This window comes from Sporosarcina sp. SAFN-015 (genome assembly GCF_059415085.1).
Genome location: NZ_JBPFDR010000002.1, coordinates 1 through 115,343 on the forward strand (window position 1 = coordinate 1; position 115,343 = coordinate 115,343).

General features: G+C 42.8%; 108 protein-coding genes, 1 tRNA gene and 2 pseudogenes (1 of these 111 running past the window's edge). 65 read left to right on the forward strand and 46 right to left on the reverse strand.

Annotation, left to right across the window (positions count from 1 at the left end):
* Window positions 1-405: 405 nt before the first annotated feature.
* From ACR65H_RS02995 to dnaA, 7 genes are all read right to left on the reverse strand, one after another.
* Window positions 406-1,503 (reverse strand): HD-GYP domain-containing protein, encoded by a 1,098-nt coding sequence (locus ACR65H_RS02995; protein ID WP_440498590.1) that lies wholly within the window; start codon window positions 1,501-1,503, stop codon window positions 406-408.
* Window positions 1,504-1,620: 117 nt separating this feature from the next.
* Entirely contained in the window at window positions 1,621-4,149 is a 2,529-nt protein-coding gene (gene gyrA, locus ACR65H_RS03000) for a DNA gyrase subunit A (protein ID WP_440498591.1), read from the reverse strand.
* A gap of 111 nt (window positions 4,150-4,260) precedes the next feature.
* Entirely contained in the window at window positions 4,261-6,183 is a 1,923-nt protein-coding gene (gene gyrB, locus ACR65H_RS03005) for a DNA topoisomerase (ATP-hydrolyzing) subunit B (protein ID WP_440498592.1), read from the reverse strand.
* Window positions 6,184-6,252: 69 nt separating this feature from the next.
* On the reverse strand, window positions 6,253-7,374 hold the full coding sequence (recF, locus tag ACR65H_RS03010) for a DNA replication/repair protein RecF (protein WP_440498593.1): 1,122 nt from the start codon (window positions 7,372-7,374) through the stop codon (window positions 6,253-6,255).
* Window positions 7,364-7,603 carry a S4 domain-containing protein YaaA gene (gene yaaA / locus ACR65H_RS03015; protein WP_440498594.1) on the reverse strand — a complete coding sequence of 80 codons (240 nt, stop codon included), beginning with the start codon at window positions 7,601-7,603 and terminating at the stop codon, window positions 7,364-7,366. The genes recF and yaaA overlap by 11 nt, the downstream gene beginning before the upstream one ends.
* 146 nt (window positions 7,604-7,749) lie before the next feature.
* Window positions 7,750-8,883: a DNA polymerase III subunit beta gene (gene dnaN / locus ACR65H_RS03020; protein ID WP_440498595.1), complete on the reverse strand. Its 1,134-nt coding sequence runs from the start codon at window positions 8,881-8,883 to the stop codon at window positions 7,750-7,752.
* A 172-nt stretch (window positions 8,884-9,055) separates the two neighbouring features.
* Complete coding sequence (gene dnaA / locus ACR65H_RS03025; RefSeq protein WP_440498596.1) at window positions 9,056-10,405, reverse strand: chromosomal replication initiator protein DnaA; 1,350 nt, start codon at window positions 10,403-10,405, stop codon at window positions 9,056-9,058.
* Between the two features lie 515 nt (window positions 10,406-10,920).
* Between dnaA and rpmH the strand changes: the two genes are divergently transcribed.
* The 11 genes and pseudogenes from rpmH to ACR65H_RS03080 all read left to right on the forward strand — a co-directional run bounded on the left by rpmH (window position 10,921) and on the right by ACR65H_RS03080 (window position 21,468).
* Window positions 10,921-11,055 carry a 50S ribosomal protein L34 gene (gene rpmH / locus ACR65H_RS03030; RefSeq protein ID WP_224654211.1) on the forward strand — a complete coding sequence of 45 codons (135 nt, stop codon included), beginning with the start codon at window positions 10,921-10,923 and terminating at the stop codon, window positions 11,053-11,055.
* Window positions 11,056-11,315: 260 nt separating this feature from the next.
* Complete coding sequence (gene rnpA, locus ACR65H_RS03035) at window positions 11,316-11,660, forward strand: ribonuclease P protein component (RefSeq protein ID WP_440498597.1); 345 nt, start codon at window positions 11,316-11,318, stop codon at window positions 11,658-11,660.
* A gap of 97 nt (window positions 11,661-11,757) precedes the next feature.
* Window positions 11,758-12,528: a membrane protein insertase YidC gene (gene yidC / locus ACR65H_RS03040; RefSeq protein ID WP_440498598.1), complete on the forward strand. Its 771-nt coding sequence runs from the start codon at window positions 11,758-11,760 to the stop codon at window positions 12,526-12,528.
* Window positions 12,525-13,304 (forward strand): RNA-binding cell elongation regulator Jag/EloR, encoded by a 780-nt coding sequence (gene jag, locus ACR65H_RS03045; RefSeq protein ID WP_440498599.1) that lies wholly within the window; start codon window positions 12,525-12,527, stop codon window positions 13,302-13,304. Before yidC ends, jag begins: the two co-directional genes overlap by 4 nt.
* Window positions 13,305-13,481: 177 nt before the next feature.
* Complete coding sequence (mnmE, locus tag ACR65H_RS03050) at window positions 13,482-14,867, forward strand: tRNA uridine-5-carboxymethylaminomethyl(34) synthesis GTPase MnmE (RefSeq protein WP_440498600.1); 1,386 nt, start codon at window positions 13,482-13,484, stop codon at window positions 14,865-14,867.
* A gap of 277 nt (window positions 14,868-15,144) precedes the next feature.
* Entirely contained in the window at window positions 15,145-17,034 is a 1,890-nt protein-coding gene (gene mnmG / locus ACR65H_RS03055) for a tRNA uridine-5-carboxymethylaminomethyl(34) synthesis enzyme MnmG (protein ID WP_440498601.1), read from the forward strand.
* A 60-nt stretch (window positions 17,035-17,094) separates the two neighbouring features.
* The gene (rsmG, locus tag ACR65H_RS03060; protein ID WP_440498602.1) at window positions 17,095-17,811 is read left to right on the forward strand and encodes a 16S rRNA (guanine(527)-N(7))-methyltransferase RsmG; all 717 of its coding nucleotides are present in this window, start codon (window positions 17,095-17,097) and stop codon (window positions 17,809-17,811) included.
* Window positions 17,812-18,056: 245 nt separating this feature from the next.
* Window positions 18,057-18,917: a nucleoid occlusion protein gene (noc, locus tag ACR65H_RS03065; RefSeq protein ID WP_440498603.1), complete on the forward strand. Its 861-nt coding sequence runs from the start codon at window positions 18,057-18,059 to the stop codon at window positions 18,915-18,917.
* A 190-nt stretch (window positions 18,918-19,107) separates the two neighbouring features.
* A pseudogene (locus tag ACR65H_RS03070) lies at window positions 19,108-19,868 on the forward strand (ParA family protein).
* Entirely contained in the window at window positions 19,861-20,697 is an 837-nt protein-coding gene (locus ACR65H_RS03075) for a ParB/RepB/Spo0J family partition protein (RefSeq protein ID WP_440498604.1), read from the forward strand. Before ACR65H_RS03070 ends, ACR65H_RS03075 begins: the two are co-directional and overlap by 8 nt.
* Window positions 20,698-20,760: 63 nt before the next feature.
* On the forward strand, window positions 20,761-21,468 hold the full coding sequence (locus ACR65H_RS03080) for a DUF554 domain-containing protein (RefSeq protein WP_440498605.1): 708 nt from the start codon (window positions 20,761-20,763) through the stop codon (window positions 21,466-21,468).
* Here the strand turns inward: ACR65H_RS03080 and yyaC are convergent.
* On the reverse strand, window positions 21,437-22,015 hold the full coding sequence (gene yyaC / locus ACR65H_RS03085) for a spore protease YyaC (protein ID WP_440498606.1): 579 nt from the start codon (window positions 22,013-22,015) through the stop codon (window positions 21,437-21,439). The two genes, ACR65H_RS03080 and yyaC, sit on opposite strands and share 32 nt — an antisense overlap.
* 94 nt (window positions 22,016-22,109) lie before the next feature.
* Between yyaC and ACR65H_RS03090 the strand changes: the two genes are divergently transcribed.
* From ACR65H_RS03090 to ychF, 3 genes are all read left to right on the forward strand, one after another.
* The gene (locus ACR65H_RS03090; protein ID WP_440498607.1) at window positions 22,110-23,003 is read left to right on the forward strand and encodes a mechanosensitive ion channel family protein; all 894 of its coding nucleotides are present in this window, start codon (window positions 22,110-22,112) and stop codon (window positions 23,001-23,003) included.
* 26 nt (window positions 23,004-23,029) lie between these two features.
* On the forward strand, window positions 23,030-23,233 hold the full coding sequence (locus ACR65H_RS03095) for a DUF951 domain-containing protein (RefSeq protein WP_440498608.1): 204 nt from the start codon (window positions 23,030-23,032) through the stop codon (window positions 23,231-23,233).
* A gap of 81 nt (window positions 23,234-23,314) precedes the next feature.
* Complete coding sequence (gene ychF, locus ACR65H_RS03100) at window positions 23,315-24,415, forward strand: redox-regulated ATPase YchF (RefSeq protein WP_440498609.1); 1,101 nt, start codon at window positions 23,315-23,317, stop codon at window positions 24,413-24,415.
* Between the two features lie 45 nt (window positions 24,416-24,460).
* On the opposite strand, the gene ACR65H_RS03105 is transcribed toward ychF, so the two are convergent.
* Entirely contained in the window at window positions 24,461-25,021 is a 561-nt protein-coding gene (locus ACR65H_RS03105; RefSeq protein WP_440498610.1) for a DUF3267 domain-containing protein, read from the reverse strand.
* 335 nt (window positions 25,022-25,356) lie between these two features.
* On the opposite strand from ACR65H_RS03105, the gene rpsF reads away from it, so the two are divergent.
* The 17 genes from rpsF (at window position 25,357) to ACR65H_RS03190 (ending at window position 43,135) form a co-directional block, all read left to right on the forward strand.
* Window positions 25,357-25,644 carry a 30S ribosomal protein S6 gene (gene rpsF / locus ACR65H_RS03110; RefSeq protein WP_432362740.1) on the forward strand — a complete coding sequence of 96 codons (288 nt, stop codon included), beginning with the start codon at window positions 25,357-25,359 and terminating at the stop codon, window positions 25,642-25,644.
* A 72-nt stretch (window positions 25,645-25,716) separates the two neighbouring features.
* Window positions 25,717-26,229, forward strand: coding sequence for a single-stranded DNA-binding protein (gene ssb, locus ACR65H_RS03115; protein ID WP_440498611.1), 513 nt, complete (start codon window positions 25,717-25,719; stop codon window positions 26,227-26,229).
* Window positions 26,230-26,273: 44 nt separating this feature from the next.
* Entirely contained in the window at window positions 26,274-26,510 is a 237-nt protein-coding gene (gene rpsR, locus ACR65H_RS03120; protein WP_060204561.1) for a 30S ribosomal protein S18, read from the forward strand.
* Between the two features lie 222 nt (window positions 26,511-26,732).
* Window positions 26,733-27,674, forward strand: a complete 942-nt coding sequence (locus tag ACR65H_RS03125; RefSeq protein ID WP_440498612.1) for a YybS family protein — start codon at window positions 26,733-26,735, stop codon at window positions 27,672-27,674.
* A 12-nt stretch (window positions 27,675-27,686) separates the two neighbouring features.
* On the forward strand, window positions 27,687-29,654 hold the full coding sequence (locus ACR65H_RS03130) for a DHH family phosphoesterase (protein WP_440498613.1): 1,968 nt from the start codon (window positions 27,687-27,689) through the stop codon (window positions 29,652-29,654).
* A 2-nt stretch (window positions 29,655-29,656) separates the two neighbouring features.
* On the forward strand, window positions 29,657-30,103 hold the full coding sequence (gene rplI, locus ACR65H_RS03135) for a 50S ribosomal protein L9 (protein WP_440498614.1): 447 nt from the start codon (window positions 29,657-29,659) through the stop codon (window positions 30,101-30,103).
* 15 nt (window positions 30,104-30,118) lie between these two features.
* Entirely contained in the window at window positions 30,119-31,474 is a 1,356-nt protein-coding gene (gene dnaB, locus ACR65H_RS03140) for a replicative DNA helicase (protein WP_440498615.1), read from the forward strand.
* Between the two features lie 269 nt (window positions 31,475-31,743).
* Entirely contained in the window at window positions 31,744-33,207 is a 1,464-nt protein-coding gene (locus tag ACR65H_RS03145; protein WP_440498616.1) for a peptidoglycan DD-metalloendopeptidase family protein, read from the forward strand.
* A gap of 204 nt (window positions 33,208-33,411) precedes the next feature.
* Window positions 33,412-34,122: a response regulator YycF gene (gene yycF, locus ACR65H_RS03150; protein ID WP_440498617.1), complete on the forward strand. Its 711-nt coding sequence runs from the start codon at window positions 33,412-33,414 to the stop codon at window positions 34,120-34,122.
* Between the two features lie 5 nt (window positions 34,123-34,127).
* Window positions 34,128-35,954, forward strand: a complete 1,827-nt coding sequence (gene walK / locus ACR65H_RS03155; protein WP_440498618.1) for a cell wall metabolism sensor histidine kinase WalK — start codon at window positions 34,128-34,130, stop codon at window positions 35,952-35,954.
* Window positions 35,945-37,282 carry a YycH family regulatory protein gene (locus tag ACR65H_RS03160; RefSeq protein ID WP_440498619.1) on the forward strand — a complete coding sequence of 446 codons (1,338 nt, stop codon included), beginning with the start codon at window positions 35,945-35,947 and terminating at the stop codon, window positions 37,280-37,282. Before walK ends, ACR65H_RS03160 begins: the two co-directional genes overlap by 10 nt.
* Window positions 37,269-38,105 carry a two-component system regulatory protein YycI gene (locus ACR65H_RS03165; RefSeq protein ID WP_440498620.1) on the forward strand — a complete coding sequence of 279 codons (837 nt, stop codon included), beginning with the start codon at window positions 37,269-37,271 and terminating at the stop codon, window positions 38,103-38,105. The genes ACR65H_RS03160 and ACR65H_RS03165 overlap by 14 nt, the downstream gene beginning before the upstream one ends.
* A 12-nt stretch (window positions 38,106-38,117) precedes the next feature.
* Window positions 38,118-38,906, forward strand: coding sequence for an MBL fold metallo-hydrolase (locus tag ACR65H_RS03170; RefSeq protein ID WP_440498621.1), 789 nt, complete (start codon window positions 38,118-38,120; stop codon window positions 38,904-38,906).
* A 133-nt stretch (window positions 38,907-39,039) separates the two neighbouring features.
* Entirely contained in the window at window positions 39,040-40,305 is a 1,266-nt protein-coding gene (locus ACR65H_RS03175) for a S1C family serine protease (protein ID WP_440498622.1), read from the forward strand.
* A gap of 199 nt (window positions 40,306-40,504) precedes the next feature.
* Entirely contained in the window at window positions 40,505-40,669 is a 165-nt protein-coding gene (locus ACR65H_RS03180) for a CxxH/CxxC protein (RefSeq protein ID WP_440498623.1), read from the forward strand.
* Window positions 40,670-40,748: 79 nt separating this feature from the next.
* Window positions 40,749-41,228: a 23S rRNA (pseudouridine(1915)-N(3))-methyltransferase RlmH gene (gene rlmH, locus ACR65H_RS03185; RefSeq protein ID WP_440498624.1), complete on the forward strand. Its 480-nt coding sequence runs from the start codon at window positions 40,749-40,751 to the stop codon at window positions 41,226-41,228.
* Window positions 41,229-41,626: 398 nt separating this feature from the next.
* Window positions 41,627-43,135 (forward strand): DUF1846 domain-containing protein, encoded by a 1,509-nt coding sequence (locus ACR65H_RS03190; protein WP_440498626.1) that lies wholly within the window; start codon window positions 41,627-41,629, stop codon window positions 43,133-43,135.
* A gap of 284 nt (window positions 43,136-43,419) precedes the next feature.
* Here ACR65H_RS03190 and ACR65H_RS03195 read toward each other — a convergent pair.
* Window positions 43,420-43,776, reverse strand: a pseudogene (locus tag ACR65H_RS03195) (staygreen family protein); the annotation flags it as partial.
* A gap of 134 nt (window positions 43,777-43,910) precedes the next feature.
* On the reverse strand, window positions 43,911-44,882 hold the full coding sequence (locus ACR65H_RS03200) for an aromatic acid exporter family protein (protein WP_440498628.1): 972 nt from the start codon (window positions 44,880-44,882) through the stop codon (window positions 43,911-43,913).
* A gap of 82 nt (window positions 44,883-44,964) precedes the next feature.
* Here ACR65H_RS03200 and ACR65H_RS03205 point away from each other — a divergent pair, with 82 nt between their 5' ends.
* Window positions 44,965-45,447, forward strand: coding sequence for a nucleoside deaminase (locus ACR65H_RS03205; RefSeq protein ID WP_440498629.1), 483 nt, complete (start codon window positions 44,965-44,967; stop codon window positions 45,445-45,447).
* A gap of 72 nt (window positions 45,448-45,519) precedes the next feature.
* On the opposite strand, the gene ACR65H_RS03210 is transcribed toward ACR65H_RS03205, so the two are convergent.
* The 4 genes from ACR65H_RS03210 to ACR65H_RS03225 all read right to left on the reverse strand — a co-directional run bounded on the left by ACR65H_RS03210 (window position 45,520) and on the right by ACR65H_RS03225 (window position 47,863).
* Window positions 45,520-46,212 (reverse strand): LrgB family protein, encoded by a 693-nt coding sequence (locus tag ACR65H_RS03210; RefSeq protein WP_440498630.1) that lies wholly within the window; start codon window positions 46,210-46,212, stop codon window positions 45,520-45,522.
* Window positions 46,182-46,601, reverse strand: coding sequence for a CidA/LrgA family protein (locus ACR65H_RS03215; protein ID WP_440498632.1), 420 nt, complete (start codon window positions 46,599-46,601; stop codon window positions 46,182-46,184). The genes ACR65H_RS03210 and ACR65H_RS03215 overlap by 31 nt, the downstream gene beginning before the upstream one ends.
* A gap of 28 nt (window positions 46,602-46,629) precedes the next feature.
* Entirely contained in the window at window positions 46,630-47,283 is a 654-nt protein-coding gene (locus tag ACR65H_RS03220) for a GntR family transcriptional regulator (RefSeq protein ID WP_440498634.1), read from the reverse strand.
* Between the two features lie 139 nt (window positions 47,284-47,422).
* The gene (locus tag ACR65H_RS03225; protein WP_440498636.1) at window positions 47,423-47,863 is read right to left on the reverse strand and encodes a GNAT family N-acetyltransferase; all 441 of its coding nucleotides are present in this window, start codon (window positions 47,861-47,863) and stop codon (window positions 47,423-47,425) included.
* Between the two features lie 250 nt (window positions 47,864-48,113).
* On the opposite strand from ACR65H_RS03225, the gene ACR65H_RS03230 reads away from it, so the two are divergent.
* Complete coding sequence (locus tag ACR65H_RS03230; protein WP_440498638.1) at window positions 48,114-48,848, forward strand: SDR family NAD(P)-dependent oxidoreductase; 735 nt, start codon at window positions 48,114-48,116, stop codon at window positions 48,846-48,848.
* Between the two features lie 73 nt (window positions 48,849-48,921).
* Here the strand turns inward: ACR65H_RS03230 and ACR65H_RS03235 are convergent, their stop codons facing one another.
* On the reverse strand, window positions 48,922-49,044 hold the full coding sequence (locus ACR65H_RS03235) for a hypothetical protein (RefSeq protein ID WP_440498640.1): 123 nt from the start codon (window positions 49,042-49,044) through the stop codon (window positions 48,922-48,924).
* Between the two features lie 153 nt (window positions 49,045-49,197).
* Between ACR65H_RS03235 and ACR65H_RS03240 the strand changes: the two genes are divergently transcribed.
* The 4 genes from ACR65H_RS03240 (at window position 49,198) to ACR65H_RS03255 (ending at window position 54,593) form a co-directional block, all read left to right on the forward strand.
* Window positions 49,198-49,476, forward strand: a complete 279-nt coding sequence (locus ACR65H_RS03240; RefSeq protein WP_440498642.1) for a hypothetical protein — start codon at window positions 49,198-49,200, stop codon at window positions 49,474-49,476.
* Window positions 49,477-49,653: 177 nt separating this feature from the next.
* On the forward strand, window positions 49,654-50,850 hold the full coding sequence (locus ACR65H_RS03245; protein WP_440498643.1) for a DUF4317 domain-containing protein: 1,197 nt from the start codon (window positions 49,654-49,656) through the stop codon (window positions 50,848-50,850).
* Window positions 50,851-50,955: 105 nt separating this feature from the next.
* Window positions 50,956-51,984 carry a spore photoproduct lyase gene (gene splB / locus ACR65H_RS03250; protein ID WP_440498644.1) on the forward strand — a complete coding sequence of 343 codons (1,029 nt, stop codon included), beginning with the start codon at window positions 50,956-50,958 and terminating at the stop codon, window positions 51,982-51,984.
* Between the two features lie 224 nt (window positions 51,985-52,208).
* On the forward strand, window positions 52,209-54,593 hold the full coding sequence (locus tag ACR65H_RS03255; RefSeq protein WP_440498646.1) for a polyprenyl synthetase family protein: 2,385 nt from the start codon (window positions 52,209-52,211) through the stop codon (window positions 54,591-54,593).
* 121 nt (window positions 54,594-54,714) lie between these two features.
* Here ACR65H_RS03255 and ACR65H_RS03260 read toward each other — a convergent pair whose 3' ends face one another.
* Window positions 54,715-55,065 (reverse strand): VOC family protein, encoded by a 351-nt coding sequence (locus tag ACR65H_RS03260; protein WP_440498647.1) that lies wholly within the window; start codon window positions 55,063-55,065, stop codon window positions 54,715-54,717.
* Between the two features lie 216 nt (window positions 55,066-55,281).
* Here ACR65H_RS03260 and ACR65H_RS03265 point away from each other — a divergent pair, with 216 nt between their 5' ends.
* Window positions 55,282-55,905 (forward strand): DUF1572 family protein, encoded by a 624-nt coding sequence (locus ACR65H_RS03265; protein WP_440498649.1) that lies wholly within the window; start codon window positions 55,282-55,284, stop codon window positions 55,903-55,905.
* Complete coding sequence (locus tag ACR65H_RS03270) at window positions 55,898-56,581, forward strand: HAD family hydrolase (RefSeq protein WP_440498650.1); 684 nt, start codon at window positions 55,898-55,900, stop codon at window positions 56,579-56,581. The genes ACR65H_RS03265 and ACR65H_RS03270 overlap by 8 nt, the downstream gene beginning before the upstream one ends.
* A gap of 53 nt (window positions 56,582-56,634) precedes the next feature.
* On the opposite strand, the gene ACR65H_RS03275 is transcribed toward ACR65H_RS03270, so the two are convergent.
* From ACR65H_RS03275 to ACR65H_RS03295, 5 genes are all read right to left on the reverse strand, one after another.
* On the reverse strand, window positions 56,635-56,796 hold the full coding sequence (locus ACR65H_RS03275; protein WP_440498652.1) for a hypothetical protein: 162 nt from the start codon (window positions 56,794-56,796) through the stop codon (window positions 56,635-56,637).
* Window positions 56,797-57,053: 257 nt separating this feature from the next.
* A complete protein-coding gene (locus ACR65H_RS03280; protein ID WP_440498654.1) occupies window positions 57,054-58,178 on the reverse strand; it encodes a DUF4179 domain-containing protein in 1,125 nt (374 codons plus the stop codon).
* The gene (locus tag ACR65H_RS03285) at window positions 58,175-58,723 is read right to left on the reverse strand and encodes a sigma-70 family RNA polymerase sigma factor (RefSeq protein ID WP_440498655.1); all 549 of its coding nucleotides are present in this window, start codon (window positions 58,721-58,723) and stop codon (window positions 58,175-58,177) included. The genes ACR65H_RS03280 and ACR65H_RS03285 overlap by 4 nt, the downstream gene beginning before the upstream one ends.
* A 99-nt stretch (window positions 58,724-58,822) precedes the next feature.
* Window positions 58,823-59,524, reverse strand: coding sequence for a YjjG family noncanonical pyrimidine nucleotidase (locus tag ACR65H_RS03290; protein WP_440498656.1), 702 nt, complete (start codon window positions 59,522-59,524; stop codon window positions 58,823-58,825).
* Between the two features lie 48 nt (window positions 59,525-59,572).
* On the reverse strand, window positions 59,573-60,085 hold the full coding sequence (locus ACR65H_RS03295; protein WP_440498658.1) for a DUF1648 domain-containing protein: 513 nt from the start codon (window positions 60,083-60,085) through the stop codon (window positions 59,573-59,575).
* Between the two features lie 427 nt (window positions 60,086-60,512).
* On the opposite strand from ACR65H_RS03295, the gene ACR65H_RS03300 reads away from it, so the two are divergent.
* Window positions 60,513-62,162, forward strand: a complete 1,650-nt coding sequence (locus tag ACR65H_RS03300; protein WP_440498660.1) for a malate:quinone oxidoreductase — start codon at window positions 60,513-60,515, stop codon at window positions 62,160-62,162.
* 48 nt (window positions 62,163-62,210) lie between these two features.
* On the opposite strand, the gene ACR65H_RS03305 is transcribed toward ACR65H_RS03300, so the two are convergent.
* Window positions 62,211-62,654, reverse strand: coding sequence for a GNAT family N-acetyltransferase (locus ACR65H_RS03305; RefSeq protein WP_440498661.1), 444 nt, complete (start codon window positions 62,652-62,654; stop codon window positions 62,211-62,213).
* A gap of 205 nt (window positions 62,655-62,859) precedes the next feature.
* Here ACR65H_RS03305 and ACR65H_RS03310 point away from each other — a divergent pair, with 205 nt between their 5' ends.
* Genes ACR65H_RS03310 through ACR65H_RS03320 form a run of 3 tightly spaced genes read left to right on the forward strand, consistent with a single transcriptional unit; the run spans window position 62,860 to window position 65,106 of the window.
* Window positions 62,860-63,609 carry a methionine ABC transporter ATP-binding protein gene (locus ACR65H_RS03310; protein ID WP_440498663.1) on the forward strand — a complete coding sequence of 250 codons (750 nt, stop codon included), beginning with the start codon at window positions 62,860-62,862 and terminating at the stop codon, window positions 63,607-63,609.
* Complete coding sequence (locus ACR65H_RS03315) at window positions 63,602-64,264, forward strand: methionine ABC transporter permease (RefSeq protein ID WP_440498664.1); 663 nt, start codon at window positions 63,602-63,604, stop codon at window positions 64,262-64,264. Before ACR65H_RS03310 ends, ACR65H_RS03315 begins: the two co-directional genes overlap by 8 nt.
* Window positions 64,265-64,278: 14 nt before the next feature.
* Window positions 64,279-65,106 (forward strand): MetQ/NlpA family ABC transporter substrate-binding protein, encoded by an 828-nt coding sequence (locus tag ACR65H_RS03320; RefSeq protein ID WP_440498665.1) that lies wholly within the window; start codon window positions 64,279-64,281, stop codon window positions 65,104-65,106.
* Between the two features lie 100 nt (window positions 65,107-65,206).
* On the opposite strand, the gene ACR65H_RS03325 is transcribed toward ACR65H_RS03320, so the two are convergent.
* Window positions 65,207-66,580, reverse strand: coding sequence for a purine-cytosine permease family protein (locus ACR65H_RS03325; RefSeq protein WP_440499198.1), 1,374 nt, complete (start codon window positions 66,578-66,580; stop codon window positions 65,207-65,209).
* A gap of 371 nt (window positions 66,581-66,951) precedes the next feature.
* Between ACR65H_RS03325 and ACR65H_RS03330 the strand changes: the two genes are divergently transcribed.
* Window positions 66,952-67,266, forward strand: coding sequence for a DUF378 domain-containing protein (locus ACR65H_RS03330; RefSeq protein ID WP_440498666.1), 315 nt, complete (start codon window positions 66,952-66,954; stop codon window positions 67,264-67,266).
* 34 nt (window positions 67,267-67,300) lie between these two features.
* On the opposite strand, the gene ACR65H_RS03335 is transcribed toward ACR65H_RS03330, so the two are convergent.
* Window positions 67,301-67,879: a hypothetical protein gene (locus ACR65H_RS03335; protein ID WP_440498667.1), complete on the reverse strand. Its 579-nt coding sequence runs from the start codon at window positions 67,877-67,879 to the stop codon at window positions 67,301-67,303.
* Window positions 67,880-68,030: 151 nt separating this feature from the next.
* On the opposite strand from ACR65H_RS03335, the gene ACR65H_RS03340 reads away from it, so the two are divergent.
* Together ACR65H_RS03340 and ACR65H_RS03345 are read left to right on the forward strand one after the other, a co-directional pair.
* A complete protein-coding gene (locus ACR65H_RS03340; RefSeq protein WP_440498668.1) occupies window positions 68,031-68,741 on the forward strand; it encodes a GNAT family N-acetyltransferase in 711 nt (236 codons plus the stop codon).
* A 162-nt stretch (window positions 68,742-68,903) separates the two neighbouring features.
* The gene (locus ACR65H_RS03345) at window positions 68,904-69,851 is read left to right on the forward strand and encodes a Gfo/Idh/MocA family protein (protein ID WP_440498670.1); all 948 of its coding nucleotides are present in this window, start codon (window positions 68,904-68,906) and stop codon (window positions 69,849-69,851) included.
* A gap of 101 nt (window positions 69,852-69,952) precedes the next feature.
* Here ACR65H_RS03345 and ACR65H_RS03350 read toward each other — a convergent pair whose 3' ends face one another.
* The 3 genes from ACR65H_RS03350 to ACR65H_RS03360 all read right to left on the reverse strand — a co-directional run bounded on the left by ACR65H_RS03350 (window position 69,953) and on the right by ACR65H_RS03360 (window position 72,985).
* On the reverse strand, window positions 69,953-70,975 hold the full coding sequence (locus ACR65H_RS03350; protein WP_440498671.1) for a DUF4179 domain-containing protein: 1,023 nt from the start codon (window positions 70,973-70,975) through the stop codon (window positions 69,953-69,955).
* The gene (locus ACR65H_RS03355) at window positions 70,950-71,495 is read right to left on the reverse strand and encodes a sigma-70 family RNA polymerase sigma factor (protein WP_440498672.1); all 546 of its coding nucleotides are present in this window, start codon (window positions 71,493-71,495) and stop codon (window positions 70,950-70,952) included. The genes ACR65H_RS03350 and ACR65H_RS03355 overlap by 26 nt, the downstream gene beginning before the upstream one ends.
* Before the next feature lie 296 nt (window positions 71,496-71,791).
* The gene (locus ACR65H_RS03360; protein WP_440498674.1) at window positions 71,792-72,985 is read right to left on the reverse strand and encodes a coenzyme F420-0:L-glutamate ligase; all 1,194 of its coding nucleotides are present in this window, start codon (window positions 72,983-72,985) and stop codon (window positions 71,792-71,794) included.
* 113 nt (window positions 72,986-73,098) lie between these two features.
* Between ACR65H_RS03360 and ACR65H_RS03365 the strand changes: the two genes are divergently transcribed.
* Window positions 73,099-73,983, forward strand: coding sequence for a LysR family transcriptional regulator (locus tag ACR65H_RS03365; RefSeq protein WP_440498675.1), 885 nt, complete (start codon window positions 73,099-73,101; stop codon window positions 73,981-73,983).
* 86 nt (window positions 73,984-74,069) lie between these two features.
* The gene (locus ACR65H_RS03370) at window positions 74,070-74,603 is read left to right on the forward strand and encodes a GNAT family N-acetyltransferase (protein WP_440498677.1); all 534 of its coding nucleotides are present in this window, start codon (window positions 74,070-74,072) and stop codon (window positions 74,601-74,603) included.
* 35 nt (window positions 74,604-74,638) lie between these two features.
* On the opposite strand, the gene ACR65H_RS03375 is transcribed toward ACR65H_RS03370, so the two are convergent.
* From ACR65H_RS03375 to ACR65H_RS03395, 5 genes are all read right to left on the reverse strand, one after another.
* Window positions 74,639-76,246, reverse strand: coding sequence for a ribonuclease J (locus ACR65H_RS03375; RefSeq protein ID WP_440499199.1), 1,608 nt, complete (start codon window positions 76,244-76,246; stop codon window positions 74,639-74,641).
* Window positions 76,247-76,370: 124 nt separating this feature from the next.
* Window positions 76,371-76,442, reverse strand: a tRNA-Asn gene (locus ACR65H_RS03380).
* Window positions 76,443-76,697: 255 nt separating this feature from the next.
* On the reverse strand, window positions 76,698-77,069 hold the full coding sequence (locus ACR65H_RS03385) for a cytochrome-c oxidase (protein ID WP_440498678.1): 372 nt from the start codon (window positions 77,067-77,069) through the stop codon (window positions 76,698-76,700).
* A gap of 120 nt (window positions 77,070-77,189) precedes the next feature.
* Complete coding sequence (locus ACR65H_RS03390) at window positions 77,190-78,656, reverse strand: APC family permease (protein WP_440498679.1); 1,467 nt, start codon at window positions 78,654-78,656, stop codon at window positions 77,190-77,192.
* A gap of 140 nt (window positions 78,657-78,796) precedes the next feature.
* The gene (locus ACR65H_RS03395) at window positions 78,797-80,467 is read right to left on the reverse strand and encodes an ABC1 kinase family protein (RefSeq protein WP_440498681.1); all 1,671 of its coding nucleotides are present in this window, start codon (window positions 80,465-80,467) and stop codon (window positions 78,797-78,799) included.
* Window positions 80,468-80,592: 125 nt separating this feature from the next.
* On the opposite strand from ACR65H_RS03395, the gene ACR65H_RS03400 reads away from it, so the two are divergent.
* Window positions 80,593-81,303, forward strand: coding sequence for a sulfite exporter TauE/SafE family protein (locus ACR65H_RS03400; protein WP_440498683.1), 711 nt, complete (start codon window positions 80,593-80,595; stop codon window positions 81,301-81,303).
* Window positions 81,304-81,371: 68 nt separating this feature from the next.
* On the opposite strand, the gene guaC is transcribed toward ACR65H_RS03400, so the two are convergent.
* Window positions 81,372-82,355: a GMP reductase gene (gene guaC, locus ACR65H_RS03405; protein WP_440498685.1), complete on the reverse strand. Its 984-nt coding sequence runs from the start codon at window positions 82,353-82,355 to the stop codon at window positions 81,372-81,374.
* Window positions 82,356-82,545: 190 nt separating this feature from the next.
* Here guaC and ACR65H_RS03410 point away from each other — a divergent pair, with 190 nt between their 5' ends.
* The 5 genes from ACR65H_RS03410 to ACR65H_RS03430 all read left to right on the forward strand — a co-directional run bounded on the left by ACR65H_RS03410 (window position 82,546) and on the right by ACR65H_RS03430 (window position 89,032).
* A complete protein-coding gene (locus ACR65H_RS03410; RefSeq protein ID WP_440498687.1) occupies window positions 82,546-84,093 on the forward strand; it encodes a sensor domain-containing diguanylate cyclase in 1,548 nt (515 codons plus the stop codon).
* 21 nt (window positions 84,094-84,114) lie between these two features.
* Window positions 84,115-84,291 (forward strand): hypothetical protein, encoded by a 177-nt coding sequence (locus tag ACR65H_RS03415; protein WP_440498688.1) that lies wholly within the window; start codon window positions 84,115-84,117, stop codon window positions 84,289-84,291.
* Window positions 84,292-84,365: 74 nt separating this feature from the next.
* Window positions 84,366-85,208 (forward strand): class I SAM-dependent methyltransferase, encoded by an 843-nt coding sequence (locus tag ACR65H_RS03420; protein WP_440498690.1) that lies wholly within the window; start codon window positions 84,366-84,368, stop codon window positions 85,206-85,208.
* Window positions 85,209-85,401: 193 nt separating this feature from the next.
* Window positions 85,402-88,554 (forward strand): DEAD/DEAH box helicase, encoded by a 3,153-nt coding sequence (locus tag ACR65H_RS03425; RefSeq protein WP_440498692.1) that lies wholly within the window; start codon window positions 85,402-85,404, stop codon window positions 88,552-88,554.
* A 52-nt stretch (window positions 88,555-88,606) separates the two neighbouring features.
* On the forward strand, window positions 88,607-89,032 hold the full coding sequence (locus ACR65H_RS03430; protein ID WP_440498693.1) for a hypothetical protein: 426 nt from the start codon (window positions 88,607-88,609) through the stop codon (window positions 89,030-89,032).
* A 120-nt stretch (window positions 89,033-89,152) separates the two neighbouring features.
* On the opposite strand, the gene ACR65H_RS03435 is transcribed toward ACR65H_RS03430, so the two are convergent.
* A complete protein-coding gene (locus ACR65H_RS03435) occupies window positions 89,153-90,148 on the reverse strand; it encodes a nuclease-related domain-containing protein (RefSeq protein ID WP_440498694.1) in 996 nt (331 codons plus the stop codon).
* A 385-nt stretch (window positions 90,149-90,533) separates the two neighbouring features.
* On the opposite strand from ACR65H_RS03435, the gene ACR65H_RS03440 reads away from it, so the two are divergent.
* Window positions 90,534-91,772, forward strand: a complete 1,239-nt coding sequence (locus tag ACR65H_RS03440; protein ID WP_440498696.1) for a copper amine oxidase N-terminal domain-containing protein — start codon at window positions 90,534-90,536, stop codon at window positions 91,770-91,772.
* A gap of 55 nt (window positions 91,773-91,827) precedes the next feature.
* Here ACR65H_RS03440 and ACR65H_RS03445 read toward each other — a convergent pair whose 3' ends face one another.
* Together ACR65H_RS03445 and ACR65H_RS03450 are read right to left on the reverse strand one after the other, a co-directional pair.
* Entirely contained in the window at window positions 91,828-92,481 is a 654-nt protein-coding gene (locus tag ACR65H_RS03445) for a hypothetical protein (RefSeq protein ID WP_440498698.1), read from the reverse strand.
* A gap of 155 nt (window positions 92,482-92,636) precedes the next feature.
* Window positions 92,637-92,900 carry a DUF2188 domain-containing protein gene (locus ACR65H_RS03450; protein ID WP_440498700.1) on the reverse strand — a complete coding sequence of 88 codons (264 nt, stop codon included), beginning with the start codon at window positions 92,898-92,900 and terminating at the stop codon, window positions 92,637-92,639.
* A 163-nt stretch (window positions 92,901-93,063) separates the two neighbouring features.
* On the opposite strand from ACR65H_RS03450, the gene ACR65H_RS03455 reads away from it, so the two are divergent.
* From ACR65H_RS03455 to ACR65H_RS03465, 3 genes are all read left to right on the forward strand, one after another.
* Entirely contained in the window at window positions 93,064-93,906 is an 843-nt protein-coding gene (locus tag ACR65H_RS03455; protein ID WP_440498701.1) for a GNAT family N-acetyltransferase, read from the forward strand.
* A gap of 295 nt (window positions 93,907-94,201) precedes the next feature.
* Window positions 94,202-94,570 (forward strand): MarR family winged helix-turn-helix transcriptional regulator, encoded by a 369-nt coding sequence (locus tag ACR65H_RS03460; protein WP_440498702.1) that lies wholly within the window; start codon window positions 94,202-94,204, stop codon window positions 94,568-94,570.
* A 12-nt stretch (window positions 94,571-94,582) separates the two neighbouring features.
* Window positions 94,583-95,767 (forward strand): MFS transporter, encoded by a 1,185-nt coding sequence (locus ACR65H_RS03465; protein WP_440498704.1) that lies wholly within the window; start codon window positions 94,583-94,585, stop codon window positions 95,765-95,767.
* 42 nt (window positions 95,768-95,809) lie between these two features.
* Here ACR65H_RS03465 and ACR65H_RS03470 read toward each other — a convergent pair whose 3' ends face one another.
* The 6 genes from ACR65H_RS03470 to ACR65H_RS03495 all read right to left on the reverse strand — a co-directional run bounded on the left by ACR65H_RS03470 (window position 95,810) and on the right by ACR65H_RS03495 (window position 100,712).
* Window positions 95,810-96,184: a VOC family protein gene (locus ACR65H_RS03470; protein WP_440498706.1), complete on the reverse strand. Its 375-nt coding sequence runs from the start codon at window positions 96,182-96,184 to the stop codon at window positions 95,810-95,812.
* A gap of 46 nt (window positions 96,185-96,230) precedes the next feature.
* Complete coding sequence (locus ACR65H_RS03475; RefSeq protein WP_440498708.1) at window positions 96,231-97,091, reverse strand: helix-turn-helix domain-containing protein; 861 nt, start codon at window positions 97,089-97,091, stop codon at window positions 96,231-96,233.
* A gap of 139 nt (window positions 97,092-97,230) precedes the next feature.
* Window positions 97,231-98,106: a metal ABC transporter permease gene (locus ACR65H_RS03480; protein ID WP_440498709.1), complete on the reverse strand. Its 876-nt coding sequence runs from the start codon at window positions 98,104-98,106 to the stop codon at window positions 97,231-97,233.
* Window position 98,107: 1 nt separating this feature from the next.
* Window positions 98,108-99,034, reverse strand: coding sequence for a metal ABC transporter permease (locus ACR65H_RS03485; RefSeq protein WP_440498710.1), 927 nt, complete (start codon window positions 99,032-99,034; stop codon window positions 98,108-98,110).
* A 1-nt stretch (window position 99,035) separates the two neighbouring features.
* Window positions 99,036-99,767 carry a metal ABC transporter ATP-binding protein gene (locus ACR65H_RS03490; RefSeq protein ID WP_440498711.1) on the reverse strand — a complete coding sequence of 244 codons (732 nt, stop codon included), beginning with the start codon at window positions 99,765-99,767 and terminating at the stop codon, window positions 99,036-99,038.
* Window positions 99,768-100,712 (reverse strand): metal ABC transporter solute-binding protein, Zn/Mn family, encoded by a 945-nt coding sequence (locus tag ACR65H_RS03495; protein ID WP_440498713.1) that lies wholly within the window; start codon window positions 100,710-100,712, stop codon window positions 99,768-99,770.
* Between the two features lie 377 nt (window positions 100,713-101,089).
* Between ACR65H_RS03495 and ACR65H_RS03500 the strand changes: the two genes are divergently transcribed.
* The 3 genes from ACR65H_RS03500 to ACR65H_RS03510 all read left to right on the forward strand — a co-directional run bounded on the left by ACR65H_RS03500 (window position 101,090) and on the right by ACR65H_RS03510 (window position 105,342).
* Window positions 101,090-104,146 (forward strand): efflux RND transporter permease subunit, encoded by a 3,057-nt coding sequence (locus ACR65H_RS03500; RefSeq protein WP_440498715.1) that lies wholly within the window; start codon window positions 101,090-101,092, stop codon window positions 104,144-104,146.
* Between the two features lie 126 nt (window positions 104,147-104,272).
* Window positions 104,273-104,455, forward strand: coding sequence for a hypothetical protein (locus ACR65H_RS03505; protein WP_440498716.1), 183 nt, complete (start codon window positions 104,273-104,275; stop codon window positions 104,453-104,455).
* A 278-nt stretch (window positions 104,456-104,733) separates the two neighbouring features.
* Window positions 104,734-105,342 (forward strand): class I SAM-dependent methyltransferase, encoded by a 609-nt coding sequence (locus ACR65H_RS03510; protein WP_440498718.1) that lies wholly within the window; start codon window positions 104,734-104,736, stop codon window positions 105,340-105,342.
* Window positions 105,343-105,591: 249 nt separating this feature from the next.
* Here the strand turns inward: ACR65H_RS03510 and ACR65H_RS03515 are convergent, their stop codons facing one another.
* Complete coding sequence (locus ACR65H_RS03515; protein ID WP_440498720.1) at window positions 105,592-107,529, reverse strand: GTP-binding protein; 1,938 nt, start codon at window positions 107,527-107,529, stop codon at window positions 105,592-105,594.
* Window positions 107,530-107,811: 282 nt separating this feature from the next.
* Window positions 107,812-110,232: a sensor domain-containing protein gene (locus ACR65H_RS03520; protein ID WP_440498722.1), complete on the reverse strand. Its 2,421-nt coding sequence runs from the start codon at window positions 110,230-110,232 to the stop codon at window positions 107,812-107,814.
* A gap of 353 nt (window positions 110,233-110,585) precedes the next feature.
* Here ACR65H_RS03520 and ACR65H_RS03525 point away from each other — a divergent pair, with 353 nt between their 5' ends.
* Together ACR65H_RS03525 and ACR65H_RS03530 are read left to right on the forward strand one after the other, a co-directional pair.
* Complete coding sequence (locus tag ACR65H_RS03525; RefSeq protein ID WP_440498724.1) at window positions 110,586-112,205, forward strand: M20/M25/M40 family metallo-hydrolase; 1,620 nt, start codon at window positions 110,586-110,588, stop codon at window positions 112,203-112,205.
* Between the two features lie 155 nt (window positions 112,206-112,360).
* The gene (locus ACR65H_RS03530) at window positions 112,361-113,623 is read left to right on the forward strand and encodes an MFS transporter (RefSeq protein WP_440498726.1); all 1,263 of its coding nucleotides are present in this window, start codon (window positions 112,361-112,363) and stop codon (window positions 113,621-113,623) included.
* 54 nt (window positions 113,624-113,677) lie between these two features.
* Here ACR65H_RS03530 and ACR65H_RS03535 read toward each other — a convergent pair whose 3' ends face one another.
* Window positions 113,678-114,307, reverse strand: a complete 630-nt coding sequence (locus tag ACR65H_RS03535; protein WP_440498728.1) for a CBS domain-containing protein — start codon at window positions 114,305-114,307, stop codon at window positions 113,678-113,680.
* A 142-nt stretch (window positions 114,308-114,449) separates the two neighbouring features.
* Between ACR65H_RS03535 and ACR65H_RS03540 the strand changes: the two genes are divergently transcribed.
* Window positions 114,450-115,088, forward strand: coding sequence for a LytTR family DNA-binding domain-containing protein (locus ACR65H_RS03540; protein WP_440498730.1), 639 nt, complete (start codon window positions 114,450-114,452; stop codon window positions 115,086-115,088).
* Window positions 115,089-115,220: 132 nt separating this feature from the next.
* Window positions 115,221-115,343, forward strand: partial view of a succinyl-CoA:acetate CoA-transferase ScpC gene (gene scpC / locus ACR65H_RS03545; protein ID WP_440498732.1) — the 5' portion only. Its footprint extends 1,392 nt past the window's final position; only the first 123 of its 1,515 coding nucleotides appear in the window; it begins with the start codon at window positions 115,221-115,223; its stop codon lies beyond the right edge, outside the window.

The window sequence follows — 115,343 nt, forward strand, 5'->3', positions numbered from 1 at the left end:
GCCAGGATCAAACTCTCCATAATAGAGAAATTCGAGTAGCTCGAGTTTCTTGCTGGCATCATTTAAGATGTCAATTTCGAATCCGAAGATTCGTTTTGTCTTTTCACCGACAAAGTCGGCTGCAAGACTTTATTTGTTGACGTTTTGCTGTTCAGTTTTCAAGGTTCATTGCGCGCCGCTTCGTCAGAAGCAACTCTTATATAATACCATCTTTGCAATTCCTTTGTCAACAACCTTTTTCAAAAAGTTTTAAGCTGTTTTGAAGTAGTTATTCACTTACCGGAAATGCAACGTTATTTACTATACCAGCATATTGTTTTGATTGCAATATCTTTTTAAACTTTTTTGCTCATTGCCTGAAAAACAAAGCCGCTGTTGAATTATATAAGAGCGGCTTTGGTTTATTCATTCAATGATCTTTGAAATAGCTATTCCGCGAAGAGCTGTCAAATCGATAATAACTCCGTCTGACTCCTTTTTAATCATAGGACGCAAAGGATTATCCCGGTGGATGAACATGATTTCGCCCACTTCCCCATCTGTCAGCTTCACTCGTGTTCCTATTGATAGATTGCCGACAAGTTTAAGAAGCGCTTCCACCACCTTGATGTCGAATTTGCCAAACTCTTCTTCTTTGATCATTTCAATCACTTTGTACGGTGAATGTTTTACTCTATATAATCTTTCCGACGTCATTGCATGGAAAACATCCGCCACGGCGAGTATTTGTGAGAAAATCGAAATGGTACCCATTTTTTCACCCCGAGGATACCCGCTTCCATCAAGACGTTCATGGTGTTGAAGGATTGCAAGTTTCATATCCTGCCTTAGCAAAGGGGTGTCTTGTATCATTTTCACACTGAACAATGTGTGCTTTTTCACTTCATTGTATTCTTCTTTCGTTAGAAAAGCTGTCTTTTCCAAAATGGTAGGTGAAACCTTGGACATGCCGCAATCCGCTAATACCCCCGCCAGTCCAAGCTGCAGCGCATCTCCTTTATCGTATCCCATTTGACTGCTGACTGCTGCCGCAAGAATACCGACAGCGACCGAATGATGATAGATGTATTCCTCAGGGTTGGAGAAGTCATTTAACAATGTAAGCATTTGTTTTTGCCTGATGAATTTTTCGAGCAATGGCAGGATGATTGTCCTTACTTTTGGAACATCTGGACGTTGACCCGATCGCCAATGACCAAATTCCCTCTTGTAACTCTTAACCGCTTCGTTATATTCCTTGCGAAGCTGATACATGCTTACTGGAATATTATCCAGTACCTCCTCTGCATTCATGGAAGGTGCTATCTCCGATTCAGGGATATCCTTCTGTGTGACTCTCTCTTCAACCTTTATGCGTTTCACTCCGAATGCATGTAATACTTCAATATGTTCCAATGAAATTTCTGTATCCTTGCGCATAATTGGATACATCGTCTTGCCATAAACATCCTCTTTAAGCAAAATTCCTGCACGGAGCTCACTGATCGTTTTATATACTTCCATATCTACGATGTCACCACTTTCCGATCATCTCTTAAGAACTATCATACTGCAAATTTTCAAAATAGACGACAAAAAAAGTTATTGAGTGGCATTTAGCCACCTCAATAACTTTTCAAATCAATCCTCTTCAGGCTCTTCTATATAGTCTGTTTCTATTTCGTTTTCCATATTTACTTCAGAGCTACTATCGATTTCGTCGCTTTCTTCATGCTCTTCGTGTTCCTTCTCGACTTTTGCAACTGTCGCGACAAGCTCGTCTTCTCCAAGACGGATCAGACGGACGCCTTGCGTACTGCGGCCGATTGAGGAGATATCTTCAATATCCATTCGAATAAGGATGCCGTGGATAGTGATCAGCATAAGGTCTTCAGAACCATCAACGGTTTTCATTGCTACAAGCTGACCGTTCCGCTCAGTCACATTCAACGTCTTCAATCCATATCCGCCACGAGACTGGATACGATATTCATGTTCCGGCGTCCGTTTTCCGAACCCTTTTTCAGTGACAACAAGAATTTCATCGCCTTCCGATACAGTATCCATACCGACAGCAATATCTCCTGCACGTAATCGAATTCCACGTACGCCGCTTGCTACACGGCCCATCGTGCGGATATCGCGCTCGTCAAATTTGATAAGCATTCCATCACGCGTACCGATTGCAATATTCTGTTCACCATTTGTCATTTTCACGCCGATCAATTCATCATCACCGCGTAATGTCAGAGCAATCAGCCCGTTAGAACGGATATTAGCAAAATCGGCAACCGATGTACGCTTAACAATGCCACCGCGCGTTGCGAAGAAGAGATACTTATCTTCCTCGAATTTCTCGACCGGAATCATCGCTGTAACTTTTTCATCTTTTTCGACATCCAATAGATTAATGATTGGAAGCCCTTTTGCCGTTCGGCTGAATTCCGGAACTTCATATCCTTTTTTACGGAATACCCTTCCGCGGCTCGTAAAGAAGAGGATCGTATCATGTGTCGAGGTGTTCAACAAATGCTCGACAAAGTCGTCGTCATTCGTACCCATGCCTTGTATGCCTCGGCCTCCTCGACGTTGACTCCGATACGTGTTTGCAGGAAGGCGTTTAATATAGCCGTTATGCGTCAACGTAAGAACCGAGTTTTCAACCGGGATAAGATCTTCGTCCTCAAGCATTTCTGCGCCGCCGCTTCCGATTTCAGTCCTGCGATCATCGGCGAAACGATGCTTCACTTCAAGTAATTCTTCCCGAATGATATCGACCACTTTTTCCTCGTCTGCAAGAATTGCTCGCAACTCGGAAATCAATACGAGCAGCTCTTGGTATTCGTTCTCGATCTTATCGCGTTCCAATCCAGTTAGACGTTGGAGACGCATGTCAAGAATCGCCTGGGATTGTCTTTCAGTCAAGCTGAAACGTTCCATCAAACCAGTTTTCGCTTCATCAGTCGTCTTTGAGCCTCGGATCAAAGCGATAATTTCATCGATATGATCGAGTGCAATCCGCAGACCTTCCAAAATGTGCGCTCGATCTTCCGCTTTGTTCAACTCGTATTGAGTACGTCTGCGGATGACTACTTTCTGATGCTCTAAATAATGATAAAGAATTTCTTTAAGTGATAATATTTTCGGCTGCCCGTCGACGAGCGCAAGCATGTTGATACCGAAGCTCGATTGCAATGCCGTATGCTTATAAAGGTTATTCAACAAAACGTGTGCATTTGCGTCTCTACGCACTTCGATAACGATACGCATGCCCGTCCGGTCGGATTCGTCTGCCAAATGCGTGACGCCTTCAATCCTCTTATCACGGACGAGCTCGGCAATCTTCTCGATAAGCCGGGCTTTGTTTACCTGGTAAGGCAGCTCGGTCACGATGATTGTTTCTTTACCGTTCGACTGCTGTTCGATCTCCACTTTACCTCTGATAATAATTGAACCGCGACCAGTTTCATAAGCCCTTCTGATGCCGCTTCTTCCAAGGATGATGCCGCCAGTCGGAAAATCTGGTCCTGGAATAATTTCCATCAGTTCCTCAGTAGTGATTGCCGGATTATCCGCCATCGCCAATACACCGTCAATCGTTTCGCCTAAATGATGCGGCGGAATGTTCGTAGCCATTCCGACCGCAATACCCGACGTGCCGTTTACAAGCAAATTCGGGAAACGGCTAGGAAGAACAATCGGTTCTTTCTCCTGGCCATCATAGTTATCTTGATAATCAATCGTGTCTTTATTAATGTCACGCAGTAATTCCATGGCGATGCGGGACATTCTCGATTCCGTATAACGCATCGCTGCAGCCGCATCTCCATCGACAGAACCGAAGTTCCCATGACCATCGACGAGCATATAACGATAATTGAAATCCTGCGCCATCCTTACCATCGTGTCATAAACAGCACTGTCGCCATGTGGGTGATACTTACCGATAACATCCCCGACGATACGAGCTGATTTCTTATGTGGTTTATCCGCAGTATTTCCAAGATCCTGCATCGCATATAGAATACGGCGGTGAACTGGCTTCAACCCATCCCTCACGTCAGGCAATGCCCGGGAGACGATAACACTCATCGCATAGTCAAGAAAGGATGTCTTCATCTCCGTACTGATGTTAATGCCTTGAACACCACGTTTTGGCATATCTGCCATATTGTCAAACTCCTTTCAACTCAGGCGCTTTTCACGAACAGCCTGTCAACTGAACAAAGCCCCGTCTGTTGCAGGTCCATGTTCTATATCTATTTCCTAGTATTGAATAAATCAAGTATCCAGATTTTTTACATACATCGCGTTTTCTTCGATGAATTTACGCCGAGGTTCAACTTCATCACCCATCAATTGCTCAAACGTCAAGTCTGCTTCGAAAGCATCCTCGAGATGCACTTGTAGGAGTGTCCGCTGTTCCGGGTCCATTGTCGTCTCCCATAGTTGGGTGGCGTCCATCTCTCCTAGACCTTTATAGCGTGTAATGACCGGCTTCGGAATGGAAGAGAGTCGATCCAGAATTGCTTGCAGCTCCACTTCGTCGAAACAGTATTCTTCATGCTTGCCTTGTTTGACCCGATAAAGCGGCGGTTGTGCGATGTAAACATAGCCAGCCTCGATCAAAGGCCGCATGAAACGGAAGAAGAATGTCAATAATAACGTTCGAATATGTGCTCCATCGACGTCGGCATCCGTCATGATGACGATTTTATGATAACGTGCCTTCGAAAGATCGAACTCATCCCCGATGCCTGTACCGAGTGCAGTAATCATCGTCCTAATTTCAGCATTGCCTAAAATCCGGTCCAGTCTTGCCTTTTCAACGTTCAGGATTTTACCTCTCAAAGGCAGGATCGCCTGGAAATGACGGTCACGACCGCTTTTCGCAGAACCGCCCGCCGAATCACCTTCAACGATATACAACTCGCTGATTGCAGGGTTACGTGAAGAGCAGTCCGCCAGCTTTCCGGGAAGGCTTGATACTTCCAATGCCGATTTTCGTCTTGTCAGCTCACGGGCATTCTTTGCAGCAAGCCGTGCTCTTGCAGCCATGAGACTTTTATCGATAATTAGGCGTGCAGTGTTCGGATTTTCCAATAGAAAGCGTTGGAAACCTTCCGAGAACAAGGCATTTGTAATTGTACTCACTTCAGAGTTTCCAAGTTTCGTTTTAGTCTGTCCTTCGAACTGTGGATCTGGATGCTTAATCGATATGATTGCGGTCAAGCCTTCGCGGACATCGTCGCCTGAAAGGTTTGGATCTGATTCTTTCAACAATCCATTTTTCCTTGCGTAATCGTTGACGACGCGTGTCAGTGCCGTTTTAAAGCCCGACTCATGCGTCCCGCCCTCATACGTATTGATATTATTGGCAAACGATAAAAGGTTTTCAGCATAACCGCTATTGTATTGCATTGCAATTTCAATAGAGATGCCGTCCTTTTCGCCCTCTATGAAAATCGGTTCCTCGTGGATCGGTTCCTTGTTTTGATTCAAATGTTCAACATACGATTTAATTCCACCTTCGTAGTGGAATGTATCCGTTCGTTCCTCTTCCCCACGCTCATCTGTAATAGTGATGCGCAGTCCTCTATTCAAATAGGCAAGCTCACGCAGGCGATGGGCTAAAATTTCATATTCATAGACCGTTGTTTCAGTGAATATTTCCGGATCGGCTTTAAATCTTGTACGTGTACCTGTTGTATCGGTTGTTCCGATCACTTCAAGCTCATGTACGATAGCTCCTCTTTCAAAACGGATGAAATAAACCTTTTCATCCCGGCTCACATACACTTCAGTAGCTTCGGAAAGTGCATTCACGACAGAAGCACCAACACCGTGCAAACCGCCCGAAACCTTATATCCTCCGCCTCCGAATTTACCGCCGGCATGAAGAACCGTCATAATGACTTCAACGGCTGGTCTACCAGTCGACTCCTGGATTCCAACAGGGATGCCACGCCCATTATCGTCGACACGGATCCAGTTATCTTTTTCAATTGTTACTTCAATATGATCGCAATAGCCCGCCAAGGCTTCGTCGATACTATTGTCTACAATTTCCCATACGAGATGGTGAAGCCCTCGCGAACTTGTTGTACCGATGTACATGCCCGGACGTTTACGGACAGCTTCCAAGCCTTCAAGGACCTGTATCTGATTTGCATCATACGCTGTCTGCAATTCTTTTTCTTCCATAGCCAAAATGTTCACCTTTCCTTTCCGAACATCAATCTAAGCTTCTATTTCTGTTAAACAGGAGTGGTTTTAATTCCCTTTATCACTAACCGTACCCGCCGATACTTCATACAGCTCAGCTTCACGTATCGTTTCATGGTCGATTCCCGCTATATTCGTTGTTGTGACAAACGTCTGAACCTGACCTTGCATCGTGTTCAGCAAGTGTGACTGCCGGTAATCATCAAGCTCTGATAGAACATCATCCAAAAGAAGGACCGGAGTCTCGCCTACTTCCTGTTTAACGAGATCTATTTCCGCAAGTTTAAGGGACAGCGCAGTTGTCCTTTGCTGCCCTTGTGAACCGTATGTTTGGATATCATAGCCATTCACAAAAAAATGGAGATCGTCACGGTGCGGTCCGATCAGCGTCATACCACGTTCCAACTCACGACGTCTCACTTCGTGCAATTTTTGGCTGAGTATTTCTTCCATCTGTTCAGCAGTCTGCCCAGAATCCAACTCTTTTAAAGTCCCATACGTCACTTTTAGCTGCTCGATCCCTCTGGAAATCCCTTTATGGATCGGTTCTGCCCATTTCTGAAGCAATTCAACAAAATAAAACCTTTTCCGGATGATCTGAACAGCCAACTGTATATATTGTTCTGTGTAAATATCGAACATGACGTCCGTAAAATCCAATTTGCCGCGATGATCTTTGAGGATTGCGTTCCGTTGCTTTAAGACCTTTTGAAAAGTCAGCAGGTCATGGAGATAGACGGGGGAGATTTGTCCGATTTCCATGTCTAAAAATCTTCTTCGGACCTGTGGACTTCCCTTTACAAGATTTAAGTCCTCCGGAGCAAACATGACAACATTGAGTTGACCGATATACAGACTGAGGCGATTTTGTTCCAAATGATTAACTCGCGCCTTCTTGCCTTTTTTCGATATTGTCAATTCAAGGGGAAGACGTCCATATTTTCGTTGGATGTCCCCTTCTATTTTACCATACTCTTGTTCCCAACGTATAAGTTCACGATCGTTAGAGGTGCGATGCGATTTCGCCATCGATAAGACATAGATCGCCTCCATGATGTTCGTCTTTCCTTGTGCATTTTCTCCGATCAGAACATTGATATGCGGGGAAAAGGATAGCTCTAGAGAAGAGTAATTCCGATAATCTGTTAAAGCTATCCGTTCAATGTACATCCGATTGACCGTCTGTGGAAGTGGATATTTTGAATTTACCTGCCCCTGGAATGGTGACGATATCCCCGTCATAAAGCTTTTTGCCTCGTCTGCGGTCAACTTCGCCGTTTACGTAAACGGTATGTTCTTCCAAATACCATTTGGCCATGCCGCCGGAGCTTATGCAATTCGACATTTTCAGCAGTTGACCTAATGTGATGAATTCAGTATCGATTTTCATGAGTTCCATCCGCTTCAATCCTTCTTAAAGTAGTCTGTTCTTCTATTTTAGCGAACTTTCATCTGTAAGTAAAAATGTAAATGAAAAATAAAGAAACAGGCGAAGGAAAACGTTTTGAATTCCTTGCCTGCTGTGGATAGACAGTCCTGTAATTCTTAAAATGTCCTGACCGGTAAAATCAATTGTAAAATTGCGTCGCTATCCATTGATTTCAAGATGAACGGTCTCATCGCACCTGTGAAATGGATTGCGATATCCTGTCCTTCGATTGCTTTCAATGCATCCATCATATATTTTGCACTGAAGGAGATTTTTAACTCTTCTCCGTTCACATTAATCGCCTCGATCAATTCTTCTACCTTTCCAATTTCAGGAGAATTGGATGAAACTTCAATGACATCGCTGCCGTCTGCGGAAAATCGTACGATATTATTCCGATCTTCACGAGCTAACAGAGAAGCACGGTCAATCGCTTGTAATAGTTTACGGCCATTTACTTGTACAGTCGTTTTGTATTCGGAAGGGATCAATCTAGAAGTATCGGGATAATTCCCTTCTAAAAGCCGTGAATAAAACAGTACGTTCCTCGTTTTGAATAGTACTTGTTGATCTGCAATGACGATTTCGACAAGGTCTGAGTTATCCGGAAGGATTTTATTCAGCTCTTGAAGGCTTTTTCCAGGAATGACAACGCTGAACGGACTTTCTGGCATCATTTCAGGAACGATTTCTCTTCTTGCAAGTCGGTGACTATCTGTTGCTACACAGACGAGCTTCTCTTCATCAGTTTCCCAATGTACACCCGTCAGAATCGGACGTGTTTCTTGCTGGGATACGGCGAAAACAGTTTCCTTAATGATCGATTTCATCAAATCAGACGGTAAGGAGAAGCGATACTCGTCCTTTACGTTCGGGAGAACAGGATATTCATCCGAATTAGAACCGATTAAATGGAATTCGGATTTCCCTGATTGAATATGAGTTTGCATGTTTTCAACTTCAATCGTCACATCATTCGTCGGTAATTTCCGGACAATTTCACTAAAGACTTTTGCTTGGAGAATGATTGAACCTGATTCAATAACACGGATAATTTGCTCACCGTCTTGTTCAACTGGGATGAATGTGCAAATTGTTATATCTGAATCACTTCCAGTCATCGTCAAACCTTTTTCATTCACGTCAATTTTTACGCCGGTCAAAATGGGGTTGGCCACTTTTGAACTGATTGCTTTCATGACATCATTCAATCCTTCGAGCAACCAATCTCTCATTATTTCAAATTTCATTTTGCACCCTCGCTTATATATTAATTAGTTAAGTAATAAAGATAGTAATAGTAATAGGGGCTGTGGAAATGTGGATAAGCCCTGAAATCCTATATGTTAGAAAACAATTCACATGTGCATAATATGTGCACAGTTTGTTTCGATTTTATCGAGTTATACACATGTGGATTTATTAGCCTCGCCCTAGAATACTTTTAATATCTTGAATATCTTGCTGCAGATTTTGATCATCTTTCAGCTGCTTAGAGATTTTTTCATGTGCATGGATAACGGTCGAATGATCTCGCCCACCAAATTCGGAACCTATTTTCGGCAAAGAGGAATCCGTAAGTTCACGTGAAAGATACATGGCAATTTGACGAGGGAATGCGATCGCTCTCGTTCTTTTTTTAGCCGTGAAATCTTCCAGCCGTATATTGTAATGTTCCCCAACTGTTTTTTGGATATCCAATATGCTTACAGACCGCGGGCGGGAATTAGGGATGATGTCTTTCAATGCTTCCGCTGCAAGATCTGTCGTAATGTCCATATTGACGAGCGAAGAATAAGCCACGACGCGGATCAAGGCCCCTTCTAATTCACGTATATTCGTATCGATTTGATTAGCGATATAAAGCATGACTTCGTCAGATATATCGAGCAATCCATCGGCCTTCGCTTTTTTGCGCAAAATAGCTATACGCGTTTCTAGATCAGGCGGTGCGATATCCGTTATCAAACCCCATTCAAAACGGGATCTGAGGCGATCTTCTAATGTCGGTATTTCTTTTGGAGGTCGGTCGCTGGAGATAATGATCTGCTTTGATTCTTCATGCAGTGTATTGAATGTATGGAAAAATTCCTCTTGGGTCTGTTCTTTTCCGGCGATGAATTGAATATCGTCAATTAACAGGACATCTACGTTCCTATACTGATTTCTAAAATCGCCCGCTTTGTTATTCATAATCGAATTGATGAATTCATTCGTAAATTTCTCTGAAGATAAATAAACAACTTTGGAGGACGGGTCTTGCTCCATAATATAATGCCCGATTGCGTGCATGAGATGGGTTTTTCCAAGTCCCACTCCGCCGTATATGAATAAAGGGTTATATGACTTCGCTGGTGCTTCAGCTACAGCGAGTGATGCGGCGTGAGCAAACCTGTTGCCCGAACCGATGACAAATGTATCAAATGTATATTTTGGGTTCAACATGACAGATGCTGATTGGATAGCTGATTTGTCTGCCTGTTTAACTGCCGGTTTTGGGACTTGAAAATCTTTTTCTTCCATTTCCTTTGGAACGACGAAATGAATGAGTCGATCTTCCCCTGTCAATTCCGAGAGGATGCCTGTGATCAAGTGCACATAATGAGTCTCAAGCCAATCCTTCGCAAACGAATTTGGAACAGCAATCGTAACGTTCTCATCGCCGTAAGATATCAATTTTGTCGATATGAGCCAGGTTTCAAAACTGGGCCTTGAAATTTTATCTTCAATTTTCGACAAAACGTCGTTCCATAATTTTTCAAGCTGATCCACTCGTGGGCCTCCTTTACATAGAAAATAAAAAAACACAGGAATATGTATTATACACAGAATTCGCTTCTGTGGATAAGAAATATCCAAAAGTGTTGAAAAAATTATCCACAACCTATCAACAATTGTGGATAATAAAATGGGCTTTTTAATTTGTTAACAGCAAAATCCTCTATATTGTATCAAGAAACTATAAGAATGACAAGGGATTCTATGAGTTATTAACAGTAGCGGCAATTGTGGAGAATTACATTATCCACAGGCTTTTGTATGTGTAAAAGGTGTAGATAAGACCTGTGTATAAAAAAAACGGGAAAAATTTCTATGAACATATTATTGGTTTGTCGATTTTTGTAGTTGTGGATAATTTATTTTGTCGAATGATGAGGTAGAAATCTTAGTACAGTTTTGATCGTGAAAACTACTTGCAGAAAAAACGGTTGACATCTTCGTCTATGCCCTTTATACTGTTCAAGACTGTCAGATTGTAAAGGGACAATGCAGGAGGTGTCTTTGAAATGAAACGTACATTCCAACCAAATAAACGTAAACGTAGTAAAGTTCACGGCTTCCGTGCAAGAATGAGCTCAAAAAGCGGTCGTAAAGTTCTCGCTGCTCGTCGTCGCAAAGGAAGAAAAGTGCTTTCAGCATAAGACCACTGTACCCAGTGGTCTTTTTTTTTACTTATACTGATATATGTGGAATTAAATCTTATGTTGTAATGAATACTAATTTGTTGATTGAAGCGGAAGGCGGCGCCTGGATCGTACAAGTTATTGTCCAGCTCCAGGCGCTAGATGCTCAGGTCATAAGTCAAAACTGCTTCGTGGTACAAACCACCACTCCGCATCTTCGCCTTATGCCTGTCGCATCTGAGCAAGCGCCTTCCGCTTTTCGGTAGGAGGTGAAATGTTTGAAAAAACGGCAGCGGGTCAAAAAGAATGAAGACTTTCAAAAAGTGTTTAAAAAAGGCAAGTCCGTCGCGAATCGGCAATTTGTCGTCTATTCCTATAGGAAAGAAGAGCAACAGGAGTTCAGAATCGGATTATCTGTCGGTAAGAAATTAGGAAATGCGGTGACGCGTAACCGCATTAAACGATTTATCCGACAAGCTTTTCTGGAAATGAAGGACGAGCTAAAAAATGATCGTGACTATGTTATTATCGCCAGACATCAGGCGGCCACACTTGATTTCCATGAAACGAAAAAAAGCTTGCAGCACGTGTTAAGAATTGCAAAAGCGTTCAAATCGAAATAAGAAAGGGCCGTAATTGAGTAAGAAGTAGAACGGAATAAATGTTCATGATAAACTGAAATCATCGATATTTCATAGAAACAGATTTGGGGGAACCGATTTGAAAAAAAGAGCCACGTTATTACTTATGCTGACCGTATTGTCAGTATTCCTAGCCGGATGTTCGGAATTCAATCAACCGATATATGAAACGAGTGAAGGTTTTTGGAATAAATACATCGTTTGGCCAATAGTATCCTTGATTGTCACATTCAAAGACCTATTGGGGACATACGGATTAGGAATCATCGCCGTTACAATCATCATCAGACTTATCTTGCTTCCATTAATGATTAAGCAAGCTCAAAATTCGAAACGGATGCAGCAGATGCAGCCGATCTTGAACGGTTTGAAAGAGAAATACAAATCGAAAGATGCTGTAACGCAACAAAAATATCGTGAAGAAATGCAAAGAGTGATGACGGAGCAGAAGATCAATCCCGCTGCAGGATGTCTGCCAGTTTTGATTCAAATGCCTATCATCATCGGCCTTTACCATGCAATTAGCAGGATGAATGCCACGCCTGAAATCGAAATTGGAAAATTCCTTTGGTTCGAACTTGCAACGCCAAGCATTACGCTAGCAATTGTCGCTGGTCTCATGCAGTTCCTCGTATTGCGGACAGGTCCTGCGATGGACAATCCACAAATGAAAGTAATGATGTACATCATGCCATTTATGATCATTATTTTCGGTACATTCCTACCAGCAGCACTAGCACTTTATTGGGTTATCGGTAATATCATTTCAATTATCCAGAATATCTTCATTTACAAACCATTTAAGAAGAAAGAAGTGGAACCTGTAAAAGTAGGAGGGAAAAGGAAATGAATAAGATAACGCGAAAAGGGGCGACAGTGGAGGCAGCAATTGCAGCAGCCTTACAAGAGCTCAATGTCACGCGTAATGAAGTCGATATTGAAATATTGGACAATGGGAAAAAGGGTTTTCTCGGATTCGGTGCAAGGGAAGCCGAAGTAACCGTCTCCTTAAAGGAAATGGTTAAGCAGGAAATGAATGAACTTGAAGAGGAAAAGGAAATAGTTCAGAAAGAAAAAACAGAGCCGTCTATTGAAGAAGAATCGGTTGAAATCCCTGTCGAGCCAGCAGTGCAAATTGTTGAAGTGGAGACTGACAATGCTGCGGTTTCAGACGAGAGGGCAATCAACGAAACAAAAGCCTATATTACGGAAATTGCGAAGACGATGGGCATCGACGATCTAGTCGTCAATCATGAAATGGACGGGAAGTATCTTTCATTCCAGCTGGAAAGTGAAAAAGCTGCTTTCCTGATCGGCAAACGCGGTCAAACATTGAACGCATTACAGCAGCTCGCACAGTTAGTTGCCAATAAAACATCTGAGCAATTCAAGGTCGTTCGTCTAGATGTAGGCGATTATCGTGAGCGCCGTGAACAATCATTGGAGCAATTTGCAGAACGGATGGCCGACCAAGCCGTTCGAAATGGAAGAAAAGTTCAACTTGAACCGATGCCTTCGTATGAAAGGAAAGTCATTCATAATGCATTATCGAACCGATTGGACATTGAAACGTATTCGGAAGGTACGGATCCGAATCGTTATCTTGTTATCGAGCCGATTAGTTAATTTGGAAACCTCGTGAGATGATCACGGGGTTTTTATTTGTGTTGAATTAAAACTTATCCACATTTTTTAATCCCACAACTATGAGAGTGACTGGATATGTGATATTATATATTGTCAGATAGTCAAGTCAAAACAGGTTATCCACATGTGGGTAACCGATGTAGGAAGGTGAAGAGTTTGCATTATGATACAATAGCCGCCATTTCAACTCCAATGGGGGAAGGGGCTATCGCCATCGTCCGGCTTAGTGGAGATGAGGCTATCGGCATTGCAGATCGAATTTTTCGTTCTCCGTCAGGTAAAAAACTCGCGGATGAACAATCACATACAATCCATTATGGGCATTTGACAGATCCGTCTACCGAGGAAATTGTCGAGGAAGTCATGGTATCTATCATGAGAGCTCCGAAAACATTTACCCGTGAAGACGTTGTCGAAGTGAATTGCCACGGCGGCGTGGTGGCAGTGAACCGTGTCCTCAACCTAGTGTTGAAAGAAGGAGCTCGCCTTGCGGAACCGGGCGAGTTTTCAAAGCGTGCATTTTTAAATGGACGCATCGATTTATCACAGGCGGAAGCAGTCATGGACCTCATTCGTGCAAAAACGGACAGAGCGATGAATGTCGCCTTGAATCAAATGGAAGGAAAGCTTTCCAGGCTAATCGGTGAATTGCGGCAAGCACTTCTAGAAACATTGGCACAAGTAGAAGTGAACATCGATTATCCAGAATATGACGACGTCGAAGAAGTAACCATTCCTCTTATGATTGAAAAGGGAACGTGGGTGAAGGAAGAAATCGAGAAGCTGCTGCGTACTTCATCCCAAGGAAAAATTCTTCGTGAAGGATTATCGACAGTTATCGTCGGTCGACCGAATGTCGGAAAATCTTCATTGCTGAACAGCCTTGTTCAGGAGAATAAAGCAATTGTCACTGACATCGCAGGCACAACCCGTGATATTATTGAGGAATACGTTAATGTAAGAGGAGTACCGTTGCGTCTCGTAGATACGGCAGGTATCCGGGAGACGGAGGATATCGTCGAGCGGATCGGGGTGGAGAGATCCCGCCAAGTCTTAAAAGAAGCAGATCTCATCTTACTTGTCCTGAACAGCTCTGAGCCTCTCACAGAAGAGGATATCCGGCTTTTCGAAGCGACCGAGGGAATGGACATCATCGTTGTCATTAACAAAACTGACCTGCCTCAGAAAATCGATATGCAGCAAGTAGCAGAATTGGCTGGGAAAGGTTCAATTGTCACGACATCTATCCTGAAAGAGGAAGGTATCGACGAATTGGAAGAAGCAATCGCCAAACTATTCTTCGAAGGAACACTCGAAGCGGGTGATTTGACGTACGTGTCCAATGCAAGGCATATCGCATTGCTTCACAAAGCGCATAAATCAATTCAGGACGCCTTGTCAGCTGCAGAGGGCGGAGTGCCTGTCGACATGATTCAAATCGACGTCACGCGCACATGGGAGCTCCTAGGCGAAATCGTAGGCGACACCGTCCAAGACAGCCTCATCAACCAGCTATTCTCCCAATTCTGTCTAGGGAAATAATCTAATTAGTCATGTGATTACTACCGGATTGAAGCGCAAGGCGGCAAAGTGCAAAGATGTGCTCTCAACGCTTCGCTTTTGTTCGCAAAAGCCGTTCTTTGTTACGGCTTTTCCTGGGGGATTAGCGGGACAAGTAAGACCCCGCAGTGTCGCGTAGCGACCGAGGAGGCTTACTGCCCGCCCCCCGGAAAGCGTCCGCCTGAAGCGTAAATCCGATTTTATACTCATTTTTTTATACAAAGCAACACCATTCATAAAATAGGAAGGATGAACGAACATGCCACAATTTGAAGCAGGCACGTTCGATTGTATAGTCATCGGAGCAGGCCATGCCGGCGTCGAAGCCGCATTAGCTTCTGCAAAGATGGGTGCATCGACATTGGTGCTAACAATGAATCTTGACATGATCGCTTTCATGCCATGCAATCCGTCACTCGGAGGTCCTGCAAAAGGGATTGTCGTCCGCGAAATTGACGCACTAGGCGGAGCAATGGGGAAAGTAATCGACAAAACACATATCCAAATGCGGATGTTGAATACAGGGAAAGGACCAGCCGTCCGTGCGCTACGTGCACAAGCGGATAAAGTCCTCTACCAACAAGAAATGAAACGCGTCCTTGAAGAACAGGAAAACTTGACGCTCCATCAAGGGGTTGTAGAAGAGTTGATCGTCGAAGACGGTGAAGTAAAAGGACTCATCACGCAAATCGGGGCTGTTTACCGTGCAAAATCGATCATCATTACGACAGGAACTTTCCTTCGTGGAGAAGTCATCATCGGCGACTTGAAATATTCAAGCGGTCCGAACAACCAAATGCCGGCAATCAAACTTGCTGAAAATCTGCAAGAACTCGGATTGGAAACAGTACGCTTCAAAACCGGTACACCTCCGCGTATCAACGGAAATACAATCGACTACAGCAAAACGGAAATTCAACCAGGTGATGACGTACCTCGTGCATTTAGCTACGAAACTACGCAATTCATCATGGACCAACTTCCTTGCTGGTTAACATATACAACACCGAGAACGCATGAAATCATCAATGAAAACCTACACCTCTCTCCGATGTATTCAGGGATGATCAAAGGGAAGGGGCCGACCTATTGTCCTTCAATCGAGGACAAGATCGTCCGTTTTGCGGATAAGTCCCGTCATCAGATATTCTTGGAGCCTGAAGGCCGCAATACGAAAGAATATTACGTTCAAGGACTTTCAACTAGCTTGCCTGAACATGTTCAACGGAAACTGATTGAAAGCGTTCCAGGGCTAGAGAAAGCGGAAATGATGCGTGCGGGATATGCTATCGAGTATGATGCAATTATTCCAACGCAGCTTTGGCCGACGCTCGAAACAAAAAAAATCAAAAATCTATACACAGCTGGTCAAATCAACGGAACATCCGGCTATGAAGAAGCAGCTGCACAAGGCATCATGGCCGGCATTAATGCGGCGAGCAAAGTACTTGGCAAAGAAGAAGTCGTATTGGGAAGATCGGATGCTTATATCGGCGTTCTGATTGATGACCTCGTAACGAAAGGAACGAGCGAACCATATCGTCTACTCACGTCTAGAGCGGAATACCGTCTCTTGCTGCGCCATGACAATGCGGATATGCGTCTCACGGAAATCGGGTACAAACTTGGAATGATCAGTGCAGAGCGTCACGAGAAATTCCTTCTTAAAAAACAGCAAATCGAAGAGGAAATTGAACGACTTCGAAAAGTGACGATCAAACCGAGTGAAGCAGTACAAGAAATTATCCGCGAATCCGGCGGTACAGAGCTTCGCGAGCCAATGAAAGCGGCGGATCTGCTAAAACGTCCGGAAATGAAGTATGAACAAATCATTACTGTTGTGCCTGCTGAGGAAGAAAAGTCGGAAGAAGTGGCGGAGCAAGTCGAAATCTTCATCAAATATGAAGGTTATATCGAAAAATCGATGCAGCAAGTGGAACGCATGAAAAAGATGGAGAACAAAAAAATACCTGAGAACATTGATTACAATGCTATTACAGGCATCGCCAAAGAGGCGAAAGCAAATCTCTCCGCTGTCAGACCGTTATCCATTGCGCAAGCATCAAGGATTTCCGGTGTAAACCCAGCAGATATATCAATTTTGCTCGTTTATATCGAGCAAGGGAAAATTGCAAAAATTACTGGTTAACATTATGTGACTGATGTGGGATAAGTCCGCATCAGTCTTTTTTTAGAAGGAGGATCCAAGGTGAACGAAGAACAATTTATCGAAGCATTGAAAGAGCAGGGAATAAGTCTCTCGGATCATCAGCTTCATCAATTCGGAAAATATTTCCAAATGTTAGTTGAGTGGAATGAAAAAATGAATTTAACGGCAATAACGGATGCACCATCTGTTTATCTAAAACATTTTTATGATTCCATCACTGCAGCGTTTTACACAGATTTGACAGGAAATAAGTCTATTTGTGATGTAGGGGCAGGAGCAGGATTTCCGAGTATTCCTTTAAAAATCTGCTTCCCGGATGTAACCGTTACGATTGTAGACTCTCTAAACAAAAGAATTACCTTTTTGACTGAACTCGCTAAAGAACTTGAACTTGATAATGTACATTTCATTCATTCAAGAGCAGAAGATTTCGGTCAAAATCCGAAATACCGTGAGCAATTTGATATTGTAACTGCCCGCGCCGTTGCCCGTTTATCTGTCCTTTCGGAACTTTGTCTGCCTCTTGTGAAAGAGGGAGGAATTTTCATATCCATGAAAGGTGCAGCTGCGGAAGAGGAATTGCAAGACGCAAAAAAAGCAATCAATATACTTGGAGCTGAACTCGTCGAGAAATTTTCTTTTAGTTTACCTATGGAGGAAAGTGAAAGAAATATATTCATTTTGAATAAAGTGAAAAAAACACCTAAGAAATACCCTCGAAAGCCCGGCATCCCAAATAAAACACCACTTAAATAATTGTTTCACGTGAAACAATATCTCATTATCCTGATTTTTGGTTCAAAGGAGATTGGAAGGCAGGTGCTCTTTTAAACATTGCACCTGTCTTTACACAACCTTTTTATTACAGAGACTAGTAATATAAGTTATAGTATTGTAATCTTATAGAATTCTACTCTTTAATAAGTAATAAAGAGGATATATAATAGATATGACGAAATAGCTATTAACGATGAGCAGTTTTGTAAAGGTGGGTGCCGGCGATGAAAAACACGTTTTCACGGTTTTTTGGTAGTGGAGAAAAAGAACCTGATTTACAGAACATAGATAAAACTCCACAAGAGAAAGTTGATCAAGTAAAGATAGATTTAATTAAACCAAATAAATATCAACCTCGTACTATTTTTTCCGAAGAAAAAATTGAAGAACTTGCCCGAACAATTCACACACACGGAGTCATTCAACCGATTGTTATCAGGAAAAGCGACGATGGTTATGAAATCATTGCAGGTGAACGAAGATTCCGAGCAATGAAAAAATTAGGTTGGGAAGAAGTACCGGCCATCATTCGCGATCTCGATGACAAAGAAACAGCTTCCATTGCTTTGATTGAAAACTTGCAGCGTGAGGAATTAACGGCAATCGAAGAAGCGTATGCATATGAAAAATTACTTGAATTGCATGGTTTAACGCAAGAAGCTTTAGCGCAAAGGCTTGGGAAGGGTCAATCAACAGTTGCCAATAAGCTGCGTTTATTGAAACTACCTGACGATATCAAAAATAGTATTCTTTCAAAGGAAATATCCGAAAGACATGCAAGGGCTTTGATTTCTGTTAAGGATGCGGAATTGCAGCATAAGCTATTCAAGATGGCGATTGAGGAACAGCTCAATGTAAAGCAATTGGAAGATAGAATTCAGCAAGCCTTGAACCCCGTTGAAGAAGAGAAGGGAAAAAAGCAAGTTGTCAAAAGGAAATCGGTCAGCAAAGACGTACGAATTGCATTGAATACAATTCGGCAGTCATTGGCGCTAGTTACGAAAAGTGGAATTGACGTAAAAACAGAAGAAGAAGATACAGAGGATTTCTACACAATCACTGTTAAAATACCTAAAAAGAAATAAAAAACAACATAGTATTCTCGTAATGAGTGCGAGATGACTCTTGCTTGACTGAAGCAGGAGTTTTTTTGCGCTATACATTACCATGACGAACGATTTTTTGATAAACTAGTAAAGAGTAACTGAAAAAGAATGAATCTATTCATTATTGAAGAAAACTTTTTGATAGATGAGTGAGAAAGCAGGTGCAAGTGTGGGTAAAATTATAGCCATTGCCAATCAAAAAGGAGGAGTTGGTAAGACAACCACTTCGGTAAATCTTAGTGCTTGCCTTGCACATATCGGCAAAAAGGTTTTGTTGATAGATGCAGATCCACAAGGAAATGCAACGAGCGGGGTAGGGGTCAATAAAGGAGACGTACATCAATGTATTTACGATATGTTAATCGATGATGTCCACATACAGGAAGTCATTCACCATACGAAGATGGAAACCTCGATATCGTACCAGCAACCATTTCATTGGCAGGTGCGGAAATCGAATTAGTTTCAACCATTTCAAGGGAAGTACGAATGAAACATGCGATTCAAGAAGCAAAAGAATTGTATGATTATATTATTATTGATTGCCCGCCATCGTTAGGGTTATTGACAATTAACTCATTAACCGCTGCAGATTCTGTCATCATTCCGGTCCAATGTGAATATTACGCTTTGGAAGGATTGAGCCAATTGCTTAGTACAATCAGGCTTGTCCAAAAGCATTTGAATGAAGGACTTACAATTGATGGCGTTTTATTAACAATGTTCGATGCGAGGACAAATTTGGGAATTCAAGTCATTGAAGAAGTGAAGAAGTATTTTCAAGATAAAGTGTACGGAACGATCATTCCACGAAATGTTCGACTAAGTGAAGCGCCAAGCCACGGAGAGCCGATCATCATTTATGATTCAAGATCGAGGGGCGCGGAAGTATATTTAGAGCTGGCAAAGGAAGTGGTGCACAATGGCTAAAGGTCTTGGTAAAGGATTGAATGCTTTATTTCCAGATGAGTCTTTGACAAAAGCAGAGTCAATCGAGAATGTCCGATTGAAAAGCATTAAAGTGAATCCATATCAGCCAAGGAAAATTTTTGATGAGAATGCAATTCAAGAATTAAGCGAATCAATTAAAGAACATGGGATTTTACAACCGATCATTGTCCGAAAAGTAGGGACGATATATGAAATTGTAGTAGGAGAAAGACGTTTTAGGGCAGCCAAGATGGCAGGATTAGTAGAAATTCCGGCAGTCGTTCGCCAACTGACAGATGAAGAATCAATGGAAATGGCAATCCTTGAAAACTTGCAACGCGAAGATCTGACGCCAATCGAGGAAGCGGAAGCATATCAAAAGTTGATGGATAATCTTAGTCTTACGCAGGAGCAACTTGCATTTCGATTAGGGAAAAGCCGTCCCCATATTGCAAACCATGTCCGATTGCTAAGTTTACCTGAAAAAGTGCGGAAGATGATTACAGATGGGAAACTTTCAATGGGACACGGTCGTACATTACTTGGACTTCGGAAGAAAGAACAAATTCTGTTAATTGCTGAAAAGACAATTAGCGAAGGCTTGAATGTCCGACAACTGGAAAAGTTAGTCCATCGAATTAACGAAGATGTTCCACGTGAAACAAAGCCAGAAAAGAAAAACATTTTCTTAGAAGAGCAAGAGTCGCACTTAAGGGAGTATTTTGGAACAAATGTGACGATAAAGAAATCGAAAAACAAAGGTAAAATCGAGATCGAGTTTTTCACAGAAGAGGATCTTGAAAGAATCTTGGATCTATTGAACGAATGAGCCTGTACCTATTTTGCATATCGCAAAATAGGTATTATTTTTAGCAGATGGAAGTGAAAAACAATGATTTTATTCGGTTCGATTATAAACGCCTTGTTAATAATAGTAGGAGCTATGCTTGGCCGTTTTCTATATAACATTCCAGAACGGATGAAAGAGACCGTTATGTATGGAATCGGCTTGGCGGTCGCAGCGATTGGCATCCAAATGACATTTGAAAGTACTCAAATATTAATTGTCATCATTAGCATTGTTTTAGGTGCAATCGTTGGGGAATGGATGAATCTTGATGATAAAATCAATGCACTGGGGAAATGGATTGAGTTAAAACTGCCTTCCAAAAAAGAAGGACCTGGTATCGCTCAAGGTTTTGTCACGGCAACTCTTATCTTCGTCGTCGGTTCAATGGCTATTATCGGAGCGATAGACAGCGGATTGCGCAATGACCATGATGTATTGATCATGAAGGGGATAATTGATGGATTTACCTCTGTCATTCTTAGTTCCACACTTGGTATCGGCGTTATGATTGCGGCAGTTCCAGTATTCTTTTACCAAGGTCTTATTACAGTATTTTCAACGCAAATTAGCCGCTTTATTCCAGATGAGTTGTTACAATTTTTCATTTCCGAAGTGACTGCTACAGGCGGTTTAATGATTATTGGAATTGGATTGAACCTAATTGGGATTACAAAAATCCGGGTGGCAAATCTTATTCCGGGAATCGTCATCGTTGGCATCATTGTAACAATCGTTCATTTCCTGTTTTAAAACGACCGTAGGCTAGTTGAAGGGAACGGGAAATGATTCGGCTCATCTCAAATGGAAGATGCAATCTTGTGCTTTGCAGGACAGCCTGTTCCATAAATCCAGATATATTGACAACTCCTTTGATAGACAAATTACCTACTGGAGGCAACTCTTTTCCAACCGCTTTGCCAGGATAGAGAGGTCCTTGATTGAAAAGTAAATGACCGATGGAATCGCTTCTTCCTAAACATGCATCAATTGCAACGATGTAAGGGGAGGGGTTCATCGCTAAGCGCTCATCTAATTGTTGTTGTAAATTAAGAGCATGCAATGGCTTTTCTAGTGTTCCGACAACTTGAAATGGAAAAAGTAAAGATTCTGACAAATGAGAACCAGTTAACGGACCTAATGCATCACCCGTAGATCGATCAGTTCCAATGCAAAAGAAAGTTAAAGAGTCTTGATGAAAAGGAAGATGTTCAAGAAAATATGTGCTGAGCTTCCAAACAGCACCTGTTTCATTATAATGAATACGATAATCATAATCAGTAGAAAGTGCTGTGTGCATGACAAAACTCCATTCTGAATTTAGTATTCCATTAATTGATTGTGTAGAAGTATACGCCGCTACATGAGGATTTATACGGAAAGGTATGATGCGGATGACAGAATCGCTAAAAGAACTTATAAGGAAACTATTATTTGACGAGGAGTCAGAGAAAGTTCGTAAGTTCATATTCTCTGAAGATACATGGTTTTCTTTTATAGAGCTCTTCATTAAAATTGTCTTTATCATCGCCATCTCTGTACTTGTCATCCATGTTGGCAAGTATATTATTCGAAGGATTTTTAAGATCAAGTTAAAAGGTCCCATTCGAAAAGAAGAGCGTCGGGAACAGACATTGCTTAAACTGCTCGAGAACACGCTCAGTTATGTAATTTCTTTTTCCGCAATTTTGGCAATTCTTCAAGAGTTTAATATTGATGTGAAGGGACTTCTTGCTGGAGCAGGGGTACTAGGACTAGCTGTTGGCTTTGGCGCACAGAGCCTCGTGAAAGATGTCATCTCAGGATTTTTCATCCTTTTTGAAGATCAGTTTTCTGTTGGTGATTACGTCAAAATTGGCACTGCAGAAGGTACTGTGGAAGAGATCGGACTGCGGACAACGAAAATCAAAAACTTCACAGGTGAGCTTTTCATTTTACCGAATGGAACAATTGCTCAAGTCATCAATTATTCATTGAAAAACTCTTTGGCCATTGTAGATGTCACTATTCCATTTGAACTTGGCATTGAGAAAGTAGAAAAGTCGATTGATGCATATCTCGAATCAATGAGCAAAGACAATCTGGACTTACTAGGAAAACCGAAATTGATTGGAGCGCATGACTTTACAGAGGATGCCGTCATTGAAAGAATTATCGTCGAAACGCTGCCAATGCGTCATTTCGATATTGCGAGAAACATAAGCATGGGGATCAAAAAGCATTTGGAAAGGGAAGGAATGGAAATCCCATATCCTACCCTTGTTTCAAAATCATTCAATAACGCGTAAAGAAAAGGGAAGGAGTGAAATGGTAAGTGGAAAAAGAGTTTCAATTGAAAGATGTTGTGGAAATGAAAAAACCGCATCCATGTGGAACGAATGCATGGAAAATAATACGGATGGGCGCCGACATTCGGATAAAATGTGAGGGATGCGGCCATAGTGTCATGATTCCACGCAATGAGTTTGCTAAGAAGATGAAAAAAGTGCTGGTTAAGGCGGAAACTGAGCAAAATTAGACAGGAACGCCAACAATTCTTATAATAGAAGAGTTGCAATGATGATTATGAAATTGACCTATATGAAAGGTTGGGAAATATATGGCGTTAACAGCTGGTATCGTCGGTTTGCCAAACGTTGGGAAGTCGACTCTATTCAACGCAATTACAAAGGCGGGAGCAGAAGCTGCCAACTATCCATTCTGTACGATTGATCCAAATGTTGGAATTGTAGAAGTGCCTGATGAAAGGCTTCAAAAATTGACGGAGCTTGTTGTACCGAAAAAGACAGTACCGACAGCTTTTGAATTTACAGATATCGCAGGAATTGTAGAAGGGGCGAGCAAAGGAGAAGGGTTAGGAAATAAGTTCCTATCTCATATCCGTGAGGTTGATGCGATTTGTCAAGTTGTTCGTTGCTTCGACGATGAAAATATTACACACGTATCTGGAAAGGTGAATCCAATTGACGACATCGAAGTCATCAACTTGGAACTCATCCTCGCTGACATGGAAAGCGTGGACAAGCGTTTAACACGCGTATCCAAAATGGCGAAGCAGAAAGACAAAGATTCGATGGCTGAAGAGCCTGTGTTGCTTAAACTGAAAGAAGCATTCGAGAATGAAAAGCCTGCCCGTTCCGTCGAACTGACACCGGAAGAATTTCAACTTATTAAAGGGATGCACCTACTTACAATCAAGCCGATGCTTTACGTTGCAAACGTTTCAGAAGATGAAATTGCGAATGCGGAAGAGAACGAATATGTCAAAATGGTTCGCGACTTTGCCAAGAAGGACAATGCCGAAGTAATTGTAGTCAGTGCAAAAGTTGAGGAAGAAATGGCTGAACTTGATGATGAAGAAAAGGCTATGTTCCTAGAAGAACTAGGCATCAAGGAATCCGGTCTTGATCAACTGATCAAAGCTTCATATCATTTGTTGGGACTTGCGACATACTTCACGGCAGGCGTTCAAGAAGTCCGTGCATGGACATTCCGAAAAGGGATGAAAGCACCCCAATGTGCGGGCGTTATCCATACGGACTTCGAACGTGGTTTCATCCGTGCAGAAACTGTTTCGTATGATGCACTTGTGGAAGCCGGATCTATGGCAGCTGCAAAAGAAGCAGGCAAAGTCCGTCTTGAAGGAAAAGAATACATCGTCCAAGACGGGGACGTTATGTTGTTTAGATTTAACGTGTAAGCAAATGAAAAACAACCGGAGAAGGGATATCCTTTTCCGGTTGTTTTACTGTATATTGCGTCCTGGCTCAAATAAGTACAACTTTGGCTCCTCGGGATCGTCTTTCACAAGCCAATCATCCGGAAGTTTTTTCAATTCCTTATGCATGGCGAAATCACCAGCAGCACCACCTATCAGAAAAGCGGCCAAAGTCAGCCAGATTCCATTTCCGAATGCCAGTCCAATAATGGCAGGCACTACACCAGTCGTCCAAAAAGGAAGCAATAACGCTTTCCGGATAGCCTTGTTCGTCATTAGGCGATCCGTCGTAGCATAAGCAATCCCCAACTTGAGATTCATCCCAACAACCATGCTCTTCCAAGGCACCTTGCCAAACACCCGGAAACCAAGCAGATGAAAAAGCTCATGAAGGACAATCAAAACTACATAACCAACTACAAAAAACAAAACACTCCAAATGTTGATTGAGAAAGTAAATTCCCCCTCAATCAACATCCTTAAAATGATCAATCCAATAAGACTCAAAAAAGTTAGCATTAATCCCCGCTTCGCCACCTTAGGCAAATCAATCTCAATGATTTTATCCGGCTCGGATGAATTATCCAATTAAATCACCCCTCATTATAATTATACACAATTTATTTAGCTTTACTTGCCATTTAATAAGCTGCAGAGGCTTGGAGTGGAAGCGCGAGACTCCTGTGGGAAAAGCGTCAGTCGAAGACCCCGCAGGAAGCGAAGAATGAGCGGACGAGGAGACTGAGGCGACGCCCACGGAAAGCGAGCGCTGGAACGGAAAGCAACTGCTCATATCTTATTCATATTTAATAGTTGATTGTCTACAGACATCATGTTAAAATATGATGATGTGAGTAATAAAAATTACTTACTCCTTGCCCGCCGTAACAAGTGGGCCAAAGTCCATAAGGAGGTGACTAAAGATGAGAAAGTACGAAATTATGTACATCATCCGTCCAACATTGGAAGATGAAGCGAAAAAAGCATTGATCACACGTTTCGATGACATCCTTACTTCTAACGGAGCGGAAATCATCGAGTCGAAAGAGTGGGGCAAGCGTCGTCTTGCATACGAAATCGACGACTTGCGTGAAGGCTACTACCAATTGGTGACAGCTAACGCAGGTATTGAAGCAATCGATGAATTTACACGTCTTGCGAACATCAATGAAGATATCATTCGTCATATGGCTGTTCGTCTCGACAACTAATCCATATAAGAACGAAATGCAGTACCTTGTTAAAAGGTGAAACTTGAAAATGATGAGGGAGGTTGCATTCTGATGATTAACCGTGTCGTTTTAGTTGGCCGATTGACAAAAGATCCTGAACTCAAGTACACACAGAGCGGAATCGCGGTAACGCGCTTTACGCTAGCAGTGAATCGGACATTCTCAAGCCAGTCAGGCGAGCGTGAAGCTGATTTCATCAACTGTGTCACTTGGAGAAAACAGGCGGAAAACACTGCGAACTTTTTACGTAAAGGAAGTCTTGCTGGTATCGAAGGTCGTATCCAAACGAGCAGCTTCGATGGACAAGACGGCAAACGTGTCTTCATGACAGAAGTCGTAGCGGACAGCGTGCAGTTCCTTGAGCCACGCAGTGCAAATGCTGAGAGATCTGGAGCTGCTTATGGTGGAGCACCACAGAACGAACAACCTTATTATCAGAATCAGCAGCCGAACCAGCAATATCAACAACCAGCACAACAACAAAATTATACACGTACTGACAATGATCCATTCTCGATGGGCAGCGGGCCGATTGAAGTGTCGGATGACGATTTGCCGTTCTGATGAATGATTGCCAGTAACGTAGTCAAGTAAGGAGGGAAAGCGATATGGCACCACGCCGTGGAGGTCGCAGACGTCGTAAGGTCTGCTATTTTACATCGAATAATATTACACATATCGATTACAAAGATACTGATCTACTTAAGAAATTCGTTTCTGAACGTGGAAAAATCTTGCCTCGCCGTGTAACTGGTACAAGCGCAAAATATCAACGTAAATTAACGTCTGCTATTAAACGTGCTCGTATTATGGCACTTCTTCCGTTCGTTTCGGAAGAAAGATAATTATACTTTTTAAAACCGCCTTGTGATACCGGCATTCCCGGTCCCAAGGTGGTTTTTTTATTGGGCAATTTATGCGTTTCCTGGGAAATATACATTTTATTCAATGTAGGGGATCCGTTCTGTCCTTTGGTTAATCGGTAGTAATCATGATACAATTATAAGGACTCATTACATATGAGGAGTTAGACAATACTAAGTCCATTGACTGGACGGAGGAACTGAATGATGCAGGACCAATCTCGAAAAATAACATACGGTGCGATGATGCTCGCATTGTTCACGATTCTGCTGGCGGGTGCTCTATATATCCCTCTTCTCGGAAGCATCATACTGATTTTCATCCCGTTGCCGATTATCCTTTATCGGCTTCGTTATGATAGGAGCTCGACGATTTTCGTTGCACTTGCAGGCAGTATTTTGTCCCTCGTCGTCGGGGGCATTTTATTAGTGCCTTTTGCCGTGGTATTTGGATTGCTCGGCTTTCTGATCGCGGAATCGGTGCTTCTAGGAAAATCAAAGCTTTACACGTTCATGGCAACAGGACTCTTTTTCATCCTGACAGGCGTATTGGTTTATCTGATAGTTGCACTTGTTTTCGAAATTAATGCTATTGATAGTCTGATGGCTATGCTGAAAGAGATGGAAATGCAATTCAAGGCATCTCTCGCAAATTTTGGTGCATTGCCGGAAAGCTATGAAAAAATAGTGGAAGAAGCATTTACGATGTATCGATCTGCTATTCCTGCCATTTTTATTCTATCGGTGTATATGTTTGCGTTCATCATGGTCATTCCAAATTTCGAAGTACTGAGGAGACTTGGTCATCCAGTACCTAAATTTTCGCCATTCAGGGAAATGAAACTGCCCGTCATTACCATTTTCATCTATGGGCTCATTATTCTGCTCCCTTATATAATGGATTTGAAACCTGAATCCTCGGCTTTTTTGCTATATGTCAATGCGACGATCATATTGCGTGTCCTTTTGCTATTACAAGGGCTGGCATTAGTTCAATACTTCATGTACAAAATGAAACTGCCGACAGTTGCCACGGTGTTCGCTACGATTTTTGCATTGCTTTTCAGTCCAATAACCACACTTCTTGGCATACTTGATATAGGCGTGAATATCCGTGCTTGGATCGGAAAAGACAACTTGAAGTAAGGGGATGAGACAATGAGGTCATTTTATAGAAGAAGAGTTATCCGATATCCACTGACTGTCATATCTCTCCTTGGATTGATAGCGGCCGTCCTTTTGTTACTTTCAAACTTCTGGGGTGGCCTTTTATTTACGATTCCTTTTACAATAGCCATAGGCATCGCCTGGAAGCTTGAAGAGCAGACATATGTGGAAACAGAGAAGCATATCGAATCTCTATCCTACCGGCTGAAAAAGGTCGGGGAAGAGGCATTGCTCGAATTGCCGATCGCCATTATCCTTTTTAATGAAAAACAGATCATTGAATGGGCAAATCCCTATGCTGTCAATATCTTTGATAAAGAGACGTTGATTGGAGAGGAATTGTTTCAGCTATCTGATACATTTCAATCCGTTCTTAAAAATGATGAGCAAAAGACGACTTTGAAATTCGGAGGTTCCACTTATCAAGTCATTTACAGGGCTGAGGAAAAACTGATTTACTTATTCGATGTCACTGAAAAAGTAGAAATCGAATCGCTTTATTACCAAGACCGTACTGTACTCGGAGTTATGCTCATCGACAATTATGACGAGCTAGCCCAGACGATGGATGACCAGACACGAAGCAATCTTAATTCACTTGTTACATCACTCGTGAATCAATGGGCGATGGATAACGGTATTTTTGTAAAAAGGATTGCATCTGATCGTTTCTTGGCAGTATTCAATGAAGCAATCCTTTCCAATTTGGAAACGGCGAAATTTACGATATTGGATGATATACGAGAAAGGACCGCAAAGCAGAATGCAAGCTTGACACTTAGCATAGGTGTCGGTACTGGCTCCGCCTCACTGACAGAGCTTGGAGAGCTGGCGCAATCGAGTTTGGATCTTGTGCTCGGACGCGGAGGCGATCAGGTCGCCATTAAGCACAAAGACGGTAAACTTAAATTTTTCGGAGGCAAGACAAATCCGGTGGAAAAGAGGACCCGTGTACGTGCTAGGGTCATCTCGCATGCTTTACGAGATTTGATTCAAGGCAGTGATAAAGTTCTTATTATGGGCCATAAGATGCCGGATATGGACGCGATTGGTGCTTCCATTGGAGTGCGGAAGATGGCAAGGATGAACAATTTGGAAGGTCATGTCGTCCTTAATTTTGATGAATTGGATGCAAGTGTGACTCGCCTAATGGAAGAAATCAAAAGGGATGAAGAACTTTTTTCTCAATTTGTCGATCCAGAAACAGCATTATTGATGTTGACCGAAAAATCCCTTCTTGTGATCGTTGATACGCATAAGCCGAGTATGGTCATTGATGAGCGGTTGATCGAAAAAGCCGAAAAGGTTGTCGTTATCGACCATCATAGACGTGGTGAGGAGTTCATTAATAACACGATGCTCGTCTATATGGAACCGTACGCATCTTCTACAGCCGAGCTTGTTACAGAGCTTGTAGAATACCAGCCAAAGCATGAAAAACTGACGATGCTTGAGTCAACTGCCCTGCTAGCAGGAATAGTCGTTGATACGAAAAGTTTTACATTGCGAACAGGGTCGAGGACGTTCGAGGCGGCTTCCTATTTACGGACAAATGGTGCCGATACAGTATTAGTGCAGAGGCTGCTGAAGGAAGATATCGACACCTACATCCAGCGGTCGAAATTGATTGAAACGGTTGAGCTTACTTCTTCAGGCATCGCGATTGCAAAAGGTGAAGAAGGCATCATCTATAGCTCGGTGCTGATTGCACAGACTGCTGACATCCTTCTGACGATGCAAGGAGTCATCGCCTCGTTTGTCATCGCTTCTCGTTCGGATGGGAAAATTGGAATTAGTGCAAGATCACTTGGAGAGCTGAATGTACAGCTCGTCATGGAGGAGCTTGGAGGCGGCGGGCATTTGACGAATGCAGCTTGCCAGCTTGAAGTGGAAACGATAGAAGAAGCGGTTCATTTATTGAAATCCGCTATAGAAGATAAATTGGAAAGGGGAAATTGACGATGAAAGTTATTTTTTTGAAAGACGTTAAAGGCAAAGGTAAAAAAGGCGAAGTGAAGGAAGTCTCTGTAGGCTATGCACAAAACTACCTGTTGAAAAACAAATTGGCTATTGAAGCGACACCTGCAAACTTAAGCCAACTCGAAGGTCAGAAAAAGCGTGCTCAAAAAGACGCGGCGGCAGAATTGGCTGAAGCTAAAAAACTAAAAGAAGTTATTGACGAGAAAACTGTGGAAATGAAAGCGAAATCCGGCGAAGGCGGACGTCTATTCGGATCGATTACGACTAAGCAGATTGCCGATGCTCTTGAGAAAACTCATAAAATCAAAGTGGATCGCCGTAAGATGGAACTGCCTGATGCGATACGGGCGCTCGGATATACAAATGTGCCGATCAAACTGCACCCAGAAGTTACAGCTACGCTTAAAGTCCATGTAACTGAAGAATGATAGGGAGCGATAAAGATGGACCAGATGTATGATCGTGTCCCCCCGCATAATAACGAAGCCGAACAATCAGTCATTGGAGCGATTTTCTTACAGCCTGAAGCATTAATCACTGCTTCAGAGATTCTTCGTCCCGAAGACTTTTACAGAACAGCTCATGAAAAAATATTCGACACAATGCAGATCCTGAGCGATAGGGGACAACCGATTGACGTCGTTACGGTAACAGAAGAGCTTTCCGCGAAGAAGGAATTGGAAGACGTCGGTGGTATTTCATATTTAACCGAAGTTGCAAATGCTGTCCCGACAGCAGCGAATATCGAGTATTATGCCAAGATAGTCGAAGAGAAGTCGCTTCTGAGACGACTCATCCGCGTAGCAACCAATATTGTCGAAGAAGGTTTTACGAAAGAGGATGAAGTCGAAGCGGTCCTTTCCGAAGCAGAAAAAAGGATCATGGAAGTATCCAGTAGGAAAAATGCCGGTGATTTCAAGCACATTAAAGATGTACTTGTGGAAACATATGACAATATCGAGATTCTCCATACGAGAAAAGGAGAAGTGACAGGTATTCCAACTGGATTCCGTGACCTCGACAAAATTACGGCTGGATTTCAGCGAAATGACCTCATTATTGTAGCGGCCCGTCCTTCCGTTGGTAAAACGGCGTTCGCCCTAAACGTGGCGCAAAACGTTGCGACGAAGGCGGGAGAAAACGTCGCGATTTTCAGTTTGGAGATGGGCGCGGAACAACTCGTCATGCGTATGCTTTGCGCGGAAGGGAATATTGATGCGCAAGTGATGCGGACAGGGAATTTGGAAGCTGAGGATTGGCGGAAACTGACGATGGCAATGGGAAGTCTATCCAATGCCGGTATCTTCATTGACGACTCACCCGGCATCCGAATTAACGAAATCCGTTCTAAATGCCGCCGTCTCCAGCAGGAGCATGGTCTGGGCATGATCATGATCGATTATTTGCAGCTCATTATGGGAAGCGGCCGTTCTGGTGAGAACCGCCAACAGGAAGTATCCGAAATCTCTCGTTCTTTAAAAGCGCTGGCGCGTGAATTGAAAATTCCAGTCATCGCGCTCTCCCAGCTTTCCCGTGGCGTAGAACAACGTCAAGACAAGCGGCCGATGATGTCCGACTTGAGGGAATCAGGAAGTATCGAGCAAGATGCGGATATCGTCTCTTTCCTTTATCGGGAAGATTACTATGATAAAGAAACAGAGAACCAGAATATGATCGAGATTATTATAGCGAAGCAGCGGAACGGCCCAACCGGTACAGTCACCTTAGCTTTTGCGAAGGAATTCAATAAGTTCCTCAACATTGACTGGAGCCAACACGAAGCTCCATCCTATCAGTAATAGATACAGAAAAAGCCTTGATTCACCTAACAATGGTGAATCAAGGTTTTTTGGCATATATAGGACTATTATCGCGAAGTAGCAACTCCTTATTTATTACTAACAATTGGAAAGAAATAAGGAATAATTGGTTGCAATACTACAAGTTCATTACAAATGCTTGTAAATTCACAAGCAACTTAGCAGATATGATAAATTGAAGAAGCGTAAAAATCTTTCAGGATGATAGGCTTCTTGTAGCAGTTGCCAGTCGGAGGGAGTACGAAACGATGTTTTTCAAGAAAGACAGTATGAACGAACAAAAGAATAGAAGTAACATATATAAAAAAGTCCAAAAGGTAGGCATCATTACGATGCTGCTTACTGGGGCAGGCATCAGTTCTGGTTTTGCCCTAGCAAAAGAGGAAAACTCAACAATCCATACCATATACCATGTTTACTCGGACAAAAATTATGTAGGAATGGTATCCGATGAGAAAAAGATCGAACAGCTCAAACAAGAGGAATTGGAAAAAGCGGCCTCCGAATATGAAGGTCTCCCATTGACCATCGGAACTGAATTGTCTGTCGTTCCGGAAAAAGTCTTTACGGTAGGAACAGACGATGAACAGATCCTCGAAAAACTTCAGGACATGCTTACCGTGGAGGCGGAAGCGATCGGTGTCCAAATTGATGAAGAGACTGCATTCTTCGTCAAAGACATGGCCGATTATGAAGAAGTGATCCAAGAGCTGACATTGCAAACAGTTACCGAAGAGGAGCTTGCAGAATTCGAAGCCCGCCAACAATCTACTGAACCTTTACCACCGTTAAAGGAAAATGAAACAAGACTCGCGAACATTCAATTCAGTGCGAGTATACAGGCGACTGAAGGACAAACGGCACCTGATGAAGTACGAAGCGTAGAAGAGGCAATGTCCTTGTTGAATAAAGGCACATTGGAAGAGAAGAAATACGCAATCCAGGAAGGTGACGTATTAGGGAAAATCGCGAGTGCGCACAATATGTCGACATCAAAACTGATGGAAATCAATCCGGGGATTACAGAAGATACAGTTCTTCAAATTGGACAAGAGCTTAACGTGACGGCTCTCGAACCTTACATAGAAGTGGAAGCACACTATGAATCTAAAGAGATAGCCCCGATTCAGTTCAAGAAACTCACCGAGAAAGATGAATCGGAATTTAAAGGTGAAAAGAAAATTAAGCAAAAAGGAACGGATGGCAAGAAGTCTGTCACGCACTTGATCCGTAAAAAGAATGGGAAAGTTGTTGGAAAATCCGTTGCAGAGGAACATGTACTGGAAGAACCTGTCCATGAAGTGACAGTCGTCGGTACAAAAGTGATCCCTTCACGTGGAACAGGAACCTTCAAGTGGCCGGCTGACGGCGGATATGTATCGAGCCAAATGGGGAAACGATGGGGCAGGGTGCACCAAGGCATTGACATCGCACGTCCATCATCACGTTCAATTTTTGCTTCAGATAATGGAGTCGTAACGGACGTCGGTCATCATGGTACATACGGAAACCGTATTATCATTACGCATAACAATGGTTATAAGACGTTATACGCCCATCTGTCGTCGATCGAAGTTAAAGTGGGACAAACAGTACCGCAAGGCTCTAAAATCGGTGTCATGGGATCTACAGGGCGATCTACAGGCATGCATTTGCATTTTGAAGTGTTCAAGAACGGTTCCAATATCAATCCTTTGAGTGTGTTAAGATAAAGAGTAAGGAATGGAGACGCTACAGTATTCTGTTGCCGTCTCTTTTTCTAATTTTGTACAGGCTAGAGCAGAAGGTTTATCGCGGAAGAGATAGAATATATAATGAATGCCGTACAATCGATCAATGCAAGTTGCAAGTTAAACAAGAAGTTGAACCTATTTGATCATAAGTTGGCGCCACAGTGGCGGGAAAGGGAATGAATTATGCAAAATAAAACGATCTTAGTCGTAGATGATGAAAAACCGATAGCAGATATATTGGAGTTTAATTTGAAGAAGGAAGGCTTTATCGTCCATTGCGCTTATGACGGCGAAGAAGCTCTTGAGAAAGTGGAAGAAGTACAGCCGGATATTATGTTGCTCGATATTATGCTTCCGAAGCGCGATGGCATGGAAGTGTGTAGAGAGGTCAGGAAGAAATATGATTTTCCGATCATTATGCTAACAGCGAAGGACTCAGAAATTGATAAAGTGCTTGGGCTGGAACTTGGAGCGGATGATTATGTGACGAAACCATTCGGAACACGTGAATTGATTGCTCGCGTGAAGGCAAACTTGCGCCGGCACTCCAAAACATTGTCCGATGAGCAGGAAGATGCGACAAATGAAATTACGGTCGGAGTGCTCGTCATTCAGCCAGATGCTTATTTGGTCCAAAAACGCGGAGAGTCGATTGAACTTACGCACCGTGAGTTTGAACTGCTGCATTATTTAGCAAAGCATATCGGACAAGTCATGACGAGGGAGCATTTATTGCAGACAGTATGGGGCTATGATTATTTTGGGGATGTGCGGACAGTGGACGTTACAATACGCCGCCTACGCGAAAAAATTGAGGACACTCCAAGCCACCCGACGTGGATTGTGACAAGACGTGGAGTCGGTTACTATTTGCGTGATCCGGAACAGGAGTAAGGACAATGCAGAAAGTCGGATTTTTTCGATCCATCCACGTAAAATTCGTCCTTATCTATATTATGCTCATCCTTGTAGCGATGCAGATCATCGGTCTTTATTTCGCGAGGGAGCTTGAAGAAACGTTAAAGACAAACTTCACGAATTCTGTCAGGGACAGGATGAATCTAGTGGAATTCAGTGTCCGTGAAGAAATGATAAAAGACCGGCCACCGGAAGAACCTTCAATTGAGCAGAGCTTGCGGTCCGTCCTTTCGGGATTTACATCGGAAGATATTAATGAAATTCGGGTCATCAACTCAAAGTATCGTATTTTGGCTACTTCCGAATTAGGTAATCAATCGTTGGTTGGCCAGCGATCGATGGAGGACAGTGTAAGGAGATCCATCTCCTCAGAAACATTTTATGAGACTATTAACTATGACCCGACTACAAATAAACGCGTAATGGTGCGCGTTACGCCGATAATGAACAATAATATGGAAGTTGTCGGCGCTTTATATGTAACTGCCAACATCCAAAAAGTGTTCAAGCAGATAAATGAAATCAATCAAATATTAGCCGGTGGGGTAGCGGTATCCCTTACATTCACGATCATCATCGGCATCTTCATTGCCCGGACATTCACTCGGCCGATTTCGGATATGAGACGCCAGGCGCAAGCGATGGCGCAAGGGAACTTTTCAAGGAAGGTCCATGTATACGGGGATGACGAAATGGGGCAGCTTGCCATCGCCTTTAACCATTTGACGAATCAGCTCCAAGAGTCGCAGTCAACTACGGAAAGTGAGCAAAGAAAGCTCGCCTCAGTCCTTGAAAATATGACGGACGGCGTCATTTCAACGGATCGTAAAGGCAGAGTGAGCCTCATTAACGACTCTGCACTCATGATGCTGCGGATGACGCGTGATCTAGTATTGAACCGTCCGATTGCAAGCATTTTAGGATTGGAGCAAGAGTATACGTTTGAAGACCTGATTCAAGTGAAGGATTCGATTGCGCTCGACTTCAGTACAGAGAAGGAGCCTTACATCCTACGGGCAACCTTTTCGGTGACGCAGAGGGAGACGGGGTTCGTGAACGGGCTCATCGTCGTCCTTCATGACAATACTGAACAAGAAAAGATAGACATGGAGCGAAGAGAATTTGTTTCAAATGTCTCTCATGAGCTCCGTACACCACTCACAACGATGAGAAGTTATTTGGATGCATTGGCGGAAGGTGCTTGGAAGAATGAAGAAATTGCTCCTTCCTTTCTTCGCGTAACGCAGACGGAGACAGAGCGGATGATCCGGCTTGTCAATGACCTGTTGAAGCTTTCCAGAATGGATAGCAAGGAGTATGAGTTGAACACCGAATGGGTGGAATTCAATCATTTCTTCAATTCGATTATTGAGAGATTTGAATTTTCGAAGTCGCAGAACGTGCATTTCAAGCGTTTGTTGCCTTCAGCGGATCTTTTTGTTGAAATTGATACCGATAAAATGACACAGGTGATTGATAATATTATCTCAAATGCACTTAAATATTCCCCGGATGGCGGGGATGTCCGCTTTGGTGTGACGACATCCGGAACATATATTAAAGTGATGATTTCCGATGATGGCATGGGTATTCCGAAAGCGAATGTGAATCGTATTTTTGACAGATTCTATAGGGCAGACCGTGCGCGTTCAAGAGCAATGGGGGGAACGGGTCTCGGACTCGCCATTGCGAAAGAAATGATCATCGCGCATGGCGGGGAAATATGGGCAGAAAGTGAAGAAGGGAAAGGAACGACGATTTTCTTTACGTTGCCTTTTGAACAACAAGAGGAAGGTGAGTGGGATTGAAGTATATTGAGCCGATTAAATCGATCATCTTACTATTGCTCGTTCTATTGAGCGTCACATTCACCTTTTCCATTTGGACGTATTCCCCACAGTTGGCAACAATTGAACAATCACCGACAGTCGATATTTCAATCGGCTCTCGGAAGCAAGTAGAGGACATTATCAAACCTTATAAATATGTTATCAAATATGATGAAGCACTGAAGGGAACGACTGACCAAAAGATCATTAACAATGTGTTGAAGGAAATGAAAACTTGGAAAATATCTCAAATGGTGTATGAACCAATTGAGATGAGTAAGGCGCAGATGAAATCGTTTTTCGAACAGCCAAACCAGTTCACTTTGTATTTTCAAGGGGAAGTGCCATTGTCTGTTTATGATGAGATTTTGCCTATAGAGGATAATAATCTCCGGGATTTCAGCTTTGATCGTATTGTCGTCAAGTGGAATCCGAAGGACGTAGCATTTGAAGCGCATTTCATCAATCGTGCAAACAGAATTCGCTATCATGGAAAAATAACACCTGAATATACGATGAAATCATATCGTCAAATTGTGCTGGAAGGGGAAAAACTGCCTTCCTACACCGAAGTAAACGTCCAAGATCCGGTCTATTTGGCGGTCCCTACTGAACCAATTAACATGATTGAAAGTACGTACTACCAAGAAGAAATAAGCCCGACACGTTTTCGGGATGCCTTATTCAATGACCCGAATGCAGTGCGACGCAGCCAAGTGGATGCCAAACATGAGGAATTTGGTGACGATCATGCGTTATTAGTTGTGAATACGGAATCGAAAATGTTGAATTTCGCTCATCCTGCGGCATTAAGCCGGAAGGAGGCAGATCCTGCTGACTTATTGAACGATGTCATCGACTCGATCAATGAGCACGGTGGGTGGACTGATTCGTTCAGGTATTCGTATATAAATCCTTATTCCCGTTATGTAAGATTCCAACTGTTTATTCACGGTTATCCGGTTTTGGGCGAGACGCCGGGTATGGCACCAGGTATGACGGAAATTGCACAATATTACGGCGAAGATCGGGTTTTCCGTTATATCCGGCCGTACTATAAACTCGGTTTTTCGTTTGATGAAAATACGGTGGTGCTGCCTTCGGGTATAGACGTAGCTAACGAGCTGATGGAAATGGAGAAACTTGATTTTGGGACGGTTGAGGAAATTACAGCAGGATACACGATGAGACATGATGTGGAAAAACGGATTTTTGTAATGGAGCCTGCTTGGTTTTATCTAGCCAAAGGGAATTGGAATCCCTATACACCTGTTCAAGGCGGGGGTGAGCAAATTGGATTGGAGTAGGACGAAAACGATTTTCATCTTTGTCTTTTCGATTTTGAATATATTTCTTTATTTCTTGTATTTGGAACAGCATACTGAGGCGCAAAATGTACAGGTCGCAGGAAAAACATCAATCGAGGATTTGATGAGGCAAGAAAATATTACGTATAATGTCCCAGAAGTCGTTAAAAATGACTTCTCCTACATTTCCGCTGACGTGAAATCATTCAACGAAGATGAATTGGAAGGGCTAGAAGGTCAGTCTATTACAATTGTCGATCATACAAATATCGAATCCGACATGATCGATCAAGTTCTAATCCAGAATGATAAAGGAGAACCTTATTTCACGGAATTTCTGACGAAGTATGTTTGGAGCGGGTCTGAATATGAACTATGGGATATAGATGAAGAGGATCAGAAAGCCATTTTCTTTCAAAAAGTGAATGGAGAACCGATTTTCTATAGCCCGAATGCAACCTTGACGATTCATTGGAACGAAGACTTCGAAGTAACCTATTATGAGCAGCGGATGCTAGAAAAATTCTCAAGTGATAACAGAAAGAAAGAAGTATTGACACAGGATGAAGCAGTTGCGTCGCTCGCTGCCCGCGGTTATTTAAAGCAGGATTCGAAAGTGTTGAAAGTGACGCCGGGGTACTCATCACTTGTTCAATTGACTGGAAAGCAAGTATTTGCTCCGACATGGAATATTCGTGTAGAATTAAAAGATGGCACCATCGAGGATCATTTCATCAATGCTATTGAAGGTAAAGTAATAGACTTCCAATTGGATAAGGTGGAAGAGGAAGACCTTGATGAGGTTGAGGATGAAAAAGAATAAGGAGTTTTTCATATGCGTTTCAGTGTGCTCGCCAGTGGCAGTACGGGCAATTCCATATATATAGAGACCGAAGAGCATGCTTTTTTGGTCGATGCAGGGCTTAGTGCGAAAAGGATGGAGCAGCAGTTAGAAAATATCGGCCGCTCCATGAATAATGTAGATGGCATACTCGTAACTCATGAACATAGCGACCATATTAAAGGGATCGGTGTGCTGGCGCGACGATATAAAGTACCGATTTATGCGAATGAAAAGACGTGGCTTGCAATGAATGGGCTTGTCGGCGAAATTCCGATGGAGCAGCGTTTTCACTTCAATATGGAAACGAATATGTCATTCGGCTCGCTTGATATTCAATCGTTCGCAGTTTCCCATGATGCTGCGGATCCAATGTTTTACGTTTTCCATGAAAAGGATCGTAAGCTGGCACTTATCACCGATACGGGGTATGTGAGCGACAGGATGAAAGGGCATATCCAGGGTTCCGATGCATTCGTATTTGAAAGCAATCATGATGTCGGTATGCTGCAAATGGGACGTTATCCATGGTCCGTCAAACGCCGGATTCTGAGTGACGTTGGGCACGTCTCCAATGAAGATGCCGCAGTCGCAATGAGCGAAGTTGTAGCCCAAAAAGAAACAAGAATCTATTTGTCGCATTTGAGCAAGGACAACAATATGAAAGATCTTGCAAGGATGAGCGTTTCGCAAACATTGGAAGCATGCGGAATCCGATCAGGGGAATTTGTACATTTGTATGATACTGATGCGGACAAACCGACAGAGCTTGTCACTGTCTAATAATCGTCGAAAAGCTTTGCCTTCGGGTGAAGCTTTTTTAATTGGAAAATATCCTAAAGGTAAACAAAACTTGATTTTAAACAATCGGATTAGGGTAAAGTGAGTGTAACTGTCTATAGAAAGGGAGAGGAGAATGGACGAGTTTAATCAGAGACCTGACAATGAAGATGAAAGGCCGGATATCCAAGAACCTGAAAGACGTGAAGAGCCGGCAAGATTCGGCGAAAGACCTTCGAAGCCAAAGCGTCGTGGCGGATTCCTGCCAGCTCTTTTCGGTGCACTGCTCGGTGGACTCATCGTCTGGTTGATCATGAATTCTACTTTCGATAAAGAAGAAGTGACACCTCAAGTCGGAAGCGAAACGACAGGTGAAAACAATCTGTCTAGTGAACGGGTTTCCGTAGATATCAATACAGACGTCACTGACATTGTCTCCGAAGTCACAGATACTGTTGTTGGCATTACCAATTTGCAAACAGTGCGCGATTTTTGGTCTTCGGCAGAAACGACTAGGGAGACTGGCAGTGGATCGGGTGTCATTTATAAGAAAGAAGGCGACAAAGCGTATATTGTTACAAACCATCACGTTGTCGAAAACGCTCAAGGACTTGAAATAACATTTGATGATGGAACAAAAGTGGACGGCAGGCTTGTCGGCAGTGATATGTGGACAGATTTAGCCGTTGTGGAAATCGATGCGGCACATGTAAAAACAGTGATTCCTTTCGGCGATTCTGATGCGTTGAAGCGGGGTGAAACTGTTCTTGCAATTGGTAACCCGCTTGGCCTCGGTTTTGCAGGTTCTGTCACGATGGGTATCGTATCGGGGAAGGACAGATCGATTCCAATCGATTTCGATGAGAACGGGACAGTCGATTGGCAAGCTGATGTTCTTCAAACCGATGCAGCCATAAACCCCGGAAACTCTGGGGGTGCTCTTATTAATATGGCAGGTCAACTGGTCGGCATCAATTCGATGAAAATCTCGGAAGCGACAGTGGAAGGAATTGGCCTCGCTATTCCAATCAACATCGCCGTGCCAATTATTAAGGATCTGGAAAAGACCGGAACGGTTCAGCGACCGACAATGGGTGTAAGTCTCCTTGATTTGCGAGATGTTCCTTCAACCGAACAGCAAAGAGTGCTGAAATTGCCGAAGGACATAGCTAACGGCGTGATCGTCACTCAAGTATTCCGTAATACGCCAGCCGAGGCGGCGGGTGTTCAACAATATGACGTCATTGTAGAGATGGATGGAAAGAAAATCGAAGACATGGTCAGCTTGCGAAAACATTTATACAATGACAAAAAAGTAGGCGACACGATGAACATGAAAGTGTACCGGGATGGAAAACAGATAGAAATCGAAATGGAATTGAGGGACGGCAATACGTTCTAATGGCATAAAAGTGAGCGTGAAACTGAATAGAATGTTACACTTTTTACGAGGATGTAATATTTATTTATCCACAACAGGCGGCATAGCAGAACATCGGCTATACTGCCTGTTTTTCTGTAAAAGTTATGAGCATGTGGATAAGAAATCAAAATTGTGAATAACATTGTGTAAAAATTCTAAGAAGAAAGAAGTGTGGTCAATGAAAATATATAGCTGTGAAACCCATATCAATCATGCACTTGACGTGTTTGTTGCAAAAGAGGAGACATTCCCGATCATGGAAAAAATCGAAGATGAGAAAAAGTTATCCACAAAATGCGAGTACTGTGACACACCCGCATCTTATATTGTGGCGAACGGATAATCGGGCACAATATATAGTTTTTACTGTGGATATGTGAATAAGTTCTGTGTATAACATTTCAGCAAAGGTGGACAACCCTGTGAATATTACAATTGTGTCAGTTGGCAAACTAAAAGAAAAATATTTGAAAATGGGCATCGATGAGTATGCCAAACGACTCGGTTCCTATGCAAAAATCGATCTCGTCGAAGTGTCGGATGAAAAAGCACCCGAGTCATTGAGCGAAGCCGATATGGAAATCGTCAAAAAGAAAGAAGCAGACCGGATCCTCGCTAAAATTAGCCCGGATGCATACGTTGTTGCACTAGCGATAGAAGGGAAGATGAAAACGAGCGAGGAATTGGCGGCGGGAATGGAGTCTTTAATGACATACGGCCGAAGCAAAGTCGTCTTCGTCATCGGCGGATCTCTCGGATTACATAATGATGTATTGAAACGTGCGGATGAGCTGCTATCTTTCTCAAAGATGACATTTCCGCATCAGTTGATGAAATTGGTGTTGTTGGAGCAGGTGTATCGAGGGTTTCGGATTATTAAAGGTGAACCGTACCATAAGTAAATGAGGTTTATAATATTAAATAAACTCTAACTTATACATGTTGTGTACAAATGCTAAAGATAATATAGTTGTTAAACCTAAATCTAACGTTTTCCTTACGACGATAAATCAAATTAACTCAGTTAATGAAACCTATCCAAATGGAATAGTGGGTTTTCGTCGTTATTTAATATTGCATCTGATTAGAAAGATAATCTAAATGCAATACTATGGATGTTAAACATTTAAATGGAGATTTTGAATACAAAGATGAAACGATTGGGCCGGTTTTCCTTTGTCATTTTTTTTCATAGCTTTATAATGATAAAAGATGGATTTTAGTTAGTTTTTTCTCTTAAGCCGTTTTTATCTATCGCTTTTAGAGAAAGCTTGAAGTATAGAAGGTGGGCGGAATTTAAATGAAGAAAATTGGATTTGATTTGGAGAAGTATTTGCAAGAACAATCTGCCTACATCCTAGAACGGGTGCAGCAGTATGATAAACTTTACTTGGAATTTGGCGGAAAATTGATAGGCGACAAACATGCCAAGCGTGTCTTGCCTGGATTTGATGAAGATGCCAAAATCAAATTATTGAATACGCTGAAAGAAAATGCGGAAATCATCATCTGTGTTTATGCTGGAGACATTGAACGGAACAAGGTCCGTGAAGATTACGGTATCACTTATGACCAAGATGTCTTGCGCTTAATCGATGAATATCGGGCATATGACATTTCTGTCAACAGTGTCTTGCTCACTCGTTATCAAGGACAGCCAACAGCCAAAGTATTTATGACCAAGCTTGAGAGAAACGGAATTAGCGTCTATACCCACAGTGAAATCAAAGGTTATCCCACAAATGTTGATGCGGTCATTGGTGAGGAGGGATTTGCGATGAATCCCTATATAAAAACGACAAAGCCAATCGTGGTAGTAACGGCACCCGGTCCGGCCAGCGGAAAGCTTGCAACCTGCCTTAACCAAATGTACCATGAGAATAAACTGGGAAATAAAGTCGGCTATGCAAAGTTTGAGACTTTTCCGGTTTGGAACTTGCCGTTAAAGCACCCAGTAAACATCGCTTATGAAGCGGCTACCGTCGATTTGAAAGACGTGAATATGATTGACAATTATCACTATGAAGCATACGGGAAAGTAGCGATCAATTACAATCGTGACATTGAGACGTTTCCTGTCATCAAACGGATTATTGAAAGGATTACTGGTAAAGAGTCTGTTTACCGCTCACCGACTGATATGGGTGTTAATCGTCTGAAATCGGGTATCACAGACGATATGGTCGTGCAGGAAGCTGCCAAGCAGGAAATCATTCGGCGCAGTTTCGTAGTAGAGAACGACTATAAAAAGGGGCTTGCCGATGAAGATAGTGTACGCCACATGCAAGTGATGCTGGAAGAGACGGACTTAAAGAAAGAGGATCGGGCACCTGTATTGCCTGCCCGTAATTATGCGAAAGCAATCCAAGAGAGAAATGACAGCACGAATTTACAAGCCGTAATTGCAATAGAATTGCCAAATGGCGAGATGATCACCGGTCGAACGACAACTTTGATGGATGCTTCGGCTGCCGCGATTCTGAATGGGTTGAAGAAATTGGCCAATATTGCCGATGAAATTGATTTGTTGTCACCTATGATTTTGCAGACGATTCAACGGTTGAAAACAGATGATTTGAACAGCCGAGTCCCGACACTAAGCGCCAATGAAGTGCTGATTGCACTGGCAATCAGTGCGGTCACCAACCCTACATCTGAGCTGGCTTATAAGCAACTGCCGAATTTAAAAGACACACAAGCCCATTCTACGGTTATATTGAATAGGGAAAACGAACAGACCTTTAAGAAGCTTGGAATCGACATTACCAATGATCCAGTATATCCGACTGAGAACCTGTATTACAATTAGGTTTTGGAAAACGCCTGCCTTTTTCTTCTTATATGGAAGTCTAAGGAAGATGTTTACTAAAAAGGTGTAGTCTTCTTCTAATTAGAAGACTACACCTTTTTGGATTAATGGATTAACTGCCGGAAAGTCTGTTGGAACCTATTAGAGACAAGCTTTAGCATACTGTTTTTGAAGGACTTAAAAAAGCTAGTCAAGACTTTTCAATAAATCTTGCCTAGCTTAGCTATTTTGTATGAAATGTTTAAATCAATATAGTAAATTTCCTTCAATGATTGCTAAATGTATTACATAGACAAACTACTGAAAGTTCCCCAATTCTCTTGCTTAGCAAATTGAGGATAGGTGGATATAAAATTAACGATGATAGTGGCGTTATCGAGGTTAGGGTATGTGTTGAATAGGAATCTATCGCCATATCGAATAGCTGTGAGTGCAAGTGGTAACTCACGTCTAAATATTTCATTGCGTATTGCAGCTATATTTTGAGTGTATTCTCCTTGGTCTATATATAAATACACATAGAGATATAAGGATTCCTCATTAATCATCCATTCACCTAAGACCTCATCTCTCATCTTAGGGTTCACTTGATCCCAAGCGTACTCATTTCCAATCGTTAAAAACAGATCACCAGTCGCATCTTTCTAATTGAGCTACAAATGGTTCAATCCTTAAATAGTGCTTAAAACTATGTTAGATGGATAAATCGCACTTAGACTAATTACGGTGAACCGTTCCATAAATAAGTAAAAAATAAAGAGACAGTTTCCTTAGCTTACTTAGCCTGGAAACTGTCTCTTTTAAAAATATTCTTCTTGATAATTAAGTAGTTCTTGATCTCGAAGTTTAAATAAAATAGATTTGCTCTGATTTCAAATTCTTCCCTTGTCTTTGGTAATTCTGTCACCCGTATGGACTCTTCGTATTCCTCTAATAGCTTTAATGCAATGCTTGTATCTCCCGAATCTACATGTTGACTGATGTTGAGAAAAATGCCGGCAAGCATGCCTCTTTGTTTGACGTCTAATTCCGAAGAAGAAACGATGCTAATAATACCAACCATCTGTTTTAAGATTTCCAATTGATCTTCCCGCATTTCGAGATAGTAATAATCTTTGTTTTCTTTGCGTAACAGATGATTTTCTACATCTTGTATAGCGATGTTTTTAGCCCGATTCAGGATATTTTCGACTTCAATTAACTCTTTTCCATCCCAATTTTGATCGCCGTCTTTTAAAAGAATAGAGAATTTGTATAGAATAACGCTGAATTTATTTTCGATTTCTGTTTTATAGTTTTCAATTTCTTTCTTAAAGCTTGGCATAATGCTGTTTACGAGTATGGCGATTCCGATGCCGATAAAAATTATATAGAGTTCATTCAAAACGTTTTCCAGGTTGGCTTCCTTGACCGTATAAATATGCAAAACAACAACGATGCTCGTTACAAAACCTTCCTGAATACGTGCTTTTATGAGGACGGGGACAAACAATAAGATAAATAGAGTTAAAACAATCGGATGATATCCCAACAGTTCAAAAAATATGGAACCAAGAAGTAACGACAAAAGAGATGCAAAGAACTTCTTTTGAATGGAATACAACGTCTTTTTCTTAGTCTTCTCAATGCACATGATGACGATGATGGCTGCAAATGATCCAAACTCTAAATTGAATAAACTTGCAATCCAAATTGCCAACCCTGCGCCTATAGCAGTTTTAATTGTCCGATATCCCATTCCAACCATAAACATCACCTTGTTGTTTGTTATACTTTCATTATAACCAAATTCTATCAAATAAAAATACGAACGAGGAGAGGATTCAATTATGATAACCGATTCAGATTTGAAGTACCTACGACGTTGTATTGAATTAGCTACAACCGCGCTGGAGAAAGGCGACGAGCCATTTGGTTCAGTCCTTGTCTCAGCCAACGGAGACGTGCTTGCCGAAGACCATAACCATGTGGCAGGCGGCGATCATACTCAGCATCCAGAGTTTGCATTAGCTCGATGGGCGGCCTCGAATATGACTCCTGAAGAAAGAAGCAAGGCGACAGTATACACTTCTGGCGAGCATTGCCCTATGTGTGCTGCGGCTCATGGGTGGGTTGGGTTAGGCAGGATCGTGTATGCAAGTTCATCCGAACAGCTAGTACAATGGCTGAGTGAAATGGGAGTTGCTCCTTCGCGCGTAAGGAATCTTCCTATCCAAGATGTTATTCGTGATACGACAATAGAGGGCCCTGTTCCCGAACTGGCTGAGCAAATCCATGAACTCCATCGTCAATTTTATGCAAATAGACAATGAAAAAAGCGAAAACCACTTAGAATTTTGTTATTACAATGTTCTAGGTGGTTTTTTATGCAATTATTGAGCTTCTCAAACATGAAATAACCAAACAACAATCGGTCCAAGTACTGAGCCGATAATTGCACATAATGCCATTGTGATAGAGCTCATTGAAAAGGCAATTTCACCGTATTCAGCTGCTTTGGAAGTCCCTATCGCATGTGATGCACTGCCAAGAGCGATCCCTCTGCCAAGGGGGCTATGAACTCGCAATAATTTATAAATAGTAGGAGCAACGATAACACCGAAGATTCCTGCAAACATAACACTGACAACTGCCAATGAGGCATTCCCGCCCAATCCTTTAGCGACTTCAATTGCGACAGGTGTCGTAATGGATTTTGGGATAAGGGACATGGTGAGTGAATGATCGATTCCGAAGATTTTAGCTATGAGAGCAACAGTGACCATTCCGGAGCTAGCACCAACCAACACGCCACCTGCTATAGGCAGCAGATGATCAAGTAAAAAACGGCGTTGCTTATACAATGGGTAAGCAAGTGCAACGACGGATGGGCCTAATAGTGAACTGATCCATTGCCCTCCTACCATATAGCTCTCATATGGAATATGAAACACCGACAGGACAATGATAATAATCGTAGTGGCAGTTAAAACAGGTATTAAAAATGAGTATGAATACCGTTTATAAACTTTAGCCATCGCAAGATAAGCAATGACCGTTAATAGTATCATGCAGAATGCGAGTGAAGCTTGTTGCATTCTTCATCATCCTTTCTTTTTTGTGCCTTTTTCTCAAAAAATTGCCCAGCCATTCCTGTAATAGCAATTGAAATGATAGTACTGAATAGAACGGCCAAAACGAACAACGCACCATGAAAGGAGAGTAATGAAGGATAGTTCATGATATCAACTGTTGTTGGAATAAAAAACAATACTAATACACTTAATACGAATCCTGCTCCCGTTTCAATCCATTTGACTGGAACAATCTTCATACATAAACAAATAAAAAGTAATAAGAGTCCTATGATACTACCTGGAATGATTAAGTGGAAAAAGTTTTGAATGACGTTTCCAATATAGGAAAAGACATATAAAATACAAATTTGTAAAACAATGACGAGAGTTTTCTTGATGTGCTGTTTCAATAGTAAACAACTCCCTTCTTTTAATCCTTTATTCTTTAAGATTTGCAATTATGGTGGCATGCGCTTTATCAATATGATTAATGACAGCATCCGTTGCTTGTCGTACATTTCCGGCTTTCAGGCCATCAATAATCAATGTATGTTCGAAGTGGATCTCATCCAAGCTTTTTCCTGCTTTCAAGGAAGCGAACCGATACCAATTAAAATGGTCAGTGAGATTTTCAATTAATTGATAAAGCCGGAGATTTTGGCTTAACTCTGCTAAAGACAAGTGAAAGGAAGAATCATAGTACACAAACTGTACAGGATCTTCCTTATTCGCGAACAGTTGTTTATCCATCACTTCAATCCTATGAATTGCTTCGTCATCAATAAGAGGTATGAGCAGTTCGATGACCAAAACTTCATTCGCTTTTCGCAATTGAAAAATATCGTCCACATCGCGCTTGTTAATGGTTTTGATGAAAATTCCTTTTCTCGGTACAGATGTAATCCATCCTTCCAGTTCCAACTGTTGTAAAGCTAATTTTAAAGGAGTACGGCTAATCCCAAGGCTTTCACTAAGCGAACGCTCATTCAACATAGATCCTGGTTCAATTTCATGTTGAATAATCGCCTTCTTAATTTCCTTATATGCATGATCCTTAAATAGTGGGGGTTGTTCTGCTTTAAGGAAGTTCATCGATATCACCTTTTTCATAGTAGTCGGCAGGTAGAATTTGCGTAATTGATAGCGTAAACGAAGTATTGGCATCTGGTATACCAGATGCCAATAAAATTATATCACTATTTTTTGAAGTATACAATCTATGCTGTTCTAATCATTTCCCGGTTAATTCTTTTATCATTACAATATGTGGAATTCCGTCTTCCATAAATACATCGGATGAAGTCCGATAGCCAAGTTTCTGATAAAAACCTTCTGCATGTGTTTGTCCGTGCAATTTAACAAGAGATAACCCTTTTTGGGCAGCGATCTTCTCTAGAGCGTCAACAATTACTTTCCCTAGGCCAAATTTTCGATAAGCCGGCAGGATGCAAATTCTTTCTAGTTTTCCTACGCCATCAACAACCCTAATTCTTCCGGTTCCGACAGGCTGTTCTTCGTAATACACCAATATGTGCTCACATTGTCCGTCCAGTTTGTCAAATGCATCGAATTCATCTTCCAATGGCACTCCTTGCTCTCTAACAAACACTTCTTTCCTAATAAAAAACGCCTTATCAAGATCTTGTTCTATCGTTATTTGTTTTACTTCCATTTAATTCGCCCTTTCTTGATTTAATAGAGTAGTATTTCATTTTTGAAATCGTCAATGTAGCAAGTATATAGAAATGAAAACCTATTGCCAACAGCTGTATAGACAAAAGCTGAACAAGCTTTCAGCAGTCATCCTTAATTATATCGGAATAACTTGCGGAGAGTTATTCGTTGTTATATGAACAATAATTTGATAGCATTTAGATATAAAATACTTAAACATCTAAATACATTGGAAAAGAGGAATTCTCATGGGAAGATTAGATAATAAAGTAGCGATTGTAACTGGAGGGGCATCAGGCATTGGGGCTAGCATGGTTGATTTATTCAGCCAGGAAGGTGCAATTGTCATTGCAGCAGATATTAATGATGAAGCACTTGAAATAGCGAGCCAAAAAGAAAATGTATATGGGATGAAATTAAACGTTACCTCAGATGATGAATGGGAAGTGTTGGCAAAAGAAGTGTTCGACCGTTTTGGTAAAATTGATATTCTCGTCAATAACGCTGGCATTTCATCAGAAAAACCATACCAAGATATTAATCTTGATGATTGGCAAAAAATGCTTTCAATTAATGGCTTTGGTCCATTTGCCGGTGTAAAACATGTTGCTCCATATATGGCTGTACAAAAGCAAGGTTCGATTGTCAATATTTCATCCTACACGGCTCAAATCGGCCAAGGATTCAATCACTATTCTGCTTCGAAGGGGGCTGTACGTGCTCTATCTAAAGCAGCTGCGACTACATTCGGCCATCAAGGAGTTCGTGTAAATGCTCTGTTTCCTGGCATTATAGAAACACCTATGACACAGTCCTTAAGCACATCCCAAGATCTTCTCGGACGATTGATCCAGGCAACGCCGTTGCAACGTTTAGGTAAACCGGCTGACATTGCAAACGCAGCATTATTCTTGGCATCGGATGAATCGTCTTATATCTCAGGTGCAGAACTAACGATAGACGGGGGATTCTCAGCACAATAAATACTAAGAAGGGCTCCAAATATTATTGGGGTTCAAGAAATTAATAAACACCAGCCTCCACCGGCTGGTGTTTTTAACCATTACTATTTTGTAGTTCTTCATACAGTGCACGAGCCTTTTCCTCGGCCAAACTCTTATCTGTATCATAAATGGTGATAAGTTTATTTCCGATAATAAAGTTCCATTGTTTTGTCATGTAATTCACCTGCCTTTCATCTTCTTTATATACCACTATTGTAGTGTTTCTAAACATTAATCGTATAGGGAATGTATTCTGCGCATAGTTTCACGATATTTTACAATACTAAGCTCGCTGTAACTTATCCTATTTGCAGGAGGGAAAACGTAAATGGCGAAGGACTCAAAACCGAGTTGGAAAAAGGATCACCCAAGTACTTTTCTAAGCAACTCTGTCCTAAAAGCAGATCGCTCTGTGAAACAAGCGATGTCACACCCTGAAGAGATGGCGATTGAGCATGCATTTAACTCAATCTTTCGTGCAGAAAACGCATTTGCCAACGCAGTAGAACGAAACGAACATATGGATACTGTCCAGCAAAACAAGGAACAGTTGGACTTGATGAAGCGGCAATTGAACGAAGCGCAGGAGCAAGTAGAGGAAGAGTAATTTGGGACAGTGACCCTCACTGATATTATGGGGTTATTTTTCAAATGAAATATTTTCGAAATTGATTGTGTTCCTTCTACCCTGATAAACATTGCTATAATAAAGGAGTGTCGAAAGCTGAGTGATCGCTTTGGACGCTCTTTTTTCTATATGATAGCCAGGGAGTTGGAATTATAAATGAACAAAAAAGCTATTGCGGATATTCGCAAACGTTTTAAGTTGGATACGGATTTATTAAAAATCATGGATATTTATAACGTGTACATCAGGCAGGAGAGCAGTGAAATCTATCACGAAGTTTGTCAGCCGTTTTCTTTGTTGGATAGGGAACAGCAGGAATTATTCCTAAACAATTTTAAAAAAGTATTGGGCGGTAAACTGGACGCTAAGCTATTCGAAGTGAAGTTTCGACGTCAATCGGAGGAGGAGCAGGACGAGAATCATACGCAACGGATTCTTTATGAGGGGCTTCATGCAGATGATGTGGAAGGATGGAAGGCGGATATGCAGCGCATCGCGCAAAAGATGGTGCAGGACATTCAATACGAAAAAGATATCGTCATTACCTTTATTCGCGGGAATTATTACAAACCGACGAAGCGGAATAGCGAAGAGTCGGAAGTTGCAGCACGAGACGAGGTATACAAGAACCCCTTCATCCTTTGCAGTATGAATCAGACAGTGGAGCCGAAACGATCGCTCGTGTTCGATTTCGTTGAAAAGGAGTTTAAATCCAGTTTTGTAGCGGATCCCATCATTAATCTTACGTCTCCGATCGGTGGGTTTTTATTCCCTTGCTTTACGGACAACACAGCAGACGTCAATCACGTACTATATTCTGCAGGCAAGGCAAACAAGCCGAATTTCCAGTTTATCGAGAATGTGCTCGATGGGGAAGAAATTATGACGGCAGAGGAAGATAAAGTCGTTTTTGAAGAAATTGTAAAATCGGTCGTCGGTGATGAAATGGATACTCGAACCCTTGCGAGTGTATATGATGAGATTCAGCGCATGATGGAAGTGGACGACGAAGAGGAGGAAGAAGAAAGCACTCCGACTTTAGATACGAAAGAAGTGACTCGGGTCTTAAAGGCGAGCGGCTTGGAAGATGTCAATGCTGAAAAAGTGGAAATGGCATTCCGAAAAGTGATCGATGATGATACGTACGAAATGAAGGCGAGTCATATCGTTCCTAGTTACACATCGAAGTCCATCAAAATCGAAACGAAAGTCGCGAACATCGCCATCAGCCCGCAAGATTTGCGGTTCGTGAGGCAAGTGACGGTCAATGGAAAGCGTTGCATATTGATCGAAGTGGAGGAAGACACGATGATTGAAGGATTTACGCTTATTTCAGAGGATTTGTTGGATTAAAAGAGGCGAAATCCCCATTAAATAATTTCTCATTTTAAAGACAAGCTAAGAAAAAAGAGAAAGGTGATCACATGGATAACCGACATGGATCAAGTGGTACGCAATATGAATAAACCTTTTACACCACAGCTTGTCTATTTTGAACCGAAAACATTGGAATATCCGCTCGGGAAACAATTGAAAGAGAAATTCGAGAAAATGGGGATTGAAATCAGATTTACAACTTCACATAATCAAATTCGGGATTTGCCAGGTGAGACAGATGCCCAGAAGTATCGAATCGCAAAATCGACATTAGTCGTCGGGATACGAAAAACACTGAAGTTTGATACGTCAAAACCATCAGCAGAGTATGCAATTCCTTTAGCGACAGGATGTATGGGGCATTGTCATTATTGTTATTTGCAGACGACAATGGGAGCCAAACCGTATATCCGGACGTATGTGAATGTGGAGGAGATCTTTGCGGCCGCGGACAACTATATCGAAGAACGGGCACCTGAAATCACCAGGTTCGAAGCAGCTTGTACATCGGACATTGTAGGTATTGATCATCTGACTCATTCATTAAAAAAGGCCATTGAACATTTTGGACAAACGGAATTGGGACGGCTACGGTTTGTGACGAAATTCCATTATGTAGACCATCTGCTTGATGCCAAGCATAATGGACACACCCGATTCCGATTCAGTGTGAATGCCGACTACGTCATAAAAAACTTTGAGCCAGGCACATCTCCATTGGCGAAGCGCATTGAAGCTGCAGGGAAGGTGGCAAGAGCAGGCTACCCACTCGGCTTTATCGTCGCACCCATTTACATCCATGAAGGCTGGGAGGAAGGGTATCGGCATTTGTTTGAACGACTAGACGAGGAATTGCCAATGGATGCCCGAGATGATATCACATTTGAATTCATACAGCACCGATTTACGAAGCCGGCGAAAAGGGTTATTGAAAAAAATTACCCGAAGACAAAACTCGAGTTGGACGAGGAAAAGCGACGTTATAAATGGGGCAAATACGGCATTGGCAAATACATTTATCAAAAAGATGAGGAAGATGAATTAAAGGAACATTTATATGGCTATATGGGTAAGTACTTTCCGAATGCCAAAATAGAATATTTCACGTGAAACAAATTGGAAGTTTGATTTTCTGTTTTCGGTCTCCTCTTTGTTATAATAAAGAAGTATCCAAAGCTATACTGTTGCTTTGGATACTTCTTTTTTGTAGATAATTCGAATTTGGATTCCCTACTCCCATTTGTCTAGTTTTATCATTCAGACAATGTCCTGCCATTGCATATAGTAATATGACTATTTACAAGCAACTAAAAAATGAAGTAGAGGTAATTAGTATGAATGAGAAGTTACAAAAGAATGCCGATACTTATTATCAACTTGCTGAGAAGAAGGCTGCAGATTATTTTGAAACACTTTCTGGAAAGCTTGCAAACAAGATGTATGCCACTACCTTAACGAAAGATATACAGACTTGGAAACAGAATCATATTCACCCCAATACATTGGCATCGTTGTTTTCCCGTGGAAAGGGTAGAACTGGTTCTCGAGGATATCATGGTTATCTTCAATGGCTTGATTACACGGGAAAACTCGATAACTACTTGGATCGAAGCATCTCTTATATCTTCTTGCGTGATCTGGGTAAATCACTTGACTCACCTAACACGCTTAACAGAATCAAGAATGTAGTTCATGACATAAAAAAGCATCTACCACTATCCAGATCAACCGGCAGTGGCGAACAAACTGAGATGTTCAGCATGGCAAGTTTATATCGTTGGGCCGAAAGAGAAGGCGTTGAGTCGACGTTTATTTGGTTGATGAATAAACTGAAGTCGGTATCTTCTAATATTCCTGAAGGGCTTAATGCTGAAGAGGCGAAGCGGAAGCTAATAAAAATCATTGCTGGGGTCATCATGCATCAGATTGAAGAGATGAGTGATGAGGATACGGCCGCAGAACGGACCCGAAAGTTGGATGAAGCGATAAGATTGGGCTATTCGTATGGCCTAACCTATCCTTTTATTGACGATTTATTGGACTCAAATGTCTTATCCGAAGATGAGAAAAAACAATATTCAAGTTTGATACGTACAACCCTTATTACATGTTCCGTACCTGAATTAGGGGTGTGGACGGGAAATAATAAGGATTTGATTCACTATATCCATTCCGAACTCCGAGAAGCCTTTGCGTATATTCAAGGTTGCTTGCGACAAGAAACAAAAGATCTTTTCTTTGAGCAATCTTACGTATTTTTTCATGCCCAGGAAATGGATCGGGAAAAAGATTTAGTACACGCAACTTATACGAATGAAGAGCTTTATATCCCGGTTATTTTAAAATCGGCTTCTTCCCGTTTAATTGTCCGATCGGTTCTTAGTGCTAAAGAGGATGACGGGTTTGACAACCGAACATTCTTTTACGGTATATATAATCAGTTAGCTGACGATTTTGCAGATATGTTTGATGACTTGGAGGCTGGCGCAGTTACACCTTATACGTATTATTTGAAATATCATCGTACGCGTTCGGATCTCATAAACCCTTTTGAGTTGTATTGGACCGTCATCTCTAATTTGATTCATAACGTGTATCATTCGGATAAAAAGACACGTGAAGTAATGTTAAACCGTGCGATAAATGGACTAAAACGATTTAAAGAGCGTGCGGGAGATAAAAAATATAACGAAGTGATGCAGTTATTCGCAACCGGAGATTCCAAATTCGATAGACTCATCCAAAAGATGGTCCGGAAAGCGGATGATGTCGATTTCTTTGATAAATTACTTCGGGACCATATTCTAGCCAATTTGAAAGAGGAAGGGAAAGAGAGAGAAGCCTTTTTAGACACGGTCAAAACCGTACGAGGTCAAATAAACGAATTGTTGTATATCAATGAAAGTGATGATGCTTCATTGTGGGAAGATCCAATTGTCAGTGCTGCAAATTATAGTTTGTATGGCGATGGAAAGCGGCTTAGACCAATCGTAACGTGGGTGATGGGTGTACATGAATATGGGTTGGATCAATCTGCGATCGTGCCCTTACTGAAATCATTGGAATATATGCATACTGCTTCTCTCATTTTCGATGATCTGCCGTCTCAAGATAATTCATCCATTCGCAGGGGACGACCGACGCTGCATCATGTTTATAATTCAGCCGTGGCGGAATTAACGGGTCTATATTTAACTCAAAAGGCGGTAGAAGAACAAGCATCGCTTGACCGGTTTGACCCGAAAACGGTTCTTCGCCTAATTCAATATTCGGCTGGAAAGACAACTGACATGTGTAAAGGCCAAGCGATGGATTTGAACTCTAAAGGCAAGCAATTAACTTTGGAACAGTTAAATACAATGTGCTTTTATAAAACGGGCATAGGCTTCGAAGCCTCTCTCGTTATGCCTGCAATTCTAGCGGGGAAACAAGAATCCGAACTGGAAGCACTTAAGCAATTTGCCTATCACGCTGGTATCGCTTTTCAGATCAAGGACGACTTGCTCGATGTTGAAGGGGATGAGGAATCTCTCGGAAAGCCATCCGGCAAGGACGCGGAAAACAATAATTCAACCTTCGTATCGATTCTCGGTGCAGAAGGTGCCCGTGAAGCGATGTGGGATCACTACTGTACCGCCATGGAAACGTTGCAACAGATGCAGCACAAAACAACCTACCTGAAACACTTTTTAAGTTATATTGTTAACAGGGACAATTAAAAGTTTACCTATGAATTTTTCAATAAAGTTATGGTACCTGAAGATCGTATGATCGGTGTTTCATTCGCTCATTTTAGAATAAGCATGCATTTTGATGGGGTGCATAAGCACCTAACAATCTTTAGATTTGAATGACGCTGATTAGATTATTGTTAATGTCTGATACATCGAAACGTTTTGGTTCACCGTGTCTCCAGTTAGATACGGTGATGTTTTTTTCCATTAACATTTCTCGTACCTTTTCAGCATCTTCAACTACGAAATTAAACGGTGTATACTGTTTGCTAGGTTCGTAATCATTAACTTCAACGAGGTGGAAGCCGCAGTTATTGGCTATCTCCAAGCCTGCCATCCGTTTATTTTTCCAACGCAGTGGAAAGTGAAAAACACTTTGGTACCAAGCTAATGATTCTTCAAGATTTTTCACTGGCAAAAATACCGCATCGATTCGCTCAACAAATTTTTCCTTCATCGTTTTATCATTCCTTTTCAGTTTGATATGTTAATAAGTGATTCACACTATGCAAACCATTCTTCCCCTACTTGCCAATTGTATAAAAACATATCCAGCAATCACTCGCTCGCTAAAGAAGTATTTCTATATCAATAGTAATTATATATTTAGATTATATGATAAAATTTAATTATATGTAATTTTTAGACCAATTAAATTGGAAGGTTGTTTAGTATGGATTATAAGATTGTATCTAAGATGTTGATGGAACAATTACGAACTTCGAGGACGATGGTATTGCTTTCGCGTTGGAAAGGTTTGGGGTCATTTAAGGGGGATATCATGTACAGATTTGAAGAGGAGTACCTCAGAATTATATTAGGGCAGTTTAGACATTTTAAAAAACGCGCAGAAGATGGAATTCGGCAATTGTCTGAAGACGAATTACACTGGAAGCCAAGTGAAGAGTCTAACAACATTGCAATCATCATAAAGCATCTAAGCGGAAATATGCACTCTCGTTGGATCGATTTTTTGACTACAGACGGTGAAAAACCTTATCGGAACAGAGATATGGAGTTTGTTGATGGAAATGAATCTAAAGAGCAGCTAATGAAAATTTGGGATAAAGGATGGAAATTACTTTTTAATACGATTGAAAGTCTTAAAGCAGAGGATCTATTAAAAATAGTTACATTGAGACAACAGCCCCTTAGTGCTTTTCAAGCAATTCAAACGGAAGTAGCTCATATTAGTTATCATGTAGGGCAGATTCTTTATATCGGAAAGCAAATTAGGGATAAAGATTGGAAGATCTTAAGTATTCCTAAAACTGTTCGGAGGGATGGAAATGATTAAGGCGGCGATTTTCGACTTAGACGGGACATTGTTGGATCGAGACGAATCAGTCAAAATGTTCATTGACCATCAATATGAAAGGTTGCACAAATTCGTAGGCCATATTCCAAGGGAGATGTTTGCAGCAAGATTCATTGAATTGGATAACCGCGGATATGTGTGGAAAGATAGGGTGTATGAACAGCTGGTCGATGAGTTTGAAATTAATGGTATAACGTGGGAGGAACTGCTTCAGGATTATATTGATGAATTCAAGAATTACTGTGTTCCTTTTGCTAATCTCATAGAAATGCTGGAGACACTAAAAAGAAAAAGCTTGAAGCTAGGGATGATTACAAATGGTAAAGGTCAATTTCAGATGGACAATATTAAAGCGCTTTACATTGAGAAATATTTTGACGCCATTTTAGTATCTGAATGGGAAGGAATCAAAAAGCCAGATCCTCAAATATTCATTAGAGCATTGGAGCAGCTAAATGTTTCGCCTAGCGAAAGCATATTTGTAGGGGACCATCCTGTAAATGATGTGGAAGCTGCTAAAAATGCCGGAATGATTGGGATTTGGAAAAAAGATTTTCAATGGAGTGCAGTGGAAGCTGATTTTGTCGTTGATGACTTAGCCGAATTGCCTTTGATTATTGAAAAGATAAGTATAGTGGAAGAACAGCATTCCTAAGAAAAAAGACGATGGAAAACAATCTATCCGTCGTCTTTTTAACTTACGTAAGTTCATTTCTTTTGGATAAGCCCAAAACCAATTCCTGGAGGATCTACTAAATAAGCAAGGTAAAAATCATCGAGCTCCATTTTATCTCTAACGACCATTGCGCCATTTTCTTTCGCTTCAAAAATGAGATTGACCGGGTTAAATAGTAGTGCAATGTAAAACAAAAAGACCACCCGTTTAAGGTAGTATTGTATTTTTAATCAATTGTTTTGTTGGTTGTCCTATTTAACTGCAATTCGAGAAGTGCAGTTTTTTGATAAGTGAGCTCGATGTCTTTTTCAAGATTATCCAAACTATGTTTAACCTCTTTGAAACGTTGCGTTATGTCTTCACGTGTGCCTTGTTGTCCCGTTTGATTGTCTAAAATGACAGAAGGATGCAACTCCTATATAGGAATGGCATCCAATCAGTCAAAAGTGAATTATTTTAATTCTAACTGCATTGATTCAATCGCATATGGTTCTGCAACGAGTTCAAGCGGCCTAGAGTTTGGGTCCTCATCCACCTCATTAGCAAACTTATATACATTGACAATCGGCGTTATCGTAATAGACGTTGCATCTTCATGGAACTGAGTCGTTGTGATTCTTGGTCTGCTAGTATAGTCTTTGAAGTCTTCAAAGTCCGTGCTGTGGCCAACGTCATGATAATAAATCATGTTATAGTCATTTCCCAAATCATCTTTCACGAGATATTCAATCTGAATACCGCGCCATTCTTCCTCTTCTGCTGCGGCTGTCCGCATGTCAACCCTTTCTGAAAGATACAGCGTTGTAGAGATTGGGGTTTCAGTCATTTTAGTCAAAGTTATATCAATACCATCTGCATTTGACACAATACCAGCATCCGCAAATTTTTTCGTCTTACTATCGAGAGCATGCAAGTTAAGTTGGAAGTTCCATTCTCCTTGGAATTCATCTTTGACGTTTGACAAGTTCAGAATGCTGCTGCCATCCCAAGTTGCAGTAATTTCGTCCGGTTTAGGACCTTCAATTAGCTGATAGATAAAGAGCCCGGCGTATTCATGATCACTGATTTTTTTCGTAATGTACTTCGAGTAAGATCCATAATGTTCATATTCGTTTCCGAATTCTTCTGCATAAAAGCTTCCTTCCATTATGGGTCTTTCCCCTAGGTCGTGTTCACTTTCCATTGTATAAGCAATTGCAATATTTTCACCGTCATACACTGCATCTGTTACTGTGACTGCAATTCCGTTGCTCTCCTTCGTCACCCCAATATCTGTTGCGAATGAGTCGAATTTCTCAAAAACGTAATCATCATGGTCAACAAACTGCTCAAAGAAGTTTCCGACAATCGGCAGTTTCGCAGCAAGGGCCGGAAACGCAGCGCCAAACGTTATCCCTGAAGCAATGAAAAAGGCTGCCGCGACAGATAGATTCCTTGGCAAATGGTTTTTCTTCTTCACCCTCCTCATGACAGCTCGTTTAATGCGTGCCTTTTCAAGATCGCTCACATCCATCGGCTGAATGTCCGTGTCGACGCTCATTTTTTGTCTGTCGAATTGTTTATAAAGTCTCTTCAAGTCAAAGCCCCTCCCAATTCCTGCAATCTTTTTTTTCCGCGATACAGTCGATTGTCCACTGATGCTTTAGTTAGGCCGAGGTTATCGGCGATTTCTTTATTTCCCATGTTTAAAAAGTACTTCATCGTAAAAATATCTCGGTCGACTTGGCGCATTTTTGCCATCATGCGCAGCAGTTCCTCGGTCGATGTTCGTAGAAGAAATTCTTCTTCAGCGGACTGCACAGTCATTAAATCTGTTTCGAATTCCGCGGCAATTGGTTGATTACTTAACTTCCGCTGCGCATCGATCGCCTTGAACTTCGCGATTGTGCAAATCCATTTCCTAAAATCCTCCTGCTCCCCTGAAAATTGCTTGGCATTTTCAAAGGCACCCAGGAACGTATCACTGATGCATTCTTCGATGACTTGGGAATCGTTGTAGGATTGCAATGAATTATAGATAATGGCTTTTACAATCCCGCTATATTCATCAATGACAAACTCCAACGCAGCTTCTTTCCCCTTTTTGAAATTCTTAATAAAGTTTTCAGGTGTAATCTCCATACCATCAACTCCCTCTTATCCCGTAAAGGCCTTTACAATAAATACATCGTATCAAACTGGGAATGTTCTCATATTTTCAATGAAAAAACGATCGCATCCTTAACTGGACGCGATCGTTTGAGCATTTATGGATTGAAACTCTTCCCAATCATGAATTTCATATGTTGGCTGTGCCAAACCATTATTCTCTTTTCGTTTTGGATTATACCAGCACGTATCGATACCGTAGTTGTTGCCTCCGCGGATGTCTGACGAGAGCGAGTCTCCGACCATCAGGACACGTGATTTGTCTTTGATATGCAACTGCTTGAAAACATGTTCGAAAATTTCTCTCTGTGGCTTTTGGAAACCGATCTCTTCAGACGTGAAGATTGCTTCGAACGTATCAGCTAAACCGGAAGCGGCGATACGGGCCAATTGCACTTCTTTGAAACCGTTTGTCAAAACTGCAATCCTCGCACCCTTAAGGGAATCAAGCATGGGTACCACACCGTCGATCAAGTGGACTTCCTTCCCTAAATAATCAAGGTATTTTTGACCGAACTGCTCTGCATCCATTTCAAGACCGTGTTCAAGGAACAAACGTCTGAACCGCTCTGTTTTCAGTTCCGCAAGTGTTATTCTGCCTTGTTCCAAATCCTCCCAAAGTACAGTGCTGACTGCCCGGTACGTATCCCTAAAATCCACTAATGCGTTCGGTAAACCATGTGTAGTGAACACATTCGTAAACGCAAGTTTTTCTGTCTCCCCGAAATCCATCAATGTATCATCCAAGTCGAATAAAAACACATCGTATTTCATTCTCACATCTCCTGACTGACTGTAGGCTGTATCTTTAGTATAACACCTTTATTTATATTGAATGGATCGGATAATGAAGAAAATCATTGAACCGAAAAGAATGCCAAGAAAAATTGGCAAGAATAGTATACCAAGTGGCTCAGCCTTACCTAATGCAACTTGCACCATATTGTAATTCACAAAGACAAACAACAAGACACATTCATTTTTAATTACATTTAATAATAAAACGGAATTTTTGTATTGGAATTCAATATTGTTTTCATTGAGATTCATATAATTATGCCATTCCGGATGTTTTTCGAGAAACGACATGGAAATGCCTAAGACTGCAGCAATTATAGGAAGGAGGAGGAGTTCCCACCTTGATCCCCAACGATCCACTTCACCAGCTGCATTATAATGAGCCGGAACTTGATCGGGCAACTGTCCCCAAACGACAAACAAATAGACGATTCCTGCTGCAAAGATAAGCATTGTAATGATGTCGAGTACTTTTTGAAATGTGGACTTCGGGATATCCAATTTCGGTTTATTGTAAATGTGTTTATCTTTATCCATTTCCTTTCAACTCCCCTTCAAGGCCTTCTTTACGAGGGGGACTTCAGAAAAGTTTCAAAACGTCAGCCACAGGTGCCTATGCAATTTTACAACGAAATCAAATTTTTAGGAAAAGTAGTGATGGTGGAAAGGAAAGTGATTGTTGAGTCGATGAATGATGGGAAGTCTTTTATGAGAGTGTACGTCTCCTTTATAAACAACGATATTGAAAATAGCCCACTATATTATTATTTCGATAGAATAATAATAGAAGCTTCTATTTCTATAGGCTGTAGATATTTTAATCATTTTATTATTGTGATACACTACAATAAGGTAATAACAGAACAGAAAAGGTGTGTTCCTAGCTCGCGTCTTGTCTTTTTGTGACGCCTAAGAAGGAGCGTCTACATCCTTTCTGCAAATTCAGGGTATAAGGATGATAAAAATGAGCAACGGAGAAACAAAAACAGACGTCATCTTAATTGGCGCCGGAATCATGAGTGCAACTTTGGGAACAATGTTGAAGGAATTGGCACCGGACTGGAAAATTACAGTGTTTGAGAAGCTTCCGGGCGCAGGTGAAGAAAGTTCCAATGAGTGGAATAATGCAGGGACAGGACATGCCGCACTGTGCGAGCTCAACTACACTACTGAAAAGCCAGACGGAACTTTAGATATTAGCAAAGCAATTAAGGTTAACGAACAGTTCCAGCTTTCTATGCAATTTTGGTCTTTTCTAGTGAAGAATCAACTCATTAGCAATCCAGAGGATTTTATTATGCCATTGCCTCATATGAGCTACGTATACGGTGAGGATAACGTGAAGTTTTTGAAAAAACGATTTGAAGCGCTTTCCAATAACCCACTGTTCGAAGGGATGGAGTTCTCCGACGATCCGGAGAAACTGAAAGAGTGGCTGCCTCTCATGATGAAAGGCCGGACTGTGAATGAACCGCTGGCAGCGACAAAGATTGATACAGGAACGGATGTCAACTTTGGCGCTTTAACACGCATGTTATTCGATCATTTGAAAAATAAGAATGTAGATATAAACTATAATCATAGTGTAAACCAATTGAACCGCATGGCGGATGGATCATGGGAAGTGAAAGTGAAAAATCTCGATAGTGGAGCCGTTGAACGCCATACTGCGAAGTTCGTCTTTATCGGTGCTGGCGGTGGAAGTTTGCATTTACTGCAAAAATCAGGCATCCCTGAAGGAAAACATATCGGAGGATTCCCGGTGAGCGGGCTCTTTTTAGTGTGCAAAAATCCGGAGATTGTCGAGCAGCATCACGCGAAAGTATACGGCAAGGCTTCCGTAGGTGCTCCTCCTATGTCGGTTCCGCATCTTGATACGAGATATATTGATAATCAAAAATCATTGCTGTTTGGACCGTTCGCTGGATTTTCGCCGAAGTTCCTGAAGACAGGCTCCAATATGGATCTCATTTCTTCCGTGAAACCGAGCAATGTCTTTACGATGCTGGCGGCGGGCGCGAAAGAAATGTCCTTGACGAAATACTTGATCCAGCAACTGATGTTATCGAAGGAACAGCGGATAGAAGAATTGCGCAGCTTCATCCCGACAGCTAAAAGCGAGGATTGGGATATTGTTGTAGCAGGCCAACGCGTTCAAGTCATTAAAGACACGGAAGCGGGCGGCAAAGGCACGCTTCAGTTCGGTACCGAAGTCGTCAATGCAGCTGACGGCTCGATTGCCGCATTGCTCGGAGCTTCGCCGGGAGCGTCCACAGCAGTTCACGTTATGCTTGAAATACTCAATAGATGTTTCCCACAACATGTAAAAGAGTGGGAGCCGAAAATTAAAGAAATGATTCCTTCTTATGGAGTGTCGCTCGTCAACAACCCAGACCTTCTGAAGGAAATCCATGCAACAACCGCACAGGCGCTTGGACTAGTTGCACATATACCAGAATCGTCAAATGAAGAAGCAGAGCCGGTAGAAGAGGAATCTGTTGTTGTTGAAACTGGGGAAACGGAACAAGATGCAGCCTTAGGAGTAGACCGCGAAGTGCAAAACGTAGATGATACGTTGATTGTAGAAGAGCATCCTGAGAAAAAAGAAGAGTAACAGTAAAAAGCTGACTCGGCAATCGTGCCGCAGTCAGCTTTTTGCATATTAAAATGTATAGCGGGCTACTTGTTCACCACTAATAATGAACCCGTCCACTTCCGTAAACCCTATTTTTTCGTAGATGCGTTTTGCGTGTTCATTCTCCGGTTCATAAGAAAGTGTGATTGTTTGATGACGTTCTTCTTTATTTGCCAAAATATCATTAATCACTAGTTGGATCGCTTCTTTCCCATACCCTTTTCCTTGATGTTTTTGATCGATCATCATACGGTAGATCCAATATTCATGATCATCTTCATCAATTCCGTAAAGCGCAAAACCGATCATTTCCTCTCCAAGATAGATTCCTTTCGCGTGGAAGTTTTCAAGGAAGTTCAATTGGGCGAGCGATACCGCGTTTGACGCGACAAAATTCACTTGATCCTCCCGTACACGCAACGATATGGCTTTAAACCAATTGTCTTTCGTAATCGTTTCCAAATGCAACATGATCATCTCCCCTTTTCCTAAATTATAGTCGAAGATCTAGTAGTCATGAAAGCAAATTATTTAAAAAAAGGAACTATTTTCATTGGAATTTACAGGAGGCAATATTGGAAATCAAAACTCTTTTACATAATCTGATAAAATGACACGCTAGGTAGATTAGGCTATAATAGTAAGCGTCGCAATCACCCTGAAAGGGGATTTTTTTATGATTACATTACATAATGTGAGTAAAAGTTTCGCGCGTTTCCAGGCTATTCAGTCAGTCTCCTTATCGATAGGAAAAGGCGATATCTATGGCATCATCGGAGCAAGTGGTGCTGGCAAATCGACGCTCCTTCGGCTTATGAATTTATTGGAAGTTCCGGATGGAGGGGAAGTGGAGGTCAATGGTCAAACATTGACAAAGTTGAATGGCAAACAACTTCGGCAAGCAAGAAAATCAATCGGTATGATTTTTCAACACTTCAATTTGGTCGCGAATAAAACAGTATATGAAAACGTCGCAGCATCGTTGGAATTGGCCAAATTTCCGAGAAAAGGACGCCGTGCCCGTGTGGAGGAATGTCTTCAGTTTGTCGGCCTTGCGAGTTACATAGATAAATACCCCGCCCAATTGAGTGGGGGTCAGAAACAACGTGTGGCGATAGCAAGGGCATTGGCGAACAATCCGCAAGTATTATTATGTGACGAACCGACATCATCACTTGATCCGAATACAACCGCGGAAATATTAAGCGTGTTGGAAAATATCAATCGGAGCTTCGGAGTGACAATCGTCATTGTCAGCCACGAGATGGAAGTGATCAGAAGCATTTGCAACCGTGTCACTGTCATGGATCATGGCAAAGTGTACGATACCGTATCCATCAAGCCACAAGGGATCGGGATGGCAGAAAATAGCCCGAGTTTCTTTGTTGAACAGCTTACAAAGGACGGTGAAATAGGTCGTGCTTGACGTTTTACTTCAATATGAGACTGAGATTTGGCGATCGATCGGAGAGACTTTCATCATGGTCGGTGTTTCGATTGCGGCAGCCGTTTTAGTCGGACTTCCAGTTGGCACACTGCTTTTCCTATGCAGGAAGGGCCAAATTTATGAGAACCGGGTTATATTTTCAGTACTGAATTTACTAGTAAATATCATTCGATCTTTCCCGTTTCTATTGTTAGTCGTATTCCTTATCCCGTTCACAAGGATGCTTATCGGCACAGCCATTGGGACGGCAGCCGCAACTGTGCCTTTATCAATCATCGCTATTGCGCATTATTCCCGACTCGTTGAACAATCTTTGCTCGACGTGCCAAAAGGGGTAATAGAGGCTGCAATTGCTATGGGTGCTTCTGTGAGGCAAGTCATTTTTAAATTTCTATTCGTCGAAGCCCGCTCAGGACTCGTGTTAGGATTAACGACGTCGATCATCAGTTTCATTTCGTATTCAACGATCATGGGAGTTGTTGGTGGCGGCGGTATCGGAGACTTTGCGATCCGGTATGGCTATCAGCAATTCAAAACGGATTTAATGATGTACATGATTATTATAATGGTCATACTGGTGCAGTTCATCCAATTTACCGGAACGACTGTATCAAGAATGATAGATAAACGATAACAGGAGGAAACAACATGAGAAAGCTATTAATGCTAACAACATTGCTAATCGTTTTATTAGCAGGGTGCAGCAAGGATAAAGAAGAGGTAGACAATGCGAAGGTGCAGGAGACCGATGAAGAAGTGACGTTGAAAGTTGCTTCATTGATCCCGCCAATGACAGAAATCCTTGAACTCGTGAAACCGAAGCTTGCGGAGGAAGGAATCGACTTGGAAGTCGTTGTACTAGGTGATAATGTGCAACCAAACAGTGCGCTTGCAGCGAAAGAAGTAGATGCGAACTTCTTCCAGCACGTGCCGTACATGGAGGAATTCAATCGCAATAATGACGCGAACCTCGTTCCGATTACGCCTATCTATTTCGCGAATTACGGCGTATATTCGAAGGACTTTGCGTCAATTGATGAACTGCCTGAGGGCTCCGTCATTGCAATGGCGAATGATGTTTCCAACATCGACCGTTCGTTGTCATTGCTTGCTCAACATGGAGTTATAACGTTAGGTGAAAAAACAGACACGTATTATACGCAAGCGGATATTACCGACAATCCGAAAAACTATAAGTTCGAGGAAGTCGATTTGCTAATGCTTGCGCGTATGTACGATGATGCTGATGCAGTGGTCATGACGCCAGCATATGCTGCGCCACTCGGATTGACGCCGAAGAGCGATGCATTGCTTACAGAAGGAGTCGAAAATGACTTTGCAATCACATTAGTAGCACGTGAAGACAACAAAGATTGGGAGCCGATTCAAAAGCTTGCTGACGCAATGACAAGCCCGGAAGTTCGCAAGTTCTTAGAAGAGAACTACGACGAAACTGCCATCCCTGCGTTTAAATAAAATAGGAGAAGAGCCATTCTAATGTGTTTACAATATAGAATGGCTCTTTTTTTGCATAAAAAAGCCATGCCCGATCGAGCGCGGGCATGGCTTCTGTCGTTCATCGTTTCAATTTGTCCTCTTCAACGATATGAGCTGGTTCACTTTGCAAATAATACGCGCCTTTCGTCACTATCGCAATGATGACTGTCAAAATAGCAGCGAGTACCGCGGCGAAAAACGCAGCTGTCGATTGGAGGAACAATCCCATATAGCCAAGTGCGGCGATTGTACCGATTACACTTGAAACGAGGAGAGAAACAACTCCGACAGGATTCCATTTGTATAAGTATTCTTGTGTCGCAACATAATAATTTGGTCCGATTTTCAACCATTTTTTTACGACTAGCGCATCCGTCACCAAGATGGAAGCCCATGCAAACAGGAAGACACCTTGGAATGTCATGACCGTAGCAAGATGGTCTACAATTCCGCCAAGCATTAACACAATTGCCGTCAGTGCGGAGACAACAACCCAAAAGCGTCGGCCAGGGGTGAAACGGAAGATATTTTCAAAGAAGTTTGATAAGGAGAGTGAACTACTATAAATATTTGTGACATTAATACGCAATTGCGTCAACATCGTAAATAAAGCGCCGCCGATTCCGAGCAGCAGCACAATATAAACGCCTGGATCCGACTCCAAATAACGGACGCCGAACCAGATACCTAATCCTCCCATAACGCCATAACAAAAAATTTGAGGAATGAACCCGATTGCTAAAGATCCAACTTTAATATCTTTAGGGCGTAAAAAACGGGCATAATCAGAAGCGAGAAGAGCGGTCAAGCCCATGATCCCATTATGCATACCGATACAGAACAGCAGCGCGGTTCCGCCAAGCTGTACTCCTTCGGGCATATAAGAGAAAACTGGACCCGTATAGATAGCGGGTTTGATAAATGAAACAACAATGGCAGCGAGCAAAAATAAGACGAAAATCGGTAATGACCATTTCTGCAGCTTATCCAGTTGTTTAATTCCAAACCAATTTAGAGGAATAACAATGAGTCCAAATACGAGGATTAAAACCCATTTAGGAAGGGAAGGTAAAAAATGATGTACAGCCGATATAAGAATCAGGCCTTCAAAAGCACAATACATAATAAAATTCGATGCGTAAATGAGTGAGGTCAAAGATGCTCCAATATAGCCGAAGCCGCCGCCCCTCGACAGCAGGTTTACATTCATGCCCGACTTCGCGGATAAATACACAATGACCGTACCGAGTACGCCTGCTACGATGATTGCGTAGCCAGCGGAAATAAGAGCATTAGGAGCTCCGAATTGGAGTGCCATCACACTTCCCATTTGAAAGTAGAAAATAGCTGTTGCTATCCCGAACGTAATATTCGTAATGCTAAGCCAGCCAGCCTTTCGTTCCTCGCGAGGTACACGGTCCAAGGAATAATCCCGGACAACCTCTTCCTTCATATCGTCTTGCACAGTGGTTTGTTCTATTGACAATACATTTCAGCTCCTTATGTGTAAAGCACCTACTCCTTCTGCCTTGAGGCATAATATTTTTCAAACTTCTTTTAATAATGCGCACCACTCCATTTTATCAAAAAAGTAATAAAAAAATCAAGTATTTCGATTTACGTAGTATTAATATATATACATACATTTCAAATGAAAATCGGCATGCCCTTTGCATAAAAACTATAAATCGACAAAAACTTTTTCAGCAAACGGATACGATGCCACACGGGTACAGCATGGAGTTTTTTGGAAGTGGATCGTATGTATGAAAAAGTTCTTATAGCAAATAATAAATATAATTGTTTACATGAGGAGGAGTAGAAATGGGAGCAGTTCGACGGATTGCATTGGCGTTGGTTATCATTGGTGCATTGAATTGGGGACTAATCGCTTTTTTCCAGTTTGACTTGGTTGCATCTATATTCGGAGGACAAGATGCATTTTTATCGAGAGTAGTTTATGCACTTGTAGCGATAGGCGGTTTGATTTGTTTAGGGCTATTATTCAAACCGGATGAAGAGAGGGAAGTCACTACGACGCGCAGTCGCATGTCTACCCCTGCCATGCATACCGAGTTTGGAGAAGAACCGGACTTCAAGAAGGAACGGGAGTTATCCGACAAAAAAGAAGAACTATAAAATGGAGTGACAGTCCCTACATACAAGGGGGCTGTCACTCTTTTTTTTCTTCCTCTATGATTTGATCAATTTTTTCCATTTGCTCCTGAACCTCCTCTTCCACGTCAGTCGTGGCGGGAATGAAAGGCTCGTTATTATAATCGATACGTTTCCCGTAGCGCAGCATTTCATACAGGATCATGCCGTTGTTCGGTTTGCCGTTCACAGTGAACATCGGAACAATGTCTAGCAGTACAAAGTAAAAAACATAAAAAATGAAGCGTTCAAAAAAGGTTCTGTAGTCTTCCAAGAATCCATTCGCCAGCAACATATTTATTGCTAGCGCCAAAACAAGATTAATGAGGATAGGGGCGGCGTAAATGCATATATTCGCAAACTTGCTGTCCCTCTTCAGCGAATCAAAAGAAAACCAACTATACATATGATAATATTTCCGGATATCAAAAATACCGATAATTTTAAAACGGGGTCCCGAACCTATTGTCAGCCTTGGATTTTTCACGCCAAAAATAGCGCTCACAATCAAATAACCGGATTCCCTCAGAAACGACACGACAGGCAGGATGATAAAAGCTGAGATGACGAGTGAAACTAAATCGGAAAGTCCAAACATAGCAGTCCCTTCTCTTCCAGCAGAAGTAAAATTACAACTTCTACACCACGTACCCGAATTAGGAGAAGTTGAATCTTTTCAGAAAAAGCAGGAATCCATACTTGTTTTGGCGAAAAGCCTTGTAGATAAAAGATAAAGGAGAACTTGAGAAGTGAATTTATTTAATCGGATTGAGAAGGACAATGAATATTGGCTTGTTGACCAAGTGAAGGTAGATGGAGTGACGGAACAGGAATATGTAGAAGTGTTTTATACATTACTTAGCAGCTGGAAAGAGAAGCAGATCGGATATTTATCATTGTTAATGGATGCATCCTATGAGAAGTGGCTGTTGGAAGAAGGCTTCCGAAAAGTATCGATGATTGTTGAATATACACGGAAATTGGATGAGACGTTTCCGGCAGAGCAAGGAATTACCGTTACAGCATTAGCAGATGGAATGATGGCAGATTCTGATTTTGCGCTGTTGTATGAACGCTGTCGTAGCGGCTCTGCAAATAAAAATAAGCTATTCACAATTGAGCAGATGATGGAATCACTCGAAAATGAACTTGGTACGGATTGGAGAACGCACTGTTACATCTTCCGAAAATCAGGCGAGCCTGTTGGATTGAGCATCCCTATTATCGAGCAAGGTACCGTCGACGAGGGGCGTCTGTTTTATTTCGGTGTTGTACCAGAATGGAGAGGGAAAGGGTACGGCTCTGCTTTTCATAGGATTTCGCTCAATTTGCTTCAGAGAATCGGTGCCACGACTTATGTCGGCAGTACGGATGAAGCGAATCGGCATATGATTCGTATTTTTGAACAGAACGGCTGTCGGTTGCGGGATCGGAAGGGGATTTATCGGATCGATCGGTAAAGGGAGATTGGTCAAGGGCTCATTTATTTCATCAAGGGCTCAATTAATTGCACAAGGGCTCCATTAATCGTACAAAAGCTTCTTTATTCCATTTTTGTTCTAGCAATGAATAAATGACAGCTCGCCTCACCTATTGTACGATGGAAAAAAGGGGGAATTTTCATGATACATATCGGCATCATCGGGTTAGGTGCAATCGGTCAACGCTTAATCAAACAATTTATAGAGCAAGACAAAGTTACGATTACTGCAGTTTGTGACAGGAATGAATCACTTGCAAGGGAAACATCTGAACAACTAGGCAATGTGCAAGCCTACACGGACTATAAACAGCTGCTTGCAAACACACAAGTAGATCTTGTTTACGTCGCAGTACCACCAAAATTCCACCACGCCATCGTGATGGACGCCATTCACGCAAAAAAGCACATCCTTTGTGAGAAGCCTTTAGCAAATTCATTGGAAGAGGCGAGGGAGATGGCGGATGCGGCGAAAGAAGCGCGTATCGTGCATGCCATGAATTTCCCACTGAACTATGGCCAAGCTGCAACGAAATTCGCAGAGTTGATTAACGATAACTATATAGGCAAGCTTAGGCGCCTACAGCTTTCGATGCACTTCCCGGAATGGCCGCGTGCTTGGCAGAAAAACGACTGGGTCGGCGGTCGGGACCAGGGCGGTTTTGTCCTCGAAGTCGGTGTCCATTTCATCCAGCAGACGCTAAAATTATTTGGCGAGCTTTATAATATCCAAACACGTTTGGAATTTCCGGAGGATCCGACACTATGTGAGAAGGGCATCATCGCTACAGCTGAACTCGCGGATGGCACGCCTGTTTTAATTGAAGGGATAAGCGGACAAGCTGGAAAAGAGCATATTGGATTTACCGCATACGGATTGGATGGCGTCTTAACGCTGGAAAAGTGGGGAGAGTTACGAGGTGGTAAAACGGGTGATGATATAAAAACGATCTCACTTGAAGGAGTGCTTACACCTCGATTGATTGACGAGTTGCTAAAAGCAGTGAGCGGGGAAGAAGCGGAGCTGTATGACTTTGAAGTCGGCTATGAAGCTCAGAAAGTGTTAGAGGAGTTAAGAAAAGAAAGGTAGAGAGGATTGCCCTCTCTACCTTTCGTCACTTTTCAATATCAATTACAATCCCATCCAACTCAAAATTTTCCAACGGTGCTTTACTGTTTTCATGACGATTTCTATAATTCAATTTCAATGTCTTCAAAATAGATCTTTTTTGCACCTTCAAGCGTGCTCACGGTCGCGAACGGATGGAAAATGAGTTTCGTCGCCTGCGGGTCTATATTATGGATGGTCGCACTCCATTGAAAGTCCTCCCGAGTTCTAGCGCCTCCCTCAGTAAATCCGCCGTTATAAGGAACTTTGTATTCATTCCCTAAGTTATCCGTCGCTTTCAGCTCCGCTTCTACAGCCGTCCAGTCATCCAGTATTGCGGGATCGACCAATTGCTGATAGTAAATATTGAAGGTTAGCGGTGTTTTTCTAACTTCCTTGAATAGTATAGCCACGCCATCTTTTTCAACCTTTTTATTCAACGTCTGCACTTCAGCCTCGATTCGCGGTAAGGAGAAGTTCAACTTCCAGTCGCCTTTCACTTCTTTATTATCGCCAAGCAGCATTTTCGGCTCCCATGTGACGTCCACCTGATCAGGTGTTTCTGAAAACCGCGGAGTAATGGTCATAATGCCTGCGTAGCCTAATCCCTTCACCTTCTCAAAGGAAGCGCCGGCATTTCCAGAGGGCACGCCGTCGACGGTTGGCCAGCCGTCGAAGATTAATGTTGAGCCATAATTTTTATTTGTTTGTATCGACACCGCCAAAGTGATGGTCGTCCCATCGAACACCCCTTGGTCAATATTGATTAAAGTGCCTTTATCCTCCGCAGTACGGCCGACATCGGTCGCAAGCTGTCCGAACTCTTTATACGCAGGTTTACTCGTTGAACCGAAATAATCGAATACATTCCCAATGACCGGCAATTGGCTGATCATATTCGCCATTGCTGGATTCAACATTACCGTCCCGCCCAAGATACTAATTGCTAATGTGGCGGCAAGTATATATCCAGTGCGCTTTTTGCTACGTCGTTTTCGGGACGAGGCATTTCCTTTGAATGAATTCTCTATGATCGAATCCAGCTTCTTACTTGGAACAGCTATTGTTTCCATTGTGTCTTCAATAACTTTCGTTTCGTCTTTCATCCGTATATACCCCCTTCATCTTTGTTTTCAACAGGGCAAGACCCCTATGTAAGTTCGTTTTGACAGTACCCTCAGGGCATTCCAGTATATCTGCAATCTGACTGACCGTGTAATCATAATAAAAACGCAATACGAGAACGGATTTATACTTTTCATCTAGTTCATATAGGACATTGGTCAAATCCAGTTTTTCTTCAAGCGAGCTGCCAATCTCTATAACGTCAGGGATTGAATAGCTTTCCATAGTAACGATTTTTTTGTTTTTGCGGATTTCCTTTAACGCGACATTGATACAAATCCGTGTTGCCCATGTGCTGAAATAAGACGGATTTCTTAGTTGGTGTATGGATTCAATGATTTCCAATACGGTTTGCTGAAATACTTCCAGTGCATCATGTTCATTTTTCATATAAATGAATGCCATTTTATACAATTTGTCTTTCTCGTCTTTCAAAAGCAGCTGCAATGCATGCTGATCCCCTTTGATCGCTTGCTTTATAAGCCTCTCCCTTTTCGGCATGGAATCACCACCTTCTATACATTAGGTAAACGGGTTGGATAAAACGTTTCAACTTTTTTAAAACAGCTACGGAATCATAACAAGAAATTAAGTGGTTCCTAAGTCCCGAAATGACAATAACTATTGGGAAATGAACGATATCTCCCCATAATTGATCGATATCTAACGGGAAATGAACGATAAATTTGTGAAAATGACCGATAACACGCGGCAACTGACCGATATACGAAAAATCACTGCCCGCCGGCTCAATGAAGCATGAAAAAGCCCTCAGTCAAAAGACTAAGGGCGGAATCTTATTTCGTATAGTTATCAAAGTATCCTTGAATGAAGATAATCGGTGTTCCTTTATCGCCGCTGCCTGATGTCAAATCGGACAAAGAGCCGATGAGGTCAGTCAGTTTACGAGGAGTTGTCCCTTGGGATTCCATCGAGCCGACGAGGTCTTCTTCTTTATTCACAATAAACTCATTGATCGCCTTTTTCAACTCTTCACCGCGTAGATCAGCAAAGTTATTGTCTGCAAGGTATTTCAGTTTGATTTCATTCGGTGTACCGTCAAGACCTGCAGTGTAAGCAGGGGATACGACTGGGTCCGCAAGCTCCCAAATTTTTCCTACAGGATCCTTGAACGCGCCATCACCGTAAATCATGACTTCAACGGTTTTTCCGGTCTTTTCTTTTAATGCAGCTTGGATATTGTCGACGATCGGCTGGCAATTGCGTGGGAAGAGCTTCACGCTATCTTCTGTTGCCTTATTCGAGCCGAGCAGTCCATATGCTTCATTATAACCGCTGCCATCGACAGATTCGGCAAGAATATTATCGAGGCTGTAGATCTTTTCGCCGCCATTCGCTTTCAAAATGCGTTTCGTTCTTTGGCGAGTATGGATATCACAAGTGAGCACGTCTTTCGTGTAGTCAAGAATCGTCTTCGCATTGTTCGAGAAGATGACTTCACATTCCACGCCGTATTCTTCAATGATTGATTTATAATAGTCGATGTAATCGACTCCAGTGAATGTATGTTTATTGTAGCCAAAGTGACTGCGGAATTCTTCTTCATTCAATACGTCCGTCCAAGGGTTGACGCCCTTTTCGTCGAGTGTGTCGATATCGACAAGGTGATTGCCGACTTCATCGGAAGGATAGCTGAGCATCAAAACGATTTTCTTTGCAGCGCCTTTCGCAATTCCGCGGAGACAGATGGCAAATCGGTTACGGCTTAAAATCGGAAAAATAACGCCGATTGTGCTATCGCCGAATTTCGATTGTACGTCTTTTGCAATATGATCGATTGTCGCGTAATTGCCTTGCGCGCGAGCTACGATGGATTCCGTGACTGTGACGATATCTCTGTCATTGATAGTAATTCCTTCGACTTCCGCCGCTTTCAACACGCTATCCACGACGATTTCTTCAATATTGTCCCCTTTATTGATAATTGGGCAACGAAGACCTCTGACAACCGTTCCTACTACTCTTTCCAATGTTATCGCTCCTTATCGGTATTAACTTAACTGACGATCTACTTGTACTATACTACCGTTTGGTGGTATAAGTAAAATTAATATCTCTAATAATGGGTATAAGGGGTGGTTATATGGTTAGTAAATTAGATTTGTACCGCATTTTTTGTGTCGTCGGCAAAAAAGAAAGCTTTTCAGGGGCGGCAAAGGAACTTTTCATGACCCAGCCCGCTATCAGCCAATCGATTATGCAGCTGGAAAAGGAGCTTGATACGCGACTCTTCAACCGGACGCCTAAAGGGGTTACATTAACGAATGAAGGAAGCCTTCTATTGGAGTATGTTAATTCGGCCATCAATTTAATCGAAATTGGGGAGGAAAAGATTGCCGAGTTCAAAAATCTGACGACCGGTGAATTACGGATTGGCGTCGGAGATACTATATCGAAGTACTTTCTTCTGCCCCAACTAGAAGCCTTCCGTACTCGATACCCGAATATCAAATTAAAAATCGAAAATGGCACGACGGATGAACTTATTTCTTTTCTCAAGTCGGGAGAAGTCGATATCGTCGTCTGCAATTTGCCTGTCAGCGACACTTCGTTAAATGTAACGTCTTGTATGGACATCCACGATACGTTCGTCTATGGCGATAAGTACAGAAAGCTGCTTGCGAGGCCGGTCAGCTTCCGGGAGCTCGCCAAGCTGCCACTCATTTTCCTCGAGCCGAGTTCGAATTCGAGAAAATATGTCGAGGAGCATTTCTTATCCGAAGGCGTGAAGATCTCGCCTGAATTTGAACTCGGCTCCCATGACCTTGTCGTTGAGTTTGCAAGGATGAACATGGGGATTGCCTGTGTTACAAGGGAATTTACGAAAGACTATCTGGAAAGTGGAGTCCTTCATGAAGTCCAGTTGACCAAGCAGATTCCACATCGAAGCATCGGCGTCTGTTCATTGAAAAGTGTTCCGCTATCACCGGCTTCGACAAGATTTTGGGAGCTGTTGGTAGGGAAATGAATAAATAGATCTGGATGGCGCTTGCAATTTAGAAAACTACTTTATAATAAAAGTGTGAGTGATAATGAAAAGGGGGAATTAGTAGAATGTTTGCATATAAAATTGACGAGAATACCGAGTTGCGTTTATTGGAACTAAGACATGCCGATCAGCTATTCCAGTTGACCGACAAATCAAGAGAGAGTCTCCGTGAATGGCTGCCGTGGCTTGATTTTACGAGGACAGTTGCGGATTCAAAGAATTTCATCGGTGCCACTTTACAGCAGTTTAGCAGAAATGATGGCTTCCAGGCGGGCATCTGGTATAACGGGGAGCTTGCTGGTGTGATCGGTTTGCATGGCGTTAATTGGTCAAACAAATCGACATCGATCGGCTATTGGCTAGGAACTGGATTCGAAGGCAGGGGTTTGATGACGAAAGCTTGCAAGGCAGTTGTCGACCATTGTTTTAATGAATTAGGACTGAATCGGATTGAAATTCGCACAGCGACTGAAAATGTAAAAAGCGCAGCCATCCCGCAACGTCTCGGCTTCAAACAGGAAGGCCGTTTGGAACAAGCTGAGTGGCTGTATAATAAATTTGTTGATCATTATGTGTTTGGATTGGTGAAAGAGGGCTAAAAAGCGGAGGACAAGCGACGTCCTCCGCTTCATTCTTATATCTCAATAATAAAAGGAAGGATCATCGGCCTTCTTTTCGTTCTTGTATAAAGCAATTTCTCAACTTCTTTCCGGATGGCATGTTTCATGTCGTTACGTCGATAGCGGGTCGATGGCTTCGCTTCCTTGATCGTTGTGACGACCAACTCATTCACTTCTTTGTAAAGCTCATTCGCGTCTCGTTCGTAGACGAAACCGCGTGAAATTGTATCCGGATCTGAAATCATCCGGCCGTCCCTTTTGCTCATCGAAACGACGATGATGAGCATTCCTTCCTCGGATAGCAATTTGCGATCGCGCAATACGACTTTTCCGACATCCCCAATGCCTAGCCCGTCCACAAAGACATTGCCGGCTTCCACATGCCTCGTTTGGCGTGCGACTCCGTTTTCAATGTCCACGACATCGCCGTTATTCAATATGAAAATATTTTCCCTTTCCACACCTACCGACTCCGCCATTTCCTTATGCAGCTGCAGCATGCGATATTCACCGTGGATTGGTATGAAATAGGTTGGTTTCATCAATGTCAGCATTAGTTTTAACTCTTCGCGGTACGCATGTCCGGAAACATGCATGCCGGATGCTCCGCCTGTCCCGTAAATAACATTGGCTCCGAGACGATACAGATTATCGATAATGCGCGACACGCTTTTTTCATTCCCTGGTATCGGGCTGGAAGCGAAAATGACTGTATCTCCGGGCAGGACGGATACTTGCCGAAAATTATTGGTCGATAGACGCGATAATGCTGCCATTGGCTCGCCTTGGCTGCCTGTACAAATGATAACGACGTTTTCAGGGTCCATCTGATCGACTTCCTGCGGTTCGATTAGCATCCCTTCGGGCATCTTCAAATACCCGAGCTCCTCGGCGACCGATACGACGTTTACCATGCTTCTGCCGAGCAAGGCAATTTTCCGGTTCGTCATTTGCGCGGCTTCGATGATTTGCTGAATTCGATGGACATTCGAGGCGAACGTCGAGATGAATATTTTACCTTCCGCTTTCCGAAAGGCATCCGCAATATGCCCGCCTACAACCCGTTCGGATTGCGAAAAGCCGTGACGTTCCGCATTCGTGCTTTCGGATAATAAAAGCAAGACACCCTTTTTCCCGAGTTCAGCCATCTTATGAACATCCGCATATTCATCGTTCACAGGCGTTAAGTCAAACTTGAAATCGCCCGTGTGCACGACCATTCCTTCAGGTGTTTCAAATGCGATGCCAAGACAATCGGGAATGCTGTGATTCGTTTTGAAGAAAGTGGCGGACATTGCACCGAGATCAATCGTCGAATCTCCGTTGATTAATGTAAGCTTCGTTTCTCGAAGTAGGCCATGCTCTTTTAATCTTAACTCGATCAGTCCGAGTGTCAGCCTTGTCGCATAGACAGGAACGTTCAATTGTTTGAGAAAATACGGAATGCCGCCAATATGGTCCTCATGACCATGAGTGACAATAAGTGCACGAACGTTTTCCCGATGTTCCTTTAAGTAGGAAACGTCTTGGATGATGAGGTCGACGCCCAGTAAATTCTCATCCGGAAATTTAGAACCGCAATCGATGACGACGATATCGTTTTCATATTGAATGACGTACATATTTTTCCCGATTTCATTAATGCCGCCTAACGCAAAAACCGCTAATTTTGTGTCCACAACGATGTCCTCCCACACTAATAATGAAAAAAGGGCTGTCCCGTCATATCGACAGAGACAGCCTTTACTCCGAAAGTAGGATTCGAACCTACGGCCTATCGGTTAACAGCCGATTGCTCCACCGCTGAGCTATTTCGGAAAGATAGTAGCACACCTATCATGTGCAAAATTCGGAGGTTTATTCACGTTGATTTCAAAAAAAATGGACAGCAGAAAGTTATCTATTGAATAGACGAAGTAATCCATCGAATAAAGGGAGTTATCTATTGAATAGCTGCAGGTATCTATCGAATAAAAGAAATTATCTATTGAATACCGGAAGTTATCACCAAATCGTGACTTAAGCACCCAAAAAGCACCTCCAATCTGAATCAGAGGTGCTCATAAGGCTAGATTAATTCTTATCTAATCGTAAAAGAACGTTGAAGCCGAAGAAAAGAACGCCTAGCACAGTCATCACGCCGCCTAACATTGCAAACAGGAAGAAAATTTCTGGCCCTCCAAGTATAGCTGTCGCAATGCTGATCATCATAATTGGCAAACCGATATTATGAAGCCAAAAGTGAGCTCTTGCCAAGCCGGACTCTACCAATCTCGGATAGAGATGATAAAATACCCCTGCCAATGCTAGCGAAACCCATCCGACCAAATTCAAATGAACGTGCACAGATGTTAATGTAAATACATGCGTGAATGACATATATAAACCGAAAGAAATGCCGATCATGAAATAAACGACAGAGATCTTCATTAAGGTTTTTCCCATTTCCCCACACCTCCTTCCAACATAGAAATCTTTCTATAATATTCTATGTTGGACATTCATTTTGAAATGAGGGAGTGGGGAGGAGAATTTTTACATGTGCCATCGTCCGAATCGATTAGTTTACTTCGCTGGTACTCCGTTGATGCCAATAGATGGTTTCTTTTGAGGTGCCAGGGCGTCTTCGGTATCCATCACTTCTGAGGCAATGGTTTTGCCTAACATATACATCTCCGTTTCTTCCTGAGACAAGCTATTGTACCGCTTTTGCATGACTGCATAAAAGCCACCGCCTACAATGGCCCAAATGAGCAGCATGACATAAGACGGCATAGACAAAGCGGCGGGAGATATTGGGATGAGAAGAAGAGCCAGGAAGGCTGAACTTGCCATAATGCCAATCAACGCTAGAGCCTTTTTAACTGGAGCAATCTCCCTTCCGGCCGGTTCCTGCTTCCACGCTAAAATTTTATACGCAGCGAGACAGGTGAATAGGTAGGCAACAGAAACACCCGTCGATGACATGTCTACTATCCATGACAGTGCCTGCCGGCCGAACCATGGCATAGGCAAAGTGATGAACGCGACGAACCAGATTCCCCATATCGGTGTTTGTTTTTTCTTCGTGATTACACGAAATACATTCGGCAACGCACGGGCACGAGCCATCGAAAAGAGTAGACGGCTTGCGGACATATAGAAACCGTTGAGTCCTGTGAAAATCCCCATAATAATTGCAATTGCCATAACGACTAATCCGATCAATCCAAGAGCGGAAACAACGATATCCCCAGTCAGCCATAGATTGCTTTCACCGGTAGCCGAGAAATCCGGAAATGTCCAGGCGGTCAAACCGATCATAATGGCGTAAATCAATGCAGAGGTGAATAAAGATGCAACAATAAGCATTGTTGCTTTTCGTGGAGAAAATTTAAATTCCTCTGCTGCTTGCGGAACGTTATCAAATCCTACATAGGCCCATGGCGCGATTGCCACAATCACGAGGATAGAAGTGAGAATCGATTGATTGCCATTGAAATAAGGCTTAAGATTTTGGAGCGGCTGATCCGCGACTCCAAATGTGAACACGCCTAAAATGACAACACCGCCGATCAGTAAAAGGCTAAAGTAAAATTGAATTTGTCCGGATACACTTGTCCCCGTCGAATTAATGAAGGCAAACAATAGGATAAGTGCTGATGCAATAATAATTTCGGGTGCATAAACATCCCAGCCAGCGATGGAATATAGATAATGCTGGTTCATAAAATCAGGGGCGAGAAACTTTAGCAATAGCGTGAAGGCGGATGCATTCAATGCGACAATTGAAAGATAGCCGAGCGATAAAAACCATCCGCAAATAAAGGCCCATACCTTTCCTGCGGCGATGAATGCATATGTAAATCCGCCGCCTGATACGGGGAATTTTTTAATCATGACGCCATAGCTGGAAGCAATCACCATCATAAGCAATGCGCCAATGAAAAGGCCGATCATCGCACCGAGCGGGCCTGATTCTTTGATCCAATCACCGGGTAGAATGAAAGCCCCCAGCCGACCGATGATCCAAGTGCAATTGCAAACACCCAAGACGGTTTCAATGTCTTCTTCAACTTTCTCCTGCTACTATATGGCTCTGAACTTTCCATCATAATGTCCCCCTAACTAACTAGCTAATTACGTACCCTTTCCCTATTCTGAAATAGTGAAACTATATAATACTCAGAATTTTACATCCGTCCTGACCGAATGATTGTGTAGATGAGGAATAGGAACATGAGAGATGCGATGATCGAACCGGCTTCAATAATAGGGAACTGCCACAGCAAATTCGTTTGGCCTGCAATGGCGGAACCGATGATGAGGCCGACCATTAAAATACTGAAGGACAGCAGGATGATGCTGAATGAAAGACGATTGCTGATCCGGTCAAGCCTGCCAAGAAAGACTTGTACCTGCTGTACATTAATGTCCAGTTGGAGCTTCCCTTTTCGGATTGTCGTCGTAATTGCTTTCAAATCTTTCGGTAGATTTGTAAGGATTTCAATATTTTCAACAAAGTCTTTCCATGAATTCTCCAGTAGGTTTTTCGGATTATAACGCTCCCACATCAATCTCTTTCCAAAGGGTTCCACCGCTTCCATGATGCTCAACTCTGGATCCAGCTTCGCAATGAGCCCTTCAAGTGTTAGAATCGCTTTGCCTAAAATTGAAATTTCCGAAGGGATAATAATATGGTGGCGATAGGCGACCTGAAAAAGTTCGACAAAAATCGACCCTAGACTCACTTCATTCAATGAGACATCATAATACCTCGTTTGAAGATCATCCACGTCCCTTGTAAATGCCCGCATATCGGTATTTTCTGAAAGAATTCCCATAGCAGAAAAAGTGTCTATCATGTCTTCTGTACTTCCATCACGCAAATGGATGAGAAGTGTCGCGAAATGGTATTTCAATTCATTATCGAGCCTGCCGACCATGCCAAAATCCAAATACGATACAACGTTTTCGGGGAGAATGTAAATATTCCCGGGGTGAGGATCGCCGTGGAAAAAACCTTCGTCTAGGATTTGATGGAACATCGAATCGACGATACGTCGGGCAATCAATTTTCGATCATATCCCCCGGTGTCCAGTTTTTCTAAATCATTCACTTTTACGCCGTGAACCATTTCCATCGTTAACACCTTATCCGTCGAAAAATCCCAATAGACTTGCGGGATATGAACATATGGGTCCTCCTCGAATTGTTTTGCAATCCTTTCGCTATTGCGCCCTTCTACACGGTAATCGAGTTCATCTTCCAATGACCTCGAAAATTCGATGATCATATCGCGAAGATGGTACGTTTTTGCCCAATCTGTATTATCTTCGAGAAAGCGCGCTAAATCGCTTAATATGGACAGATCCGTTTCTACATTGGGCCGGATGTCAGGTCGCTGCACTTTGACAGCCACTTTTTCCCCGCTTGGCAAGTGGGCGATATGCACTTGGCCAATGGAGGCAGAAGCTAATGGCTCTTCTTCAAAATGGCTGAATAGGCGTTCAAGAGGCTCTTCCAATTCAGCCTCAACAATTTCACGGACCTTACTGAACGGAAAAGAAGCAACATGATCCTGTAATTTTTCAAGCTCAAAAGCGATTTCCGGCGGAACAAGATCCCTCCGCGAGCTTGCAATCTGTCCAAGCTTAATAAAGGTCGGTCCCAATTCCTGCAAGGCATGCCGAAGTTTGACCCCCGCATCTTGCATATTCATTTCGCTACCGCTGTCAGTAGAAGAGGCTCGATTCGTTAGTCCCAACCGGAAAAGAAAATGGCTGAATCCATTCCGTAGAAATACATTAATAATCTCTTGAAACCGTTTCGTATGCCGGATGCGTATCTTTAACAAATCCATTCCTCCAAATCTATGTCGGTCTTTTGCCTATCTATATACCCTTTTATGAATAAGGATAGCCATATAATTTTTATGGTAGGAAGTGTTACACTTAATAGACTTCATATAAAAAAGCAGGGATTGAATTGGACATATTATTATTCTTCGCAATCATACTACTTGCCTCCATCCTGCAGACAGGGACGGGATTCGGCTTCTCCATCGTTGCAACGCCGTTTCTATTGCTATTATTCGATGCAAGGGATGCCATCCAAATCAATCTCCTCTTATCACTTGTCATCTCATTAGCAATGTATCGCAAAGTGAAGACGGATATTGATAGGAGAGTGATGAAGCGATTTATTCTAGGCAGCCTAATCGGTTTGCCCCTTGGCATTATCGTATTCCTTCTCGTCGATATTCCGAAATTGAAGCTTGGCATTGGCATCATCATTCTTCTATTGACCGCTTTAATGCTTCTCAAGCTACGAATTAAGCAAAAGCCGAACAGGGACGTCGTCATCGGTGGACTTTCCGGTTCATTGACAACGAGCATCGGCATGCCAGGACCGCCACTGCTGCTCTATTTCTCGGGCACGGATACGGCAAAGGAAACGTTGCGCGGCACGACGCTCGTCTATTATTTATTCATCTATTCGATTAGCTTGGTCATTCAAATTGTTTTCGCCGGTACAAGCATGACAGTATGGAAATCCAGTCTGTTTGCGCTGCCACTCGTTTGGCTCGGTCTCTACGCGGGCCAGTATTTATTCCTAAAGGTTAATCAAACCGGTTTCCGCATTTTCATGTATATTATCTTATTTTTTACGGGGTTTTATTTACTAGGAAGCAGCTAAAAGAATCCGATGCAGAACGCCAAGAAACCAATAAGAAAAGGGCTGGCACATGGCCAGCCCTTCATTTATCAATAAACCTTATCTCCATTGAAGATGGAATTCTTTACAACGACATAGTCAACTGTACGGATCGCATCCAATTTCGTTCCACCTGCGTATGAAATAGACGATTGAAGATCCTGTTTCATTTCAGTTAATGTGTCCTGCAGTTTACCTTTGTATTCCACATGCATTTTCTTGCCTTCGACGTTTTTCTTTTCGCCTTTTTGGAATTCCGAAGCGGAGCCGAAATACTCTTTGTACAGCTTGCCATCCACTTCAATCGTCCTGCCTGGCGATTCTTCATGTCCAGCGAAAAGAGAACCGATCATGACCATGGATGCGCCAAAGCGAACAGATTTCGCAATGTCGCCATGTGTACGGATGCCACCGTCAGCAATTATTGGTTTTGAAGCAGCTTTTGCACACCAGCGAAGCGCCGCTAGCTGCCAACCGCCAGTCCCGAAACCTGTTTTAATCTTTGTAATACAAACTTTACCTGGTCCGATACCTACTTTAGTAGCGTCAGCACCAGCATTCTCAAGCTCACGAACCGCTTCCGGCGTACCGACATTACCAGCAATTACAAATGTCTCTGGAAGATGCTTTTTTAAATGCTTAATCATATTGATGACTGCATTGGAATGACCATGCGCGATGTCGATTGTTACGTAATCAGGGATAAGCTGGTCTGCAGCCAACTGTTCAACGAATCCGTACTCTTCCTCTTTTACACCGACGCTGATTGATGCGATTAAACCACGCGTATGCATATCTTTGATGAAGTCAGCGCGAGTTTCAGGATTGAAACGGTGCATGATGTAGAAATAACCGCTCTCTGCCAATTGGATGGCGATCTTTTCATCGATGATCGTCTGCATGTTTGCAGGGACGACGGGCAATGCAAATTTATGTTTACCAAACGTAACAGAAGTGTCACATTCTGAGCGACTATTGACAATACATTTAGCGGGGATCAATTGAATATCTTCATAATCAAATACTGTATCCATACATTACACTCCTAAAGGCGAATGATATTTTTTATTTCAATGTAAATGTTCGTACTTTTGTAATTTACATCATATTTGTCTTTTCGTCAACTCAAAAAGTAAGATATATTCCAACATAAGGGTGCTCGACAAGTATATAGATGATATGATTGAGCAAGGTTTTAAAATACGGAGAGGGAGATCGTTCTCGTTGAGGTTGTCATTAAAATATTTAATCGGGCTAGTGGCATTCTTATCAGTATTATTGACATTGACGGCTAGCATCATATCAGGATATCAGGCGGAACAGCAATCTTTGGTTGCGAGTACATTGGAGACAAATCGTGCGTATGCGTTGAAAATGGCTCAATCGACGGAGTCATATTTGGAGATGACGCTGCAATCATTGGAAGCAAGCGCTCAGCAAATTGCGCCTTTTATAGGTAAAGAAAATGTCGAAGAGAAATTATTATCCGAAGTGAGTCGGATGAAAAAACAGACGAACACATTCAATTCAGTATTAATTGTTGATAAAAATGGGGAAATTTTAGCTATATCGCCTGAGACTTTGGCTTTAAAAGGGAAAATGTTAAATTCGGAAGGCGGACAAGAAGCGCTAAAGAAGCGTGGCGCGTTCATCTCACAGCCCTATTTCGGACTGACGGGGCGCTTGATCATATTCCTGTCATTTCCGGTCTTTGATAGTGAAGGTGATTATCTCGGCCTTGTCGGGGGAACGGTTTATTTGAAAGAGGAAAATATTCTCCAAGAAGTATTGGGCGAACATTTTTACAAAGACGGTTCCTATGTATACGTTGTCGATGAAAGCGGGCGGATCATTTATCACCAAGATCCAGGCCGCGTAAATGATATCGTGTTGGAAAATGCCGTCGTCCAGCAATTAATAGCAGGCAAGAGCGGTTCGATGGAAGTGGTGAATACGAAAGGCGTTGATATGCTGGCGGGCTATGCGACGATTCCGATAGCTAATTGGGGCGTTGTGTCCCAGCGATCAAAGGAAGTCGCCCTAGCACCATCCGTCAATATGATAAGGGAAATGATTTGGAAAACAGCCCCAATGATACTCTTCTCACTCCTGATCGTCTTTTTGTTATCCAAACATATTGCACAGCCATTGACAAGGCTTGCTACTTTCGCAGAGTCCAGCACTGCTAGCAATCATGGAGGGAAAATCAATGACGTACACGCTTGGTATTACGAAGCAATCCAGTTGAAAAAAGCAATGAATTATAGTTTGAGTTTCTTTATTCAACAATCAACGATCGACCCATTGACTAAGCTGATGAACCGCAGGGCAATGGATGCATATTTAGAGAAATGGACAGAGCAAGGTCATCCTTTTGCTTTGCTCATCTTTGATATTGATAAGTTCAAGCGTGTCAATGATACATATGGACATGCGATGGGGGACGAAGTGTTAAAATACTTGGCAGCTTCTGTATTAGAAGTCGCCCGTAAAGAGGATGTATGCTGCCGCTTCGGCGGAGAGGAATTTGTCATGTTGTTGCCGAATACAAATCGGCATGAAGCTTACCAAATGGCAGAACAACTACGTAAAAAGCTGGAAAGTACAGTCAGTCCTTGTGGGGAAGTAGTGACGATTTCTATCGGGAGCGCGATATTCCCTGAAGATCGATCACGACCAGCGGAACTGTTGGAGTTGGCGGACCAATGCCTGTACGAAGCGAAACGGACAGGGCGAAACCGTACGATTGACTGTGCATCACTAACTATATGAAAGCATTAGGAGGGCACAATCATGCAATATTCGAAAACGAAAATGGAACAGCTCGTAAAAAACAATGCAGAGTTGACGCAACGGCTGAAACATATCATGAAGGAACATGAATTGGAAAAGAGTTTTGCCTTAAAGGCACTGTATCACGCTGAGGTGAAAGAAAGCGGCAGATTCATGAAGGACTATCAGGAGCTTTAATAGAAAGAGCGAAAGAACGGCAGCGTCCAGAGAGCGTTGTCGTTTTCTTGTAAGTTGGATGGGGAGTGGATGTAATGAAAGATGAGAGAATCGAACGTATTGTAGGCTGCATGGCAACCATCGTTGGGGATAATGAAGTACAGCGTACCCAGACGAAGCATCGGCTTGCACTAGTGGATGCATGGGGAATCCAAGAAGGAAGCCGAGTGCTTGAAATCGGCTGTGGTCAAGGGGATACGACCGCTGCCTTGGCGTATGCAGTAGGGGAAAAGGGGTTCGTACATGGAATCGATATTGCACCATCAACATATGGCGGGCCGATTACGCTCGGAGATGCACGAAGCCATTTGTTGAATTCACCGTTGGGCGATAGAGTGCAAATTGATTTTGAAGTAGATGTCCTTTCGGATGAAGTTGATTTTTCGCCAATGTCATTTGACTATATCGTCTTTTCGCATTGCGCGTTCTATTTACAATCGGAGGAAGAGTTTAAGGCTATTTTAATGAAGGCCCGCAAATGGGGAAAGCGGTTATGTTTTGCAGAATGGGATACGCGCATTCAAACGATAGAACAATATCCTCATCTTTTAGCTGTCCTTATCCAATCGCATTATGAATGCTTTAAAGAAGGCAGCCAATCGAACGTAAGGACTTTATTTACGCCTGCCGATAGCTTGCGGATTGCAAAGGAAGCCGGTTGGAAAATAGCACTGGACCAAATTATTCAATCGCCTGATTTGCAAGATGGTCAATGGGAAGTTGAGATGACACTGGGCGAATATGCAGGGGAAATCAATGATTTAGAAGTGCCGAATAAATTAAAAGCGCTTCTCCATTCTGAATTGGCGCTACTAAAAGAGGCGTATAGTAAGAAAACGATTCAACCGTTATTTGTATTCGCCTTCATTGGTGAATGATGCAAAGCTATTGTATAAAACCAGTGACACAGCGAATTGATGTGTCACTGGTTTTTTTATGCTAATAATATCAATTGTACTATTTTGAATTCTGCATCTACTTTGTTGATTAATATGTACATATATGATAAAAAATCTCCTTCAGTGATAAAATAGAAAATGTAAAACTTGTTCCTGAAAGGAGACAAGCAGATTGAGTATCCAACTAACACAAAATAAGATCATAGATCTGTGCGGCTCCGTTTCATTCAGACGGGGTGAGATGTTTAACCGTGCAGGAAAAGTGAACTTTATCCAATATAGAGACGACTATTGTGAAGCGACTGTTGCAGGGAAGGATGACTTCCATGTCACCGTCGACCTTTCAAATGGGAAGCTTCAAACGGAGTGCGATTGTCCGGTCTTGCCGTTTTATAAATATAAATGCCAGCATGTCGCGGCTGTTTTGATAGCGATAATGGAACGCGAAGGGACTGGGAGACCGGAAGTTGAGCCGGATTTGACGGAAGGGCTGCTATCTCTTTTTAACGGTCAACCTCGTACGAGCGGGCATCAGCTTCATTTCGAAAATAGGGAAGTGCTGGAGCTGCTGTTTACGGTAAAGCCCGTTGCCACGGGAAAACAACATATGCTCGGCATCGAGCTTGCAGTCGCAGGAATTCATGTGGAGGATATCCGACAGTTTTTGAAAGATGTTAATGAAGGTCAGGCAAGTCGGCTAACATCTGCATTCACTTTCGATTCCCAGCTTCATTGCTTCGTTATTGAAGCGGATGCCGTTCTGCAGCAACTTATCGGCCTTAATAATGAAGAGAGGGCGTTTCGGCACCATTCTGTCAGCCCCGCTACATTGCTCATTCCGCCATCCTTATGGAATAGACTTCTGCCGATTTTGAATGAAGCATCGGGTGTTGTATTGGAATGTGACGGTACAATAAGGGACTTTCACATAGCTGAAGAAACTTTGCCCATCAAATTTCATTTCGAAAAAAAGCCTGAAAAGGGACATACACTGACAATCGACGGGTTGGAACGTGTCCATGTTTTACAGTCTTATGAACTTGTTCTTTGCAACGGGCAATTATTTCAGTTGAGCGGTGAAGACTGCAAACGCCTCGCAGATCTCCAACAAATGATTGCAACGTCAGGAACCCGTCAGTTGCCGATTTCGAATGAGCAGATCGGCTTTTTCATCGAAAAGGTCGTCCCAGGTTTGCGGAGGATTGGCGAAGTCCATCTCGATGAAACTGTGCTGGATCAGCTTGTAAAATCACCGTTGAAGGCGAAATTATATATCGATCGGGTGAATAACCGATTGCTTGCGAGTCTCGAATTCCAATATGAACAGATCGTCATGAACCCTGTAACAGAAAGGGATTTGCCGGCAGGCTCCTTGCTAGTTCGCGACTTGGAAAAGGAAGAGGCAATTCTTCAGTTAATGGAAGAAAGTTCATTTGCAACGACTGATGAAGGTTATATAATACACAACGAAGAACTGGAATATGAATTTCTCCACCATATCCTCCCGAAGCTCCAAAAACTTGTTCAAGTGTATGCAACGACAGCGATTAGGAACCGGGTTTTCAGAGGAAGTGCGCGTCCGCGAATCCGGGTGAAGGCATATGAGGACCGAACGAATTGGCTTGAATTCAAATTCGATATGGATGGCATCCCCGATAAGCAAATACGAGAAATCCTTGAAGCGCTGGAGGAAAAACGGAAGTATTACCGTTTGCGGAATGGCGCTCTTCTTTCATTGGAAACAAAGGAATTTGAGGAAATCCAACGGTTTTTGAATGAAATTCCCGATGGTCTTGATGCCTTGGAGAAAGGGTTGAACATTACGATGGTGCGCGGAATCCGTTTCTTGGATGCAGTCGGCGACGATGAAATGTTTTCCGTCGAGGACTCCGCCCGTGAGTTTTTTGACCGTCTACTGAAGCCCGGCAATTACGCGGAAGTACCAGAGGCGTTGGAAACGGTATTGCGCGATTATCAAAAAATAGGTTTTCAATGGTTGAAAACGATCGCAGGCTTCGGCGTGGGGGGCGTGCTTGCGGATGATATGGGACTCGGCAAGACTTTGCAGAGCATTGCGTTCATCCAGTCAGTGCTTCCCGAAATTCGCGAGAAAAAACGGCAAGTCTTAATCGTCTGTCCCTCTTCCTTAACGTATAACTGGCTGAGTGAATTTCGGAAATTCACGCCTGACATTAACGCGGTGGTCATGGACGGGTCGAAAAAGGAGAGGGCAGAGAGGCAGAACGACGTGGAGAATAAGGATGTGTTGATAACGTCCTATCCGTTGATTCGCCGGGATATCCATTGGTTTGAGAAACAAGATTTCCTGACCATCTTTTTTGACGAAGCGCAGGAGTTCAAAAATCCGTTTACGCAAACGGCGCGAGCAGTGAAAAGATTGCAGGCGGATACACGTTTTGCATTAACCGGAACGCCGATCGAAAATTCAGAGGAAGAACTTTGGTCCATCTTTCACGTCATATTTCCTGAACTGTTCATGGGGTTGCAGGAGTTTAGTGAACTTACTCCAAAAGCGATATCCCGCCGCGTCCGCCCATTTTTGCTGCGGCGGATGAAAGAGGATGTCCTCGCAGAGTTGCCGAATAAGGTAGAAACGATGGAATCTGCGGAATTACTTCCTGAACAGAAAAAGCTTTATGCCGCCTATTTGGCAAAGCTTCGCCATGATACATTAAGACATTTGGATAAGGACACAATCCGACGGAATAAAATTAGAATCCTTGCAGGAATAACGCGGCTGCGGCAAATTTGTTGTCACCCGGCTTTGTTCGTAGATGGGTACAAAGGCAGTTCAGCGAAGTTTGAACAATTAAAGCAACTGATTCAAGAATCGAAGCTGGCAGGGAGAAGAGTATTGATCTTTTCGCAGTTCACAAAGATGCTCGGTATCATCGGCAAGGAGTTGGCAATGAACGGAACGCCATTCTTTTATTTGGACGGCCAAACGCCTTCTGAGGAACGATTGGAATTATGCAATCGATTCAATGCAGGAGAGCGCGATATTTTTCTCATTTCATTGAAAGCAGGAGGAGCCGGTCTCAATTTGACAGGTGCTGATACGGTCATTCTCTATGATCTTTGGTGGAATCCGGCTGTTGAAGAGCAAGCTGCAGACCGTGCTCACCGTATCGGTCAAAAGCAAACCGTTCAAGTGATCAAGCTCGTCGCACGCGGCACGATTGAAGAAAAAATGAATGATTTGCAAGAGAAGAAGAGGAATCTAATTGAGGAGATCATCGATTCGAAGGATGCTGCGAACACGACATTGACCGAGGATGACATACGCGAACTATTGGAAATATAGAAGTATAGTGGCAGTAAAGGCAACGGATACTGAAAGAAAAGGAGAGGGTCAATTGAGAGCAATTAAGATTTTATTGGGAACTGTCGTCGTGGTTGCCATCATCGGCTTCGGTGTGTACCATTTCGGAACGAAATACATCGCCGACGAAGTAATGGGCCAAGTCGCGGCTGAACTGGAATCGAGCGGTGATTTGGAGTCAATTAAACAAGAAGTCCAAAACGATCCCGAGTTACGCGCCTTCATTGAAGAAGGAAAAAACGTGGACAGCTCAAAGCTTCCTTTCCAAACGAAAGAGGAAGCGACTCGAGTTTTGATGAAAAAGTTCGATTTGAACGAACTCAACGAACTGCAGATCCAAGCGCGACAAGGGATGACTGCAGAAGAACAGCAAGCCCTTTTCAATAAAATCCAAAGCAGACTGACAGAAGAAGAGATGCTGGCATTAAAGGCTTTGGCTTATAAAGAGTTATTTAAGTGAAAAACCGCTTCAGTCTAGGGTGACTGGAGCGGTTTTTCGCTTGGAAAAGAGTTATCGGTCACTTGGCGTAAGTTATCGGTCATTTTCCGGCAGTTATCGGTCACTTTCACAAAGTTATCGTCATTTTGTTACTTTAGACCTAAACGAATCAAGAAGTCCTCTCACAAATTCAAGGTTCGCCATGTAAACTCTTCCCCTTCTTTCTCCCTCAAAAGGAAGTCTTGTTCGTCTTAGAATCCGTTTCATCTTTTGTTCATCAGACAGTCGTAAAAATTGCCTGGCTGTCTTATTAGTAATGCGATAATCCACCAACATAAAATAATCTAATAGAGCACTGACATGGGCGAGGGAGTCAACATTCCTGCAACTCGGACAACCCCAACCATTTTGTATCGACTGCATGCCATGGAAACCGCAATTCACACAGTGGACTCCCGATATAAGTTCGGATGGCTGGATTCCAAATCGACTTGAAAGTGGGAACGGATCAAATTCACGGTGGGCATTGCTAAGTTTCTCCGCAATGTCTTGGAGTTGACAGGATTGAGTTGCTGGGTGAAATGAATGTAGTCTACGTAGAAAAATAGGGATTTCAAGAGGGAAAAGGAGTGTCAAATCTTGCCGATGATTCAAAAATTGCTGTTGCGGTCGGGGGAAAACCGCTGCTAGATGAATGGGAATAGAAATCTGTTGTGCATGAAACCAGTCTTCCAGTAGCATTTTATTTCGCTCCAGTTGGACGGATGGACATTCAAACGCATCAACTTGTCCATTTTCAAGTGTTCGAGTAAGTTGATTTTGCGTTTCGGGGAAACTGATTCGGCCGGCTATATTTTTCATTTCCAAAATGACCGCTCCTTGTTGGAAAAGAAAAAGTGTATCTATTTGGAATTTGCCGGTGGATTGAAGATTTAAGTCATGGAAGATGTAATGCTCGAAAGGGAATTGATATTGTCGAAAAACATTAGCCAGTATTTGTTCTCCATTTTCACCAGCCTTGGTCTTCCGCAGCTCGTTTTCAATGTCCGCATAGCGGGGATGATGCTCCGGCAACCTTCGTAGCAATGCTTCCAGCCCGATTGCCTTTAATGAATTCATTTTTTCCTTTACAATCAATGCACATCGCCTCCGTTGTAATAGTGTGACTTTTATTCTACCATGAAAAACTAATAACTTCATATAATACTGTTGGGCACAATTTATCTGTCATTTCCCGAAAGTTATCGGTCACTTTAAGGTAATTATCGATCAATCAGTACGAGTTATCGATCACTTATTGAAAGTTATCGGTCAATTTCACAAAGTTATCGTCATTTCATGACTTCCGACCTAAGAAAGTTATTGAAAGAACCCTTTAGGAGAGAGGATAAAATATAGTTTATTTAAATATATGAAACTAAAACCATGGTTTGGCAATTAGTGCTTCCCGCATATTTCGAAATAGTAGAATTTCATTTACTCTTAAATGTAAATTACCCAATTATGGAAGGAGTGTTTTACTATGAAAGGCATTCAACGGATATTTTGTATTGCTGCAGCCTTTGTTTTCCTTTTCGGAATGGCGGGCAATGCGTCTGCGGCAAACAAGAAGATTTTTGACCAAGTGAGAAATGAGTATGCGTCCTATGAAAAGAAAACGACGAACGCTTATGAGACATACCGTGAGAAGACAAAAAAGGCGTATGAAGCCTACCGTGATAAAGAACAGGCTTCTTTTGAAACTTTCGGCAAGCAGACGGATGCCGATTTGACGAAACTGACGAAGTTGTTAAGTGAAGATTACAACCAGCTCCAATCCCAATATGGCGGGAACAAAGATTTTGCTGAAAAGCTTCGAAAGTATAACAGCCAAATCAGTCCAACGTCGCTCGGCAGCCCGATGCAAAGATACGCGCAAAGCGTCAACCCGAATTATTTAGGGAGTCTCATGATGCACTATAAAAACGCCGTCAACGAACATTATTTAGGTGGGCCGATGACCGCTTACAAAAACGCGGTAAATGAACACTATCTTGGCGGGCCGATGACCGCCTATAAAAACACGGTGAATGAAAATTACTTAGGCGGTCCAATGACGAAGCTCAAAAACAATAGTCGTGACAGCTATTTAGGTGGGATTATGCAACAGCATAAAAGAGGTAAACTATCTCAAAAAGAAGCGCTGAAGCAATGGAAAGCAATGTTTCAAAAGGAACGCAAGCAAATCCAATCAGATATATCGAAGTCAAATAAAGATATTAGCCGGGTAATTGACTCAACGACTGATAAAATCCTTTCACAAAAATCCAAAACGGTGAATGGCATCCTCGAGCAACGCGAGAAATCACTTAAAGCCGTTTCAGACATGCGAGCTGAGTATTTCGGGGAAGGCATCACCTTTGAAACGCTCATTCCTGACTTAGGCGAGAACCAAGTGATGGTTGATGGGACATGGCTTGCGCTTCATCAACCGCCAGTCCTGCAAAATGGAGAAGTCCTCGTTCCGTTGCGAGCAATCTTTGAGGCAATCAATCCAGGAGTGAAATTGCAGAAAAAAGGCGACGTCATAACAATAGCTAAACCATCTGTGAAAATGACAATTGGTTCGAAGAAAGCGACAGTGAATGGAAAGGACATAACGCTTTCAACGGCCCCGACCGTAGTAAACGGTCAAACGATGATTCCACTCCAATTGGTGGATGCGTCATTTAGTAATTCGATACAGTGGGATCCCAAGGTGAAGACGGTATTTATTGACTGAAATAGAAATGGAAAACACCCAGAGAATCCGGTCTCTGGGTGTTTCCATATAGTATTTAGTTGATAGATCCGTAGAAGATTTGTCCGCCTCTTGTGTCGATAACTTTCAACATGTTCGTGCGTTTCATGAAGATGGATTTATACTGCACGCGTCCGTTTTGGTCCTTCAACGTGATGACGCGTTTGCTAGCATTGTCTTCGACAACTTGTAAGTTTATGCTGCTCACATTTACAACAGAAGAAAGCTTCGCATATTCAGCGAGTGTGCTGTTTTGTTCTGCAACCGGCTTGCTCTCAGGCTTCGTTGGTTCTGTTGCTGTTTCAGCTGCCTCTACAGTACCGAAGAAGATTTCGCCTCCGCGGAAGTCGATGAGTTTCAAGCTGTTTGTGTCTTTAACAAAGATGGATTTGTATTTGCCTTGTCCACGTGCGTCTCGGAACAAGACGATGCGTTTATAGTTATTGTCTTCCGTCACTTTTGCGGTAAGCCCAGTTACATCGATTTTGGAAGCGATTGTTTCATATTCAGGAAGTTGCTTCAGTTCATCTGCTGTAATGTTTAATTGGTATCTTGCTTCATGGTTTTTGTAAGAAGTTTCATATTTTGAGATAGCCGCCTCAGCTTTATCTGCGTGTAGGACGTTTGCTGCTCCGAAACCACCTGTAGTAAGTAGTGCTGCGCTCAATGTAGTTGCAAAAAGTTTTTTCATGTTTTTTCTCTCCTTTGTTTTGGTATGGCTTTATCTTACCCTCGCTTTTTTAAAGGACTCTGTGAAATTTATGAGAAATTGGTGAGAATTTCCGACAAGAGCGAAATAAACATCGCATAAAAAAGCGCCCAGAGATTGGCATCTCTGGGCGTATCCTATTTATCTCCGTATTCTAACTGCTTCTCAATCTTTCCATCATCTCCATGAATATAAACCATCGTTCCTGCTTCCTCGGCCATCCGTTTTGCTTCATCGACCGCGTCATCTCGAGAACCTGCTGTATAGGCTGGTTCATCGTTGCCTTCCTTTTTCACAGCCCAACCATCTTCATCATGGGGGACGACGTGGAATCTTGCGTCGTCCGTTCCTGCACGATCCTCAAAATATTCATCTTGGTCACGTTTCTTATCATTTGCCATGCAATAACCTCCTTCACTGAAATCTCTCAGTCTTGTACCTCTCCATTACCCTGTTGGATGGAATCAAAACAGCAGCAAATCATAGAATAGTATGTACGAATACATATCGTGAATTTATCGATTTCCCCTTATAATTAGTTTGAAGGATATGAGGAGGAAAACAATGTTAACGACTGAACAGCTACAGAAAATCGAAAACTTGCAAGAAGAATGCGAGACAAACGACGGTATTTTATTGAAATTAAATTGGGATATGCTACGCCAACGTAAAAATCAGTCTATGGACTTTTATCATTACATGGACGGCGAGCTAGTTGCATATTTGGCCCTTTACGGATTTGGCTCAACTGTTGAAGTATGCGGAATTGTAAAGCCTGCCGAACGAAGGAAAAAGTACTTTTCAACTTTATGGAAACAGGCATTGCAAGTCATCAAGGAAAAGGGATATAAAAAAATTCTTTTGAATGCTCCTTCCACTTCTGAGTCGGCCAAGAGATGGCTTGAGAATCAACCATGTACCTATGATTTTTCTGAATATCAAATGGTATGGGAACAGCAGTCTATGGAAGAAGGTAGAGGTATCCAATTAAGGCAATCCACCGAGGATGATGCCCCGTTTGAAATTGAATTGGATATGTTAGGATTCGGCATGTCGCTGGAAGACGCTACAATTCATAAACAAGAAGTGAAAAATTATCCGAATGACGCGCATTACATTATTGAAGTGGATGGCAAGAGAGTAGGCAAGATCCGAGTAAGCCGAAATGATGGCGAGTCTTATATATATGGTTTTGTCGTTCATCCCGACTTTCAAGGAAGGGGTTATGGCCGTCAAGCATTGCAAGCGGTCGTCCGGATGGAACAGCCGTCAGGCAACCCGATTAAACTTGAAGTGGAAGCGAAAAATCGCAATGCCCTCCGTCTATATGAGTCAATTGGATTTCGAACGGTCCAAGGACAGGATTATTATCTTTGGGATGAATTTGAGGGAGGCCACGATGCATAGGAATTTCCTCAGCCTGAGTGAAAACGCTTGTCAGTCTAGACGCGAATAGAACTAAAGTTCATGAGTGGACGAGCGAGACAAGCAACAACGGATGCGAGCGTTTGTCAACAGGCTGGAAGTTCGGCTATTAGCCGGACTTTTTTTATATTGAGGAAGTCTTTCTTTACAAACCCTGAATTTGCTGATAGAATTTAATAGTTACTTAACCTAACTAATTATATTCGCAAAGGAGGCGGCAACAATCGAAACGCTTCAACAAAACTTTTTTGGGCACTATAGTAAACTCTACCGCCCGTTGCTCAATGAAGTAAACGCAAAACTGGCCAAGTACGGATTGTTTAATTCTCAATGGGCGATCATGAAAATGCTCAAGCAAGAAGGTGCGATGACGCCTGCAGAAATTGCACTTCGACAGCAAGTGGAAAAGCCGAGCATCACGAAGATTCTCCAACGCCTCGGGGAATTGGGGTATGTGGAATCGACGCCGGGACAAGATAAGAGAGAGAAATGGATTCGGCTGACAAGTTCAGGGGAATCCGTTTGCAGTGACATAATGGAGCAACTTGCATCTCTATACGAAGACCTTCTAAAAGGTTTATCGAAAGAAGAATTGGAAATGGCTATAAGCGTATTGGCGCGCGCCCACCAAAATTTAACATCATGAAAGAGTGAAAATATGCAAGAACAAAAACTATGGACAAAGGACTTCATAACGATATCAATTATCAATTTCATCCTCATGCTTGCCATGTATTTATTATTAGTCACCATTGCGCCGTTCGCGGTTGAGCAATATGGAGCTTCGACAAGCATGGCAGGGCTTGTTTCGGGAATATTCATCATCGGAACATTGATCGCACGGATTTTTTCAGGAGGCTTGATTGGAAAAGTCGGCGGCAAGAGAATGCTGTTCATCGGTCTTCTCGTGTCCACGATTGCAACCGCCTTTTATTTCGGATCAGCGAATATGCCGTTGCTCCTTGCAAACCGGCTATTTCACGGAATCGGACTTGGAATTGCGTCTACTGCGACTGGCACGATGATTGCACAAGCAATCCCAGCGTCGAGGAGAGGAGAAGGGATTGGCTATTTTAGCATGAGCACTGTAATGGCGACAGCCATCGGGCCATTTTTCGGTATTTTCATGAGCCAGCATTATCCGTTCCGTATGCTGTTCGTCCTCTGCCTCGCATTAAGCATCGTAACGCTGGTCATGTTCTTCTTCGTCAATGAAACCGTGAAGCCGACTGCTTTGAACAAGCCGGTAGTAGCGAAAAAACGGATTGACTTATCCAATTTCATTGAAAAGAAAGCATTGCCGATTTCCATCATTACGTTATTCGTAGCGCTCGCCTATTCAGGAGTACTGTCATTTATATCGTTTTACGCGAAGGAGATTAACCTCGTTCAAGTTGCAAGCTTCTTTTTCCTCGTCTATGCAATCGTCGTATTGCTGTCCCGTCCATTTTCTGGAAAGCTATTAGATGTAAAAGGAGCGAAGTTTGTTGTCATTCCTTCGCTCGTACTCTTCGCGCTCGGCATGATCTTGTTGAGCCAGACGCATAGCGGCATCATGCTCCTTGCGGCAGGTGCCATCTTCGGACTAGGCTACGGGAATTTCCAATCATGCGCCCAAGCGATCGCCTTAAAAGGAATTTCCGTTGAACGGCTCGGCATCGCCACCTCTACGTTCTATATCTTCCTCGATTCCGGACTCGGATTTGGGCCGTACTTTTTAGGCGTTGTCGTTCCAAGCCTCGGCTATCGGGGGATGTATGAAGTGTTGACGCTTGTCATTGTGCTATCCCTTGTTGCGTTCGTGTACCTGTTCCGTAAAAGAAAAACGTTGGCTACTGCATAAATAGAAAGGCTTTGGATGCCCTAACGGAATCCAAAGCCTTTTTTATCCCACAACAATTTCACTCATCAACGCATGCACATTATCTTCCGTATCTTTGAAAAATGCCATCCACGTTTCCGTTTGTCCCATCTTTGCGACCATATGCGGTTCATCGATGAAAACGATGTCTTTTTCCTTGTACTCTTCATAGGCCTGTTGAATATCTTCCACGTGAAAATAAAGGACGGAGCTTGAATGGGCGAACTCCTCTTTTTCAGGAAGGCTTATGAAGAGGCGTACGCCGTTGCAATCAAAAAACGCCATTGTTTCCGTTGTGAATAAAAGCTGCAAACCTAAACGGTCTTTGTAAAATGCGGTAGCCCGCTCAATATCAGTTGCAGGCAAAGCAACTTGCCCGATTTTCGTAATTGTCCCCATGTAACATCTCTCCCTTTTTGTCTATTTCTTTCATCATACATAACTGTTAAACGGATTTCTTATCCAAAATCACCTTTTTACGATAATGGAGCGGTGACATACCTATATGTTGCTTAAACATTTTGCTGAATGAAACAGGATTGGAAAATCCAATTTCAAATGCGATATCCGTCATATTGAGTTCGAAATTTGCCAACAGCTTTTTTGCTTTTTCGATCCGCAACTCCGAAATATGCTGGTGTGGAGTCCTTCCGAACACTTGCGCATAAGTGCGCAATAAATGATTTGGTGACAAACAGGCAGCTTTTGCAATATCCGCTAATTGTAGAGGCTCTGCAAAAAATGCGCGGATATATTCGTGGGCTGTTGTTACGCGTTGGAACAATTCTTCACGCGTCGATCTGCGCAAAGCCTGTAGCGCTTCAACTTCACGGAAAGTCGTTAACTGTTCCATTATCAAGGATTCCATAATTCGATGGAATTGCTCGTCATGCCAACAAGCATCCGATTGTTTGTGATGTTTTTTAAACGTATTGATTTGCGCAGCTAAAGAAGAGCTAATTTCATATGTTCTTTCAAAAAAGTAGAGGGGGTCCGCCTTTTCAAAGGGATCAGTCAGAAGTTCATTCGTCGAGGCATCCATTGTCCGATAGATGTCTTCTGCGAATCCATCACCGAAAAACATGCAAAATGATTCCACAACCTGTTTCTCTTCAATTCCGATAGTATACGGTCCTTCATTCAAAAGAAGATATCGGTTTTCTTCAACCGCAAAGAAACCCCTATCCGTCTTGTAAAGGGCTCTGCCATTCGAGAATGTCTTTATGGAAAGCTGTCCGATGCCTTCCCAGTAGAATTCGTTGCTTTTTGCATGCAAAATAAAATTGGATGAATCTTTTACTTCCATTCCCTCACCTCTGTATTATCTGACTAATCAAAAGTATACCACTTTCATACTTTGTCTAATAGCTTGATTGGGGCAAGAGGAATGAAAAGGCTATCGCAGAAAAAATCTACTTTCGCGATAGCCCAAAAATATTGCTGTCTCAATCTTGAATTGTCACTGGCCGTATATATCGTACAAGGTAGCCGTGTTTGGGAGATCCAATAAAGCTGATTAGAAATACTACACCAGTTGCAAATGCCATGGATCCCGATATGGATGTATCAATCCAGACGGCAATATAGTAACCGCCGATTGCAGAAATGACACCGAATAGGGCGCTCAGGCACATCATTACAGACAGTCGTTCGGTCCAAAGATAAGCCGCAGCGGCAGGGGTAATGAGCATTGCCACAACCATGATGGCGCCGACTGCGTCAAATGATGCGACGGTCGTAATCGACACGAGTGTCATGAATACATAATGCATGAGCATGACTGGAATGCCAAGGCTTGCTGCTAGCGCGGCATCGAACGTCGTAATTTTCCACTCTTTATAGAAAGCGACTACCATGACGAGCACAATCGCCAATACAATGAGCAGTATGAATGTAGCCTGAGGCATTTCGCCAATCAACGGGACATCCATCGTATTCCACGGAACGAATGTGATTTCTCCCATTAATGCGTGTTGCACGTCTAAGTGGACATTTCCGGTCTTTGTTGCAATTAAAATAACGCCAATTGCAAACAACGTCGTAAATACGACCCCGATGGAAGCGTCTTGCTGTACGCCGAGCGAATGAAGCAACTGCACCAAAACGGCTGTCAGCAAACCCGCGATAATCGCGCCGATCAACATATGCACGCCGCTTAACTCTCGCGTGATCAAATATGCCATGACGATGCCTAATAGGACTGTATGACTGATGGCATCGGCCATCATCGCCATCTTTCTGAGGATAAGGAAGACGCCAATAATTCCACAGGACAGCCCCACTAAGGAGGCGGTAAGTAAAATCCAACCTTCATAACTCAATTTATTTACCCTCCTTCACAGTTTGGCGAGCCATGGAGCGATTTCCCACTTCATGGTATTTGCGTTGCATCCTTAGTTGGATTGCGCGGATCAACAACCCTCGTTGCGCTCCGAAAACGATTGAAATGGTAAATATGGCAGCGGATGCGATGACGATGAACGGACCAGTTGGCCATCCTTTTCCCATTGTGCTCAGCAACGTCCCAATCATGCCCGAGCTACCGCCAAAAATAGCTGAAAGAACGAGCATCTGTTTGAATGAATGTGTCCAGTAATGTGCGCTCACTACCGGAATGATAAGCAATGCCGCCATTAGAATGACACCTACCGCTTGGATGCCGATGACAATGACGAGAACGAGCATGGACAGATAGGCACCGTTCATGAACCGTGTTGAAAGACCGAGCCCCTTAGCAAAATTTGCATCGAACAGGAACAGCTTCCATTCTTTGAATCCGACAATGATGACCCCTATAATAATTAAAGCGACAATTAACATTGTATAGACATCGGTTCGAACCATGGAAGCCGCTTGCCCGAAAATGAAATTATCAAGACCGGCTTGGTTGCCGCCTCCTTTCCGGCTGACAACCGTCAGAAGCATGACGCCCAAACCGAAGAAAACGGATAGGATGATTCCCATCGCTGCATCTTCCTTCACCCGGCTGGACGAGCGGATCCAGTGGATGAGCCATGCACCGATGAATGAGCTGATGGCTGCACCGATAATCATGAGTGGTAAACTTTTGTAACCCAAAATGGAAAAAGCAATGACGACACCTGGCAAAGCTGCGTGTGATAATGCGTCACTCATAAGGCTTTGCCGCTTCCAATAGGCAAGGCAGCCAATCATTCCGGATGCCGTCCCTAATATCAATGTGCTAAGTAGGACCCACTGCGCATTTGGAGATAAAAAGACATCGAACATGTCACTGGGCCTCCTTCATCCAGCGTAATGACCCGCCATATGTTCTCTGTACATTCTCCTTCGTAAAGACTTCCTCCGTTTTCCCGTATTTGATAATTGTTTTATTCAGCAGCATGACATGGTCGAAGTAATCTTCCACCGTCAATAAATCATGATGAACGACCATGACTGTTTTCCCGGCGCACTTTAACCGTTTCAATGTTGTCATGATAGCCGTTTCCGTAGCAGCATCTACGCCGACTAGCGGCTCATCCATGAAGTAGAGATCCGCATTTTGGACAAGCGCTCGTGCTAAGAAAACACGCTGTTGCTGCCCTCCTGATAATTGGCTGATCTGTCGATCGGCATAATCCGCCATCCCCATTTGAGCGAGCGATTCCAGAGCGAGCTCCTTGTCGTGCTTTGAAGGCCATTTAAACCATCCAACCTTACCGTACAAACCCATTAGCACGACATCCAATGCGTTCGTCGGGAAGTCCCAATCGACTGAGCCTCTTTGAGGAACGTAGCCAATTCGTGATTTCGCCTTCGCGAGGGTGGAACCGAAAAATGACACATCTCCTGAAAGTGCCGGATGTAGATTCAGCATCACTTTTAGCAAAGTGGATTTCCCGGCGCCATTCGGTCCGACAATTCCGGTCAATGAGCCAGGTTGAACGTCGAAGTTCACATCATAAAGCACTTTGTTTTTCCGGTACGATGCAGAAAGGTTTTTAACCGTAAGTACAGACATTTAGTTCCCCTCCCCTAAGAGTGCCTTGTGGATCGTATTTACATTATGTTTATACATGCCGAGATACGTCCCCTCTTCCGTACCCGCGTCTCCCATAGCGTCAGAGTACAGCTCGCCGCCCAACTTCACATCTAACCCTTGTTTTCCGGCTCCTTCGATTACAGCTTTGATGGAGTTCTGGTTAATGCTGCTTTCAACGAAAACAGCGGGAATTTTATATTCCATCAGTATATTGATTGTATCGTCGATATCCGTAATCCCAATTTCATCTTCCGTACTCAATCCTTGCAAACCGACTACTTCAATATTGTACGCTCGACCGAAATAACCAAAGGCGTCATGAGCCGTTACCAATACACGCTTACCTTCTGGAATTTGTGCAAGTTTATCTTTTGATTCTGCAAGGAGCTCATCAAGCATTTTAAAATAGGACTCCTTGTTAGCGTCAAATTCATCGGCATATTCCGGAGCAAATTTCTTCAACTCTTCAGTAGCGGCTTCGAGAGAGGTTTTCCATAATTCGATATCAAACCAAACATGTGGATCAATGGCACCATCTTCATCTGTTAATAACTTTTCTGTTGGAATGGATTCAGAAATGCCGAGCACAGGCTTTTTGCTGCCGATTCTCGTAAATGCTTCTGTCATATTCCCTTCAAGATTGAGTCCGCTATAGAAGACAATATCACTGCCCTCCAATTTCTTTATATCACCCTGAGTCGCTTTGTATAAATGGGGATCGACACCAGGCCCCATTAAACTTTCCACCGCAACATGATCGCCGCCGATGATGGATATCGGTTCAGCAATTTGTGCGATTGTCGTAACGACATTGATTTTCCCATCTGCATTGCCATCGTCTTTCTCTCCGTTGGAACATGCGGCGAAAACTAGAAGGGATAATAATAGTCCAGCAAGTACGATGCCTTTTCTCAATTTCCTCAATTCAAATTCCTCCTGTACAGGTAATGTAAATGAACAATAAAGTTTCCCTTGCGCAACATTTTGGATAAAAAAAATGAATTCACTCGGAAACTTCTAACCATCCCTCTTCAAAAAAGGTCTCATAGAAATAGTATTCACATATGCTCACAAAGTTTCCCGAGGGAAACTATTTCTCTGTTAAAAATAATTCAAAGCTCTATGTTTGTCAATACCTTTATTCGAAACTATTTATTTATCCGAAAATTATTCAGATGAAGTGTAGAACTAAACAAACTACATCAAAAGTCTGAGAGAGAATCCGACTGGGGCTCGTTATAGGAGTTGGGAAAAGTTGTTAAGCTAATGATCAATGGTGCTGGAAGGAAAGGGGAATGGTTGTGAAAGTATTGGAGTTTATCGTAAAAAAGAAGGTGTTGGTCGGTTTATTGACCGTATTGGTTGTAGCTTTGGGGAGTTTTGCAGTAGTGAAACTGGATAAAGAAATTATGCCTTCGGTTGGAATGGATGGCGCATATATAATGATCGACGCAGGGGATATGGCAGCGATTGACGTGGAACAAACTATAACGTCGCCTCTCGAACAGAGTCTGGAAGGAATCGAAGGTGTTGAGGAGATCAGGTCGACAACGGCGGTTGGAAGCAGCGCCATCGATATAACGATTGCCAGAGGACAAAGTGAAAAGGTTATGAAAGAAATAGAGACGGCGGTGAATGAAACAAAAGCCGAGCATCCTGAAATACGTGAAGCTATGGCAAGTCAATATGGCGTAAGGCAAGGCTACGAGTTTTTCATGGATCTATCGGGCGATGATCTTCAAACGATGACCGCATTCGCTAAGGATGTGCTTGAACCGAGGCTTGAAAGCTTAAAGGAGGTTCAAGATGTCAATCTGTCTGGTGTGTCGGAGCAGGAAGTTTCCATTGCGTTCAATCGAGATGAAATGAAAAAGCATGGATTGGATATAACGCAAGTCGCGGGGTTCATTGCACAAGCAAATTCGGAAGCGACACTTGGCGAATTGCAGGATGGCGAGAACGGATCACTCCTTCGTTGGAATTCGAAACTTGCGGATATTGACGGAGTGAAGCGTATTGAAATTCCAACAGGGGAAAGGTTTATCCAGCTGAAAGACATTGCCAATGTGACAGTAGAGACTCGTGGACAGTCATCATTCGTATGGAAAAACGGGACGAAGGAATTGGTGTTCATTCAAGTGGGGCGGGCAGCAAATGTCACGCAGATTGATATGGCAAAAGCCGTCCGTGAAGAGATTCAGAAAATACGCGAGGAAGGACTTGTGGAAGGCTTTACGTTAAATGAAATGGTAGCGCAGGCAGATATCGTACAGGAATCGATCGACGGAGTGGTCGTCAATATACTGATTGGCAGCGCAGTGGCGATTGCGATTCTGCTTTTATTCCTCAGAAATATCCGCGCTACGCTCATTATTGCGGTTTCCATCCCAACTTCGGTGTTGCTGACCTTTTTGACAGTATACGTGCTCGGATACAGTCTCAATATGCTGACGCTTATCGGTCTAGGTCTCGGTGTCGGAATGATGGTGGACTCATCGATCGTCATTTTGGAATCGATTTACCGGAAACGGGAGCTTGGGCTCACTAAGTTTGAAGCGGTGCTTGCGGGAACGAAGGAGGTGGCGGGTGCTGTTTTCGCCTCGATGCTGACGACGATCGTCGTATTCTTGCCGATCGGTTTTATTGGCGGCGGGCTTGGCGAGTTCATGGTCATCCTTGCGATTGTAGTGGCGATTACATTGATCAGCTCAGTGCTCGTCGCATTTACGCTCATACCTGCGCTTTCTGAGAATTTTCTTCGTTACCGGGGCATCCGTGACGCCAGGAAAGAGAGCCGTTTCAGCAAAGGGTACAATTTGATCGTTTCGTGGATTGTTGCGAAAAGGCGTCGGTGTCTTCTCGTCGTCGCCCTCTTTTTCGGACTGTTTGGCGGTTCACTTTTCCTTGTGAATAAAATCCCGATGACCGTCATGCCGGACGTCTTTAATCGGTATAGTGAAATCGTTGTAGCATTGGAAACAGGGGTGGAGCGTGCTGAAAAAGAGCGGCTGGCAAAACTGATGAATGATAAGATGTCAGAAGTTATAGATGTCGAGTCAAGTTATGTTTTGGAAGGCAGTGGGAATGAGTTGTTTGTCATTGTCAATATGACAAAAGATGATGACATTACTCTTGAGCAAAAGGAAGTGAATGAACAGATTTTGCGATCACTTCGTGAATTCCAAGACACCGAACCGATACGAACTGTGCAAGTAGCTATGTCCGAAATTAGTGGTGCGCCCGTACAAGTGATGGTCAAAGGAGAAGAATTTGGCCAGATGCAGGCAATTGCAGAAGACTTTATGAAAGAGCTTGGTAAAGTTGAAGGAATCGTAGGTGTGACAAATTCGATGGAGCGCACTTCCGAGGAAAAGGCGATTGTGTTAAAAGAGAAAGCGATTATGGATGCAGGCTTAACACAAATGCAGGTTAGACAATTCATCGAACAGGCTTTCATTACTATGCCTGTAGGTCAAATGGCGCTCGGTGGAGAGAGTGTGCCGCTCATTGTCAGCTGGAATCCAAAAACGGATTCCACTCAAGGGCTGCTTGACTTGGAAATACCGACGATGGAAGGCGATCAGAAGTTATCAATGTTCATCTACTTGGAAACTGTTCGTACGCCAAATGAAATCACGCATATTGGCAAGGAACGATTCATTTCTGTTTCCGCGGATATTGAAGGTAGAGATTTAGGTGCGATCAATCGCGACGTGCAAAAAGTCATTAAGGATTTTGATACGCCGGCAGGCTATGCAATTGATGTCGCCGGTGATATCGAGCAGCAACAGCAGCTGATGATGGAAATGATTTTAGTGTTAAGCATCGCACTGTTCCTCGTCTACTTTGTGATGGCTGTGCAATTCAATCATTTAGGGCATCCGCTTATCGTCATGTCTGTCATTCCGATGGCGATTATCGGTGTCATTATCGGATTGTTCGTGACGCAAATGGAATTGAATCTATTGTCCGGGATGGGTGTCATCATGCTCATCGGTATCGTTTTGAACAACGCGATTCTCTTAATTGACCGGACGAACCAGCTCCGTAAAGAAGGGATGTCCATGGAGGATGCATTAGTTGAAGCGGGCAGAAACCGTATACGGCCGATTTTTATGACGACATTGACGACGGTAGGCGGAATGCTGCCGCTTGCACTTGCTTCCGGAGCATCGGGCAATTACCAAGCGCCGCTCGCCACGGTATTGATTTCGGGATTGCTGTTTGCGACGTTCATCACATTGCTGCTCATTCCATCGGTTTATCGTCTGTTTACGAAGTCTGAGAAAGTGGTAAAAGTGGCAACCTCTAAACGTAAAAAGCGTGTAACGACACGGGTAGTTGACCCTGTGAAATGAAATAGAGGAAGTCAGAAACGTATAAAGTGTGCTAAACGACTCAACTTTCGCACCGGGAAATTCGCTGTAAATCCTTGAACTTTCACGGTTAGATCTGAAAATAAAATGTGTGAAGACGATGGTCGTGTGGCCAATAAGGCTCTGCTCTCTTGGGAACACCGAAATGAAGCGGATTCCCAGACACTTGGAGGGATGTTTTATGAACTATGTGATGAAATTGACGACCTTGACTGGGCATGCGCATTGCAGGAATTGGTCGGGTTTCTTGAAGATGCCCTTAAGAAGACAGAAAGCGAACCAGAAGCCTGATCCAAAAACAAGTCATGCATTGGATTGAAGGATTGCCTTTATATCAGGGCTTATTTGCGGATTCACTCTGCGAAAGTTGAGTAAACGAGCATAAATCGAGCCAAGCAAGCATAAATCGAATTATTTACTCATAAAACCCAGAAAAACGCATAAATCAATTTAAACACGCATAACTACCTTCACACGATCTTCATCATATATGGAGATCGTGTTTTTTCGCTTGTCATCTCACAAAGAAGACAGCTACAATGAGGCGATGAAGAAAGGGAGTGAATTCATTGAATGAAAAGGAGTATGACAACCTTCTTCGGATAAAAACAGCTGGAACGCTTGAGTTGTTAAGCCAGTCAGCCCATTATAACCGCTATGAAGCAACACCTTACGAAGCGTTGGATGAGCTGTTCAAAACGTATGAGCTGCATCAGTCGGACGGTTTTGTCGATTTCGGCTGCGGTAAGGCACGCGTGTCATTTTACGTCCATCATCGCTTTGGCGCATCGGTGACAGGGATCGAGATGAATGGGCAGCTTTATCAGGACGCGCTTGAAAACTTGGCAAGATACCGACGTAAAGCGAAGCACCGCGGCGGGGCAATCCGTTTTGAACGATGTTTCGCAGAAATGTATGAAATTGATCCGTCGGAGAATACATTTTATTTCTTTAATCCATTTTCCATCCAAATATTTATGACCGTCATCAGTAACATTTTGTTGTCTGTCGAACGGGAAGCTCGCCCCATCGACGTCATCCTTTATTACCCGACAGCCGAATATGTGCAATATATGGACAATCAGACGCCATTTAAGCTTTGGAAGGAAATTAAAATCGTTAGTCTTTATGATAAAAATGAAAATGAACGATTTTTAATCTACCGATTGGATGAGTAAGGTAGTTATCGTTCATTTCCTAGAGGATATCAATCATTTCGCGGTGGATATCGATCAATTCGAAGGAGTTATCAATCATTTCCCGGCATATAGTAATCATTTCCCAGGATATATGGTCATTTTGTGACCTAAGGCCTAATTGGTTAAAGACATTCGGCGTGACAGGTTTGGTCATTTGCGATAAAAACGACCGCGGAAGAGAATAAGTATTATCCCATGCCTGTCGCGCCGTATGCACTTACAAATCAATCACAACAAATGCATCGCTGCCTCCGCTTCATGCCATAGAACAGGGTATCCTTTCCCTTTCGCGCAAAAGATTGACGTGGATGTGTATTCCGGGTCGGCGTCTTTGTTGTAGCCGATTGCCTCGATCACTTCCTCCGTATTATGGCATTCGTCATAGCCACCAAATTGCAAAGTGAGCGCGCCTTTGCCGTTCGTGAACGATGCAAAGACGGTGCTATAATTCATGAAAGTTGCGACTGGGACGTGTCCAGTCACGATAGTATTTTCGCCAATCGTTTCGGGCGGTGCAAAACTTCCGGATGCTTGCTGGATATCGGATAGGACGCGGCCGATATGGTCCATCCCAACTTTTATTTTGAAGTCATAAACCGGCTCGAGCAGGACGTTTTCCGCTTTCTCCAACCCTTGCCGCAATGCGCGGAATGTCGCTTCCCTGAAGTCTCCGCCGGACGTATGCTCAATATGTCCTTTTCCTGTCAGCAAAGTGATTTTCACATCGGTCAGCGTCGATCCAGTCAATAAACCATGATGTGCCCGTTCGAAAATATGACTTTGTATCAAGTTTTGATTACCGACAGACAAATCATTCGCATGGCATACATTCTCGAACGAAATGCCGCTGTTCCGCTCGGCCGGTTCAATCCTCAAATGGACTTCCGCATAATGCTTTAGCGGTTCAAAATGGCCGTAACCGTTGACGGCGGAGCGAATTGTCTCTTTGTATAGGATTTTCGGATCGCCAAACGACACGTCGAATTGAAATCGATCCCGCACGATTTGTCTCAGCACTTCAAGCTGGATGACACCCATTACATGGACATGCACTTCTTGGACATGTTCATCCCAGACGACGCGCAATGAAGGATCCTCGGCGTCCAGCATTCTAAAGCAGCGCAGTACTTCTTTTACATGAATGGAAGGGTCGAAAATCACTTTCGATTTCAATGTTGGAATTAAATCAAACACCGCCTTCTCAACGAGCGTACCGAGCGGATCGCCCGCGCCTGCTTCAGAAAGCCCCGTTACAGCGACGATTTCTCCTGCATGGGCAGCTTCTGTCGTTTGAAATTTCTTTCCGTTATATCGCCTGATCTGCGTAATCTTCTCCTGTTTGTCCGCGTAATGCACATCATCTCTGACGTGCAAGTTCCCTTGCAATACTTTTAAGAACGTTATCCGATGGCCGTTTTCATCATGCCGAACTTTATAAACCCGTGCCGCGAATTCTCCCCTATCTACATAATCGGTCTTTGTTAACAGATCAAATTTCTCAAAGAAATCAAGAACACCGATATCCTTCAAAGCGGAGCCATGCCCATAAGCGAAGACGTCACGATGTTGAATCATCCGTTTCAAAGCGTCCAGCCATGTCTCGCTGTCATAGTCGGCATCCATATAGCGTTCGAGAAGTGCCTCGTCGCGTTCCGCAATAAATTCAATGAGACTTTCATTCATACCGTCCTCTTCTATTTCTGACAAATCGAAGATGTCCTGTGACAGGCTGCTACGAATTTCAGCCACAACGTTCTGTATATTCGCACCTTCTCGATCGGTTTTATTCAAAAAGAAAAACGTCGGGATTTGATGCTTTTTCAATAATTGCCAAACCGTTTCCGTATGACCTTCCACTCCGTCTGCTGCGCTTATAATGACGATGGCTGCATCCATCACTTGGATGGCCCTTTCCATTTCAGGTGAGAAATCGACGTGTCCCGGCGTATCGATAAGCGTATAGTGGGAGCCGTTGAACGTGAATGCTCCTTGGTCTGCAAATACAGTAATGCCGCGGTTCTTTTCGATTTCGTGGCTATCGAGGAAAGTGTCTTGATGGTCGACGCGGCCCCGCTGGCGAATGCTATGTGTATGAAAAAGCAGCTGTTCAGAAAATGTAGTCTTGCCCGCATCTACGTGGGCGACGATTCCAATTGTTTTCTGCATACGTGCACCTCGATTTCATTTCTGGATTATATAACTTTTATTTTAGTCATAAAAGGGGGAGAAAAGGAAGATATGAGCGAAGCGTGGAATAATGTGACGGAGGTCTATAGTCCCGAAGTGAGCATAACTTCTTCAAAGTCGCTCATAACTCCTCAAGATTGCGCTATAACTCTCCCGAACTCGCGCAAAATTCCACAAGTTTGCTCCATATCTCCCTTAAACTCGCGCAAAACCCTATTTATAACTAGTAAAAAAACGCACCCCAAACCGGAGTGCGCAAGATCATAATTTTTGTCGCAGCAATTGCTCGATTTCTTCATGAGGAAGCGGTTTGGAATAAAGATAGCCTTGCACTTCATTGCAACGGAGCTGCTTCAGAAAAGTTTCTTGCTCTTCCGTTTCCACACCTTCCGCGATGACGTTCAGTTCTAAATTTTTCGCTAGGTCGATAATCGCTTTTACGATAGCTGTATTGCTTTTGCTCAGTTCACCGATGAACGCTTGATCGATTTTTAAATGGGAAAGCGGGAATTTACTCAAATAGAGAAAAGACGAATAGCCTGTTCCAAAATCATCGACGCTTACGGTGATGCCCGCGTTATAGAGCTCTATTAAAACGGCTTCGCAATGCGTAACATCGGACATCATGCTTTCCGTAATCTCTAAATTCAAATACGAAGGATGCAGTCCGGTTTCGTTCAAAATTTTTAATACGTCTTCCACGAACGATGGCTGGTTGAATTGCCGCATGGACATGTTCACACTCATCCTTAAAGGAGGAAATCCGTGTTCCTGCCATGCTTTAGCCTGCGCACATGCCGTTTTCAACACCCATTCGCCGAGTGGCAGAATGAACCCGTTCTCCTCCGCAATCGGTATGAATTTCATAGGTGGGATATAGCCCCGGACAGGGTGTTTCCACCTGGCGAGCGCTTCCATCCCTTTGATCTGCCCGGTTTTCAAGTCGAATTGGGGCTGATAATGAAGGAGAAATTGTCCTTTTTCCAAAGACTGCCGCAGCTCCATTTCAAAGAATGTCTTCTCCATCAGTTCTGCGTGAAGCTCTTCTGTGAAAAACCGGAAAGTGCCTTTGCCTGCCTCTTTGGCCAAATACATGGCCGTGTCGGCACTGCGGACTAACGTGCTATATTCCTCTCCGTCGTTTGGATACAACGCAATTCCAATGCTTGGCGCAACGAAGATCTCTTGCTTGTTGAAAAAATAAGGCTGTGAAATATCCTCGACAATTTGTGAGGCGATAGATGCTAATTGTTCTTTGTCTGTAGAATCAATAAGAATGATAAATTCATCCCCGCTTAGTCTAGCTACCGCATCTTCGCTTTGAACACAATCACATAATCTTTCCCCGACAGCGATGAGCAACTGATCGCCGATATGGTGTCCTAACGTGTCGTTGACATTTTTGAATCGGTCCAGGTCAAGGAACATGATGGCAAAAGATTCGCCTTCACCTGCATTTCCTATTTTTCGGTCCAGTTGTTCTTGGAAATTTCTCCGGTTTGGCAATCCAGTTAAATAATCATAATAGGCCATATGTTCAATGACTTTTTCAGCTTCAATCCGTTGAGAAATATCGATGGCGGTTCCGACAACTTCAACAATTTCCCCTTCTTTCGCAATGGGAGACAAATAAACGAGAAAGGAAAGGCCATCGAAGGTCAATTCAAATTGAACGACTTCTCCAGTCATAGCTGCCAGCAGATAATTTTTAAATGCTTCGAGTTCTTTATCAGTGAATGAATGGACGACTTCCTGTGCATTCAATTTTTCCACTGTAATGCCAACACGTTCTTTAATTTGTCCCTCGAATAGGGTAAAGACGATTTCACCGTCTTCGGTAGTCGTATATCTAAAAATAGCATTTTGCAAGTTTTTCACGGTCGTTTGGAAATCGTTCTGCAAAGCGATTTCCAAGGCTTCTTCCGCCTGTTTATGAGCGGTGATGTCGTGGCGAATCGCGATGTATTGTTCGGGCTTCCCTTCGGAGTCAAGAAACGGGACAATTGTCGTGCTTACCCAATAGAGGGAGCCGTCCTTTGCACGATTGCAAACATCCCCTTGCCAAATCTCCCCATTTTCGATCTTGTTCCACATCTCCCTGAAAAAGCTTTTTGGATGGAATTTTGAATTGACGATGCGATGAGTTTTTCCGATCAATTCGTCGCTCGAATACTGGGATAGCTCACAAAATTTTTCATTGACGTAAGCTATGACACCTTTCGCATCAGTAATAGCGACCACTGATGAGTAATCAAGTGCATTTTCAATGTTATGCAGGTTCTGCAAAGTTTCTTTATATTTTTCATTCGTCAGTTCGCGTGCTGTAATATCGCTATCTATTGACAGGAATTGAATGTTCTCGCCGGACTCGTCCAACATTGGAATAATGTTGGCGTTCACCCAATAAGGCGAACCATCTTTTGCAATAGCCCTGATGTTCTTCTGCCAAGCTTCGCCGCTTGTGAAAAACTGTAACGCATCCTCCCTGAATCGCTCTGGTACATAGTCTGGATTGACGATGTTATAACTTTGTCCAATCAACTCTTCTGCAGTGTAGCCGGACAGTTCACAGAAATTGTTATTTACATAAATAAAATGAGCATTTCTATCTGTAATTGAAATACAGAACTTTTTATCAAAGAAATACATAAGGGAAGCAAAGCTTAGTTTCGATAACACCATTTCCAATTCCTTTCTATATACAAAAACGACGCAAAAAGCGAAGAGATGTTTCTGTGGGATGCACCGGCTCTGTGAACAGGAATATACTCTAATAAGAGACACAAAAAAATCAATTTTAATAGTTTGTATTTTCACGTTAATTATACCATTCGCTAAAGCATCAATCCACTTGAACTAGCATCTTGATATGTTTTTTCATTAAAAGAATTGCGTACCTATTTTTTGCTTTATAGTTAGGCTGTAACTGAAATATTATACCATTTTATTTAAATTAAATTGTCTTTCAATTTACAAAATAGTACTCTAAAATATTGGATAGAAACACAAAGTCCAGCAGTAAAGGGGGTACTCAAATGGAGAATTTGAAGTGGAATAAGCCTGAGCAACTTGAGGATTTATTATGTGAATTGGTCAGCTGGGACAGCCGAACGGGAACGATGGGGGAAATTGAGTTTTCAACTAGGATGCTTAAAAAGTTATTGGAATTACAGTATTTCCAGGACAATAGCTCGCAAATCCATTTCCACGAAGCAGGTAAAGGTAGAAATGCAGTGACAGCCCTTTACACCAGTGGGGTGACGAATAAAACAATCGTGCTGATCAGCCATTTTGATACCGTCCATACGGAGGAATTTGGCGCGGGTCTTCAGGATCTCGCTTTTCAACCGAAACAGCTGACGGAGGAATTGAAAAATCGATTAGCCAAATTACCGGAAGATGCACAAGAGGACTTGGTTTCAGATGATTATCTTTTTGGCCGCGGAACAATGGATATGAAAATGGGTCTTGCTTTGCATCTACATTTATTGGAAAGGGCAACAAATGAAAATTGGCCGATTAATCTCCTTTTATTGACAGTGCCTGACGAGGAAGTGAATTCTTCCGGGATGAGGTCCGCCGTAAAAGGATTGGTGGAATTGGGACAAACGTATAAGTTGGAATATGAACTGTTCTTAAACAGTGAGCCGTCATTTTCACAAACACCGCAGGATCCGAACTATTATATTTACTCGGGATCCATCGGGAAGATCATGCCTTCCGTTTTGTTTTACGGGAGAGAGACACACGCGGGCGAGCCTTTAAGCGGCATGACAAGCCATTATATGGCGTCTTATTTGACGAGGGCAATGGAGTTCAATCCAAATTTCATGGAAGAACTGTTTGGGGAAAAGACGCCTTTGCCGGTTTGTTTGCAGCAACTGGATTTGAAAGAGGACTATTCGACACAAACATCCCATCATAGCGCAGCTTTGTTCAATGTTTTTGTAATGCGTCAAAATGCTGATGACATTATGAAAATATTCAAAGAAACCGCCGTTAAGGCAATGGCGGAATGCGCAAAGGACTATCGGAAAGTTTGCGAACGTGAAGGCGTTCAACCGATCGGTGACATTAACGTGTTGGAATATCAGGAATTGCTCAAGTATGCTGCTGATAAAATAGGAGATGTGGAAGTCCAAAAGATTCTTGAAACTGTAATGAACGATGAGTCGCTCGATGAACGGAAAATGTCCATGCTCATTAGCGATCGTTTACTGCTCCATTGTCAGGAATTGGCGCCAGCTGTCGTCTTATTCTATGCGCCGCCATATTACCCAGCCGTTAATTCATCCGATAATGAGCTCGTTCAAGAAAAGATTGCTCTTGCACAAAAGATTTTGCAGGAAGAGTTCCAAGTGGAAGCAAAGCAAGTCCATTATTTCAATGGAATCTCAGATCTCAGTTACGTGAATTACGATGCAATGGACTCAGGATGGCAATCGTATAAGCAGAACTCCCCTGTATGGGGAGTAACATATAGCATCCCATTCACGGAAATGCAGCAGCTGCAGGCCCCTGTGCTGAACATCGGTCCGTTCGGTAAAGATGCGCATAAGTTAACCGAACGACTGCATAAAAAGAGCGCATTCATTTATACTCCCAGAGTGTTGGGGAAAGTCATTGAAAGCATGTTTGTGACGATAGAGGCGTAAGTTGCAAAAGGGTCAACTCGCTCAGTAATGGGTTGACTCTTTTTGTATTTTGTTGAGATGTTGTAAAAGATTCATTCTTCACTACTGTTTGCCGTTTAATAGTTGTACACTAATGGTATAAACATAGTTTCGAAGATTACGAAAGGGGTGGGATGATGGGAAAGGGAAGATATACAAAGACGGAGAAAAGTTGGATGTTTTATGACTGGGCGAATTCGGCTTATTCAATTATTATTACAACTGCAGTATTTCCGATCTTTTACAAGTCGGTGGCGACCGACGCGGGTGTCAGTTTGACGCAGTCGACAGCGTATTTGGGGTATACGGTTGCGATTGCCACTTTTATTTTAGCGATGATCGGGCCGATATTGGGGACGATCGCTGACTATCAAGGATTGAAGAAGAAGTTTTTCCTCGCCTTCTTCCTGATCGGTTCACTTTCGACGATTTCCTTGGCCTTTGTTCCAAATGGAACGTGGCTGCCGTTATTGATCATTTATACGATTACCGCCATCGGATTCCATGGTGCAAATATTTTCTATGACGCATTTCTGGTTGATGTAACGCCTGAAGAAAAAATGGATGAAGTTTCGTCACGTGGTTTCGGTTTAGGGTATATCGGAAGTACAATTCCATTCATTATTAGCATCGCCATCATCCTGTTGGCTTCAAAGGAAGTAATTCCTCTATCAGCAACCGTTGCCAGCAAGCTGGCATTTGTCATCACGGGAATTTGGTGGTTCACCTTTACGATACCGATGCTGAAAAATGTTGTCCAAATACATGCGATTGAACGGGAGCCGAGAATTTTGGCAAGCAGCTTCCGCAGGCTTGGCGAAACGTTCAAGGAGATTAAGAAATACCGAACCGTTTTCATCTTTTTATTAGCATATTTCTTCTATATCGATGGGGTCGGTACGATCATTTCGATGTCGACGGCTTATGGAACAGATTTGGGCATTGAGCCGACCGACCTTCTCATTGTCTTATTTGTAACCCAAGTTGTTGCTGCGCCGTTTGCGATTCTTTACGGCAGGCTTGCGAAACGGTTTTCGGTGAAGACGATGCTGTATGTAGGGATTTTCGTCTACATCGCCGTTTGTATTTATGCATTCTTCTTATCGACGACGTTAGATTTTTGGATTTTGGCTATGCTTGTTGCCACTTCGCAAGGGGGAATTCAAGCGTTGAGCAGATCTTATTTTGCTCAATTGGTACCGAAAGAGAAGTCCAATGAGTTCTTCGGCTTCTATAATATTTTTGGTAAATTTGCATCCGTCATGGGACCTTTATTGCTCGCAGTGACGGCTACGCTGACAGGCAGCTCTGCGTACGGCGTTTTCAGCCTAGTCATCCTGTTCATTATCGGAGGTATTTTGTTGCGGATGGTGCCAAGGCCGGAAAGCGAGATGGCGTGAATTAATAAAAGGCGAAGGGAGATTTCAATCCCTTCGCCTAATTTCTGTTTTAGCTCACTTAGGTTCTATCCGTTGCATTTGCAAAATCCTGAATCCGTGCTTTTCGAGTCTTTCGCGCATTTTGACCATTTCTTCGTCGGATTTTCCGTCCTCGAGCGTGATGACGACTCTTCGTGCGAGCGCTGAGCCGTTGTCGAGGGTGAGCATGCCTTCGATATTTTCGTCCTTCAACGTTGTCGTCAGCTTTCTGATCATCCCTCGTGCCTCAGTCGATGCAAGCGTAATATTAATGCCGCCCGTTTTTAAGCCGAAGGCGTCTTCCAAGACACTTTCAATTTTATTATGTGTCAAAATGCCGAGAAGTTTTCCATCTCTAACGACGCTGACGAAAGGCAATGCTTTGATCTTTAACAGAGCACTTAAAAAAGAGGCATCCTCGTATAAGTAGATGTCTTGGTGTTCCAATAAGAAGTCGATTGGCTTTTCGCCATCCCCTTTGTCCTCATAAAGATAGGAAAGCAGGTCGACTTTGTAGATCATCCCTTTATAGGTGTCGTCGTTATCCACGACAGGAATGCAGCGGTACCCTGTCTCGTTGATTTTCGCTAGTGTTTCAGATACGCTTTGATCGACCTTTACCGTAGCGACACCTAGTCTTTCTACAATTAAATCTCGAATGTGCATAATTACTCCCCCTTATTAACTGTAGTTTCTGGAAAGTCTAAATTTTTGTTTAGATTGCTTCCCATTATAATTGAAAATTGGAATGTTGTACATGAAAACTTATAATAGTAGTTACTGATATAAGAGAGGGGCTTGGAACTACTTGTTAAACTTGGACTCACTCCTCGACGTTGTCGGCGAGTTGTTTGCAGATGAAATCTCCATTGTCGTATCGAATACGAAGGAATATATTTATCATCGGCCTAGCAAACGGATCGACTTAAAAATCAGGCCAGGCGACCCTGTTCCTGAAGGGACGATCGCCTATAAAGCTCTCACGGAAGGGCAGAAGGTTTCCGAATTCATCAACCGTGATGTATTCGGCGTGCCATATCATGGCATGGCGGTTCCTTTCCATGATAACGGTGTTTTGGACGGCTGCGTCGTTGCCATCTATCCGGCATACACCGAAGGAAAGTCGGTCGTTACACTAAAAACACAGGATGGATGGGTGCCTGTCCCGTTTTCTGAAGTAAAGTATATTGAAGTGCGGGACAGAAAAACAATCGTTGTAGCCGATAATATTACAGGTACCCATCGAAATTCATTGCAAAACTTTGAATTCGTGTTGCCTCATGAATTGTTTGTCCGTTGCCATCGGTCATTCATCGTCAACGTGACGCAAATTAAAGCGATTTACCCGGATACTCACTCGACGTTCATGCTTTCGATGAGAGATGGTGCCCAAATACCGGTCAGTCAGTCGTATTCTAGTTATTTTCGAAAGCTTTTAGGCTTCTAAGACGAAAAAATGCTGCTTTAGACAAATTATATGATCGCTTGTTCGTGAATTCCGTCTTTCATTCAGGAAACCCCTATCATTCTAAAATTTACGATACGATTATCTAAAAGTTATGAAAAGGGGCGCTTGTGAATGGGGAACCTTATGGATCGTATCAGGATTGAAAAATTGAGAGATTTGGTTGTGACGCCTGAAGAGGCTGCTTCTTGGATTAAAGACGGAATGACATTGGGATTGAGCGGATTTACTCGTGCG

Bases quoted from the DNA above. Each gene is read 5' to 3' on its own strand.
- ACR65H_RS02995 (WP_440498590.1), bottom strand. From the start codon at position 1,503: ATGGAAGTATATAAAACGATCAGTGAGCTCCGTGCAGGAATTTTGCTT.
- gyrA (WP_440498591.1), bottom strand. From the start codon at position 4,149: ATGGCAGATATGCCAAAACGTGGTGTTCAAGGCATTAACATCAGTACG.
- gyrB (WP_440498592.1), bottom strand. From the start codon at position 6,183: ATGGAAGAAAAAGAATTGCAGACAGCGTATGATGCAAATCAGATACAG.
- recF (WP_440498593.1), bottom strand. From the start codon at position 7,374: ATGTACATTGAACGGATAGCTTTAACAGATTATCGGAATTACTCTTCT.
- yaaA (WP_440498594.1), bottom strand. From the start codon at position 7,603: ATGGAACTCATGAAAATCGATACTGAATTCATCACATTAGGTCAACTG.
- dnaN (WP_440498595.1), bottom strand. From the start codon at position 8,883: ATGAAATTTGAAATAATGAGAGATTGGTTGCTCGAAGGATTGAATGAT.
- rpmH (WP_224654211.1), top strand. From the start codon at position 10,921: ATGAAACGTACATTCCAACCAAATAAACGTAAACGTAGTAAAGTTCAC.
- jag (WP_440498599.1), top strand. From the start codon at position 12,525: ATGAATAAGATAACGCGAAAAGGGGCGACAGTGGAGGCAGCAATTGCA.
- mnmG (WP_440498601.1), top strand. From the start codon at position 15,145: ATGCCACAATTTGAAGCAGGCACGTTCGATTGTATAGTCATCGGAGCA.
- noc (WP_440498603.1), top strand. From the start codon at position 18,057: ATGAAAAACACGTTTTCACGGTTTTTTGGTAGTGGAGAAAAAGAACCT.
- ACR65H_RS03075 (WP_440498604.1), top strand. From the start codon at position 19,861: ATGGCTAAAGGTCTTGGTAAAGGATTGAATGCTTTATTTCCAGATGAG.
- ACR65H_RS03080 (WP_440498605.1), top strand. From the start codon at position 20,761: ATGATTTTATTCGGTTCGATTATAAACGCCTTGTTAATAATAGTAGGA.
- yyaC (WP_440498606.1), bottom strand. From the start codon at position 22,015: ATGCACACAGCACTTTCTACTGATTATGATTATCGTATTCATTATAAT.
- ACR65H_RS03090 (WP_440498607.1), top strand. From the start codon at position 22,110: ATGACAGAATCGCTAAAAGAACTTATAAGGAAACTATTATTTGACGAG.
- ychF (WP_440498609.1), top strand. From the start codon at position 23,315: ATGGCGTTAACAGCTGGTATCGTCGGTTTGCCAAACGTTGGGAAGTCG.
- rpsF (WP_432362740.1), top strand. From the start codon at position 25,357: ATGAGAAAGTACGAAATTATGTACATCATCCGTCCAACATTGGAAGAT.
- ssb (WP_440498611.1), top strand. From the start codon at position 25,717: ATGATTAACCGTGTCGTTTTAGTTGGCCGATTGACAAAAGATCCTGAA.
- rpsR (WP_060204561.1), top strand. From the start codon at position 26,274: ATGGCACCACGCCGTGGAGGTCGCAGACGTCGTAAGGTCTGCTATTTT.
- ACR65H_RS03125 (WP_440498612.1), top strand. From the start codon at position 26,733: ATGATGCAGGACCAATCTCGAAAAATAACATACGGTGCGATGATGCTC.
- ACR65H_RS03130 (WP_440498613.1), top strand. From the start codon at position 27,687: ATGAGGTCATTTTATAGAAGAAGAGTTATCCGATATCCACTGACTGTC.
- rplI (WP_440498614.1), top strand. From the start codon at position 29,657: ATGAAAGTTATTTTTTTGAAAGACGTTAAAGGCAAAGGTAAAAAAGGC.
- dnaB (WP_440498615.1), top strand. From the start codon at position 30,119: ATGGACCAGATGTATGATCGTGTCCCCCCGCATAATAACGAAGCCGAA.
- ACR65H_RS03145 (WP_440498616.1), top strand. From the start codon at position 31,744: ATGTTTTTCAAGAAAGACAGTATGAACGAACAAAAGAATAGAAGTAAC.
- yycF (WP_440498617.1), top strand. From the start codon at position 33,412: ATGCAAAATAAAACGATCTTAGTCGTAGATGATGAAAAACCGATAGCA.
- walK (WP_440498618.1), top strand. From the start codon at position 34,128: ATGCAGAAAGTCGGATTTTTTCGATCCATCCACGTAAAATTCGTCCTT.
- ACR65H_RS03170 (WP_440498621.1), top strand. From the start codon at position 38,118: ATGCGTTTCAGTGTGCTCGCCAGTGGCAGTACGGGCAATTCCATATAT.
- ACR65H_RS03175 (WP_440498622.1), top strand. From the start codon at position 39,040: ATGGACGAGTTTAATCAGAGACCTGACAATGAAGATGAAAGGCCGGAT.
- ACR65H_RS03180 (WP_440498623.1), top strand. From the start codon at position 40,505: ATGAAAATATATAGCTGTGAAACCCATATCAATCATGCACTTGACGTG.
- ACR65H_RS03190 (WP_440498626.1), top strand. From the start codon at position 41,627: ATGAAGAAAATTGGATTTGATTTGGAGAAGTATTTGCAAGAACAATCT.
- ACR65H_RS03200 (WP_440498628.1), bottom strand. From the start codon at position 44,882: ATGGTTGGAATGGGATATCGGACAATTAAAACTGCTATAGGCGCAGGG.
- ACR65H_RS03205 (WP_440498629.1), top strand. From the start codon at position 44,965: ATGATAACCGATTCAGATTTGAAGTACCTACGACGTTGTATTGAATTA.
- ACR65H_RS03210 (WP_440498630.1), bottom strand. From the start codon at position 46,212: ATGCAACAAGCTTCACTCGCATTCTGCATGATACTATTAACGGTCATT.
- ACR65H_RS03220 (WP_440498634.1), bottom strand. From the start codon at position 47,283: ATGAACTTCCTTAAAGCAGAACAACCCCCACTATTTAAGGATCATGCA.
- ACR65H_RS03225 (WP_440498636.1), bottom strand. From the start codon at position 47,863: ATGGAAGTAAAACAAATAACGATAGAACAAGATCTTGATAAGGCGTTT.
- ACR65H_RS03230 (WP_440498638.1), top strand. From the start codon at position 48,114: ATGGGAAGATTAGATAATAAAGTAGCGATTGTAACTGGAGGGGCATCA.
- ACR65H_RS03235 (WP_440498640.1), bottom strand. From the start codon at position 49,044: ATGACAAAACAATGGAACTTTATTATCGGAAATAAACTTATCACCATT.
- ACR65H_RS03240 (WP_440498642.1), top strand. From the start codon at position 49,198: ATGGCGAAGGACTCAAAACCGAGTTGGAAAAAGGATCACCCAAGTACT.
- ACR65H_RS03245 (WP_440498643.1), top strand. From the start codon at position 49,654: ATGAACAAAAAAGCTATTGCGGATATTCGCAAACGTTTTAAGTTGGAT.
- splB (WP_440498644.1), top strand. From the start codon at position 50,956: ATGAATAAACCTTTTACACCACAGCTTGTCTATTTTGAACCGAAAACA.
- ACR65H_RS03255 (WP_440498646.1), top strand. From the start codon at position 52,209: ATGAATGAGAAGTTACAAAAGAATGCCGATACTTATTATCAACTTGCT.
- ACR65H_RS03260 (WP_440498647.1), bottom strand. From the start codon at position 55,065: ATGAAGGAAAAATTTGTTGAGCGAATCGATGCGGTATTTTTGCCAGTG.
- ACR65H_RS03265 (WP_440498649.1), top strand. From the start codon at position 55,282: ATGGATTATAAGATTGTATCTAAGATGTTGATGGAACAATTACGAACT.
- ACR65H_RS03270 (WP_440498650.1), top strand. From the start codon at position 55,898: ATGATTAAGGCGGCGATTTTCGACTTAGACGGGACATTGTTGGATCGA.
- ACR65H_RS03285 (WP_440498655.1), bottom strand. From the start codon at position 58,723: ATGGAGATTACACCTGAAAACTTTATTAAGAATTTCAAAAAGGGGAAA.
- ACR65H_RS03290 (WP_440498656.1), bottom strand. From the start codon at position 59,524: ATGAAATACGATGTGTTTTTATTCGACTTGGATGATACATTGATGGAT.
- ACR65H_RS03295 (WP_440498658.1), bottom strand. From the start codon at position 60,085: ATGGATAAAGATAAACACATTTACAATAAACCGAAATTGGATATCCCG.
- ACR65H_RS03300 (WP_440498660.1), top strand. From the start codon at position 60,513: ATGAGCAACGGAGAAACAAAAACAGACGTCATCTTAATTGGCGCCGGA.
- ACR65H_RS03305 (WP_440498661.1), bottom strand. From the start codon at position 62,654: ATGTTGCATTTGGAAACGATTACGAAAGACAATTGGTTTAAAGCCATA.
- ACR65H_RS03310 (WP_440498663.1), top strand. From the start codon at position 62,860: ATGATTACATTACATAATGTGAGTAAAAGTTTCGCGCGTTTCCAGGCT.
- ACR65H_RS03320 (WP_440498665.1), top strand. From the start codon at position 64,279: ATGAGAAAGCTATTAATGCTAACAACATTGCTAATCGTTTTATTAGCA.
- ACR65H_RS03325 (WP_440499198.1), bottom strand. From the start codon at position 66,580: ATGAAGGAAGAGGTTGTCCGGGATTATTCCTTGGACCGTGTACCTCGC.
- ACR65H_RS03330 (WP_440498666.1), top strand. From the start codon at position 66,952: ATGGGAGCAGTTCGACGGATTGCATTGGCGTTGGTTATCATTGGTGCA.
- ACR65H_RS03335 (WP_440498667.1), bottom strand. From the start codon at position 67,879: ATGTTTGGACTTTCCGATTTAGTTTCACTCGTCATCTCAGCTTTTATC.
- ACR65H_RS03345 (WP_440498670.1), top strand. From the start codon at position 68,904: ATGATACATATCGGCATCATCGGGTTAGGTGCAATCGGTCAACGCTTA.
- ACR65H_RS03350 (WP_440498671.1), bottom strand. From the start codon at position 70,975: ATGAAAGACGAAACGAAAGTTATTGAAGACACAATGGAAACAATAGCT.
- ACR65H_RS03355 (WP_440498672.1), bottom strand. From the start codon at position 71,495: ATGCCGAAAAGGGAGAGGCTTATAAAGCAAGCGATCAAAGGGGATCAG.
- ACR65H_RS03365 (WP_440498675.1), top strand. From the start codon at position 73,099: ATGGTTAGTAAATTAGATTTGTACCGCATTTTTTGTGTCGTCGGCAAA.
- ACR65H_RS03370 (WP_440498677.1), top strand. From the start codon at position 74,070: ATGTTTGCATATAAAATTGACGAGAATACCGAGTTGCGTTTATTGGAA.
- ACR65H_RS03375 (WP_440499199.1), bottom strand. From the start codon at position 76,246: ATGTACGTCATTCAATATGAAAACGATATCGTCGTCATCGATTGCGGT.
- ACR65H_RS03385 (WP_440498678.1), bottom strand. From the start codon at position 77,069: ATGGGAAAAACCTTAATGAAGATCTCTGTCGTTTATTTCATGATCGGC.
- ACR65H_RS03395 (WP_440498681.1), bottom strand. From the start codon at position 80,467: ATGGATTTGTTAAAGATACGCATCCGGCATACGAAACGGTTTCAAGAG.
- guaC (WP_440498685.1), bottom strand. From the start codon at position 82,355: ATGGATACAGTATTTGATTATGAAGATATTCAATTGATCCCCGCTAAA.
- ACR65H_RS03415 (WP_440498688.1), top strand. From the start codon at position 84,115: ATGCAATATTCGAAAACGAAAATGGAACAGCTCGTAAAAAACAATGCA.
- ACR65H_RS03420 (WP_440498690.1), top strand. From the start codon at position 84,366: ATGAAAGATGAGAGAATCGAACGTATTGTAGGCTGCATGGCAACCATC.
- ACR65H_RS03440 (WP_440498696.1), top strand. From the start codon at position 90,534: ATGAAAGGCATTCAACGGATATTTTGTATTGCTGCAGCCTTTGTTTTC.
- ACR65H_RS03445 (WP_440498698.1), bottom strand. From the start codon at position 92,481: ATGAAAAAACTTTTTGCAACTACATTGAGCGCAGCACTACTTACTACA.
- ACR65H_RS03450 (WP_440498700.1), bottom strand. From the start codon at position 92,900: ATGGCAAATGATAAGAAACGTGACCAAGATGAATATTTTGAGGATCGT.
- ACR65H_RS03455 (WP_440498701.1), top strand. From the start codon at position 93,064: ATGTTAACGACTGAACAGCTACAGAAAATCGAAAACTTGCAAGAAGAA.
- ACR65H_RS03465 (WP_440498704.1), top strand. From the start codon at position 94,583: ATGCAAGAACAAAAACTATGGACAAAGGACTTCATAACGATATCAATT.
- ACR65H_RS03470 (WP_440498706.1), bottom strand. From the start codon at position 96,184: ATGGGGACAATTACGAAAATCGGGCAAGTTGCTTTGCCTGCAACTGAT.
- ACR65H_RS03475 (WP_440498708.1), bottom strand. From the start codon at position 97,091: ATGGAAGTAAAAGATTCATCCAATTTTATTTTGCATGCAAAAAGCAAC.
- ACR65H_RS03485 (WP_440498710.1), bottom strand. From the start codon at position 99,034: ATGTTCGATGTCTTTTTATCTCCAAATGCGCAGTGGGTCCTACTTAGC.
- ACR65H_RS03490 (WP_440498711.1), bottom strand. From the start codon at position 99,767: ATGTCTGTACTTACGGTTAAAAACCTTTCTGCATCGTACCGGAAAAAC.
- ACR65H_RS03515 (WP_440498720.1), bottom strand. From the start codon at position 107,529: ATGCAGAAAACAATTGGAATCGTCGCCCACGTAGATGCGGGCAAGACT.
- ACR65H_RS03520 (WP_440498722.1), bottom strand. From the start codon at position 110,232: ATGGTGTTATCGAAACTAAGCTTTGCTTCCCTTATGTATTTCTTTGAT.
- ACR65H_RS03525 (WP_440498724.1), top strand. From the start codon at position 110,586: ATGGAGAATTTGAAGTGGAATAAGCCTGAGCAACTTGAGGATTTATTA.
- ACR65H_RS03530 (WP_440498726.1), top strand. From the start codon at position 112,361: ATGGGAAAGGGAAGATATACAAAGACGGAGAAAAGTTGGATGTTTTAT.
- ACR65H_RS03535 (WP_440498728.1), bottom strand. From the start codon at position 114,307: ATGCACATTCGAGATTTAATTGTAGAAAGACTAGGTGTCGCTACGGTA.